Below are 115,343 nucleotides of genomic sequence, written 5' to 3' on the forward strand. Positions count from 1 at the left end.
CAGGCCACGGACAAGAGCATCCAGGGCATGTTCTGATTCCGAACACGACGAACCGGGCTTGCTTTCCGCGAGCCCGGTTTTTCGTGTCCGCCGTCAGTGGGGCGCGCCGACCTCGTACTGAGGTTTGTCGTTGAGGATCCGAATGCTGACGGTCCTCTGCTGGCCGGCCACGTCGACCTTGCAGTCGAACGTGTGTCCGGTGGTGATCGGTTGATCCTCCGGGCATCTGACGTTGCTGACGTCGTGCTCGCCGTAGCTCTCCCGCAGCACGTTGGTGATCCCCTCGTGCAGGGAAGCCTGGTCGAGTACGTCGTCGGAGAAGACGCCACTGAACCACACGGCGGCACCACCGCCGGCCAGTACCACGACCGCGGCGGCTCCGACGAGCCACAGTGTGCGGGACTTGGCGCCTTTCGCGGGCGAATTGTCGTCGAAGGCACCGAACCCGCCGTATCCGGAGGTGGAGAAGGACCCACCGAACGTCGGGGTCGGTTGCGGCGACGCGGAGTGGGGGGACTGCTGGGGAATTGGCCCGCTGGGCGGGCCTTGCGGGCCCTGTGGCTGCCACCACTGAGGGGCGCCGGGTGGCTGTGTCATGTGTCTTCCTCGGGTGCTCGTCCGGAACTACCTGTGCGGCTCACTCACGACTGCTGGTGATCTCAGCCATGCGGTCGTAGAACTCGTCGACCTCCTTGTCGGTGGTGAGTTCGGTCACCTCGTCGGGAGACGGCACGTCGGGAATCTCGTGCTCGGACGGCGGTTCGAGGACCTGGTAGTGCTGCTTGATCTCGACCTCGTTGCCGCCGTCGGACAGCAGCCCGTTCATCTCGATCTCTTTCAGATCGCCCTCGGGGGTGAGCAGGATGCGGGTGTCGATCACGTCGTCGAGCAGCGCTTCCGGGATCTCCTCCAGCAGCCAGTCGGGGAGCACGACGATGCGCTCGTCCAGGAAGATCCGCAGCGGCATGTCGATGGTGAGTTCCGTGCTCCCGTCGGTGAGGCTCTTGGCGGCCTTGTCCACCTCGGTGCTCTGCATGGAAACGGTGACCGCGCTGAGCATCCTGCAGACGGTGAGGTACCCGCCCCAGAAACAGATATCGAGCCCCTGCCCGGTGTAGGGGAGCGACACCCACGGAGTCGGTGCGAGCGAGGAGTACTCGGGGCCGAGCAGCATGTACTCCACGTCGCTGCCCGCGGGGAGGAGGAAGTCGCGGTAGTCGGAGGAGTTTCGGTTGGAGTGGTTCTTGTAGAAGCGGGTGGGTGGGTTGCCGATCTGGATGGCGGTCACCGTGCTGTCGCTTTTGAGCTCGCCGACACGCATGAACGAGTGGAGCGTGCTCTTACGAGGCTCGGTCTCGCCGAGATCTTCGGACAACCGTTCGAGCGTGGAGGAGAACTTTTCCCCGACGTACTTCGCGACGTCGTCACCGTCCGGAATCGGTTCGCCCACGCGCCCCGTGGCGCAACCGGTGGCCAGCAGGAGGGCGGCGCCCAGTGCGATGACTCTGCGCAGTCGTTGTTTCATTGTCCATCCCCCTGGGGTGTCACATCGGCGCGCTGGGGAGAGACTAGTATGTCCGCCGGTTACGGACCCCGGGTTCACCCTCTTCTCGGCTAGGGGGTATCTTCACTTGTTGTTGTGCGCGCACGAGCGGCACGCGCCAAGCCCGCATTGACCCAGAAGCAACAGTTGACGACGAGGTAGACCCTTGCCCACGTACAGCCCTAAGCCCGGCGATGTCACTCGTGCCTGGCACGTAATCGACGCCGAGGATGTCGTGCTCGGCCGGCTGGCGACCGAGGTCGCTACGCTGCTGCGCGGCAAGCACAAGCCCACCTATGCCCCTCACGTGGACACCGGTGACTTCGTCATCATCGTTAATGCCGACAAGGTGGCGCTCACCGGTAATAAGCGTGACCAGAAGTTCGCGTACCGGCACAGCGGTTATCCCGGTGGTCTGCGTAAGCGCTCGTTCGGCGAGCTGCTCGACACCCGCCCCGAGCGACTGGTCGAGAAGGTCGTGAAGGGCATGCTGCCGAAGAACAAGCTGGGCCGCGCCCAGGCGAAGAAGCTCAAGGTCTACGCCGGGCCGGAGCACCCTCACGCCGCGCAGAAGCCCCAGCCGCACGAGATCACCAAGATCGCTCAGGTGACCCAGTGAGTGAGGAACAGTCTGTGACCAGCACCGAGACCGAGGCCGCCTACGAGGCGGTCGTGACCAGTGAGACGCCCGCCGCCCCGAAGCCGTCTCGGGCTGCCGGTGGTACCGCGCAGACGGTCGGCCGTCGCAAGGAGGCGGTCGTCCGGGTGCGCATGGTCCCCGGTAGCGGCCAGTTCAAGCTGAACGGTAGGAGCCTCGAGGAGTACTTCCCGAACAAGGTTCACCAGCAGCTGATTCGGGAGCCGCTGGTCACCGTCGAGAAGCCTGACGCGTTCGACATCCACGCCAACCTCACCGGCGGTGGGATCTCGGGCCAGGCCGGCGCTCTGCGGCTCGCCATCGCTCGGGCGCTCGCCCAGATCGACAGCGACGACCGTCCGGCTCTGAAGAAGGCCGGCTTCCTTACGCGTGACGCTCGCGCCACCGAGCGTAAGAAGTACGGTCTCAAGAAGGCCCGCAAGGCGCCGCAGTACAGCAAGCGCTGATTCGAGCTTTCCTCCAAGCGCCCATCCGTTTCTCGGGTGGGCGCTTGGCTTTTCGGAACGGTCGTGTGATGTTCGACCGTGTTCCGCCCGCGAAAGTCGTTCGGGGCGTGTGCCGTCGTCGGGTTCGGCGGGTGTAATACGGCCGGGTGGCCGGTGGGGGCACGGGCGTACATCGTGGAATCGCTAGGTTGTTCCGGTCGGTTCGCTTGTGCTCGCGATGACGGAGGTCGACGGATAATGGCTCGCCTATTCGGCACGGACGGGGTTCGCGGCCTCGCCAACGACGAGCTCACCCCCGAATTGGCTATGGCGGTCGCCGCCAGCGCGGCGCGGGTGCTCGCCGCCCATGACCGCTCCCATCGGCCGCTGGCGGTCGTCGGGAGGGATCCGAGGGCCAGCGGGGAGATGCTGGAGGCCGCCGTTGTCGCGGGACTGACGTCGTCGGGCGCCGACGTGCTGCGTCTGGGTGTGTTGCCCACCCCCGCGGTCGCCCACCTCGTCACGGAGTTGTCGGCCGACCTCGGTGTGATGATCTCGGCGTCCCACAATCCGATGCCCGACAACGGCATCAAGTTGTTCGGCGAAGGCGGCCACAAGCTCCCCGACGGTATCGAGGACGAGATTCAACAGGGGTTGAATGCGGAGGGGCCTCGCCCGACCGGCGCGCTGATCGGCCGTGTCTCCGACGTCACCGACGCCGTCGACCGTTATGTCGCTCGCCTGCTGGACATCACACCCACCTCGCTGGCCGGTCTCCGGGTCGTCGTGGACTGCGCTAACGGGGCCTCCTCCGTCGCAGCTCCCGAGGCGTACCGGAAGGCGGGCGCGGAGGTCATCGCCCTCCACGCCGAGCCCGATGGTGTGAACATCAACGACGGCTGCGGCTCCACGCACCCGCAGGCCCTGGCCGCCGCGGTGGTGGAACACGGCGCCGATCTGGGCATCGCGCACGACGGTGACGCCGACCGCTGCCTCGCTGTGGACGCCGACGGTCGTATCGTCGACGGCGACCAGATCATGGCGGTCCTCGCGGTCGGCATGGCGGAGGCGGGGGAACTGGCCGGTGACACCCTCGTCGCCACGGTGATGAGCAACCTCGGGCTGCATTTGGCGATGAAGGAGCACGGAATCGCGGTACGCACCACGGCGGTCGGTGACCGTTACGTGCTGGAGGAACTCCGCGCCGGTGGCTACTCGCTCGGCGGGGAGCAGTCGGGGCACGTCGTGTTGCCCGAGTACGCCACCACCGGCGACGGCCTGCTCACCGCGTTGCGCCTGATGAGCCGTATGACGGCGACCGGGAAGTCCCTCCGCGAGCTGGCCACGGTGATGAGTCGGCTGCCCCAGGTGCTGATCAACGTGCCGGTCACCGACAAGACCACCGTGGCCGACGCGCCCGCGGTGAAGGACGCCGTCGCCGCGGTGACGGCAGAGCTGGGGGACGAGGGCAGGGTCTTGCTGCGGCCCTCCGGAACCGAGCAGTTGATCAGGGTGATGGTGGAGGCCCCGGACGCCGACACCGCGCAGGCGGCCGCCGACCGGCTTGCCGGCGTTGTCGCCTCGGTGGGCTGAGCCGAGGCGCCCGAAAACCGTTCCGGTCGAATCCGCCACCGAGGTCCTTCCCCTCGGCGCGCGGCCGAGCTTGGTAAACAGCCGGGAATTGAGGCGAACCTGCTGATTTGCCCGGCTGGCGGGTAACCAATCGGTAGGCTCTATGTGCCCGCAACGGTACTTGTCGTGGTTACCGTGGTGGGGCGCAGACGGCTGGACATCCGCGAATAAAGGGGGGCCTTGTGGCAGGTGGGCAAACTGTCGATCCGGGCAAGCTCGACGCTGCTGGATCGGCGTACGAGAAGGTGGGGAACGAGCTCACGGAGACCGCGGGCCGGATCGAGACCGAAGTCTCCACGGGGCAGGTCGGGCAGGCGTGGCCACACGTGGCTTCCAATTATTCCGAGCTGATCGAGAAGTATCGCGACTGCGTCACCACCTATGGGGAGAAGGCGGACGAGTTCGGCGGGAAACTCACCAAGGCAGCGAAGTCTTACGAGGACGGCGAGGTCGTGAGCCGCGACATGATCGCCTCGAAGGGGGTCTGAACCGGTGGCGTACGTCAGCGACGACGAGCAGTTGGAGTTCGTCGAGAAAGAGTTCAGCGCTCGTGAGATCGACGAGATGCGAGCGGCGATCAACGATCCCCGGCTTTCGCTTCAGGACAGGAAGAACCTGCTCTACGCCCTCTCCAACGCGGGACGGCTGAGCGACGAGGAGATCGAGTACTACGCGAAAGAGGTCGGCGCGGACGCCGAGGACGTCGAGGAGGGCGGCACCGCCGTCCACCTGAACATGACCAACGCGCGCAAGTCCCTCGAAAAGGCGCGGGAGCTCAGTCCTCTTAACACCTCCTCGGTCTCGGAGGCGTACGAAAGCCTGAACTTCGGTGGTTTCTCGACATCGGACGAGATGATCGACCAGATCGAGTCCGTCATGTCGATGTTCGAGACCTATTACCCCATGTACGAAAAGGCTTGCCAGTACGTCCCGGTGCCTGCCGTGCCACCGGCCATAGACGGCGGCACCGAGTCCACGGAGTCGATCTTCGGCAATCGGGAAGGCGGAGGCCAGGCGTCCTACCCGCACACCGGACTCGACCCGGACAGCATTCGCGACGGGCTTCGGGAGTTCAGGGGTATAGTTTTCTCGGCCTTCCGAGCCGACAGTCAAATGCTCGGGGACGCGCACAAAGCCGTGTCCGGGCATGCCGATTCCCTCGAATCGGCCTGGAAGGACAACACCGACGACTGGACCGGCGAGGCAAAGGACGCGGCCGAGCAGCTGAACCAGGGGCTGTCGCAAGGGGCGGAGACCCTGGTGGAGGGGCTGTCCAAGGCGTCGGAAGACCTGGCGGCCGCAGCTGATGGCCTTGAAGGCTTCGTCGGGGATTTCTGCAAGAAAGTCATCGAACTCTACGGCAACGGCCAGATCCTGATGGCCCCGAACGAGGTCGACGCGAACCTCGAGTGCGCCGAGAAGCTTCCCGAGGCGATCTCGTGGGCCAACAACAATTTCGAGTGGGGCGACTACGAGTACATGCTCCCTCGGCAGGGTCGCCTCATCGAGCACTTCTGGAAGAGTGACTTCCTGGAAGAGTGTGAGACTCTTCTTCGGGACGCGGAAGCCAAGCTCACCGAATTCTGTAACGAGTATCAGACGAAGGCCTCCTCGTTCCACCGGATCGCGTCCGATTACGTGAGAAAAATCGACGGCGGATACGCCGAGATGATCCAGGTCATCGGGTCGCACATCGAACCGAACCCGTTCGAGGCCGTGGACGCGGGCGGGGGAGATTCCGGCTCGGTGCAGACTCCCACCAATCCGAGTGGTGTTCCCGGCGGACCCGGCGGGGGCGGCATGGGCGGAATGCCCGGTGGCGGCATGGGTGGGGGCGGCGGAATGCCGCCCGGCGGGGGCGCGAGCATGCCCAGCGCCAACGTCCCCGACCCCGAGGACCTCAAGCCCGAGGAGTCGATCGGCAAGAACCCGGTCACGAACGAAGAGCTGGAGATCGACCCGGAGACCGGCAAGCCCTATCCGATCGATCCGGTGACCGGCGAGCCGATCAAGGACGCCGGCGACGGCGGGAAGCTCACGGTGGAGCAGGGCGACCAGAAACTCACCATGACCGAGCCGGACGAAGACGGTGTCATGGACATCTCCGTCGAGGACGGTTCGGGAGAACTCAGCGAGTACAAGCTCGACTTCGGTGAGACCGAGGGTGAGGGCGCGGAGGCCGACGGCGAGGGCCGGGCGCGGGACGACTTCGGCCCGCAAGGGTCGGAGAGTGCAGGTGACAAGGTGTACCGGCCCGGCCCCGACGGAAAGATCCACATCGAGGACGGCGACCTCAAGATCACCGCTGAGCAGCCCGACGGGCCCGACGGGCCGACCGTCGTCACCGTGGAGAACGGCGACGGCGAGTCGGTGACCTACACGCTCGGCGAGGGCGAGGCCAAGGGGCTCGGCGAGGAGATCGAGACGAAACCGGCCGAGGCCGAGTCGTCGTACGGGACGCGAGGCGCGGACACTCCTCGTGGCGAAGCCCCGACGGGCGGCTCCGGTGGTGGAGCGCCCACGTCCGGTGAGACGCCGACCACCGACGCCGGGCGAGGTACCGAGTCCGTGGCTGCCGGCGGCGTCGCCGGAGGTCACGCGGGCGGGTCGGCGGGTGACTTCGCCGGTGACCCTGGCGGTGGTGGAACCGATGGTCCCTCCACCGCTGAGACGGGTTCCGACTCGTCCGCCACGCACGCCGCGGCCGTCAGCGGTGGTGGCGGTTCCAGCTTCGGCGGTGGCGGTGGTGGCAGCGACCTCTTCTCGGACGTGGGGCAGGAACCGCAACACCAGTCGAACCAGTCCTCGCCGTCGGGGGCGGGTCTTGCTTCCGCGCCCGGAGGGGAGGCGCCCACCGGGGTGCCGCAGGGCAACGCCGCGTCGGCTTCCTCCGCCTCGGGAGGCGGCATGGGCATGATGGGAGGAATGGGCGCCATGGGTGGTGGTGCTGGTGGTGGCCAGGGCGATGACCAGGAGCGCACCTCCCGCGCCTACCGCATCGACGGCAACATCTTCGAGTTGCCGTTCGAGTCGTCGCGGATCAGCGGTTCGTTGGAAGGCGCGCCGGACGTGCCCGTCCGGTTCAGCCGGTGAAGCTCAACTGCGGAGGCGTAGTAGATGACATCCAGTGGGAGCAAACTGGCTGAGCGGTTTGCCCAGCTGCGTGCCGAAGCCGATGCCAACACGGCGGCGATCGTCGAGCGAGCACGCCGGTCCTCGGAAGAGGCCGCCCAACGCGTGCGGGAGCAGGACAAGGCCACTGAACAGCGGCTGAAGGAGTTGGCGGAACGCCGCGAAAAGGCGAGGGCCGAGAAGGAGAAGGACCCCAACGCCAACAATCAGTGGCTTCAGCGGCGCGAGACGCAAGACGAGACCTTCCAGTTCGGCCCTGCCGAGGAGGACGAGCAGCAGGAACCGGCGCGCGCGCCCGCGCCGCGGCCGTCCGCGCCGCCGCCGGCCCCGCCGGCTCCCGCACCGTCGCCACAGGCCGGGCGTCGAGGCACCAGGCCGGCGCGGCGTGACGACGACGAAAGCGACGACGACTACTTCTCCAACACCAGGTGGTTGGACGACTAGCGGTCGGAACCTCTCCGCGGCCCGCCGACTTCCTCGGGAGTCGGCGGGCCGCGCGGAGCCGTAATCGGACTCCACGCCGCGGCCTCGGGCGAGAGGTGGGTCAGGACACCGGGTTCGTCGTGGTCGCTCGGTTCTCGTAGGCGATACGGGCGGCTTTGAGGTCGCCGTCCAGCAGTTCGCGGTAGGTGTCGTCGCCGGTGAGCTCGGCGAGGAAGAACGCCGTGAACAGGGCACGCACTCGTCGTTGGACGGAATGCTGGGATTTGCCCTGCAGGAGGAGCTGGCTCCAGTGTGTGCCCTCGGTCACGCCGAGGTGGGTCATCTTCGGCAGCAGCCTGAGCTGCACGGGGCCCGCCCAGGCCTTGCTGATCGCCTCGGCGTTGCCGGTCGGCGGGGCGAGGAGATCGTCCTCGCTCGCGAGGTGTAGGCCGGAGGCGGTGATCCCGAGGGCCGCCGTGGTGGCGGACGGCATGGTCTGGGCCGCCGAGACCGTGGCGACGGCTCGGACTCGTGGCCGGGTGCCCGCCTCGTCGGAGGTCGCGGCGAGAACGGCGGCGCCTCCGCCGATCGAGTGCCCGGCCAGCCCGAGCTTGGTGGGGTCGACGCTGATGCCGTCGGGGCCGAGCCGCAGGCTCGTCACGATGTCGAGGGTGGTTCGAAGATCGGCGGCGAACAGCCGGTGCGAAGGCAGTGCGCCACGGTGGGTGGCGGGGGCGGCGGTGACGATGCCCCAGCTCGCGAGATGGCGCAGGAGCCCGTGGTAACGGCCGGGCGACTGGAGCCAGCCGTGCCCGAACGCGACGGCGGGAAGGTTGAGACCGGATCGTGGGGTGAACACCACACCGGGAAGTCCGACGAGCGCGAGATCGCCGCGTAGAACGTCGTGCGGGCCCGGATACGCCAACTGATCGAGTAACCGCTTCGCCGTGCTCGCCATGCGAGGAGACTAGCCGACCCTCATAGCCGTGGCAGGGGCGCCCGAAGCCCGTTTCGCCGGCGGAATGTGCGGTGGTGACCGCTTTCTGCCCGCGAAACGTGGTGGGCGGGTTACCCACCGAGGCGCGGGCTTTCGCGGAGTGAGGCCCTCTCCGGACCCGGGATGCGGCCGTTCTCGCTGTCGTTACGCTGGTGGACGTGTGTGGAATCGTGGGATATGTCGGGCATCGGCAGGCACTCGACGTGATTCTCGGTGGCCTCCGCCGCATGGAGTACCGCGGCTACGACTCGGCGGGCGTCGCTGTCCTTACGGACGCCCGTGAGCTGGTCGTCGAACGCAAGGCGGGGCGGTTGACCAACCTCGAGGCCGCGCTCGACACCACCGGGCGTACCAAGTTCGCGGGTACCGCCGGTATGGGCCACACCCGGTGGGCCACCCACGGGGCGCCGGTGGACCGGAACTCCCACCCACACCGCGACTCCACGGGCCGGGTCGCCGTGGTGCACAACGGCATCATCGAGAACTTCGCCGCGCTCCGCGCCGAACTCGAGGAGTCGGGTGTCGAGCTCAGCAGCGACACCGACACCGAGACCACGGCGCATCTGATCGCCCGCGCCTACGACCACGGTGAGACCGCGGGGGACCTGCCCGCCAGCGTGCGCGCCGTGTGTCGTCGCCTCGAAGGCGCGTTCACACTCGTCGTCACCCACTCCGACCAGCCGGACCTGGTGGTCGCGGCTCGTCGCTCGTCGCCGCTCGTCGTCGGGGTCGGCGAGGGGGAGACGTTCGTCGCGTCCGACGTCGCCGCCTTCATCGAGCACACCCGCGACGCCGTGGAACTCGGTCAGGACCAGCTCGTGACCATCAGCCGGGACGGCTACGAAATCACCGACTTCCACGGCGACCCCGCCGAGGGCAAGCCGTTCACGGTGGACTGGGATCTCTCGGCCGCGGAGAAGGGCGGCCACGAGTACTTCATGCTCAAGGAGATCGAGGAACAGCCCGAGGCGCTCGCCAACACGCTGCGCGGGCACTTCCAGTCCGGTCGCATCGTCCTCGACGAGCAGCGCATGACCGACCAGGATCTCCGCGACGTCGACAAGGTCTTCGTGGTCGCCTGCGGCTCCGCCTACCACTCCGGTCTCGTCGCCAAGTACGCCATCGAACACTGGACTCGTCTGCCGGTGGAGGTGGAGCTGGCGAGCGAGTTCCGTTACCGCGACCCGGTGCTCGACCGGGACACCCTCGTGGTGGCCGTGTCACAGTCCGGTGAGACGGCGGACACGTTGGAGGCCGTGCGGCACGCCAGGGAGCAGAAGGCGCGGGTGCTCGCGGTCTGCAACACCAATGGCGCGCAGATCCCTCGGGAGTCCGACGCGGTGCTCTACACGCACGCCGGTCCGGAGATCGGTGTCGCCTCCACGAAGGCGTTCCTCGCGCAGGTGGCGGCGAACTACCTGGTGGGGCTCGCCCTCGCCCAGGCGCGCGGCACGAAGTACCCGGACGAGGTAGCACGCGAGTTCGCGGAGCTGGAGGCCATGCCGGCTGCCGTCTCCTCCGTGCTGGCCACTGTGGACCAGGTGCGGGAGCTGGGCAGGCGCATGGCCGATTCGCGGGCGGTGTTGTTCCTGGGACGGCACGTCGGTTTCCCCGTGGCTCTCGAAGGTGCCCTGAAGCTGAAGGAACTCGCCTACATGCACGCGGAAGGTTTCGCGGCGGGCGAGTTGAAGCACGGGCCGATCGCCCTGATTGAGGACGGGCTTCCCGTGGTGGTGGTCATGCCGTCGCCGAAGGGGCGCGGCGTGCTGCACGCGAAGATGGTGTCCAACATCAGCGAGATCCAGGCGCGTGGTGCCCGCACCATCGTGATCGCCGAGGAGGGCGACGAGCGGGTGCGGCCGTTCGCGGACGAACTCGTCGAGGTGCCCGCGGTGCCGACGTTGTTGCAGCCCCTCGTGTCCACGGTGCCGTTGCAGGTGCTGGCCGCCGAGATCGCGCGCGCCCGCGGCTACGACGTGGACAAGCCGCGTAACCTCGCCAAGTCCGTCACGGTCGAGTAACGGCACCATGCGGGGCGTCTGGACCACCGCCCAGGTGCGGTCAGCGGAGGAACGGCTGTTGGCACGCACGCCCGAGGGCGCGTTGATGCGGCGGGCGGCGTATGCGGTGTCCGTGCGCGCCGCCGAGTTGCTGGCCGAGCACACCGGTGCGGTGTCGGGCCGCAGGGTCGTGTTGGTCGTGGGCGCGGGGAACAACGGCGGCGACGCGTTGTGGGCGGGGTATTTCCTGCGGCGTCGCGGGGTCGCGGTGACCGCGGTGTTGCTGCGCCCGGAGAAGGCCCACCCCGCCGGGCTCGCGGCCCTGCGTCGTGCGGGCGGGCGGGTCGACCCGCCCGAGGCCGCTGCCGTCGAGCACGCCGACCTGGTGATCGACGGCGTGGTCGGGATCTCCGCCAGAGGACCGCTGCGCCCTGACGCCGCCGGGGTGTTCGAGCGGGTCACGGCGCCCGTGCTCGCCGTCGACCTGCCCAGCGGGGTCGATCCCGACACGGGGGCGGTGACCGGGCCGGCCGTGCAAGCGACGTGCACGGTGACGTTCGGTGCGCTCAAACCCGTGCACGTGCTGAACCCCCAGCATTGCGGTGACACCGTCCTGGTGGACATCGGCCTGGCCGATGAGCTGGGGGAGCCCGAGCTGTCCCAGCTTGATGCCGCCGACGTCGCCGCTGCGTGGCCGATGCCGAGGCCGGACGACAACAAGTACACGCAAGGCGTGACCGGGGTGGCCGCCGGGTCGTCGACGTATCCGGGTGCGGCCGTGCTGGCCAGCGCCGCCGCGGTACGCGCCAAGGCGGGCATGGTGCGCTACGCGGGTCCGGCGGCCGACGTGGTGCGATCGCACTGGCCGGAGGTCGTGGCCACCGGGTCGATCACCGATGCGGGGCGGGTCCAGGCGTGGGTCGTCGGCCCCGGCATCGGCACGGGCCACGAGGGCCGTGACGTGGTCGCGCACGCGCTTTCCCAAGGGGTGCCGGTGTGTGCGGACGCGGACGCGATCACGATCATCGCGCGGCACCCGGAGGTGCTCGACGCCCGCGACCCGGACACCCCGCTGCTGCTCACCCCCCACGACGGGGAGTTCGAGCGTTTGACGGGTACCGCGCCGGGGACGGACCGGGTGTCGGCCGTGCGGGAGGCGGCCCGGCGGTTCCGCGCGGTGGTGCTGTTGAAGGGGCACTGCACCCTGGTGGCCGATCCGGACGGACGAGTACTGGTGAACCGGCCGAGAGGGGCGTGGCTCGCCACGGCCGGGTCGGGCGACGTGTTGTCCGGGCTGATCGGTGCCCTGCTCGCCTCGGGGCTGGACCCGTGGTTGGCCGCCGGGGTCGCGGCCGACGTGCACGCGCGTGCGGGCGCGCTCGCGGCGGCCGGGGTTCCGACGTCGGCCTCGGGTGTGCTGGCCGCCGTGCCGGAGGCGATCAGGCAGGCTCGCTCGCTGGTGGGTTGACCGGGACCAGTGTCGGTCGCTTCGGGGTGAGGTGTTCGCCGGTCGAGCGGCGGCGCAGTCGGCGGTAGAGCCACGGCACGGCGAATGACGTAAGCCACCGCACCTCCTTCGCCACCGTGCGCACCGCGGTGGGGCGGCGGGCGCCGGGCAGCGGTTTCGTCCACGCGTTGTCACTGTCGGGCAGCGCGAGTACCTCGGCGAACGCGGCGGCGAGGCGGGCGTGCCCCAGGGGGCTGGCGTGGAGGCGGTCCGGACTCCACAGTCTCGGATCGGTGATCACCGAGTACCCGAACGTCTCGACGAGCATGACGCCGTGTCGGGCAGCCGAGGTGCGGATGCCCGCGTTGAGGTCCAGCACGCGGTGCCGTAGCGGGCGCAGGAGTGGGGAGAGCCGGGTCAGGTCGGGGAACGTGAGGGACGCCACGCGGGCGCCCGCCGCGGTGAGCTCGGCGAACATGCCGTCGAGTTCGGACACGACGGCCTCGGCGGAGAACGAGGGCCGGATGAGGTCGTTCATGCCGGCCACCACCGTGACGAGATCGGGGCGCAGGGTGAGGGCGGCGTCGAGTTGTTCCTCCCGCACCTGGCGGGCGAGCTTCCCGCGTACGGCGAGGTTGGCGTAGTGAAGACCGGGGGTGGAGGCGGCGAGTCGGTCGGCGAGTCGGTCGGCGAAACCACGCCAGCCGCCGTCGCCGTCGGGATCGCCGATCCCCTCGGTCTGACTGTCCCCGATCGCGACGTATCGGGCGTAGCCCATGCCACCCTCCGTGCCACCGAGACTGTCGACCGCCGCGACTATAGCCCGCGGTCCGGCGGTGAGGGCGGGGCCACGAGCCGCGTTCAGCCCGCGAAACGTGGTCAGCGGGGGTCCGTGGAGCACGTTTCGCGGGCAAAACACGGTCGGCGGCTCGGCCGGGGACCGAAAGTTGTTTCGAACGTGGACGCGGGCGTGGGGGAGGAGTCAAGCTCATAGACCATGACCAACAACGAGGTTCTGGTGGCGGGAGTCGACTCGTCCACGCAGTCGACGAAGGTGATGGTGTGCGATGCCCGCACGGGCGCGGTGGTGCGCAGTGGCCGTGCCGAACATCCGGACGCCACCGAGGTCGATCCGAAGGAGTGGTGGTCGGCCTTCACGTCCGCCACCGACGGACTTCTGGACGGCGTGTCCGCCATTGGCGTCGCGGGCCAGCAGCACGGCATGGTGACCGTGGACGAGCGCGGCGACGTCGTCCGTCCCGCTCTGCTGTGGAATGACACCCGCTCGGCCACCGCTGCCGCCGACCTCACGAACGAACTCGGCGGGCCGCAGGCCTGGGCCGAGGCGGTGGGGTCGGTTCCGGTCGCCAGCTTCACGATCACGAAGCTCCGCTGGTTCGCCGAACACGAACCCGAGGCGGCCGACCGGGTCGCGCGGGTCATGTTGCCCCACGACTGGTTGACGTGGCGGCTCACCGGTGGGGACCCGGTCACCGATCGTGGGGACGCCTCCGGCACGGGGTACTTCTCGCCGTCGAAGAACGTCTACCGCAAGGACTTCCTCACCCATGCCTTCGGAGGACGTGAGCCGGAACTGCCCCGCGTGCTGGAGCCCTCGGCCGCGGCGGGACACACCCCCGACGGGGTCCTCGTCTCCGCGGGAACCGGTGACAACATGGCCGCCGCCCTGGCCCTGGACGCGGGCGACGGCGACGTGGTGGTCTCGCTCGGGACGAGCGGAACCGTGTTCGGTGTCAGCGAGACCCCGGCGGCCGACCCGACCGGTACCGTGGCCGGATTCGCCGACGCCACCGGCCGGTACCTCCCGCTGGCGTGCACGCTCAACGCCGCGCGCGTGCTCACCGCCACCGCCCGCATGCTCGACGTCGATCTCGAGGAATTCGACCGGCTCGCGTTGAGCGCCGAACCGGGGGCCGGGGGACTCACCCTGCTGCCGTACCTCGACGGCGAACGCACTCCCAACCTGCCCGACGCCGCCGGGTCCCTGTTCGGCCTGCGTCGCACCAACATGACTCCCGAGAACCTCGCGCGCGCGGCCGTCGAGGGAATGTTGTGCGGGCTCGCCGCCGGCCTGGACGCCGTTCGTGAGTACGGCATCACGGTGCGGCGGGTACTGCTCATCGGTGGGGCCGCCCAGTCGGAGAGCGTGCGCGCGATCGCGCCGATCGTGTTCGGTACCCCGGTCGCGATTCCACAGCCGCGCGAGCACGTCGCCATCGGCGCCGCCCGCCAGGCCGCGTGGGCGCTCGCGGGCACTCCCGAGCTCCCGGCGTGGGACACCGAGATCGCGGTGCGACTGCCGGAACCTACGGGCACGGAGGCCGAGGAGGGCGAACGCATCAGGGCGCGTCACGCCGATGCCCGTCGCCGGGTGCACGAGGTCTGACGTCCCGATGGGTACATTGGCGGGGTGAGTCGGGGCGCCGTCACGGGCGCCCCGACGTGGACAGGAAAGGCCTGATCATGTGCTGTGGGGTGGCCCGGTGAGCGTTACATCGTTGCCCCGCGCCGAAGTCGTGGTGGATCTCGCCGCCGTGCGGCACAACGTGCGGCTGCTCTCGTCCCGTGCCGCCGCGTCCGGGGCGGAGACGATGGCGGTGGTGAAGGCCGACGGCTACGGCCACGGAGCGGTCCGGGTGGCGCGGGCCGCGTTGGAGGCCGGTGCCACCTGGCTGGGAGTGGCCTCGCTCGACGAGGCCCTCGCCCTGCGTCGGGCCGGGTTCACCACCAGGATGCTGAGCTGGCTCGACACCCCCGACGTGGACTACGTGCCCGCGGTGCGGCACGACATCGACGTCTCGGTGAGTTCCACGAGGGAGCTGGCCCGGATCGCCTCCGCGGCCGCAGAGGTCGGTCGCCGCGCCAGGATCCACCTCAAGATCGACACCGGGTTGTCGCGCAACGGCTGTCCCGCGGAGCTGTGGCCCGAGCTGGTGAAGGCCGCGGCGGCGGAGGGGAACGTCGAGGTGGTCGGCATGTGGTCCCACCTAGCGTGTGCCGACGAGCCCGGACACCCCTCCATCGACGCGCAGGCCAAGCGGTTCGCCACCGCGTACGACGTGATGCGCGACGCCGGGCTGTCGCCGCTGCGACACCTGGCCAACTCGGCGGCCACGCTCACCCGACCGGATCTGCACTTCGAGCTGGTCAGGCCGGGCATCGCCATCTACGGCCTGAACCCCGTGCCGCAGCGGGAGGATCTGCGGCCCGCGATGACGTTCCGGTCGAGCGTCGTGTTGACCAAACGCATCAGCGCGGGCGAGTCCGTGTCATACGGGCGGACGTGGACGGCGAGCCGCGACACGACACTCGCGTTGGTGCCGGTGGGATACGCGGACGGTGTGCCTCGCACGTTGTCGGGCCGGATGAGCGTGTGGCTCGACGGGGTGCGGCGGCCGGTGGCCGGACGCGTGTGCATGGACCAGCTCGTGGTCGACTGCGGGGACGACGAACCCGAACTCGGTGCCGAGGTCGTGTTGTTCGGAACGGGCGAGAACGGTATGCCCACGGCTACCGAGTGGGCTGAGACGATCGGCACCATCGACTACGAGATCGTCACCGGTATGTACCGGCCGCGGGTGCGTCGCCGCTACGTCGACGCCCCTCGGGACAGCGTGTGATGTCCCGTTCCGGGGAGGGCGACTGCGTCGTGAGCCGGCTCGTGGGCTCCCGCACCGACCGGACTTCCACCGTGGCCGCCGACGACGGCGCCCCGCTCGCGGTGGAAGAGGTCGAGTCGGCCGACGGCCGGACCGACCTCGTGGTGGTGGGCGTGCACGGCTTCGCGTTGTCCCGGCGCAGTTGGTTCTTCCAGCGGCGCGCGTTCGTGGAGGCAGCGTTGCCGGGTGTGAAGCACGTTTACTACGACCACCGCGGCCACGGACAATCGGCTCCGTCCGACGCGCGGCAGAGCACCATCGAACAGCTCGCGGTGGACCTGCACGCGGTGTTGCGGGCGGTCGCGCCCGACGTGCCCGTCGTGCTGCTGGGGCACTCGATGGGCGGCATGGTGATCATGGAGCTGGCGCAGACATGCCCCGAGCTGTTCCGTGAGCGGATACGCGGTGTCGGGCTGATCGCCACGGCCGCCGGTGAGGTGGGTGCGCAGGGGCTGCCTCGCTCGCTGCTGTCGAAGTACAACCCGCTGACGCGCGGGGTGGGGGAGCTCGCGGAGTGGCAGCCGGGGCTCGTCGAGTTCGTGCGCGCGGCGGGAGGCCAGCTCACCAGGGCGGCGGTGCGCCGCCTGGCCTTCGGAAGCCGGGACGTGCCTTCCGAGCTGGTGGACTTCATGCTGGAGATGCTGCGGGAGACTCCCGTGCGGCAACTCGCGCACTTCGTGGACACGTTGGGCAGTCACAACCGGTACGCCGCGCTGGCCGGGTTGAAGCACGCCGAGGTGGTGGTGATCGGTGGGGACGCGGACCGGTTGACGCCGTTCGTCCACGCCGAGCGCATCGCCGCCGAGCTGCCGAGGGCGAAGCTGGTACGTGTCGAGGGCGGGGGACACATGGTCCATCTCGAACACCACGCCGTGGTGAACGAGCACCTCGCCGATCTGGTGCGTCGGGTGCGGTGAGGACGAGGACACGAAAGGCAGGAAGGAACCCGGTGACGCAGGTGAGTGTCGAGCTGCCGACCCCCGACGACGCCATGGAGTTCGGCCGGGCGCTGGGCAGGCTGCTCAGGGCGGGTGACCTGGTGTTGTTGTCGGGGCCGCTCGGGGCGGGCAAGACCACGATGACCAGGGGGATCGCCGAGGGCATGGGGGTGTCGGGGCGGGTGAGCTCGCCGACGTTTGTTCTCGCGAGGGTGCATCCGGCGGGTGAGTCGGGAGTGCCGCTCGTGCACGTCGACGCCTATCGGCTGGGGGGTGATCTCGCCCAGCTCGACGACCTGGACCTCGACACCGAGCTCGACCGCGCCGCGCTCGTGGTCGAGTGGGGTGAGGGCATGGCCGAGCGGCTCGCCGAGGACCACCTCGTGGTGCGGCTCGACCGGCGTCCCGACGACGTCCGCGTGGTGACGCTCGAACCGCATGGCGCGTGGGAGCGGCGAGTGGCCGCCGCGCGTTTCGCGGGCTAATTGCGCCGGGGACGGGCGCGGTTTCCCTCGTCGGGGCGTGTTAGCGGGCCAAAGGCACCCCCGCCGATGTGTTTCGCGGGCTAATTGTGGTTTGTCCCGCCCGGTCAGGTGCGGACGGCGTAGTCGCCGAACGACGGTTCGAGGGCGGCGAAGGCGGTCTCCGTGTCGCGGGTGATTCGTTCCGCGATGGCGTCGTCGCCCAGTTCCCGGAGGGTGAGACGCAGCGTCTCCTCGAAGAGCAACCGGTGGACGGCCCCGAACACCGTGGCCGCGACCCGCGGGGTGAGGTCACTCGCGGGGACGCCCGTCTCCTCGGCGAGGGTCTTCGCCAGCAAGGTTTCGCGGTCGTCGTGGAACTGCCGTAGGCGGGTGAGCAGTGTCGAGCTCGCCGTGACCATCCGCGCGAACTCGGGCCCCGAGAACCCGATGACCGGGTCGCGCTCGGCCACCTTCCGGAGGTAGGCGCGCCTCAACGCGGCGAGTGCCGACTCACCTCGCCGCCGCTCGCGCACCGCGTCGGCCGGTATCCGCACGAACACCTCACCGAGGTCGAGTGCCAGGTCTTCCTTGCGCGGGAAGTAGTTGGTGACCGTCATCTTGGAGACGCCGGCGGCGGCGGCGATCTCGGCGATCGTGACGTCGTCGAAGCCGCGCCGCAGGAAGAGCCGGGTGGCGTGCCGCGAGATCTCCTCACGGGTCCGGCGTTTCTTCAGTTCTCGAAGACTCGGGTGTTCCGTGCTCACGTCCACGAGCATACATGTGTCCGGCATAAATTTATGTTTGACACAAGAATTGGTCGGGTATAAGTTTGTGGTCCTACCAGGAAGGCGGCACGTGACACCCGATCCCATGACTGTCCACCCGTTGCGCGCGCACGAGCGGGTGGTCTTCCTCAAGCCGCTGGTCTCTTCGCCCACCGTCGTCGTGGGCGAGTACACCTACTACGACGACCCGGAGGGCGCCACGGAGTTCGAGACCCGCAACGTGCTCTACGCCTACGGGCCCGAACGGCTGGTCATCGGCAAGTACTGCGCTATCGCCTCGGGAACGACGTTTCTGATGGCGGGGGCCGAGCACCCCACGATGGGGGTGTCCACGTATCCGTTCACGATGTTCGGCGGCGAGTGGGCGGAACGGACGCTCGACCTCGTCACCGGCATGCCCAGCAAGGGCGACACCGTCGTCGGCAACGACGTCTGGTTCGGCTACCGGGCGACCATGATGCCCGGTGTGCGGATCGGCGACGGCGCCATCGTCGCCGCCGGTGCGGTGGTGACGGCCGACGTCCCGCCTTACACGATCGTTGGCGGCAATCCCGCGCGGCCGATCCGGTCCCGCTTCGACGATTCCGACGTGGAGCTCCTGCTTCGCGCCGCTTGGTGGGACTGGCCGGTCGACCTCGTCACCGAGCACGTCCGCACGATCCTGGCCGGCACCCCGGCCGAGATCGCCCGTATCGCAGCGACCCATGGACTGGAGAAGGCATGACCGAGGTCGTCATCACCGAACATCCCGTGGTCGCCGACACGGGCGGCGCCGGGCCGTACGGTCTCACCGGTGGGCCCGACGGCGCGTTGTGGTTCACCCTGGCCCGCTCCGGGCGCATCGGGCGGATGATTCCGGGAGAGGAGCCCACGTTCCACTCGCTGGACCCGGAGTGTCAGCCCACGGTGATCGTCGCCGGGCCGGACGGGGCGCTCTGGTTCACGGAGTACCGAGGCCACCGCATCGGCCGAATCACCACGGGTGGCGAGCTCACCGAGTTCGCCCCGCCCACGACCGAATCCGGTCCGTACGGGCTCACGGTGGGGCCGGACGCGCTGTGGTTCACCGAGTTGGGCGCCGACCGAATCGGCCGGATCACCACCGACGGGGAGATCACGGAGTACCCGCTGCCGTGGCCCGGCGCGTTCCCGTCGGTCGTCGACACGGGAGCCGACGGCGCGCTGTGGGTCACGCTGAACGGGGCGAACGCCATCGGGCGCATGACGCTCGACGGCGCCGTGACGAGGTACGAACTGCCCACCGAGGCGGCGGCTCCGGTGGGGCTCACCGTGGGCCACGACGGTGCGCTGTGGTTCGTCGAGATCGCGGCCGGACAGATCGGGCGCATCACGACGGACGGGGAGATCACCGAGTACCCGCTGCCCGACCGCGCCGCGAAGCCGCACGCCATCACCGCCGGTGGGGACGGCAGGCATTGGTTCACGGAATGGGGCACGGGACGCGTCGGGGCGATCACCTCGGACGGCACCGTCGAGGTGTACGCGCTTTCCGAGCGGCACAGCGAACCCCACGGCATCGCCGTGGGCCCCGACGGGGCCGTCTGGGTCGCGCTGGAGAGCGGTGCGCTGGCGCGGATCGACGTCGAGTCCTGAACCCCGAACTCACCCGACCGCATCCCTCGAATCACCCGGAGTCTTCGATGACAGGCGTCGCTTTCGACACCGTGACGGAGTTCGATCGACAGGTCGCCCGACTGATCGCGCTGGGATATCCCGAACTCGCGGGGACGACGGCCGAGCGGTTCGTGCGCGAGCTGGCGCCGCTGCGCGAGGCGGTGGCCTCCCTCGTGACCGGGGAGCACGACCCGGAGCGTGGACGTGTGGCGTTCGCGCTGGTGGTGACGCGGCAGTTGGTGCCGATCGAGGAAACCATGCCGCGCACGACGCTGCGAGGAAAGGACAAGCCCGGCTTCGTGGACCGCTCCTTCGAGGAGGGCGCACTCGAACGGTTCGTGGCGCCGGACCCGGTGAGCCTGCCGAACTCCCGTGCCTACCTGCTGCTCGACGTCGACCGCGGGGAGGAGTTCTGCGGGGTCGTGCCCGCCGACGCCATGCGCGTGGTGGCCGACCGGGAACGCACGGTGCTCACCATCGAGGAGGGAATCGCGCTGTTGACGCTGTTCCCGGAGGTGCTCGTGAAGAACAAGTGCTACATGCTCGGCGGCTCGCGGTGCGGTGACCGCCGAGTGCCCGCACTCTGGATCAGCCGGAACGCGCCCAAACTGGGCTGGTGCTGGGAGGGCAACCCTCACACCTGGCTCGGCATGGCCTCCGCCGGGGGTCGGGTGGCCGTGTCGCCACGTTTCGCGGGCTGATTGCGGTCGGTTCGGCGGTCTCGGCCACGTTTCGCGGGCAGAACGTGGTGGGCGGGCCGCCCCGCTCCCGCCGGTCGTAGGCTCGAAGCGTGCTTGTACTCGCCATCGACACCGCCACCCCCGCTGTCACGGCCGGTGTCGTCGACCTGGAGCAGCAGTCGGCCACCGTGCTCGCCGAGCGCGTCACCCACGACGCCCGCGCGCACGGCGAGCTGCTGACCCCGCACGTGCTCGACGCCGTGGGCCGCGCGGGAGTGACGCTGCGTGACATCTCCGCGGTGGTGTGTGGGGTCGGTCCGGGCCCGTTCACCGGGTTGCGGGCGGGCATCGTCACGGCCGCCGCGCTGGCGCACAGCCTCGACGTGCCCGCGTACCCGGTGTGCAGCCTCGACGCGATCGCCGCCGACGCGGTGGGCGCGGGGGAGGTCACCGAACCGTTCTTCGTCGTCACCGACGCGCGTCGCCGTGAGGTGTACTGGGCGGCCTACGACGCCGACGGGCGCAGGACGGGCGGGCCCGAGGTGTCGAAGCCCGCCGAGCTCGACGCCACCCCGCGCCGTGTCGAGTACGCGACCCCGAGCCCCGCCGGGCTCGCTCGGGTGGCCGCGCCCACGGTCCTCTCCGGCGCCGAGCCGGGGCCGTTGACGCCCCTCTACCTGCGCCGCCCCGACGCCACGGTGCCGGGCGCGCGGAAGCGGGTGACGACGCCGTGAGGCTCGAACCGTTGCAGCGGCGTCACATTCGAGCGTGCGTGGAGATCGAGCGGATGCTGTTCTCCGGCGACAGTCCGTGGAGCGCCGCGGCCTTCCACGCCGAGCTCGACGCGGGCGGCCACTACCTGGCCGCGCTCGACGATGAGGGCAGGCTGGTCGGCTACGCGGGACTCGCCGTGATGGGCACGCCCGGCGACTGGGAGACGGGCCTGCACACGATCGCGGTTCACCCCGACCACCAGGGCAAGGGCATCGGCACCGCGCTGTTGCGCGCCTTGCTCGCCCGCGCCGACGAGTTGAGCGCCCCGGTGGTGCTGGAGGTGCGTACCGACAACGACACCGCCATCGCGCTGTACGAACGACACGGATTCGAGCGCGTCGGCCTGCGCAGGCGGTACTACCAGCCCTCGGGCGCCGACGCGTACACGATGGTGCGGCCCGCCCGCCGCACGCAGGAGGTTGCAGGCTGATGCCCAGGATCATCATGGGCGTGGAGAGCTCGTGCGACGAGACGGGGGTGGGACTCGTCCGGTTGCACGACGACGGCACCGTCGAACTGCTCGCCGACGAGGTCGCCAGCAGCGTGGACCAGCACGCGCGATTCGGTGGTGTGGTGCCCGAGGTCGCGAGCCGAGCCCACCTGGAGGCGATGGTTCCCACGGTGCGCAGGGCGTTCGACGCCGCGAACCTCACCTTGTCCGACGTGGACGCCATCGCGGTGACGGCCGGCCCCGGACTCGCGGGCGCGCTGCTGGTGGGGGTCTCCGCGGCGAAGGCGTACGCGGCGGCGTTGGACGTCCCGCTGTACGGCGTGAACCACCTCGCGGGCCACATCGCCGTCGACACCCTTCAGCACGGCCCGCTGCCCACGCCGTCGTTGGCGTTGCTCGTTTCCGGTGGGCACACCCAGTTGCTGCGGATCGACGACATCGCCGGAAAGATCACCGAGATAGGGTCCACAGTAGACGACGCGGCGGGCGAGGCGTACGACAAGGTCGCTCGGGTGCTGGAGCTCCCGTATCCGGGTGGCCCGCCGATCGACAAGGCTGCCAAGGAGGGGAATCCGAAGGCGATCGCGTTCCCTCGGGGCATGACCGGACCTCGGGACCCAGCGTTCGACTTCTCCTTCTCGGGACTGAAGACGGCGGTGGCTCGATGGGTGGAGGGCGCGCAGGCGCGCGGTGAGGACATCCCGGTCGCCGACGTCGCCGCGTCGTTCCAGGAGGCGGTCGCCGACGTCCTGACCGCCAAGGCCGTGCGAGCGGCCACCGAGTCCGGCATCGGCACGCTGGTGATCTCGGGTGGGGTGGCCGCGAACTCCCGGTTGTCGGCCCTGGCGGCACAGCGCTGCGCGGAGGCGGGCATCGAGCTACGTGTGCCGAGGCCCCGGCTGTGCACGGACAACGGCGCGATGATCGCCGCGTTGGGGGCCCACCTCGTGGCCGCCGGAGTCGCGCCGAGCCCGCTCGACCTGTCGGCGGACCCGGCGTTGCCGGTCAGCACCGTCTGCGTGTGACCCGCGCGGACGTTCGGCGCTCCGGCCGTTGCGCGGGGGGAACGCCGAACGTCCGCTTCCACCACGATCAGCGCGGGGTCACCTCGGTCAGGCCGGGGTGACGGTCGGCGATCACGAACGACGCTCGGGTGCGCACCGGCGCGCCGGGCTCGGTCACGTAGTCGACGACGCGGAAGTCCGCCCGCACCTCGTCGCGCGAGATGTGGGTGCGGACGTAGCCGCGCTGGTTGCTGCGGAACTTGATGTGCGGGTTGCGTTGCAGGTCGGGGTGTTCGGCGGGGTCGGAGTCGGCCCCGTTGCCACCCGAGGTGATCGAGCTGGTGACCAGCTCGGTGCCGATTACGGGACTGTCGGGGTCCGCGTAGTCGGCCTTCAGCTCGTTGGCCCAGTGGGTGTGCACGTCGCCGGTGAGCACCACCGGGTTACGCACGCCCGCGGCCACCCAGCCCTCGCTGATGCGGTCCCTGGAGCCGCGATAGCCGTCCCAGGCGTCCATGCTCACCGCGCCGGAGTCGTTGACCCGGTGTGCGAAGAACACCTGCTGGCCGAGCAGGTCCCAGCGCGCACGGGAGCGTCGGAACTGCCCGAGCAGCCAGCGTTCCTGCTCGTCTCCGGTGATGGTGCGGGCGGGGTCCACGGCGTCCTCGCAGATCTTCCAGCCGTCGTCGCACGCCTGGTCGTCGCGGTACTGGCGGGTGTCGAGCATGTGGAAGTTCACCAGCGAGCCCCAGGCCACGGTGCGGTAGAGCCGGATGTGTGCGCCTCGCGGGCGGTTGCGACGGCGCAGCGGCATGTTCTCGTAGTACGCGCGGAAGGCGTTGGCGCGGCGTTCCAGGAAGCGGGGCTGCGGGATCTCGGGCTTTTCGTACGCGTCGCCCGCCCAGTTGTTGTCGACCTCGTGGTCGTCGGGCACCACGAGCCACGGTGCGACGGCGTGGGCGGCCCGGAGGTCGGCGTCGGTGCGGTACTGCGCGTAGCGCTGCCGGTAGTTCGCGAGCGTCTCGGTCTCCGGACCCCGGTGGTCGCGGACGTTGCCGTCCGGAGAGACGTAGGAATTCGGCTGGTACTCGTAGATGTAGTCGCCGAGGTGGAGCACCAGGTCGGGTTCGTCCTCGGCCAGGTGCCGGTAGGCGGTGAAGTATCCGTGCTCGTACTGCGCGCAGGAGGCGAAGGCCATCACCATTCCCCCACCGAGGACACCGGGGGCGGGAGCGGTGCGGGTGCGGCCCGTGGGGGAGAGGAACCGGCCGCAGCGGAATCGGTAGTGGTACTCCCATCCGGGGGCGAGGCCCGCGACCTCGACGTGGACCGCGTATCCGGCCTCGGCGTCCGTCGTCTCGACGCCGCGCCGAACGACGTGGCGAAACCGTTCGTCGCGGGCGAGCTCCCACTCCACGGTGACGGCACGACGGCCCAGACCTCCCAGACCGTCCTCGGCGAGCGGGTCGGGTGCCAGTCGGGTCCACAGCACGACGCTGTGGTGGTCGGGTTCGCCGGAGGCGACGCCGAGGGTGAAGACGTCCCCGCGGAGGGGCGCGCCCGCGCCGCGGGTGGTGGTGGCTCGGGCGGAGGGGCCGAGAGCGACTAGGGGACCCGCCGTGAGCGCGGTGGCTCCCAGCGCGGCTCCGCCGAGCAGCACCTGACGACGGCTCGGCACGAGTGGTGACGTGTGCTTCTCACCGGATGCGGGCATGGATCGTCTCCCAACGTGGTGTCGATCAGCCGGACCCGCACAGCTTGCCGAGGAGGGGTGACTTTCTCCCGCCGAACGGGTGAGCACCGGGTGAACACCGGCTCGTCCGTGCCGCCGCCGACCCGGCTGTGACGCTGCTGACCAGCGAGGAGTGGGGCAGGTTACCCTGGTTGCGCGGCTAGCACTCGGATGGATAGAGTGCTAATCGCACGGCACCGCACACGCCCCGGCACCCGCGACGGCGGGGTGGTAGGAGCCGTACCCAACTAGGTACCTGCCAACGCTTTGGAAGACCCGTGGAGGTCACACCGGTGAGCGTGAACATCAAGCCGCTCGAGGACAAGATCCTTGTCCAGGCGAGCGAGGCCGAGGAGACGACGGCCTCCGGTCTCGTCATTCCCGACACCGCCAAGGAGAAGCCCCAGGAGGGCAAGGTCCTGGCCGTGGGTCCGGGCCGTATCGACGACAAGGGCAACCGCATCCCCATGGATGTCAAGGAAGGCGACGTCGTCATCTACTCCAAGTACGGCGGCACCGAGGTCAAGTACAACGGTGAGGAGTACTTGATCCTGTCCGCGCGCGACGTGCTGGCCGTCATCAACTGACGACCGCCTCGCGTCGAAACGCCCCGGGCCCCCGCACACGCCGGGGTACCGGGGCGTTTCGCGCTTCTCCGAGAGAGGTTTTCTCATGGCTAAGCAGATCAACTTCGACGAGGACGCTCGTCGGGCACTTGAGCGCGGGGTGGACAAGCTCGCCAACGCGGTGAAGGTCACGCTCGGCCCGCGTGGCCGTCACGTCGTGCTCGACAAGAAGTTCGGGGGCCCCACCGTCACCCTGGACGGTGTCACCGTGGCCCGCGAGATCGAGCTGGACGACCCGTTCGAGAACCTCGGCGCCCAGCTGGCGAAGAACGTCGCCACCAAGACCAACGACGTGGTCGGCGACGGCACCACCACCTCAACCGTGCTCGCGCAGGCGCTGGTGAAGGTCGGCCTGCGCAACGTCGCGGCGGGTGCCAACCCCACGGCTCTCGGCCGGGGCATCGAGGCGGCGGCCGACAAGGTCGTCGAGTTGCTCAAGTCCAAGGCCACCCCGGTGAAGGGCCGCGACAACATCGCCCAGGTCGGCACCGTCACCTCGCGTGACGCCACCATCGGCGCGCTGCTGGGCGAAGCGGTGGAGAAGGTCGGTGAGGACGGCGTCATCACGGTGGAGGAGTCCTCCACGCTCGCCACCGAACTCGACATCACCGAGGGCGTGCAGTTCGACAAGGGCTACCTGTCGGCGCACTTCGCCACCAACCCGGAGGAGCAGCGGGCGATCCTGGAGGACGCCTACGTGCTGCTCCACCGTGAGAAGATCTCGGCGTTGGCCGACCTGCTCCCGCTGCTGGAGAAGGTCGCCGAGCAGAAGAAGCCGCTGCTCATCATCGCGGAGGACGTCGAGGGCGAGGCCCTGTCCACCCTGGTGGTCAACTCGCTGCGTAAGACGCTCACCGCCGCGGCGGTCAAGGCTCCGTTCTTCGGCGACCGTCGCAAGGCGTTCATGGACGACCTCGCCGTCGTCACGGGCGCGCAGGTGGTCTCCAGCGAGGTCGGTCTCAAGCTCTCCGAGGTCGGTCTCGAGGTGCTGGGCAAGGCCCGGCGCATCGAGGTCACCAAGGACACCACCACGATCGTGGACGGCGCGGGCACGAAGGAGGACATCCAGGCCCGCATTGCCCAGATCCGCAAGGAGATCGAGACCACCGACTCCGACTGGGACCGCGAGAAGCTCCAGGAGCGGCTCGCCAAGCTCGGCGGCGGTGTCGCGGTGATCCGCGTCGGCGCGGCCACGGAGACGGAGCTCAACGAGCGCAAGCACCGCATCGAGGACGCGGTGGCCTCCACCAAGGCCGCGGTCGAGGAGGGCATCGTCCCCGGTGGTGGTTCGGCTCTGGCGCACATCGCCAAGGAGCTCGACGACCTCGGTCTGACCGGCGACGAGGCCACCGGTGTCAAGATCGTCCGCGACGCGCTGACCGCGCCGCTGTTCTGGATCGCCACCAACGCGGGCCACGAGGGCGCCGTCATCGTGTCGAAGGTGCAGGAGCAGAAGTGGGGCGAGGGCTTCAACGCCGCCACCGGTGAGATCACCGACCTGCTCGGCGCCGGCATCATCGACCCGGTGAAGGTCACGCGCTCCGCGGTGGCCAACGCGGCGTCGATCGCCCGCCTGGTGCTCACCACCGAGAGCTCGGTGGTGGAGAAGCCTGAGGACGAGGGCGACGCGTCGGGCCACGGCCACGCTCACTGAAGCGGTAGAGCGGCGACGTAAACGGCGAACGGGGCGGCACTCGCGTCGGAGTGTCGCCCCGTTCGTGTGCCGCCCGTCCTTTTCTCACCCAGTTCGACGGACGGCGACCGTGGCGCGGGAGGGGAACGTCCCGCGAGCGCTCATCAGCGCGCGGTCAGCGTGAGCTGCCGCTTCCGGGCACGGATGATGGCTTCCCGTTCGGACTCGGAAAGCCCGCCCCAGATTCCGTACGGCTCGTGGACGGCGAGCGCGTGTTCACGGCACATCTCAAGCACCGGGCAGGTGTGGCAGATGGCCTTCGCTCGCGCCTCCCTCCTCGCTCGTGCCGGTCCTCTCTCCCCATCGGGATGGAAGAACGAACCACTGTCCATCCCGCGGCAAGCCCCCTCGAGTTGCCAGTCCCAAACATCCGCGTTTGGGCCGGGGAGTCTGCGCGTGTCTGCCATTCGTGACCGCCTCCGATATCCGGCACCACGCGGCCGGATTGTGCAGTTGTCGTAGTGCGACTACTCCATTTGGTGCAACGGCCGTAACGCTAGAAGCCCTTCCGGCGAATGTTCAAGGCCTGTCAGTGGAATCAGCCGATAGGCGTGCCAGGCGACTGTGATCGGTGACACACCGCCCAAAAATGGTTCAGCGGTCTCACTCAGGCGAGTTTCACTAGGTGATCCGGTCGTATTTTCTAGCTGATTTTTGGTGTACCCGCTGTACTGTTGGCGACTCGTCCGGGTCACGATGAGGGCGTGCCGATCGTCGAAAAAGTGCTGCGAACCGCCGCGTTCGGTGGAAGTCGGGGTGTCGAGGAGCCGGTGTCGGACGGCGGGGCCGAAGGGGTCGATCCGATGGGGCGCTGGCTCGAGGGAGTGGTGTGCGGGGCGTGCGGACGGTACGCGGCGGCGACGGCCCTGCTGGAGCCCCTGAGCCGTCATCGGGACGCCGTGGTCGCCTCACTGGCCGCGTCGGCGCTGGCCTCCCATCGGCGGCAACTCGGTGGACACGCCGCGGCGTTGCGTCTCGACGGCCTCGCGCTGCGCAGGGCGGTCGAGGCGGAGGAAACGGCCGGGTCACGAGGGCGCCGTGACGACCCCGACGGGCTGGACGGTGCGGGTGCGCTGGCCGACGCGCTGCTCGGGCTGGCGGCGGATCACCTCGGGCTGGGGAGGCTGGCCGCTTCGGAAGTGTTGCTGACCCGGGCCGGGGCGGTGGTCGCCGCGAGCGGCTGCTGGCGCGCCGAGACCCGGTTGGGGTGGGTGCGGGCCGAGCTCGCCCTCGCGTCCGGGCGGGCGGCCGATGCGATTTCGCCCGCGAAACACGCTTTGGCAACCGCGGAGCACCGCGGCGCCCAGCGGCATATCGCAAAATCGTCTTTGGTGCTCGCGGCGGCATTGGTGGCGACCGGGGAGCGAGAAGGGGCTAAACGCGCGCGACAACTCGCCTCGGAGGCATTGTCGGTGGTCGAGAGAAACGGTTGGCGATCACTGATATGGCCCGCTCTTCTCCTTCTTGCCGATCTAGAACCGGAACGCGCTTTTTGGAATCGCTCCAGAGTTACTACTGAGTTGAGTGTGTTACTCGCCTCAACCGATCCGGTGGGACGTCGCTTGGCACGTGACTCGCTATGGGTGCCGATCTAGGCCGTTTCCAGGGAGATATGGGCTATGCCGACATCCGGGCGAAGATTCCTCCAAAAAAAGCCACCGGATCGTGTCAAGGTGACACCTAAAGCGTCCGATAGGGGAAGAGGAATGTCACCCGGCTGCAGGAAGGAACCCCTGTGACGACGGTCTTGATCTGCGATGACCGACGCAGTGTCCGTGAAGGGCTCACGCGCGTGATGTCCGCTGTTCCCGGCGTCAGTCGCATCGACTGTGTAGCGCACGGTGACGAGTTGCTCGCCCGGTATTCCCGGCAGCCGGTCGACGTCGTGCTCGTGGGCACGCAGCGTGCTGTGCCGACCGGTGTGGAAGCCACGCGGCGGTTGGTCTCGGCCAACCCGCAGGCCAACGTGATCGTGTTCGGCGCTCCGGACGACGCGGGCAGCATTGCCGCGGCGATCGCCGGCGGAGCCCGTGGGTACCTGAGGTGGGACGCCTCCCGCCCGGAACTCGTCGCCGCGCTTGCTCACACACTCGCGAGCACGTCGGTGCCCGCACCTCGTCAGCCCTCCGACCCCGGTGTTCAGCTCACCGAGCGCGAACTCCAGGTGCTCCGGGGTATGAGCCAGGGCAAGAGCAACGGGCAGATCGGCCGGGAGCTCTATCTGTCCGAAGACACTGTGAAGACCCATGCGCGGCGGCTGTTCCGCAAGCTCGGTGTGCGCGACCGGGCCCAGGCCGTGGCGCACGGTTTCCGACGCGGTCTCGTCTCCTGAATGGTCGGTACCGCCCCTTACACAGCGCCTCTGATCACCGAACACGCCACGCCGGTCACGCCGGTGTGGCGTGTCACGTTGTGGCCGACCATCGCGTCGCCGGGAAGTCGATGATCGTTGGAATGTTGACCAGTGCGGTAGGGTTCGTTGTCGCAGGTTGCGTTGCGGAGAGGACTCCTGAGCGACCGTCAACGAAATCGAGCGGTACCGGAAGGTACGGTAGGTGTCACCGGCGTGGTGGCGACGGTTTCGACAGCCGCACGCCGTTGTTTTTGCACGCCTAGACGTAACACCGGGACTGTTGTCTGCGATGGCCAACGTGGGGGATGGGCTGGACGAGTCGGTCGCCGCCGCTGTAGAGGGAGACCCTCAAGCGGTCGAGCGGCTACTGGCCGCTATCCGTCCCCTGGTGGTGCGGTACTGCCGCGCCAGAGTTGGCAGGCAGGAACGATCGTTCGCTTCGGCAGACGACGTAGCCCAGGAGGTGTGTCTCGCGGTGCTCACGGCGTTGCCTTCGTACCGTGACCAGGGCCGCCCCTTCCTGGCGTTCGTCTACGGGATCGCTCAGCACAAGGTCGCCGATGCCCATCGGGCCGCGTCCCGCAATCGCGCCGAGCCGGTGGCCGAGGTCCCGGACGAGATCGAAGGCGACATAGGCCCGGAGCAGCGCGCTCTGCAGGGCGAGCTGAACGAACGGATGTCGCAGTTGTTGCAGGTACTGCCGGACAAACAACGCGAGATCGTGGTGTTGCGGGTCGTCGTGGGGCTGTCCGCGGAGGAGACCGCGGAGGCCGTCGGATCGACGCCCGGGGCGGTCAGGGTCGCCCAGCATCGCGCCCTCGCGCGGCTACGCAAGGCGCTGGCCGCTGAGGAGGTGGTCTGATGACGGAACGCGACGGTGTTGACGGCGACAACCATGAAACCGGCTTCGAGGCCGAGAGCCGGGACGGTGGCACGTCGTCCCACGGCTCCGTGAACTCCTCGGACGTGTCGGACACCCAGCGTTCCGCGGACGCCGAGGCCTCCGATGTCGAGGCCGCCGACGTCGAGTTGACCGATCTTTCCGCCGTTCAGGCGGACGACGCCCTGCTCGACGCGCTCGGCGGGGCGGATTCCCGTGTCGCCGACGGGCTCGGTGACCACGAACTGAGCGCGCTGCTGCTGGCGTGGCGGCGGGACGTGGACAGCGAGGCCATCCCCGAACTCATCGATACGTCCTCGGCCGTCACCACCGTGAAGACGGCCGTCGCCGCGCACAACGCCCGTGGCGGAAAGCGGCGGCGCGTGTTGGTTCCCGTCGCGGCGGCCGCCGCGGTGCTGGCCATCGGGTTCACCGGAACGGCGCTCGCGGCTCGCGACGCGCAGCCCGGCGACACGCTGTGGGGACTCAGCAAGGTGCTGTACGCCGACCACGCGCGGTCGGTGGAGGCGGCGGCGTCCGTGCGTACGGACCTCGACGCGGCGCGGCTGGCCATCGCCCAGGAGCGCTACGAGGACGCGCGCCGGGCGCTGGAGGAGGCCGAGCAGGCGCTCCAGGGTGTCACGGGTGAGGACGAGCTCGCGAAGCTGCGCGCCCGTCACACGGAACTGTTGGCGCAGCTCGACCAGCCGGAGGAGTCGGCTCCGCAGCCACCGACTTCGTCGTCGGAGACCACGTCCCGGAACGACGGGTCGATCACGTCGACGCCGTCGGACAGCTCGCCGGAGTCGTCGCTGCACAGCGTGCCGCCCGAACTCGACGGCACGTCCTCGATCCCCCCGACGGAGCCCTCACCGTCGACGGAGCCCACGCCGCCCACCACGACTCCCGGGAGCCCGAGCGACGAGGAGACCGACAGCCGGTCCGATACCTCGACCTCGAGGGACTCGAAGGACAGCACGAACGAGACGAACTGACCGACGGGTGGAACGCCCACTGACCCGGCCCGTGGACGGGGCGCGGGTCAGTGGGCGTTTTCCGTGGCCGTGATGCCGTCGGCGAACCCCCGGCAGTAGTCCCAGGTGACGTAGAGCGCGGGGTCCGGATCGAAGGCCGGCTCGTGCGGACGCATGTGCCCGTCCGTCAGTAGTTGTTCGAGACTCGCCCGGAGCAGATGCCAGTCGTGGTAGTGCGGCTGCTCACACTCGGCGCAGTCCACGACGATCCCCCTGATGCCCCGAGGCTCCAGCAACGCCTGGTAAACCGTGAGGTCCGAGAGGTCCGCCAGCAGCTCGGAGCGCTCTTCCGGGCTCATCGGCTCGGCAGCGGGCTCGTCGAGAGCGGCGAACTCCTTCGCGGGGTCGTTCGGGTCGTCGGCGAACGGGTCCGGAGGCAACACTTCGTGTGGCACGATCCAGCACGGTACCGGGCCATCCCTGGGGGACGTCCAGATACCATCGCTAACAGGTCCGCATATTCATGGACGGTTTCATCCTGCCGAGGAAGGTCAGCTCCACCCATGACGAATGACACCGTGCCCGCAGGTCTGCTGTCCTCCGAGTCGGAGGAGACCGGTGGAGCCCCGGACAAGTTCGCGATGCTGGGTCTGACGTTCGATGACGTGCTTCTTCTCCCGGCCGAGTCGGACGTGATCCCGAGCGGCGTGGACACGAGCACCAACCTGACGCGCAACGTCCGGCTCAACATCCCCGTGGTGTCGGCGGCCATGGACACGGTCACCGAAGCCCGGATGGCCATCGCCATGGCTCGGCAGGGCGGTCTGGGCGTGTTGCAGCGGAACCTGCCGATCGAGGAGCAGGCGCAGGCCGTGGAGGTGGTGAAGCGTTCGGAGGCCGGCATGGTCACCGATCCGGTGACGTGCTCGCCGGACGACACGCTCGCCGAGGTGGACGCCCTGTGCGCGCGGTTCCGCATCTCGGGGGTGCCGGTGACGGACTCCTCCGGCACGTTGGTGGGCATCATCACCAACCGCGACATGCGGTTCGAGGTGGACTACAGCAAGCCCGTGCGCGAGGTGATGACCAAGGCGCCGCTGGTGACGGCACAGGTGGGTGTCACCGCGGACGCGGCGCTGGGGCTGCTGCGCCGTCACAAGGTCGAGAAGCTGCCCATCGTCGACGGTGACGGCAAGCTGCGCGGCCTCATCACGGTGAAGGACTTCGTCAAGACCGAGCAGTACCCGAACGCCACCAAGGACCCCGACGGCAGGCTCGTCGTGGGCGCGGCCGTGGGCGTGGGCGAGGACGGGTTCCAGCGGGCCATGGCCCTGGCCGACGCGGGCGTGGACGTGCTCATGGTCGACACGGCCCACGGGCACTCCCGCGGCGTGCTCGACATGGTGGCTCGGCTGAAGAAGGAGCTCGGCAGCACCGTCGACGTCGTGGGCGGCAACGTCGCCACGCGGGCGGGTGCCCAGGCGCTCGTGGACGCGGGCGCGGACGCCGTCAAGGTCGGCGTCGGCCCCGGCTCCATCTGCACCACGCGTGTGGTGGCCGGTGTGGGGGTTCCGCAGATCTCCGCCATCTACGAGGCCGACAAGGCGTGCCGGCCCGCCGGGGTTCCCGTGATCGGGGACGGCGGCATCCAGTACTCCGGCGACATCGTCAAGGCCATCGCGGCGGGCGCGTCGTCGGTGATGCTGGGCAGCCTGCTCGCGGGCACCGCCGAGGCGCCGGGTGAGCTGATCCTCGTCAACGGCAAGCAGTACAAGACGTACCGGGGTATGGGTTCGCTCGGGGCGATGGCGTCGCGCGGTGGTAACCGGTCGTACTCGAAGGACCGCTACGCGCAGGACGACGTGCTCTCCGAGGACAAGCTCGTGCCCGAGGGCATCGAGGGGCGGATTCCGTTCCGGGGTCCGCTGGCCGGGGTGATCCACCAGCTCGTGGGGGGTCTGCGGTCGGGCATGGGCTACGCCGGTGCCGCGACCATCCCCGAGTTGCAGCGAGCCCAGCTCGTGCGCATCACTTCGGCGGGGCTCAAGGAGAGCCATCCCCACGACGTCACGATGACCGTGGAGTCCCCGAACTACACCGCTCGCTAGTTCGCGCTCCGTCGGCGTTCACGGCGACCTCACGGTCGAAAAGCAGAAGGGATATCACGTGCGGGACCTGGTCGAGATCGGTATGGGCCGGACGGCCCGGCGGTCGTATGACTTCGACGACATCGACATCGTGCCCTCGCGACGCACGCGGTCGTCGAAGGTCGTCTCCACCGCCTGGCAGATCGATGCGTACCGGTTCGACCTGCCCCTCGTCACCCACCCCACCGACGCCGTGGTGTCGCCGGACACGGCGGTGTCGATCGGCAAGCTCGGCGGTCTGGGCGTGCTCAACGCCGAAGGCGTGTGGGCGAGGCACGCCGACGCGGAGAAGGCCCTCGCGAGGGTCGTGGACCTCGCCCGTAAGGGGGCCGACTGGGCCGAACTGGGTGCGTTGCTGCAGGAGTTGCACTCGGCGCCGATCCAGAACGAGCTGCTCACCGAGGCCGTGCGCACCGTGCGTGACTCCGGTGTGACGGTGGCCGCCAGGGTCAGCCCCCAGCACGCGGCCGAGCTGACCCCGGTGCTGTTGAGCGCGGGCGTCGAGGTGCTGGTGGTGCAGGGCACGATCGTGTCGGCCGAGCACGTGGCCCGTGACGACAACCCGCTGAACCTCAAGGAGTTCATCGCCGACCTCGACGTGCCCGTGATCGCGGGTGGGGTCAGCGACTACCGCACGGCCATGCACCTCATGCGGACGGGAGCCGCGGGCGTGATCGTGGGGCACGGCCACACGCCGGGAGTGACCAGCACCGACCGTGTGCTCGGTATCGGCGTGCCGATGGCCACCGCCGTGATCGACGCGGCCGCCGCGCGTCGCGACTACCTCGATGAGACCGGGGGTCGGTACGTGCATGTGATCGCCGACGGTGGGATGACGTGCAGCGGTGACATCGCGAAGGCCATCGCGTGCGGGGCCGACGCCGTCATGCTCGGTGCGCCGCTCGCCGTGACGCGCGAGGCTCCGGGTAAGGGGCTGTACTGGACGGCGGCCGCGGCGCACCCGTCGTTGCCGCGTTCGCGGGTCGCCGAGGGGCCGAGCCACGACGTGGATCTGAAGACGTTGCTGCACGGCCCGTCGTCCGACCCGGAGGGCACGGTGAACCTCTTTGGTGCTCTGCGCAGGGCGCTGGCGAAGACGGGTTACTCCGACCTGAAGGAGTTCCAGAAGGTCGAGCTCTCCGTTCGGCCCTGACTCCGGAACGAAACCGGGCGGTAACTTACCTCTGGTCAGAAACGGGGCTCCCGTCTACCCTACTTTCCTGTGACTGGGCGTAACACCTATCGCGTTGACTACGACGTCGTGGTCATCGGGTCGGGCTTCGGCGGCAGCGTGGCCGCGCTGCGATTGACGGAGAAGGGCTACCGAGTCGCTGTCGTCGAGGCGGGCCGCCGCTTCGCCGACGACGAGTTCGCCTCCACGTCCTGGGATCTCCGCCGCTACCTGTGGGCACCGGCTCTGGGCTGCTTCGGTATCCAGCGCATCCATCTGCTCAAGGACGTCATGGTGTTGGCGGGAGCGGGGGTGGGCGGTGGTTCGCTGGTGTACGCGAACACGCTGTACCGGCCGCTGCGGCCCTTCTACACCGACCGGCAGTGGGCCCACATCACCGACTGGGAGTCGGAACTCGCCCCCCACTACGACCAGGCGAGCCGGATGCTCGGGGTGGTCACCAACCCCACGGTGACGCCGTCCGACGAGGTGATGCGCAAGGTGGCCGCCGACATGGGGGTGGCCGACACCTACCACCCGACGCCCGTCGGCGTGTACTTCGGCGAACCCGGCAAGCGGGTGCCCGACCCCTACTTCGGGGGAGTGGGCCCCGACCGCACCGGCTGCACCGAGTGCGGGTCGTGCATGACCGGCTGCCGGGTCGGCGCGAAGAACACGCTCGTGAAGAACTACCTGTACCTCGCCGAGCAGCGCGGCGCGAAGGTGATTCCGCTGACCACGGCGACGGCGGTTCGTCCCCGAGGCGACGGCACGTACGAGGTGGACGTTCGGAAGACGGGGACCGTGTCGCGGCGTTTCCGCACCACTCTCACCGCCACCCACGTCGTCTTCGCCGCGGGTACGTGGGGTACCCAGCGTCTGTTGCACGACATGCGTGACAAGGGCGTGCTGCCGCGCCTGTCCGAACGGCTGGGCGAGCTGACCCGCACCAACTCCGAGGCCATCATCGGGGCCGGCCGCACCACCGTCGACCCGGAGCACGACTACAGCCGCGGGGTGGCCATCACGTCGTCGTTCCACCCCGACCCCGACACCCACATCGAGCCGGTGCGGTACGGCAAGGGCAGCAATGCCATGAGCCTGCTGCAGACGATCGCCACCGACGGCTCCTCGGAGGTGCCCAGGTGGAAGCAGGTGCTGCAGTTCGTGCGCAAACACCCCGTCCAGACACTCAAACTGATGAACGGCCGTCGGTGGAGTGAGCGCACGGTGATCCTGCTGGTGATGCAGAGCCTGGACAACTCCATCACCACGTACACGAAGAAGGGCTTGTTCGGGCGGCGCCGGTACACGTCCCGGCAGGGGCACGGCAACCCGAACCCCACGTTCATCCCCGCGGGTTACGAGGCCAACCAGCGGACGGCCGAGTACATCGGCGGCATCGCGGGCGGGACGTGGAGCGAGGTGTTCGACATCCCGCTCACGGCGCACTTCATCGGGGGCGCACCCATCGGCACCGACCCCTCCAACGGGGTCATCGACCCGTACCACCGGGTTTTCAACTACCCGAACCTGCACGTCGTCGACGGCGCCGCCATCACCGCCAATCTCGGGGTGAACCCGTCGCTCACCATCGCCGCGCAGGCCGAGCGGGCTTTCTCGCTCTGGCCCAACAAGGGTGAGGAGGACCCGCGGCCCGTCCAGGGGGAGCCGTACCGGCGCGTCGATCCGGTGCCGCCGAAGGCCCCCGCCGTTCCGGCTCACGCCCCGGCCGCTTTGCGGTTGGTGCCGCGACGCGGGAACGCCTGAGTCAGTGGGCGCCGCGCCCGGCCAGCACGGTGACGACCTCGCGACCGAGGGCACGGACGACGGCGTGGACGTCGTCGGGGCGATGCCGGGGCACGTCGCCGATCACGAGCCGATCGGCGACGGTGCTCTCCGCCGCGCGTAGTGCCAGGTCGAGGTCCCTGGTGAACACGGCGACGTGACGGGCCCCTGGCTCCGGCGACAAGCCCGTGGACAGGGCTTCCTCGACGGTGGACGCCACCGACAGCGTCACGACGGGGCCGAGGACCCCTCGGTGAGGCGACTCCTCGGGGGAGACGCCGGTCACCAGGGTCGGGAGTACGAAGGGCCCCGAGTGCTCGCCACCGGTGACGACGGTCGCGCCTCGGGAGACCGCCTCGGTCACCGGGGCCAACGCCCGGCGAGCGGTGTCGGCGTCGGCCAGCGGGCCCACCGTGACGGCGGTGTCGTAGGGCTCGCCCGTGGGTTGTGCCCGCAGCGCCGCGGCGAGAGCGGTGACGAACGGCTCCGCGCACTCGGCGTGCGCCACGACGTGCCGCACCGGTGGGTGGCATCTGCCCGCCCAGTCGGCGACGGACGCGGCGACGGCCGCCGCTGCGGCGTCGAGGTCGGGCCAGTCGGGCAGCACGACGGCGCGGGAGTGCCCGGTGGGAGAGGTGAGGGGACACAGCCGGGGGTCGTCGGCGAGCAGGTCGGGGGTCTCCAGGGGCAACACCGAGAACGGTCGGGGCGGTCCCGGTTCGGAGGCGAGGGTGTCGGCCAACACCTCGGCGAGTGCGAGGGTGGACAGCGGTGCGCGAGGAGTGGGTGTGAGCACCACCGAGGTGTCCACGACGAGGGCGGCGGCGACGGCCCCGGCCGCGCTCACCAACGGCCGGTGTGGCGTGACGATGCCGAGCGCCGCGCCGCGCGGCGCCCGGCGGGTCAGCACGATCTCGCCCGCCGAGGAACCCGCGGAAAGGCCCGGACCGGCCGCCGTCGACCGCATTTGGCCCGCGAAACGTGCCGCGTGCCGCAACGTCGCCACGGCGAGTCGCACCTCCGCGGCGGTCTGGGTCAGCGGGGCGGCGGACTCGGCGGTGAGGAGTTCGGCGAACTCCTCACCCCGCTTCTCCACCTCGGTCGCCATCCGGTCGAGCGTGTGACCGGCGGTGGGCGCGCCCGCCGACCGTTTTTCGCCCGCGAAATGCGCCGCGCCCGCCACCGCGCGCTCCACCTGTGCCGCGTCGGGCAGGGAGACGGTGGCGACCTCGGTGCCGTCGTAGGGGTGGATCACGGGGCGTTTCTCGCTCCCGTCCTCGGGGACTCCGTCGATCCACACGGGGCGGGGGCGCGGGGTGACGGCCTCCATCGGCTCCATGCGCGTGACCGTAACCGCCACCTGGGAGAATCGCTCGTCGGTCGGCCTGCGACGATGGAGGCAGACTTTCGTCGCAGTGAACGTTGAGGAGTCCGACAGTGTCAGATGGCCCCGTGCTCGTGGTGGACTACGGTGCGCAGTACGCGCAGCTCATCGCCCGACGGGTCCGCGAGGCGCAGGTGTATTCGGAGGTCGTTCCCCACACGACCCCCGTGGACGAGCTCCTCGAGCGCAACCCGTCCGCCATCATCCTGTCGGGTGGACCCGCGAGCGTGTACGAGGAGGGCGCGCCCGGCGTCGACCCGGCGCTGTTCGACGCGGGTGTCCCCGTGTTCGGGATCTGCTACGGCTTCCAGGCCATGGCGAAGGCGCTGGGCGGCACCGTGGAGCACACGGGCACGCGGGAGTTCGGTCGCACGGAGCTCGGGGTCACCGGTGGGGCCTTGCACGAGGACCTTCCCACCCGGCACCCGGTGTGGATGAGCCACGGTGACTGCGTCACGAAGGCCCCCGAGGGCTTCGCCGTCACGGCGGGCAGCGACGGCGCGCCGGTGGCGGGGTTCGAGAACGTCGAGCGCAAGCTCGCCGGGGTCCAGTACCACCCCGAGGTGGCGCACTCCCCGCACGGCCAGGAGGTGCTGCGCCGGTTCCTGCACGACATCGCCGGTATCCGCCCGAGGTGGACCACGGCGTCGATCGTGGACGACCAGGTGGAGCGCATCCGCGCGCAGGTGGGGGACGGGCACGCGATCTGCGGCCTGTCCGGTGGCGTGGACTCGGCGGTGGCCGCGGCCCTGGTGCAGCGCGCGATCGGGGATCGCCTCACCTGTGTCTTCGTCGACCACGGCCTGTTGCGTGCGGGGGAGCGGGCTCAGGTGGAGCGCGACTTCGTGGCGGCCACGGGGGTGAAGCTCGTCACCGTGGACGCCGCTGATCGGTTCCTCACGGCGCTCGACGGTGTCACCGACCCCGAGCAGAAGCGCAAGATCATCGGCCGGGAGTTCATCCGCGTCTTCGAGCAGGCCGCGCGTGAGGTCAAGGCTCAGGGCGACGTGGAGTTCCTGGTGCAGGGGACGCTGTACCCGGACGTGGTGGAGTCCGGGGGCGGCGCGGGCACCTCGAACATCAAGAGCCACCACAACGTGGGTGGGCTGCCCGACGACCTCCAGTTCACGCTCGTGGAGCCGCTGCGCCTGCTGTTCAAGGACGAGGTGCGCAGGGTGGGGCTCGAACTCGGGCTGCCCGAGACCATCGTGCACCGGCAGCCCTTCCCCGGCCCCGGCCTCGCCATCCGCATCATCGGCGCGGTGACCTCCGAGCGGTTGGAGACGCTGCGGGCCGCGGACGCGATCGCGCGTGAGGAACTCAGCGCCGCCGGACTCGACTCCGACATCTGGCAGTGCCCCGTGGTGCTGCTCGCCGATGTCCGCAGCGTCGGGGTGCAGGGCGACGGCCGCACGTACGGGCACCCCGTGGTGTTGCGTCCCGTTTCCAGCGAAGACGCCATGACCGCCGACTGGGCTCGGCTACCCTACGACGTGCTCGAACGGATCTCCACACGGATCACCAACGAGGTAGCCGAGGTGAACCGGGTGGTGCTGGACGTGACCAGCAAGCCACCGGGGACCATCGAGTGGGAGTGAACGACACGGGACCTGGGGGTTGGTAGCAGTGTGGATCGCGGGCGTGGTGTTGCTGGTTGTCGCGGTCGCTGCCTTCTTCTACATGAAGCACACGCGCGACGAACTGCACGCCATGATCGGCACTGAGACGTTCTCGATCCCCGAACTGGAGCGGTATCGCGCCGCCTCCGACGAGCTCGGAGGCAAGGGCGCGTTCCGTAAGACGGCCGAGGTCGTGGGCGCCGCGCATCCCAGGCCCGAGGGACCGCTGACGGCTGAGCTGTCGAAGGTGGAGTGCGTCTGGTACCGCTACCGCATCGACCGGCACTACGAGGTGATCGAGTACCGGGACGGCAAGCGGTACCGGCGCAAGCGCACCGAACGGGTCGCCGAGCACACCTCGCACGAGGGCTACGCGCTGATCGACGACGAGGGCCGCACGATCGGGGTCGACCCGAACGGCACCAACCCCGACGGGGTGGAGCAGACCGTCAGCCGGTTCGAGCCCCATCGGGGCCAGCAGGGCAGCATCGAGCTGTTCGGCATCAAGCTGCCCGCGTTGTTCGGTCGGGGTGACAGCACCATCGGCTACGACTACAAGGAGTGGGTCATCCGCCCCGGCCAGCGGCTGTACATCCTCGGCGAGGTCCACGACCGCATCGGCCCCCTCGTGATCGGCAAGCCGAGGGAGAAGGGTCACTTCATCATCTCCACCCGCACGGAGGAGGAGCTGCGGCAGCTGCGGGTCCGGCGGCACAAGTTCCTGGCGATCGGCACGGTGGCGAGCACGGTCGTGGGGCTCGGGCTGATCGTGGCGGATCTGTTCGTCTAGCCGACCGGAGCCGTCAGCGTTCGCGTTTCCGGGGCCGCATCGACGACACCAGCATGAGCACTCCCACGGCGACGGCTCCGCCCGCCAACAGCCAGCGCAGGGCCACCTCCCCGAGCCAGGTGTGGGCGTCGGTGAGGATGTAGAACGAGACGAACAGCGTCGCGATGCCCGCGAGCAGGGAGAACAGGTCCCACGTGCGTGGCGCGGACTTTCGGCCGTCGTCAGCCACGGAGTACCTCCACATTCCCCGCTCCGGTCTGAGCGGTCAGCGTGATCCGGGGTCCACCTTCGCCGTCGACGCCGTAGTCGACGCCGCGAAGCTCGGGAATCCGGATGCCCGTGCGTTCTTGCCCGAGGCATTCCATGGTGCCGACTCCGGCCTCGCAGTTGTACCGGACGTCGGCGTCGGGCGGAACGATCACCGCGAGGTTGCCCACGCCGACGCGCACGGTGGTGGTCACCCGGTCGGTACCGGAGAGCCGGGTCAAGTCGATCAGAAGGTCGCCCGCCGTGCGCTCGTAGACGGGCAGTACCTGCTCGGCCGACGCCGGTGTGGTCTCGAGGTCGCCGAACCCACCCCCGACGTGGGGCAGCGGAACCACACTGAGCACGAGACCCGCGAGCGACAGCGGGACCGCCAGCCACACCAGCCCCCGGCCTCCTCGCCGGAACGAACCGACGACCATGCCGAGGCCCAGCACCGCGAGTACCAGACCCACGACGTGCGCCGGGGTGAACCACGGCACGCCCTCCGCGGCGAGCGCCGCCCCCGCTCCGCCGACGGCCAGCGCCAAACCCATCACCGCGATTCCCACCTTGGACTTCCGGCGGGGTGGTGCGGGCGGCTCCGACTGCGGCGACGGGGCGGGGGAGGTCTCGTCCGGCAACCGCCAGCCCAGGGGATCGGCCCCGAGCGGATCCCAGGTCGGCGGCGCCGACGACACGGGTCGTCCCCACACGCCCGTGTCCCCGGTGACCGTGGTGGTTCCCGCTGTCCCCGCAGCGGGGACGGTGGGCGTCGGGCGGCGGAGGTGCCCCCTGCTGCGGTGCAGCAGATAAAGCGCCGCCACAACGAGCGCCAGCCCGAAGAAAGCGCCCCCGTCGAACCAGCTCCCCGAAAAGCTCCACAGCCACATCGGGACGAGCACCACGCCCAGCGCGAGTGCGAACCCCTTCGGCATCGAACTCTGTCCCTGCCCGAAGAGGCTCTCGATCCCCGACACCTCGTCCCCCTCGCCGGGGAGGAGCAGCCAACCGAGCAGATAGACGGCGAGCCCGATTCCCCCGAACACCGTCAACACGACGAACGCCACTCGTACGACGGTCGGGTCGATGCCGTAGCGGTATCCGATACCGGACGCCACTCCCGCCAACTTGCGGCCGTGGTGTGGACGCCGGGGTCGGGAGACCCAGAAGTCCTTCACCGTGTCCTCGAAGCCTTCGATGCGCTTCGCGGAGTCCGTCGTGTTCATGCGAACAGCATGCTCGACTCCCCCGCCGCGGACATCGGGGAGTAACCCTGATCCTTCCTCGGGGGCGGGCCAGGGGGTCCGGGATGCTCTCAGGGGTTTCCCCGATGACCTCGGGGTCCGACCGTGTGACGATGGCTGTGTGGAGGAGCAGGTGACCGGCGAACCGGGGGCCGAGGAGACGCGGGAGCCGCCCGAGAACGGGGCGTCCGAGTCGATGCCCTCGCGGACGGGGGCCGCGAGCGAGGCGGGTGTGTCCGTGACATCTGCCGGCGGAAGGCGTCTTCCCTCAGCGGGGGAGCTCGACGAGCCGCCGAAGATGTACCGGCGCCGTACGGGCCGGGCGCTCGCCGGTGTCGCCGGAGGGCTCGCCGACCACCTCGGCGTCAACGTCCTCTGGGTCCGGGCGACGTTCGCGGTGCTCTCAGCGTTCGGCGGGGTAGGACTGTTCGCCTACGGGCTGCTGTGGGTGTTCGTTCCGCAGAGCAAGGGGGAAGAGCCGGCCGCTCCCGAGTCGTCCAAGGAACGGCAGCAGGCGTTCGGGCTCATCGCGCTGGGCGTCGGCCTGACCTTCGCGGGCGGTGCCATCACCGGCCTGTTCAGCGGCTGGGTGGGGGTGCCGGTCGCCGTGGCGCTCGTCGGTGCCGCGGTGGTGTGGCGCGAGGCTGACGAGTCGCAGCGCAGGCGGTGGCGGGACGGCGCCCGCTCCGGCGTGGCGGGGGTGCTCGGCGGCGGTGGGGTCCGCCCGATCGTCCGGGTGCTCGCGGGCGGGGCGCTGGTGGCCACCGGCATCGGTGTGCTGGTCTTCCGCGGCGGCAGCTTCGACCAGGTGCAGTTCGCACTGATCGCGGTGCTGGCGACGCTGATCGGGGTCGCGGTGCTGACGGTGCCGTTCTGGCTGCGGTTGATCCGGGACCTCGGTGAGGAACGCCGGGCGAGGATTCGCACCGAGGAGCGTGCCGAGATCGCCGCCCACCTGCACGACTCGGTGTTGCAGACGCTGGCGCTGATTCAGAAGCAGGCCGACATGCCGCGTGAGGTGGCGCGGCTGGCCCGAAGTCAGGAGCGGCAGTTGCGGCAGTGGCTGTACGGGCCGTCCGGCTACGGCGCGAAGCGGAGCACGGCGGAGAACACGCGGGAGACCACGAGCCTGTCCGAGGCGTTGGCCACGGCCTGCGGTGAGGTGGAGGACACCTTCGCGATCTCGGTGCAGCATGTGGTCGTCGGGGGCGAGGTCGAGGTCGACGACCGGCTGGGCGCGTTGATCCAGGCGGCCCGTGAGGCCATCGTGAACGCGGCCAAGCATGCGGGGGTCGAGGAAGTCAGCGTGTACGCGGAGGTCGAGAACGACGCGGTGACGGTGTTCGTGCGGGACCGGGGGAAGGGCTTCGATCCGGACGCCGTTCCGGAGGACCGGCATGGCCTCGCGGACTCCATCAAGGGCAGGATGGAGCGTAACGGTGGCAAGTACCGGTTGCGTACCGCGCCGGGCGAGGGCACCGAGGTGCAGTTGGAGATGCCGCGTAGGGCCGCGGACAGGAGCGCGCAGGGGGCGAAGTGAGCACAGCCGAGCAGGAACGACCCGTGACGGTGTTCCTCGTCGACGACCACGCGTTGTTCCGAGCGGGAGCCCGCACGGAGCTGGAGTCGGTGAGCGACGAGGTCCGGGTGGTCGGCGAGGCGGGGTCGGTGAACGAGGCCGTGGCCGGAATCCGCCGGACCCGGCCACGGGTGGTGCTGCTCGACGTCCACATGCCCGACGGCGGTGGGGCCGAGGTGTTGCGCAAGGTGCGGCCCGAGCTGCCCGACGTGGTGTTTCTCGCGTTGTCGGTCTCCGACGCCGCCGAGGATGTGATCGCGGTGATCCGTGCGGGCGCGCGCGGGTACGTCACCAAGACGATCTCCTCGCGCGAGCTGGTGCGTGCGGTGCTGCGGGTGGCCGACGGCGACGCGGTGTTCTCGCCGCGCCTGGCCGGGTTCGTGCTCGACGCGTTCGCCGACCGTCCCGGCGCCGAGCCCATCAACGACCCCGACCTCGACTTGCTGACCCCGAGGGAGCGGGACGTGCTGCGGTTGCTCGCGCGCGGCTACGCGTACAAGGAGATCGCCTCGGAGCTGTTCATCTCGGTGAAGACCGTGGAGACCCACGTGTCGAGCGTGTTGCGCAAGACGCAGTTGTCCAACCGCTACGAGCTTTCGCGCTGGGCCTCCGACAGGCGGCTCGTCTGACCCCGGCGGGCCACGAACCCGGCCAGCGCCAGCGCGCCGAGAATCCCGAGACCGGCCGACGCCACGCCCACCGACTGGCCCGGCGGGCTCCAGTCCAGCTCCAACAGTCCGGTGTGCGTGCCCTCGGGCAGTGTCACGGTGACCAGTCCGGCCGGTGTCGTCTCCACCGGCACGGCGACGCCGTTCACGGTGGCGCGGTAGCCGGGCCAGGCCAGCCGCGCGAACACGAGCCGGTGTTCGGTGGAGCCGGTGGCGGTGAAGCGCACGGTCTCCCCGGTGGCGCCCGTGGCGCCGTGGACGGTGGTGGCGTCGGTGACGTCCAGTCCCGGTGAGGCCCACGTCAGGGTCGAGTTCGGCCATTGTGGCGGTGCCTGGCGGCGCAACACGGTCACCACCTCGTCGCGTTCGCCCACCCGCCAGCCCGCAGGCGGTTCCGCCGTCTTCGTCTCGGGCACGAGCGCGTTTTGCACCACCACCGTGGTGACGCCGAGCAGGTCCGCGAGAGGCGCGCCGTCGAACTCGGTGGGACGCCACAGCGCGTCCCACGCCTCGGGGCAGGTGGTGGAGCCGGAGTTGTTGAGACAGAAGGTGTCGATGAAGTCGAGGAAGCCGAGGCCGGTGTAGGACACCAGCGACTCCACTCCCGCCGCGGCGTAGACGTTGCCGAACAGGAAGTAGCGCCACGCCCCGTCCGGGTGCAGTCCGAGCGTCTGCTCCGCCGTGGTCAGGTCGGCGATCTGCATGACCTCGCCGGGGTAGCGGTCGGCGAACCGGGCCTCCAGCTCGGCCACCGAGTGGGGGTAGTAGAGCTGGGAGACGTTGGTGTTCTTGGGCGCCATCGCGAGTTGGTAGCCGAGGACGACGGCCGTGCCCGCACACAGCAGGACGGCTAACCGGGTTCCGCTCGTGACGCGGTACCGAGTGAGGACAACCGCGGTGAGCCCGGCCACCAGCACCCCGCCGCCCACGTGCCACGGCCAGTTCTCGGGGGTGGCGGCCCAGGCCAGGTACACGCCGAGCGCGACGATCGCCGCCGTCGCCACGCAGCGCGGGCGCGGGCGGTCGGTGCGCAGTCCCGCCGACAGCGTCACGGCGAGCACGACCGCGGCCGCGAGGAAGCAGTACTCCAGATGCCGGATGGGCCAGCGGAACAACCACAGCTTCGACGGTCCGAGCGCCGCGACCGCGAACACCGCCGCCACCACCAGGGGCGCGAGCAGCAGTCGCCAGCGTTGCCGTACCACCCGCCAGTTCAACCAGGGCACCAGCGGAAGCACGAACCACGCGAAGTACGCGGCGGGAACGGCGAGTCCGGTGCCCCCGAAGACCCCGATGTAGGGCAGGTGGGTGGGGGTACTCGACGCGAGCAAGTCGGTCAGCCCCGGTACGAGGAAACCGTCGTTGACCACGGTCGTGTCGCTGCGCCAGGTCACCGAGGAGCTCGCCAGCAGGGGCAGGAACACCAACGGCACGAGGAGGGCGGCGCAGGTACCCAACCCGAGTATCACCACGGTGCCCCTGCCCTTGCGGCGTACCGCGAATTCCACGAGCAGGCCCAGGTGGACGACCGCGACCCCGAGCGCGCCGTAGGGGTTGCCCGCCGTCACGGCGAGCGCGGCGGCCCCGAACGCCCACAGGGGATTGATGCCGCCGCGCGCCGCCCGGCGGGCCGTCCACCACACATGCGGCACGTACGCGAACGCGATCAGCCCGGAGGCCCAGGAGCCGGCGTCGAAGTAGAGCACGTAACCCGCGAACGGCAGTGCCACGGCGAGGGCCGCGGCGGCGGGTCGGGCCGCCCCGTACTCGCGGCACAGCAGGTACACCCCGAGCGCGAGCAACACCAGGAACTCGGTCTTGACCAGCACCGCGGCGACGGCGAGGTCGGGCAGCGCCGCCACCAGAAGGTAGTTCGCGACGTTGACCGGGTTGTAGACGCCGAACAGGGCCTCGGCCGCGAGGTTGCCACCCATCCAGGAGTCGACGTCGAGCAACGGGGGCCACTGCCCTTCCGCGATCCGCTCGCCCAGGCGGCGCCACATCGGGAGGAACTGGGCGGCGCTGTCGTCCCAGAAGTAGAAGATGCGGTTGCGGACGAGCGGGAGTTGCGCGAGCAACGCCACCGCCACGCACACCCCGGTAGCCGTCCAGAATCCCGTCGTCCGGCGGGGTCGGGGAGGGGGTGCGGCGTCGTCGGGTCGGACGTGGGGAGCGGCGGTCGTGGTGGTCGTCATGAGCGGACCTCCGTGGCGTGCTCGGCCCAGCGCGGGCGAGTGCGCCGCTCCGTGAGGATGTACTGGGCCACGAGGAAGGTCACGGGGATCGCGACCGAGGCCGCGATCAGGGGGGCGATCCTCTCGTCGACTGCGAACACGTTCACGAGCAGGTACAGCCCTGCCGAGGTCACCACGAAGTTCGTGACGTTGGAGAGGGGGAACAGCAGGAACGTCCGCAGGCGGGGACGAGTGCGGAACGTGAAGCGGCAGTTGAGGAAGTACGACCCCACCATCGCCAGGACGAACGCGACGACGTGTGCCAGCAGGTAACCCAGGACGAGCCGCAACAGCAGGTAGAGGCCCAGGTACGTCGCCGTGTTCACCACACCGACGGCGGCGAACCGCACTAGTCGTCCACGCACGGTGCCTCCGGCGCGGTGGTGTGGCTGGTCTCCTTCACGAGGAAGTGCGGGCGCTGTTTCGTCTCGTGGTAGATCCGGCCCAGGTACTCGCCCAAAACCCCCATCAGCAGCAGCTGCATCCCGCCGAACCCGATGATGCCGCACATGATCGTGACGTAGCCGGGGGCCGTGGTGCCGTGGAGCAGGGCACCGATGACGAGCCACAACGCGTAGCCGAACGCGGCGGCCGTGCACAGCGCGCCGAGGTACACGGCGAGCCGCAACGGCCGGTGGTTGAACGACAGGATGCCGTCGATGCCGTAGTTGATCAGGGATCGCATCGACCACTTGCTCTCGCCGTCGGTCCTCGCGACGTTCTCGTAGTCCACCACGGCCGTGTCGAAGCCGATCCAGGAGAACAGGCCCTTGGAGAATCGATTGCGTTCCTCCAGCGACAGCAGAGCGTCCACCGCGCGCCTGGTCAACAGCCTGAAGTCGCCCACCCCGTCGGTGAGTTCGACGTCGACGAGCCGGTTCATCATTCGGTAGTACGCCCGAGACGCCGCCGTCCGGACCCGCGCTTCTCCCGTTCGGGTCCGCCGGGCGACCACCTGGTCGTACCCCTTGTCGATGAGGGCCACCATGTCCCCCAGCAGCTCCGGTGGATGCTGCAGATCGGCGTCGAGGATGGCCACCAGGTCACCCGCCGCGTGCTTCAGCCCCGCCAGCATGGCCGCTTCCTTGCCGAAGTTGCGGCTGAGCGACAGGTATCGGAACCGCGAGTCCGATCGCGACATGGCGCGAAGCTGTCCGAGCGTGTCGTCGGTGCTGCCGTCGTCCACGAGGATGACCTCGAAGTCCTCGGCCAGCGGCGGCAGTACGTGCAGCAACGCCGCTCTCAGGCGGGGCAGGCAGGTTTCCTCGTTGTAGCACGGGACGACGACGGAAAGACGCATTGTCCGCTGCTTTCGGTTCGGCCGGCACACGAGGGGAGCGGCGATGCGCGCGAGCCGGGTGGCCCGAACGACACTGCGGTTCCCACCCCTTGCTTGCCGACCGACCGAGACGGGAAACCTGGGTTCAGACCATTGGGTGTCATCCGCCCACCGGACGGAGGACGGCGGCGACCGGGCCTAGAGGACCACGACGACCGCGATCACGGCCAGCACGACGACGAGGGCCGCGAGTGCCCACAGCAGGATTCGCCGCGCCGACGGTGCCGGGTCCGAGGCCGCGGGGACCGAGGTCTTCGAGGGACCGGCGGAGGCCGGTGGCACCCGTGGGGGTCGCGGCATGAGCGGGACCGTGGGCATGGCCGGTGCGGTCGGTGGCACGAACCCGGCCTGCCTGCCCTTGCTCACGGCGCGGAGCGCGGTGACCGTGTCCGCCAGCGTCGGCCGTAGCTCGGGGTCGGTGCGCAACAGTTTCTCCAGGGCCGCCGTCAACGGTCCGCTGCGCGAGGGCACCACGGGTGCGCCCTCGCCGTCGGGACCGAGGGGCGGAGTCCCCTCCACTGCCTTGAACAGGGTGGCGCCGAGCGAGTACGCGTCGGACTGGGAGGTGGGCGCCGCGCCGCGCTTGACCTCGGGCGCGAGGTAGGCGGGGTCGGGATCGCCACCGTGGATGCCGATGTCGGTGAGCTTGACACCGCCGTCGTCGGCCAGCAGCACGTTGCCGGGTTCCACGGCGCCGTGCACCACTCCCGCACCGTGCGCGGCGGAGAGTGCCGCCCCGAGTGCCGCACCCAGGTAACCGGCCTGTTCCGGGGTGAGTGTGCCGTGCTCGGCCAGGAAGTCGGCCATGTTGCGCGACGGCACGTACTCCATGACGAGCCATACCTCGTCGCCGTCCTGCAGTGCGTCGTACACCGTCACGGCGCTCGGGTGGACCACCTGCATGGCGAGTTTCGCCGCGGCCAGCGCCGTCCGCCGCGCCTCGTCGGGGTCTTTTGCCGGGTCGAGATACATCGGTTTGGCCGCGACCGTGCGGTGCAGCAACGTGTCGAAGGCCAGCCACACGATGCCGGCCCGGCCTCGGCCGATCGGCTGGTCGAGCCTGTACCGCTCACCGACGAGAGCGCCTTCGGTGTTCTTCACACAACCCCTTGTATCGCGATGCCAGTCAAACGCACATCAACGAAGCTGCTGTGGTCACTATGTGGTCTCTTCTGTGCCCGACGGTTCCTCGGGGCTGGGCGAGTCCGGTTGTCCGGGGTCGGGATCGTCGCTCCCGTCCCCTCCGCCGGGCGGGTTGGTGTCGCTGTCGTCCGGTGTGGAGGTCGGCAGATTGTCCGTGGGGCGGAGGTCGGTGGTCGTGATGTCCCAGCTCTCCTCGTCAGTCGGGAGCGGGGCGTCCTGGATCGGGGCATCACCGGGGTCGGAGTCCGTCGGCACCGGGTTGTTCTCCACCGGCTCCTCGGAGGTGGTCGTCGTGGGCTCGCTCGACGAACTCGTCGAACTCGGCCAGGACTGCGTGGTGCCCACGGGCCGCTGGTCACCGGGCTGCTCGGTGGAGTCGTCGCCACCGCCGCTGCCGAATATCCAAATGACGAACGTCGCCATCCCGATCACCACGACGGCGCCGATCATCGCGGGGATCTTCCAGTTGCCCTTCTCCTCGGTCTCCTCCGGGGCGGACGGGGGCGCGTCGTAGTCGCGGTCTCGCTCGTCGTAGCGATCGTCGTAACGGTCGTCGTAGCGATCGTCGTACGCCGCTGCGTCGGCGGGGACGGCGCGGGTGGGCTGGGGGCCGGGGGCGACCGACGTACGGTCGTAGCCGTCGTAGTCGTCGTAGGGCTCGCGGGGTCGTGCCGTCGTAGGGGCACCCTCGTCGTAGTACTCGTCGGCCGGATAGCGGTCGTCGTAGTCGTCCTCGTAGCCGTCGTAGTCGCCGTAGCTGTCGTAGTCCCCGTAGTCCTCGTAGTCACCGTCGAGCCGGGAGGTCCGGCCGTCCGCGTGGTTGGCGGCGACCGCACCCGCGGCCCCACCGGCCGCTCCCGCGCCGGCGGCTCCCAGCACGGCGGTGCCGCCACCGGGCCTGGGGTGTGCGTGAGTGGGGTCGTCGGGGCCGCCGAGCGGCGTCTCCCCACGGGCGACGGCGGCCAGCAGCTCCTCGCACTGCGCCGCCGTGGGCCGATGTGCCACGTCGGGGTGCAGCATCACGGCGAGCACACTGGTCAGGGGGCCGGACCGCCGAGGCGGGTTGATCTGCCCCGCGGCCACGGCGTGGAGCAGGCCCAGGGTGTTCTCGCTCAATCCGAACGGCGGCTGTCCCTCCGACGCGGCGTACAGCGTGGAGCCGAGGGAGAAGACGTCGGAGGCGGGGCCCGGCTCGCCTCCGATGGCGACCTCGGGGGCGAGGTAGGCGGGAGTGCCCGCGATCATGCCGGTCTTGGTGACCGTGACGTCGTCCTTCGCCCGCGAGATGCCGAAGTCGGTGATCTTCACGACCCCGTTGTCGGCGAGCAGGATGTTGCCCGGCTTGATGTCCCGGTGGACGATGCCGACGGCGTGCGCCTCCTTGAGTGCGGCCGCGACCTGAGCACCGATCCTGGCCACTTCGACGGGCGGCAGTGTCTTCCGGTTCTGGAGCTCCTGAGCGAGGCTGGTCGACGGCAGGTACTCCATGATCAGGCACGGCTGACCGTTGTCGTCCGTCACCACGTCGAACACGGTGATGGCGTTCGGGTGGTGCAGTCGTGCCGCGATCCGCCCCTCGCGCATGGTGCGCTGCCGTGCGTCCTCGGCCTCGTTCTCGTCGAGGCCGGGCTGGAGCAGGAGTTGTTTGATCGCGACCGTTCTGTGCAGCACGTCGTCGTGCGCCTGCCAGACGGCACCCATGGCACCGGTCCCGATCCGCTTGATGACACGGTAGCGGCCGGCGACCAGGCGACCCTCGTCGCTCACGCGACCTCCTTCGGGCTCGCACATACCGGAGTTCGTGTGCCGGCTTACCGAGACCGACCCACGACAGACTAGGCTGATCACCCTACGCACACACGGGGGGCACGCTCGGGGAAAAGGCTCACACCCCGATCGAGGGCCACGGTAACGGGCTCACAAGGCCGATGAGCTTACAGGGTGTGGACGAACCGCAACACCGCATGGTTGATGACTGGCTGCGGAACGTCACCGCACTCCGGAAAACTCGCGTGGTCCTCGACGGTGGCCCGTGGTACGGGTTCATGGTGTAGACGCCGCGGGCGGCCGCTCGGTTGGTTCCGGAGAGCGGAAAGTCCCGGGAAGTGGGAATTCGTCGAGCGCGGCGGCACCGGTGATGCCGGAGGGCTCCGTGGTCTGTCCCTTGCCCGGCGGCTCCTCGTCGTTCGCGAGCACGGCCGCCACCACCACCGACACCACGACGGCGGTCGCGGCCAACAGCAGGGCTATCAGCTTGGCTCTGCGGGCGAACAAACTCTCGGGCTCCTCGACGAGGGCGGTACCCACCCCGCCGAGCTCGCCCGAAGGGTCGCCGGCTGACGCGTCATGTCTGTCGAAGGTCTCGCTCGGAGGGTTCGGATCGGTCGGGTCGTCGACGACGACCGTCGGCTCCTGCCCCTGGTGGCGCCGGTCGTGCACTGCCTGCCCTCGCCTGCGTCGGTGTGTGGCCGCTGTCCTGCCGTTCGATGTGTGGACTTCCGCGACCCAGACAACTCGTTCGTTGAGCCGTTTACCAGGGTTTGTCGGTGGAGGGCACGGCGTGGACGACGAACGGCGCTTCGTGTCACCCGAGCAGAGTAATTTTCAACCGTTCACCGACTTGCACGTGCAAGCGAATGGGTGAAAACGTGCGCTTCGGCGAGGGTGGAGGGGCCAGTGCGGCACCTCGCGGGGACACGATCGGGCTCTGACCACACGGACGTCGTCACAGCGTGTCAGCCTCGATCAGCTCGTCCTCCGAGAACACGAGCTTGCGGGTCTGCCGTTCGCTCGTGCCGTCCACGTACGTGACGTCGAGCGTGTTGAGCGTGTAGCCCTCGTGGGGGTCGACGTAGACTTCCCGTACCTCGAAGTAGGCGACGTCGGCGTACTTCGCGGCGAGACCCTCGGGGCCAAGGGCGGCGAGCTCGCCCGTGGTCAGGGCATGCGCGGCGGCCGGGTCCTCGGTGACGAGATTGAAGTAGTCCTGGGAGACCTGTGCCAACGTGCCACTGTCGTACGGTGCCCACAGAACCACCGGGGCCCTCCCCGTGGGGGCCGGTGTGACCGGCGGTTTCGAGGGTGCGGCAGGGGCGGGCTCGGACTCGCCGATCCCACTTTCCGGTCCCTCACCGGCGTCGACGACGGGGGTGTCGTAACCGCCGGGTTCGCCGGTTTCGTCGCCGGGGCCCGAGGTGGGTGCGAAACCGCTCTCCCGGTGCGTGGTGGGGACGGTTCCGACGGGGGTGTCCGTCTCGTGGCCGTTGTCGTCCTTCTCGGCGTCGGACGTGGGGCCGGAACGCGGGGCGTCCTCGTCGCCGCCGCCCGGCAGCGTGGGTTGCCGCGAGCTGTTGTCCGGCCAGGTCTCCAAGGCCCTGGTGCTCTCGGAGGGCTCACTCACCAGCGCCGTGCCCACCAGCAGCATCGCCGCGACGGCGGCGCCGGAAGCCGCGCTGGCGAACCACGCCGCCTTGCGCCACGTGCGTGGCGGGGTGACCGACGCGGGCACCGATCCGAGGTTGAACTTGCCGAGGCCACGGGGCCGGGCTGCTCGGTGGCGACCGTTCTCCTCGTCCGCCGCGTGCGCTCCGCCCGTCGGAGTGGTCAGCAGCACTCGTCTGCGCCGGGTGACGGGTTTCTCGGGGGCGGACTCGTCGTCCGTCACGGGGAGGACGCCGCTTTCGGAGGTGAACTCGGCGTCGGCCGCGATCGGTGAGGTGATCCGGGGGATCGGTTCGGTGCGGGCGTGGGAAGCGCCCCCGCCGTCGGCCGTGGGTGGGGTCCATGTTCCCGGAGCCGGTCGGTGCCGGTGCTCGGGAGCTGGAAGGACGGGGACCGGGGCGGTGTCCGGCCCGTGGTCGGGCTCGTCCCACGAGGTTACGGGATCGACGACCGAAACCGGTTCGGTGTCGTCGATGTCGGTGGCTCGGCCGAGCTCATGGGGAACGTCGGATGTGTCGTTCATGCCGGGTGGACGCCTCCTCCCGTTGCTGCCACCGCACCGGACGGTGTCGTCGTGGCCGGGTCGGGACGAAGGATGTCGCGCGTTCGCGTACCGGCATGTGATCCCGCACATGCGGTTCGGGGGACTGCGAGGTCCGCGACACCCTTCGCGCTCACCTGAAGCAGGGTAGGAGTTTTTGGCCCCGGCGGTGGGCCGGGAACGCCGACGACCGGCCGAATCACTCGGTCGTGCGCACCGGCGGGACGGATGCCGACGTCACCGCCGATCGGTCACCCACCGCTGCGATAGCGCGCCTGGGTCGACTGCAGGGCCTTGGTCGCCACCGCGCCGGACCCCGCGGCGAGCAGCACCGCCAGGATGTCCATCGTGGTTCCACCGGCGGTGAACAGCAGTGCCACGACGGCACCCGCGACACTGCCTCCCGCGATCGGCCACCGCGACCGCACGTAGTCGGCGATGGGGCCGCCTCCCGCCCGCCTGTTCGCCGCGCTGTTCAACATGGCCAGGTAACCGGCGTGCGCGAGCGCGGCGAGCAGGCTCGCGATCGAGGCCACGACGGCGATGATGTTGATGATGTCCATGACACTAGTGTGCCGTCGACTCGCGGAACCCCGGGTCGGGGAGATCCCTGAAATCGGGCGGTACCGGCGGTGGCCGACGGGGCGACTCAGCGTCCCAGGCGTCCCCGGCCGAGGTTGAGCAGCGCCATCGCGAGCTGCCTGCCCTCGGGGCCCAACTCCCGGTACCGAGCGAGGACGTCCATCTCGCGGTTGTAGACGATGCGGGGCCCGCCCGCGGCCATCCGGGCCGCCCCGATCTTCTTCGACACCTCGGCGCGGCGCTTCACCAGCCTGAGGATCTCCGCGTCGAGCCAGTCGATCTCCTTGCGGAGTTCGTCGATCTCCTCCGCGGTGGTCGTTTCGGTCCGGCCTGCTTCGTCGGTGTCGTGAGTCTGGGCGTTCATCGTGACCCCTTCTCGCTCGTGGAGCCGGTCCGTCCCGAGACGACGAAAGCCCCGGGTCCGGTGGACTCCGAGGCTTTCGTGACGACTTGTGACACTACGCGATCACGGGAGCCGGAGTCCGGTTCCCGTAGAAAAATCGAAACGCGTCGTGCCGCACGTCGCCGAGTATGCCACACGGTGAGCCCTCGGGGTCGGCGGGTGGTGTGGGTCACGGCGGTCGAGGGTTCGGGAGCGGCGACTAGCATCGACACGTCCGTTCCTTTCCGGGCCGGGCAGCCGCCGCGGGCGCTGGGTCGTGACCTCGCCCGGTACACGCGGTGCGACCCCGGACCGTGCCGTGGGCGATCCGGCCGCCGCCGGTGTCATCGAGTAGCGTCTTCGCACGGTCAGCCCACTAGGCACGTCGTTAGGTGCGCTCACTCACCATGAACACCCTGTTCGATCTTCTTCCCGACCCCGCGGGCCACGGTGGAGCCGGTGTTTCGGCGTCCCCCGCCACGCACGCCGAACTGCTGGACGACCTGAACCCCGCGCAGCGGGCGGCCGTGGAACACCGAGGCCGTCCCCTGCTCGTCGTCGCCGGGGCGGGTTCCGGCAAGACCCGGGTGTTGACCCGCAGGATCGCCTACCTGCTGGCCGAGAGGAACGTGCACCCCGGCCAGATCCTGGCGATCACCTTCACCAACAAGGCCGCCGCCGAGATGCGGGACCGGGTCGTGGACCTGGTCGGCCGCCGGGCGGGGGCGATGTGGGTGTCGACGTTCCACTCGATGTGCGTGCGCCTGCTGCGACGCGAGGCCAAGAAGCTGGAGATGACGTCCCACTTCTCCATCTACGACGCCGACGACAGCAGGCGGCTGATGACGCTGGTGGGACGGGACCTAGATCTCGATCCCAAGCGGTATCCCGCGCGGGCACTCGCCACGCACGTGTCGAACTGGAAGAACGAACTCGTCGACCCCGACGCGGCGGCCGACGCGGCGGCGAGCGACTTCGAGCGCAAGGCGGCGGAGGCGTACCGCGAGTACCAGCGCAGGCTCGCGCAGGCCGGGGCGATGGACTTCGACGACCTCATCATGAGGACCGTCGAGCTGTTCCAGGTGTTTCCCGACGTGGCCGAGCACTACCGGCGGCGGTTCCGGCACGTGCTCGTCGACGAGTACCAGGACACCAACCATGCGCAGTACACGCTGGTTCGGGAGCTCGTCGGCACCGAACCGACCGAGACCGGGCTGGAGCCCTCGGAGCTGTGCGTCGTCGGTGACGCCGACCAGTCGATCTACGCCTTCCGCGGGGCGACCATCCGCAACATCGAGGAGTTCGAACGCGACTTCCCCGACGCGCACACCATCCTGCTGGAGCAGAACTACCGGTCGACCCAGACGATCCTGTCGGCCGCCAACGCGGTGATCGCGCGCAATCCGGGCCGACGCGACAAGCGGCTTTGGACCGACGCGGGTGACGGCGAGCCCATCGTGGGCTACGTGGCCGACAACGAGCACGACGAGGCCGCCTTCGTGGCTAGGGAGATCGACGCGCTGGTCGACCGGGGCGAGGCGACGTACTCGGACGTCGCCGTCTTCTACCGGACCAACAACCAGTCGCGGGTGTTCGAGGAGATCTTCATCCGGCTCGGGTTGCCGTACCGGGTCGTCGGCGGTGTTCGCTTCTACGAGCGCAAGGAGGTCCGGGATGCGCTCGCCTACCTGCGGGTGCTCGCCAATCCCGACGACACGGTGAGCCTGCGCCGCATCCTCAACGTGCCCAAGCGCGGTATCGGCGACCGGGCCGAGGCCGTGGTCGCCACCCATGCCGAGCGGGAACGCATTTCGTTCGCCGCCGCGTTGCGCGACGCCGTCGCGGGGCGGGTGCCCCTGCTGAACCCGCGGTCGCAGAAGGCGATCAGCGGTTTCCTGGAGCTCATCGATGGTCTGCGGGAACTCGTGGACGAGGGCGCGGACGTCGCCGAGGTGCTGGAAGCGGTGCTCGACCGCACCGGGTATCGCGCCGAGCTGGAGGAGTCGAAGGATCCGCAGGACGCCTCGCGGTTGGAGAACCTCGACGAACTCGTCACGGTGGCCAGGGAGTTCACGGAGTTCGCGCGAACCGTGCGGGCGGAGTCGGACGCCGGGGACGCCGAGGAGGCCGGGGTCCCGGAGCCGGGTTCGCTGCCGGCTTTCCTGGAGCGGGTGTCGCTGGTCGCCGACGCCGACTCCGTCCCGTCGCCGGACGGAGAGGCCGGTGAGGGCGACGACCAGGGCGTGGTCACGCTGATGACCGTGCACACGGCCAAGGGGCTGGAGTACCCGGTGGTGTTCTGCACCGGCTGGGAGGACGGGGTGTTCCCGCACCTGCGGGCCCTCGGTGAGCCGAAGGAACTGGCGGAGGAGCGCAGGCTCGCCTACGTGGCCATCACACGGGCCCAGCGCAGGCTCTACGTGTCGAGGGCGCTCGTGCGCACCGCCTGGGGGCAGCCGATGAGCAATCCGGCCTCCCGGTTCCTCGACGACATCCCGGAGCGGCTCCTCGACTGGCGCAGGCAACAACCGGCGAGGGAGACGGGTGCGCCTCGCGCGGCGACCACCTGGGGTCGCAGGCCGGGGATCGGGTCCGACTCGGCGCAGGCCGGGCTCGCGGCGGGCGGGATGCGCACCACGTCGTTCGGTGGGTTCCCGTCCAGGCGCGGCGACAGTTGGAAGAACAAGGTGGCGCTCAAGCTCGACGTGGGCGACCGGGTCAACCACGACAAGTACGGGCTGGGCACCGTGGTGGCCACCGAGGGCTCGGGGCCGAGGGCCACGGCCACCATCGACTTCGGCAGCGCGGGAACCGTTCGGCTCATGCTGATCGGCAACGTGCCCATGGTGAAGCTGTAGGCCGCGAGCGCGGGCGCCGGTTTTTGTCGGACCCGCGCGCTACCGTTCCCTCGAACACGGGTTCGACGGGGGTGGTCATGGTCGGTCGCGCCGCAGCCGGGGTGGTGTCCGGCTCGGGGACGGGCGCGACACACGACGCGGTCCGGGAGTCGCTCAACTCCCGGACCGCGTGGAACGTCGTGGAGGAACTCGCCGGGCGGCGAGCTCTCGACTCGGCGACGTGGTGGTCAGATGTAGACGCCGCGCGCGGCGAGCCAGGCCTGCGGGTCGACCTTCTGGCCGTTCTCGTGGACCTCGAAGTGCAGGTGAGGACCGGTGGACTGGCCCCTGTTGCCGATGACGGCGATCTGCTCGCCGGCTTTGACCCGCTGGCCCACGTAGACGGAGAAGCTGTCCATGTGGCCGTAGACGTGGATCGTGCCGTCGTCGAGCTGGATGCGCACCCAAAGACCGAAGCCGCTGGCGGGGCCCGCGTCGATCACGGTGCCGTCGGCGGCGGCGACGATCGGGGTGCCGATGCTGTTGGCGATGTCGATGCCGTAGTGGGTGGCGCCCCAGCGGGCGCCGTAGCCGGAGGTGAACACGCCCTGTGCGGGAAGCACGAACTTGGGGCGAGCGGCCTCCTCGGCGGCCTTGCGGCGCTCCTCGGCCTCCCGTTCGAGACGAGCCTCGGTGAGCTCGGCGCTCTCGGTGAGCTTCTTGGCCTCGACGGAGCCGTCGGTGGTGTTCTCGGAGACCTGGAGCAGAACCGGTGCGCCTACGCGGGTGTTGCCACCGACTCCGGCACCGCCTCCGGTGGTCATGGCCGCGCTCGCGTCGTCGGCGTTGGCCAGAGGAGTGATGTCGGTCCGGTGTTCGGGGGAGTCGCCACCGGACGTGGCTTGGAGTGTCTGCCCTGCTGCTGCGGCGGCGAACGCGCCCGCCGCCACTGCGGCCACCATCACCCGGCCCCGCAGCGCCGACGAGGGCGCGGGAAGCCGGTGCGAACCCCTGGCACGGACGACAGCACTGTCCAGTGCTTCTTCGAGTGCCGGGGAAGGACCTTGGCCGTCGGGGGAGCGATGTCGAGCCAAGACAGCGCCTTCCGTTACTCGGGGGAGTCAGCTCGCGAGCCACCGGGCGGGGGGACCCGGCTGAGCGGTGTCGGGGACCGCTCGTGGTTCGTGATCTGACCGTAATGGGGACTGCGGGACAGTAACGAAATGGTGGCGCTCCGGGCAAGGTTCGGAGCGCGGGCGGGGCGCCGGAGGGGGCCGACTCGGCGCGTTGATCAACCCATGACGACAGGTAGAGAGGGTTTTACCGACTGTGTGTGATCTGCGTTACATTTAGGCAACCGGAGGTTTGAAACGGAGCCGAAGTGGTCTCGATCTTCGAATCTGCGGCGGTCCGCCGTCACGGACGAGACGGGCCCTTCCCGCTACCCTCGTCGCCGGAAGTTCCGCGCGGTGCGGGCTCGTCTCCGAGGCGCCGCGTGCCGTAGACCCGTCATCGGGGGTGGACCATCGGACCGCGACGCGGAGACGTGACCGCCGCGCCGACCGGGGGCGCCTCGCTCGGCGCTTCGGAGCGCGGCCCCGGCCACGGGGTGATGCGAGTGGCCCTGGTGATCGCGCTCCTCGGGGCCCTCCTGCGGGCCGCGGGTGGGATCGCGCCGGTGCTGGAAGGGGCTGGTCACGGGTTCACGAGCGCTCCGCTGCTCGTCGTGCTCGCCGTCGTGCCCGTGGCGGTGACCTGGGCATTTCTCGCCCGTTCCCGTCACGAGACGGCCGCGGCCGTCCTCGTGGGTGCCGCTGTACTCGCCCCCGGTGTGGCCGTGGCCGATCTTCAACTCGCCGTGGACCCCTCCGTGGTCTCCCGGCCGGAGCTGTACCTGCCCGTCGATCTGTCCTTGCCCGAGCCCCGGCTCGGGCTGTGGTCGTTGCTCGCGGGGCACGTGGCCGTGGCACTCGCGGGGCTGCTGGCGTTCGGTGTCCTGCGTGGGACACGGGCGGAATCCGATCCGCTCGACTCCGAGGAGCCCGACGGCGCCGTCGCGGCGTGGCGGCGCCGATACGTCCTCGCCGCGTTGCCCGCCGCTTTTGTCGGGGCGTGCGGAGTGTTGATGGCGCCGTTCCGCTCGGACGACGTGTACCTGCTCGCACGGAACGCCTTCGAGGGACCGGGGCTGGAACTCGTGGGCGGCGTGCTGTGCGCGCTCGCGCTCCCCGTCGGCGCGGCGCTGCTCGCGGCGGGCGGTCGCGAGGCGGCCGTGGTGCGCGGCGGCCTGGCCGGGCTCGCGCTCTCGCTCGCGGCGATAGGGCTTCCCCGGCTGGTGGCGGCCCTGGTCATGCCTTCCCTTCAGGTGGGCGCGGGGTCGGTGCTGGCGGTTCTGGGAGCCGTGGGGCTCGGGGCACCGGCGGTCCTCGGCTCCGTACGGCTCGTTCGGAAGACCGACGGCGTGCCGGCGGGGAACGCCGGAGTTCCGGGGCGGCGCCGGTGGGAGGTCGCCACCGGAGTGCTCGCGGTGGTGACCGGCGCGTTGGCCGTGGTGGGGGCTTCGTTGCCGCAGGTGGAGGTGAGCGGAGAGGGCCCCACGCCGCAGAGTCCCGCGCGATGGCTGTTGCTCGTGGCCGGACTCGTGCTCGGCGTGCTCGGCGCCGCCCTCCTGGTCGAGCGGCTCGCCCCGGCGGTGCGGCCCGCCGTGTCGATGGCCTGGGCGGGCGTTCCACTCGCCGCCGCCGCGGTGCTGGACACGGTGCTCACCAGCGGGTACACGCCGTCAATCGGCCCTTTCGCACAACTTCCGGAGTATCCGACGGCGGGGTCGCTCGCCTCGGGGCCCGGTGTGCTGTGGACCTGGCTGGCGATGGTGGGAGCCGTGGTCACCGCGTGCTGCTCGGTCGTGGCGGGTCTGGTGGAGCGCGAGGACCTCGACGAGGACGAGGTCGGCTCCGGCGGCACGAACGGAGTGACGGCGGTGGGGCTGGGCATGCTCACCCCGCTGACGGCGGCCGCGGTGCTGTCCGTCGCCGCGTTCGCGACCCCGACGGTGACGGCGCCGGGCTATGTCGAGGCGGGGCTGTGGTCGAACATGGGGCCGCCGACTTGGGGACTCGCCGTGGCGGTGCTCACCGTGGTGGGCGGCTGCGTGCTCGCGGCGCGGAGCCGACCCGCGCGGGCGGTGGCGTTGCTCGCCGGAGCGGCCTGTGTGGTGGGTCTTCGAGCGGCCACGGTGCCCCTGGTCGGTGGTGAGATCGAGGGAGCGTCCGCGGGGCTCGGACTGTGGTTCTCGCTCGCCGCGGTCGTGGCTCTCGCCGGGTGCGTGGTGATCGCCGTACGCGGACGCCGTCGGGCGTGACCGAAAGCCGGCGTCGAATTCGTGTCCCCGTGTCACCCGATGGTGTCGGACGAGGCGTCGGTCGGCGCGATTTACGCCACACCTCCCAGCTCAGAAGGGGTGCGGTGACCGAGTTCACCCGACGTGAGCGGCGTCTCCGCCGGGCAGCTCGATAGGGTCAACGGCGTCCGGCAGCACGGTTTATGAAACCGCACGGTTTACGAAACCGCATTGGCGTGTCGTCAGGAGACGAAAGTAGTGGACCTCTACGAGTATCAGGCGAAGGAGCTTTTCGCTGACCACGGCGTTCCGGTACTGCCCGGAACCGTGGTCGGTGAGGCCGAGGAAGCCCGCCGGGCGGCCGAGGAGATCGGCGGCCAGGTGGTGGTGAAGGCTCAGGTTAAGACGGGTGGCCGGGGTAAGGCCGGCGGTGTGAAGCTCGCCGCCGACCCGGCCGAGGCGGTGGAGAAGGCCCGAGCGATCCTCGGGCTGGACATCAAGGGACATGTGACGCGCCGGGTGCTGGTGACCGAGGCATCCGAGATTGCTGAGGAGTATTACTTCTCGTTCCTGCTCGACCGCGCCAACCGTACGTTCCTGGCCATGGCCTCCGCCGAGGGCGGCATGGAGATCGAGCAGCTCGCCGCCGAGCGTCCCGAGGCGCTGGCGAAGGTCCCGGTGAACCCCCTCACCGGTGTCGACCTCGACAAGGCGCGCGAGATCGTCACCAAGGCCAACTTCCCCGAGGCGATTCGGGAGAAGGCCGCCGAGGTGATCGTCAAGCTGTGGGAGACGTTCGTCGCCGAGGACGCCACCCTCGTCGAGGTGAACCCGCTGGTGCGGGACCCGAAGGACGAGATCATCGCCCTCGACGGCAAGGTGACGCTCGACGACAACGCGGCCTTCCGGCAGCCGAAGCACGCCGACTTCGTCGACGTCGAGGCGGAGGACCCGCTGGAGGCCAAGGCGAAGGCCAAGGGCCTCAACTACGTGAAGCTGGACGGTCAGGTCGGCATCATCGGCAACGGTGCCGGACTGGTGATGTCCACGCTGGACGTCGTGGCCTACGCCGGTGAGCGGCACGGCGGCGTGCGCCCCGCGAACTTCCTGGACATCGGTGGCGGTGCCTCCGCGGAGGTCATGGCCGCCGGTCTCGACGTCATCCTGGGTGACCCCGACGTCAAGAGCGTGTTCGTGAACGTCTTCGGTGGCATCACCGCGTGCGACGCGGTGGCCAACGGCATCGTCGAGGCGCTGAAGATCCTGGGTGACGACGCCACCAAGCCGCTCGTCGTGCGGCTCGACGGCAACAACGTCGAGGAGGGCCGCCGCATCCTCACCGAGGCGGCGCACCCGCTCGTGACGCTGGTGGACACCATGGACAGCGCGGCCGACAAAGCCGCCGAGTTGGCTTCGGCAGGTGCGTGAAAGACATGTCGATTTTCCTGAACAGCGAATCCAAGATCATCGTCCAGGGCCTGACCGGGTCCGAGGGCACCAAGCACGCCACCAAGATGTTGGCGGCGGGCTCGAACATCGTGGGTGGCGTGAACGCCCGTAAGGCGGGCCAGACCGTCACCATCAACGGCAAGGACCTCACCGTCTTCGGCACGGTCGCCGAGGCCATGAAGGAGACGGGCGCCGACGTCAGCGTGATCTTCGTGCCGCCGAAGTTCGCCAAGGACGCGGTCATCGAGGCCATCGACGCCGAGATCCCGCTCGCCGTCGTGATCACCGAGGGCATCCCGGTGCACGACTCGGCCACCTTCTGGGCGCACGCGTGCGCCAAGGGCAACAAGACGCGGATCATCGGCCCGAACTGCCCCGGCATCATCTCGCCCGGACAGTCCAACGCGGGCATCATCCCGGCCGACATCACCGGCCCCGGCCGCATCGGCCTGGTGTCGAAGTCGGGCACGCTGACCTACCAGATGATGTACGAGCTGCGGGACATCGGCTTCTCGACCGCCATCGGCATCGGTGGTGACCCGATCATCGGTACCACGCACATCGACGCGCTGGAGGCGTTCCAGGCCGACCCGGAGACCGACCTCATCGTCATGATCGGTGAGATCGGTGGCGACGCGGAGGAGCGGGCCGCCGAGTACATCAAGGCCAACGTCACCAAGCCCGTCGTCGGCTACGTCGCCGGGTTCACGGCGCCCGAGGGCAAGACGATGGGCCACGCCGGCGCGATCGTCTCCGGTTCGTCCGGGACCGCGGCGGCCAAGAAGGAGGCGCTCGAAGCCGCCGGTGTGAAGGTCGGCAAGACCCCCACCGAGACCGCCGAGCTCGCGCGCGAGTTGTACAAGGCGCTTTGAGACACGACCGTCTCGAACGACGGGGCCGGGCACGCGATTGTGCCCGGCCCCGTTCGTCGTTTCCGGGCAGCTGTGTAAAAAGGCAGCGGACAACGAAACCGTACGCGGTCTTCCCGCGTCGAAGAGTGGGCGAGAAGTCGGCACTTCGAAACGCGTGGCACGGAACTGTGGGGAGTATGTCCGCGCCGTGCCGTTGGCCGACCGCGCATTTCGAGCTCGAGACGACAGGAGAACACGGATGACCTTCCCGAGCGGCACGCCGGGTGGATTCCCGAGCCAGGGCCCGCAGCAGTCGCATCAGCCGTATCCGGGCATGCCGTCCGCCGGACGGCCGTCGTTGCCGCTACCGAAGATCCTCCAGCTGGCCACGGGGGGCCTCGGGGTGTTGAACCTCTTCCTCGGCTTCGCGAATGTCGTCGAGGGGGCCAGCTTCTTCGAAACTCCTTTCGGTTGGGTGCCCGCTCTGTTGTTCATCGGAGGTGCCGCCGCCCTTGCGGGCCTGCTTCCGGGGGAGTCGAAGCCGGGAACATGGCCCGCGGTGCTGTCGGCGGGGGCCGTTCTGGCGTTTCTCTTCACCGTCTTCCAGGTCAGCAACCTGGGAGTGGGTGGCATTCTCGTGCTGATCTTCGGTCTCGCGCAGCTGGGTGTCGCGGTCACCGCGTATCTCCTCGAGTCCGGAGCCATCAAGAAGCCTCAGTCGCAGCCGTTCGGCCAGGGCTTCGCCCCGCAGACCGGGGGATTCAGCCAGCCTCACCAGGCGCAGTCGCCATTCGGGGCCGCTCCGCAGGGCCAGCCCGGCCAGCAGGGGCAGCCGGGGCAGCCGGGGCAGCCCGGCCAGCCCGGTCAGCAGGGTTCCGCGTCGGACAGCAGCTCGCAGCCCACGAAGTTCGCGCAGCCGGTGCAGCAGCAGCCCACCACGTACGCGCCGCAGCACGGCCAGTTCTTCCAGCAGCCGTCGGGTGAGTCGAGCTCCCAGTCGGAACAGCCCGGCCAGCAGGGCGGTTCGACGCCTTCCGGAAGCTGACCACCGCGAAGGTGCCTCATGAGGGTGAGTCCCGTCCCACTGCGTCGACGGTGGCGGCGTGGCTCACCCTCATGACTCACGACAGGTGCGAGGGTGCCCCTCATGGGCAGACCGGCTGTGGCTGAGAGTGACGTGGGGTTCGACCGCGTCCGGGTGCTCCTCGGTGCCGCGATCGGTCCGATCGTCATCGGGTACGCGCTGGTGGCGAGCCTGTTGGTGGTCGTGACGGCCCTCGCGCCGCGAGCCGAGTTCTCCGCGACGGTGGTGCTGTCCGCGGCTTGTTCCGCGTGGTTGGCCGCCTACCAGGTGCCGCTCGACATCGGCGGAGCGCCGCTGGGGATCTTGCCGTTGCTGCCCACGCTCGTCGTCGCTTTCTCCGTGTTCCGGGCGTCGACATCGGCCTCCCGTCGGCTCGACGACCTCGACGGGAGGCGTGCGGGGTTCCTCGCTCGCGCCCTGCCGGTGGTGGGTGTGGCGACGGGCGCGCACGCGCTCACCGCCGTCGCGTTCGCCGGGGTGTCCATCGGTGCGGCCGTCGAGGCCCGGTTTCCCGAGTCGGTCGTGTTGCCTCCGGCCCTGGCCGCCGTGGCGGCGCTGCTGGGAGTGGCCGCGGCGTCGGACGAGTGGCTGGACCGCCTCGACCCTCTGGCGGTCCGGGCGATACGGGTCGGGTTGATCGCTTTCTGCGCCCTTGTCGGGGCGGGGTTCCTCCTCTTCGGAGTGGCGACGGTGGCCGCGTGGTCCACCCTCGGCGAGCTGTTCGACGCCTTCGCTCCGGAACTGGGCAGTGCGGTGGGCATGCTGCTGTTGTCGCTCGTGTACCTGCCCAACGCGGTGGTGCTCGCGGCGAGTGTGCTCACCGGTGGGGGTTTCACGCTGGGACAGGTGTCGGTGAGCGCGTTCGCGATGACTCCCGGACCGGTACCCGCGGTGCCGTTGCTGGCGGGGCTGCCCGGCGAGTACGGCTCGTGGTGGCCGTTGTTGCTGGTGGCGCCGGCGGTCGTCGGGGTCGTGGTGGGCTGGTCCCTCCGCGACGTCGACGCGTTAGTGGGCGCGAGACTGCGCGCGGTGGTCGTGGCGGGGGTGGTGTGCGCGTTCTGCGCGGTGGTGGTGGCCGCGTTCACCGGGGGCGCACTCGGTGGCGGCATGTACGGCCCCGTGACACTGCGCGCCGAGGTGTTCTCCCTCACGGCTTTCGGCTTCGTCGTCGTACCGGGCGGCGTGGTGGCGTGGCTGACGGGCGGAAAGGGACGCTCCGGTCGCACCCCTCGACGCTCAAGGCGGCGGCGGGGCCTTTAGGGTTGGGGGCACCAGCTCAGTTGCCGCGCAGGCGGCGCATCCCGGCGAGGAGAACCCACTGGCTATCCGGTTGCGACTTCCGGCGCAGGCGAGGACGGTGGTCCTCGCCTCCGGTTCGGGAACCTTGTTGCAGGCCGTGCTCGACGCGGCGGCAGAGGAGTCCTACCCGGCCAAGGTCGTGGCCGTGGGAACCGACCGTGAGGGAGTGCAGGCCCTCGACCGAGCCGAACGCGCGGGCGTGCCCTCCTTCACCGTGAAGGTCTCCGACTACCCCGATCGAGCGGCGTGGGACGAGGCGCTCACCGACGCCGTCGCCGCTTACCGACCCGACCTCGTGGTCTCCGCCGGTTTCCTCAAGATCCTCGGGCCGCGGTTCCTGGCCCGCTTTCCCAACCGGGTGATCAACACGCACCCGGCTTTGCTTCCCGCGTTTCCGGGCATTCGTGCCGTGGCCGACGCGTTGGAGCTCGGCGTCAAGGTCACCGGGTCCACGGTGCACTTCGTGGACGCGGGTGTGGACACCGGGCCGATCATCGCGCAGGAGGCCGTGGTCGTGGAGCCCCGGGACGACGAGGCGACCTTGCACGAGCGCATCAAGACGGTCGAGCGCAGGCTCCTCGTGGAGGTCATCGCAAAACTCGGCCGTGCGGGGTGCACGGTGGACGGACGGAAGGTGAGGTTCTCGTGAGCGAGCGGACCCCGGTGGGACAGCGGCCCGTGCGGCGAGCGTTGATCGGCGTGTCCGACAAGAGCGGCCTGCTGGAACTGGCGACGGGACTGCATGCGGCCGGTGTGGAGATCGTCTCCACGGGAGGCACCGCGCGGGTCATCGCCGACGCCGGGGTGCCCGTGACGCCCGTCGAGGAGGTCACCGGGTTTCCCGAGTCGTTCGACGGCAGGGTCAAGACGCTGCACCCGCGGGTGCATGCCGGACTGCTCGCCGACACGACGCGCGAGGAGCACGTCGAGCAGTTGCGGTCGCTGGACATCGCGCCGTTCGACCTGCTCGTGGTGAACCTCTACCCGTTCGAGAGCACGGTCGCCTCCGGCGCGGGACCCGAGGAGTGCGTCGAGAACATCGACATCGGCGGCCCCGCGATGGTGCGTGCGGCGGCGAAGAACCACGCGAGCGTCGCGGTGGTCGTGGACCCGTCGCGGTACGACTGGGTGCTCGAACGGGTACGGGAAGGCGGCTTCGATCTCGCGGAGCGGCGGCGGCTCGCCGCGCAGGCGTTCGCGCACACGGCGGCCTACGACGCGGCGGTGGCCTCCTGGTTCGCAAGTGAGTACGCGCCCGACACCGAGGCTGGCGAGAGCGGGTTCCCCGACTTCCTCGGGGCCACGTGGCAGCGTCACGCCGTGCTGCGTTACGGGGAGAACCCGCACCAGCGCGCGGCGCTCTACCGAGGCTCCACTCCGGCGGGCCTCGCGTTCGCCGAGCAGTTGCACGGCAAGGAGATGTCGTACAACAACTACGTCGACACCGACGCGGCGCGTCGTGCGGCGTTCGACTTCGACGAGCCCGCCGTGGCGATCATCAAGCACGCCAACCCGTGCGGCATCGCGGTGGGAGTGGATATCGCCGAGGCACACCGGAAGGCGCACGCGTGCGACTCCGTGTCCGCCTACGGCGGGGTCATCGCGGCCAACCGGCCGGTGACCCTCGAACTCGCCGAGCAGATCGCCGACGTGTTCACCGAGGTCGTCCTCGCTCCCGACTTCGACGACGACGCTCTGGAAGTGCTGCGACGGAAGAAGAACATTCGCCTGCTGAAGTTGCCGGAACAGGCGTGGTCGGACACCACCGAACTGCGCCCGATCTCCGGTGGCGTGCTGGTGCAGACCGCCGACCGCATCGACGCCGAGGGCGACGACCCGGCCAACTGGACGCTCGCCACCGGCGAGGCCGTCAACGCCGACACCTTGGCCGACCTGGCGTTCGCGTGGCGGGCCATCCGGTCGGTGAAGTCGAACGCCATCCTGCTCGCGCACGAGCGGGCCACCGTGGGCGTCGGCATGGGCCAGGTCAACCGGGTCGACGCGGCCCGACTGGCGGTGAGCCGGGCCGGGGACCGCGTGAAGAACTCGGTGGCGGCCTCGGACGCGTTCTTCCCCTTCCCAGACGGTCTGGAGGTCCTGTTGGAGGCGGGAGTGCGTGCGGTGGTGCAGCCCGGAGGGTCCGTGCGGGACGCCGAGGTGATCGCCGCGGCCGAGGCCGTGGGCGCCACCGTCTACTTCACCGGCACCCGGCACTTCACCCACTGACGTCGTCCGGTGCGCCGAGGTCGCCTCGGCGCACCGGTGAGTCCGACGCGATCGCGGACGACGGTTCCCGTGTCACCGGAATCGGTGGCGTTGCTTGACAGTGCGAAAGCGCTGATTCTTTACTGAGATCATCGAACATCAGTTCGATGGTTGTCTTTCGTGATGCGAACCAACGCCTGCCGACCGGTCGGCCAACTCATCCGGCGCAGGCTCTCGGGGCCGCGGTGGGGGGGGCACACCGTGGCCGGGTTGGTGGCCGCCGAGGAACTCGGGTGGAGTCGTGCCGACCGATGTCGGTTCCCACCCCGGCGCGGAGTTCCCGGCGGTCACCGCCCGTTTCGAGGCCGCTCGGCCCCTTTGTCAGTCCACTCCGTCAGTCCACCGGCGGTTCGCCGGGCTCCAGCTCGATCAGGTCGCCGTCGGCGAGCAGGTCCTCGATCGACGCGGGCAGCAGGTAGGCCGCGCCACCGCCGGGCTGGTTGAACCACGGAATGGCGACCCCGGCGAGCACGCGGAGGGGCCGCTGCACCCGGTACACGTGGTACGGGCGGTTGACCCACTCGGGCACCAGCGAGCGTTCCTCGAACGGCGTTCCCGCGGCGTAGGTGAGGTTGCCGTTCGGTGAGCCGAAGCGGTCGAGCTCGCTGCCCACGGGCAGCTCGCGCATCTCCTTGCCCCGGAAGAGCGTGAGCGGCGGCTCGCCCGGCAGAGGCTGGATGGGCCATTGGTTGCCCTTGCCTCCCTGCGCACCCTGAGCCTGGCCGTTCTGGGAGGCCTGCGGCTCGCGGCGAGGAGGTGCGGCCGGGGTCGGCGGCGGGGGCGTGGGGCCGCCCTGACCCTGAGGCATGGGAGGCGGAGGCGCCGGCTGCCTGCGGGGCTCCTCCCTGGGCGGGGTGGGCCCACGCTGCTCGCCCTGCAGATCCTGTGGGGGAGGCTGAGGCGCGGGCGGGCGCGCGCCCGTGGCGACCTCGGGAGGCAGCGTCGCGGTCACCCGCTGCGGCGGTGCGGGCGGAGGCGGCGTGCCCTCGGAGACCGGCTGCGGACGAGCCTCCTGCGCGACGCCCTCGGGGGCGAGCAGCAGCTTGCCGAGCATGAACGCCGCCGCGTCCGCCACGTCGCCGAACATCGCCGGGCTGGTCAGTTGCTTGTCCTCGTACCAGCCGACGCGCCAGCCCTCGCCGACCTCCTCCAGCGCCCAGCCTCGCTCGGCCGGTTCGCCGATTCGGTACGCCGTGACGGGCACGTCCAGCTCGCCGAGCCGCTCATGGAGTTCCTCCAGGATCGGCTCGTCGTACACCAGGGGGCCGGGCGAGTACTCGGTGGGCGGGCCGTCGTCGTAGGCGGGCGCGGGGGCCTGCTCGTCCGGGCGCTGGGAAGCGACGGGTTCGGGAGCGTGAGGCCGCTCGCGCTCGGGTTCCGGAGGAGCCGGGGCGCCGGCCGGGGGCTGCGCCGGGGTGATCGTCGTGGGCGGGCCGTCGTCGAGCACCGCCGCCGGGGTGAACGTGGTCTCGGCGTCGGCGGAGTGGTCGGGCTGCGCCGGGTGTTCGGGGTGCTCGCTCTCCTCGTAGCCCTCGTCCTCGTACTCCCGACGCTCGTAGCCCTCGTCCTCGTAGTGCTCCTCGGCGTGGTGGCGTTCCTCGGCGTGACGCTCGGGTTGCTCGTACCGACTGTGCTCGGGTTCCTCGTAACGGGCCTCGGGGGTCGCCTCGTCCTCGGCGAACCGCGGAGGAGCGGCGATACGGGTGCGTTCGGCGTCGCTTTCCCGCAGACGCGGGTCCTCGGGCTCCTCGGGCTCCTGCCGCTCGGGTTCGAAGTCCCCCGGCGGAGTGGGCACCGGCGTGGCGATACGGGTGCGTTCGGCGTCGCTCTCGGGAGCCTCCGGCTCGTACGACTGTTGAGGCTCGGGCCGCTGCTCGGCGGGTGCGTGCTGGGCGGCCTCGGCCTGGTCGGAGTGCTGCTCCGGTTCGGGCGGCGGCGGAGCGGGCCGCTGCTGCTGTGGCGGAGGCGGGGCCCCCCGCGAGACGTACGTGGCCGCCGCCTGCCGCACGGCGTCGGGCACGTCGGGGATGGTGAAGCCGTTCGCGCGGATGTGCTGCACGAGCTCCGGCTCGGGGGAGACCCCGTACTCGCGCAGGTAGTAGTTGACGGCCGCGGGCCAGATCCACGTCCCGTCGCTGTGGAACGCGATGGGCACGGTGCTCTCGGCGTTGGCCGCGAGCCGGTCCAGGTCGTACCCCCGTCCGGGCACCACCACGGGGGCACCGTCGAGGTAGTCGAGCAGCCTGTCCTGCTCCTCGACGTCCAGTTCCGGGCGATTGACGACGGGGCGGCCACCGGCGCCCGTGCCGTCGAAGATCCGCGCCATGCGGAAGCGCGGTCCCGGTCGTTCGGGCCCCAGACCCGCCATGCGACGCATGAGCCAGTCGGGCACGTTCTCCTCGGAGCGGGGGAACATGCGCAGTTCGTCGGCGTACGCCTGGGGCGGCGGAGCCAGGTCCCAGGTGGGCTCCTCCCGGTCGTACTCCAGGTTGTAGCTCGACGGGTGGTCGAGCTGGTAACGGGCGTTGAACCAGGTGCCCCGTCCCTCGCGGTACATGCCCGAGCGCAACCGCCCGAACAGCCCGGCGATGTCGTGGGTGGCGACCCACTCCTGGGTGGTTCCGTCGGAGAGTTCGATTTCGCCCGTTAGTTCGTGGTACCTCCCCACGGCGCGATACTCGACGGTCACCCGGCGCCAGTCGCGCGGGGCAGCCCGCAGCAAGGAAAGACCGATCTGCTTGACCAGGGTGTCCTGCTCGGTTGCGTTCAGCTGGGTCGGTAGAGCCACGCCAACATCTTGGCCAATGAACGCCGCCGATGCACGGCACATGTGCAGATCGTCGCGATCCTCCCGACAACTTACGGACAACGGGCCGCGAGGCCGAGTGCGGAGCGCCACATTTCACCGGATTGAAGCAACCTCGGAACGGGACAGCGACCGACAATGGAGCCCAATGGCTACTGAACGCGCTCACGCGATCCCGGACCGCCCCTCGAAGGTGTCATTCCGGTTGGGTGGCCGACGTCGTGAGCTACTGGGCCTCGGCATCGCCGTCGTCGCGGGAGTCGGCATGTCGGTGCAGAGTCGGGTCAACGGTGAACTGGGCAGGCGGCTCGACGACGCCGTCCTCGCCGCGGTGATCTCGTTCGGTGGTGGCCTGGTGCTGTTGTTCCTCACCCTGCCCTTCTCGTTCCGGATGCGGGCCGGTTTCGGCCGGGTCCGGTCGGCGCTGCGGTCCCACGTGTTGCGGCCGTGGCACTTCCTCGGCGGGCTCGCCGGTGCGACCTACGTGCTGGGGCAGTCGGTGACGGTGGTGTTGATCGGCGTCGCCATGTTCACCGTCGGGGTGGTGGCGGGCCAGACAGTGAGCAGTCTCGCCGTGGACCGGCTCGGGTTGGGCCCCGCCGGGGTGCGGGCGGTGACCTGGCCCCGTGTCCTCGGTGCGGTGATCATGGTGGTGGCGGTCGGTGTCGCCGTGGGAGGTGACCTGCTCGACGCCGAGGCCGATCGCGTGTGGGCGCTGGTGCTGCCCCTGGCCGCCGGCGTGGGCATGGCGGTGCAGCAGGCGTTCAACGGCCGGGTCGGGGCGGCGGCGGGTAGCCCGCTCACCGCGACCCTGGTGAACTTCACGGTCGGGACCACCGCGCTGGTTGTGGCGTGGGTGGTGTCGGTGGTGGTCTCCGACCACCTGCCGAACGCGTTGCCCGACGAGCCGGTGCTCTACCTCGGCGGCCTGCTCGGGGTGGTGTTCATTGCGGTGGCGGCGGTGCTCGTCTCGTGGACGGGGGTGCTGCTGTTCGGACTGGCCTCGGTGGCGGGGCAGCTCCTCGGCTCGGTGGTGCTCGATCTGGTGGTCCCCGCCACGGGAGGGGGCGTCAGCCCCTCGACCTTGGCCGGATGCGGGGTGGCGCTCGTCGCCGTGGTGGTCGCGGCGGTGGGCGGTCGACGAGGTGAGAGGGGGCCTTTGAAAGAATCGGCGCCGTGACGGCGACGATTCTCGACGGCAAGGCGACCAAGGACGCGATCTTCGCGGAGTTGGCCCCCAGGGTGTCCGCGTTGCGCGAGCAGGGCCGTACCCCGGGGCTGGCGACCGTGCTCGTGGGGGACGACCCCGGCTCCCACGCCTACGTGAAGATGAAGCACGCCGACTGCGCGAAGGTCGGGGTGAACTCCATCCGTCGGGATCTGCCCGCGGACATCTCGCAGGACGACCTGCACGCCGTGATCGACGAACTCAACGCCGATCCCGCCTGCACCGGCTACATCGTGCAGTTGCCCCTGCCGAAGCACCTCGACGCGGGGGCCGCTCTCGAACGCATCGACCCGGCCAAGGACGCCGACGGACTCGCGCCGCTGAGCCTCGGCAGGCTCGTGCTGAACGAACCCGGCTTCCTGCCGTGCACGCCGCTGGGCATCCTCGAACTGCTGCGTCGCCACGACGTGCCGTTGCAGGGGGCTCAGGTGACCGTCGTGGGCCGCGGCATCACCGTGGGCCGGACGTTGGGGCTGCTGCTGACCCGCCGCGACGTGAACGCCACCGTCACCCTGTGCCACACGGGTACGCGCGACCTGGCGGCGGAGGTGCGCCGGGCGGACGTCGTCGTCGCGGCGGCCGGTTCGCCGGGCCTCATCACCGCCGACATGGTCAAGCCGGGTGCCGCCGTCCTCGACGTGGGGGTCTCCCGCGTCGACGGCAAGCTGACCGGGGACGTGGCGCCGGGCGTGGAGGAGGTCGCCGGCTTCGTCGCGCCGAACCCCGGCGGGGTCGGTCCCATGACGCGGGCGATGCTGGTGTCCAACGTCGTCGAGGCAGCCGAGCGCGCCGTCCGGTCGTGAGCACCGCCGTGGAGACCCGCAAGCCTCGCCGGCGGGGAAGCGCGCTGGTCGAGTATCTGCCGTTCGTCGTCGTCCTGGCGCTGGTCGGGTTCGGCCTGCTGCGCATCGCGATGTATCACTGGCGGGAGGGCGCGGTGCTCATCGGGGGCGCACTGCTGGTGGCGGCGGTGCTGCGGGCGGCTCTCGCGCATCGCAACCTGGCGTTGCTGGCCATCCGAACACGTACCGTCGACGTGCTCAGTTACGCGGGGCTCGGGCTGTTGATTCTGTTCGTCGCACTCACGATCACCGGGGGGCCGTTGCGCTGAGCCGGTGCGAGAGTGGGCGAGAAGGTGTCGGGTAGCAGGGCCGAGCTGGTCCGGTTCGCCACCGTCGGGGCTTTCACGTTCGTCGTCGACAACGCCGTCTGGTACCTGCTGAAGCTCACCGTGCTGGAGGGGCATCCGACGACAGCGAAGGGCGTCGGAATCCTGGTGGCGACGATCGTGTCGTACGTGCTCAACCGCGAGTGGTCGTTCCGGGAGCGGGGCGGCCACCAGCGTCCGCACGAAGCGGCGTTGTTCTTCGCCGTCAGCGCCGTGGCGTTGGTGGTCAACGTGATCCCGCTGTACGTCTCGCGTTACGTTGTCGGGCTGCAACGCCCTCACGTCGACCTGCTGACCCAGGAGGTGGCCGACTTCCTCAGCGGTTCGGTGCTGGGGGTGGCACTGGCGATGGCGTGGCGCTTCTGGGCGTTCCGACGTTGGGTCTTTCCGGAAACCACCCCCGAGACGCCACAAGGGGCGTCTCGGCCATGACGGGGGGATGGCCGAAACGCCCCTTGGCGGCGATTCACGACGTCAGCGGGGGATCACGCCGTGACGGGTTCGGGTCGGGATTCCCGAGGGAGCTCGGCGTCGAGCTCGTTCTCCTCGACCGCGCGTGCGGGGGCGGGGGTCCGCTTGCGATCGAAGATGCTGGACGCCACGGTCAGCGTGAGGCCGACGACGGCCAGCATGGCGCCCACCACGTTGGGGGAGACGAGGCCGAAGCCACCGGCGATGGCGAGGCCTCCGAGGTAGGCACCGATGGAGTTGGCGATGTTGAACGCCGACTGCACGGCGGCGGACACCATCGACTGTGCGCCACCGGCCTTCTCCATGATGCGGGCCTGCATCATGGGGCCGACCATGAACGACGTCATGCCGACCAGGAACAGCGTGATGGCGGCGCCGATCTTGCTGTTCGCCGTGAGGGTGAACGTCAGCAGCACGACCGCGAGGGCGGTGAGCGCACCGTACAGGCCGGGCAGGGGGAAGCGGTCGGCGAGCCTGCCACCGAGCACGTTGCCCACGGTCATACCGAGGCCGGCCAGCGACAGCAGCAGCGTGACGCTGGTGGCGTCGTAACCGGACACGTCCGTGAGCACGGGGGAGACGTAGCTCAGGCTGGCGAAACCGCCGCCGAGACCGAACGTGACGATGGCGAGCGCGAACCACACCTGGGGCTTGCGGAACGCGCCCAGCTCGCCGCGCAGGGAGGTGTTCGTCTTCCGACGCTGCTGGGGGACGAGCTTGGCGATCGCGCCGAGTGCGATGACACCGATCAGCGCGACGACACCGAACGTCGCCCTCCAGCCGACCTGCTGGCTGAGGAAGGTACCCGCGGGCACTCCGATGACGTTGGCCAGCGTGAGGCCGAGGAACATCATGGACACGGCCTTGGCCCTGCGCTTGGGGCCGGCGAGGGAGGCCGCGACGACAGCTCCGGCTCCGAAGAAGGCGCCGTGGGGGAGTCCGGCGAGGAACCGGAACAGAACGCCCACCTCGGGCGTGGGGGCGAAGGCGAACAGGGCGTTGCTGAGCGTGAAGACGCTCATCATGGCCAGCAGCATCGTCTTGCGCGACAGCCGTACCGCGACGGCGGTGAGCAGCGGTGCGCCGACCACGACGCCCAGAGCGTAGGCGGTGATGAAGTTACCGGCGGTGGGAATGGAGACACCGAGGTCGTGAGCGATCTCGGGCAGCACACCCATCATGACGAATTCGGTGGTACCGATACCGAAGGCACCAATCGCGAGTGCGAGCAGTGCGATGGGCACAAGGCTCCCTTCGGGACGTGGGGAAAGAGGTCGGTACGGGCGTGACGATTCGAGACTGAATCGATCAAGAACTACGCCGAAAGAGAATAGAACCAGCGGGGGTCGGATCGACTCCCCTGACTTCGTCGTCGCCGGATCTATCTGACGTCTAGTTTCAACGACCCGGGCCCGGCGTGTCATCCCGCATTGGAGTGATCCCGGCCACCATTGGGTTTATTTTTCGGGAACACGGCTTTCTGCTTCGGATACGCAGAACCCCGGCCGCGACGCGACCGGGGTTCGGGGTCAGGGTTGGCGCGTGAGCGCTATTCGGCGTGTGCTTCGACCTCGCAGTCGGGGCCGGGGAACAGCAGCCCCTCGTGACCGTCGGAGAAGCGCACGAGATAGGGCGGCTCCCCGTGTTCTCCCCGGACCTCGATGATCTCGCCCTGTTGTTCGCCCGCGCCGACGGTGCGCCCGTGGACGCGGATCGTGTCTCCCACGGATGCATGCATCGCATACCACCTCCGCACTTTCGAGAGTAGAAGCGCAAGGGGTGGCGGGCGAGTCGCTGGCCCGCGGCGAACCTCGACCCCTCGCTTGTGCGGGATAGCCTGGGGGCTCGTTCGAAAACCCGATATTACCGCTGGGTAGCCCAGTGCGCGGCCACGTGACACACATCTACCAGTACGCTTGTACCGCTAAGTGCTGACGAACCGCGAAGACCCGCGAGAGGAGCGTTCCCGCTCATGGCCAAGATCAAGGTCGAGGGCACCGTCGTCGAACTCGACGGCGATGAGATGACCCGCATCATCTGGAAGTTCATCAAGGACAAGCTCATCCACCCGTACCTCGACATCAACCTCGAGTACTACGACCTGGGCATCGAGGAGCGGGACCGCACGGACGACCAGATCACGGTCGACGCGGCGAACGCGATCAAGAAGCATGGTGTCGGCGTCAAGTGCGCCACCATCACCCCCGACGAGGCCCGCGTCGAGGAGTTCGGCCTCAAGAAGATGTGGCGCAGCCCCAACGGCACCATCCGCAACATCCTCGGTGGTGTCGTCTTCCGCGAGCCGATCATCATCTCCAACATCCCCAGGCTCGTACCCGGCTGGACCAAGCCGATCATCATCGGCCGTCACGCGCACGGTGACCAGTACAAGGCCAGCGACTTCAAGGTGCCCGGTCCCGGCAAGGTGACCATCACCTACACGCCCGAGGACGGCGGCGACCCCATCGAGATGGAGGTCGCCAACTTCCCCGAGGGCGGCGGTGTCGCGATGGGCATGTACAACTTCCGCAAGTCGATCGAGGACTTCGCCCGTGCCTCGCTGCAGTACGGCCTCGACCGCGGCATGCCGGTGTACATGTCGACGAAGAACACCATCCTCAAGGCCTACGACGGCATGTTCAAGGACGTCTTCGCCGAGATCTACGAGAACGAGTTCAAGGCGGACTTCGAGGCCAAGGGGCTGACCTACGAGCACCGGCTCATCGACGACATGGTGGCGGCCGCCCTGAAGTGGGAAGGCGGCTACGTCTGGGCCTGCAAGAACTACGACGGTGACGTGCAGTCCGACACCGTGGCGCAGGGCTTCGGCTCGCTGGGCCTGATGACCTCGGTGCTGCGCACGCCGGACGGTCGCACGGTGGAGGCCGAGGCCGCGCACGGCACGGTGACCCGCCACTACCGTCAGCACCAGCAGGGCAAGCCCACCTCCACCAACCCGATCGCGTCGATCTTCGCGTGGACGCGCGGGTTGGAGCACCGTGGCAAGCTCGACAACAACTCCGAGCTGATCGGCTTCGCCAACACGCTGGAGAAGGTCGTCATCGAAACTGTCGAGAGCGGCAAGATGACGAAGGACCTCGCGCTGCTGGTCGGCAACGACACGCCGTACCAGACCACCGAGGAGTTCCTCGCGACGCTGGACCGCAACCTGGCCGCCAAGATCGCCCAGGGCTGACGGACCCCCGTATCAAGGCCCCGGCCGGTCCTCCGGTCGGGGCCTTTCGCGTTTGAATGACCTCGTGAAGATCACGGACAAGACCGGGAGGCGCTGGACGGTCGCGCGCCGGTGGTCACCGTGGCGCAGGGTGGTCCAACCGATCAACATCCCGTTCCGCGGCTACCTCCGTTACGGGGTGACCGTGCCCGTGCCGCGAGGGCCGTCCCGGTGGGAACGGCGCGGGAGGAAGACGGTCTCATCGGAGTCGTTCCTCGGGGCCGTGGCGGAGTTCGCGGGGGAGATCGCCCGAGGACTCGCGGGCCTGGTGTGGTTGGTCGCCGTGGTAGTGGGGTGGCTGGTGCTGCTGCCCTGCGCGGTCGTGGAGTTCTGTGCCCAGGTGGTCGCCGGCGTGGTGCTGTGGCTGTTGCGGCTCACCCGGTGCGTGCGCAGTCGGGTCGACGTGGTGTCCCACTACCCCCGGGGCGGGGCCATCAGCTCGCTGACCGTGTTGACGGTGTCCGGTTTCGGTGAGGCGGGACGTCTCGCGCGGGCCGTCGCGGAGGAACGGGAGGCCGCGAGGACGCCGTTCGATCCGCATCGGCCCGAATTCGCCGCGCTCCGGGAGAAGTTCGGTGCCAGGGTCGAGCGACACGAGTCCGGGCCCGTGGTCGCCGTGCCGGAGCGGGGTGCACTCCGCTACGTGCGACCGCGAGCCGAGTGACGAGCTCACCCTTCGGACCTGCTCCGAGACTCGGGCTCCGTACGAGCGTCGGTGCCGCGACGCGCTCCACCTCGCTTCGGCTCTGCTGCTCGACGCGGACGTCCCGGTCACCTACGACGATCGGCTGCGCGAGGCGTGCCGAGGCGCGGGCCTGCGCGCTTTGGCACCCGTGTCCGGATGATGGGGGCGAAGGGTGCGGCTCGGCACCCACCGACGTTCGGGAGCGGAATGCACTACGAGACCACGGTCGCGCCGCCGCGGTGGCTGGACCGACTGCTGTTCGTCCTCTTCGTTGCCTGCCTTGTCGGGGCCGTATTCGCCTGGCTGGAAGAAGGTCCGGTATGGGCCAAGCTCATCCCGACCGCCGCTGTTCTGATGACGCTGCCCTTGGTGGGCGCGCGCGGTCGCATCACGGTCGACGACCACGCGCTCACGCTCGCTGTCGGGCCGTGGTTTCGTAAGCGGCTTCCTCTGGTGGAGATCACCTCGGTGGAGCTGACTCGGGCGGCTCCGATGGACTTCGGCGGGTTCGGGTACCGGCCCCTCGGCGGAGGCGCGGCGGCGTTCGTGTTCGCCGCGGGGCCGGCGGCGAAGGTGCACGCCACCGAGGGGCGTTTGCTCGTCGTCGGGGCGCCGGACGCCGACCGGCTCGTCGAGGTGTTGCGCGAGCGGGCCACGGCGGCGGAGGACGTCTGAGCTCGAACGACGACGGCGCTTCGGTACCGAATCGGTGCCACCTCGGTACCTAAGCGCATCTTCGTGGAGCCGGAGTCCGACGCCCCGGTGGAGGCGATCGACCGCTGGCACGCCGACGGCTGCCTCCTCGTCGCGTCGAATCGGGCCCTCGGTGCTTCGGTCGCTCGACGCGCTCCCCCTCGCTTCGGCTCTGCTGCTCGACGCGGACGTCCCGGTCACCTACGACGATCGGCTGCGCGAGGCGTGCCGAGGCGCGGGCCTGCGCGCTTTGTCACCCGTGTCCGGACGATGGGGGCGAAGGGGCGTGGCTCAGCGCCCACCGATGTCCGGGAGTCGCCGATGACCGCCACCGAGAAGATCGACTTCAAGCGGGAACTCGACTGCTATCGCGCTCCCCGAGGCCGGTTCCGCGTCGTCGACGTGCCCGACCTGCGTTACCTGATGATCGACGGGCACGGCGACCCCAACACCTCTCCCGCCTACGTCGAGGCGATCGAGGCGCTCTACCCCCTGGCCTACCGGCTCAAGTTCGCGAGCAAGCGCGCCGGGCGCGACTACGTCGTCATGCCCCTGGAGGGGCTGTGGTGGGCCGACGACATGTCCGCGTTCACGACCGCGCGCGACAAGACGCGTTGGGACTGGACACTCATGATCATGGTGCCCGACTGGATCGACGAGGGGATGTTCGTCGAGGCGGTCGAGGAGCTCGCGGCCGGAAAGTCCAAGGAACCGCCCCGGCGGCTGCGCGAAGTACGGCTGGAGACGCTGTCCGAGGGGCGGTGCGTGCAAACCCTGCACGTCGGCCCCTACGACGCCGAGGCCGAGGTACTGGCCCGGCTGCACCACGAGTTCCTGCCCGACAACGGGCTTCGTCCGACCGGCAAGCACCACGAGATCTACCTCGGCGACGCACGCAAGGTCGCACCCGAGAAGCTGCGCACGATCCTGCGGCAGCCGGTCACGGCCGTGTCGTGAGCCGCCGTCACGACCAGATCGTCACGTGGACGGGCGGGCGGAACCGGGACGGCGGCACCCCGCTGTCGGGCGAGCGCATGAGCTGCATGGCAGCCGGAGTGCCGAGGAAGTAGCGCAATGACGCGGCGGCGGCCGAACAGCGCTGCCGGGCCGGGGTGGTGACGTGCCAGCACACCGGCAACGGAGTGACCGAGGTGGGCAGCACCGCGAGTTCGCGCCGTCTCAGCAGGGGAGCCACGAGGTGTTCCACGGCCACCGACACCCCGGCGCCGCCCGCGGCGGCCGACCACGCGCTGGTCTCGTTGGGATACACCTGGATGCGCTCGTCCGGCACCCGCAGGCGCCGCAGCAGCCGGGTCACGTCGCTGTCGGGGTCCGCGCCCGAGGGGCCGACCGTCCATCGCCAGCTCGCGGGCTCGCCCGGCGGCCGAGGGTCCGGGGGACCGACCGCCACGAGCGCGCAGCGGAACACGGGGACGCTGTCCAACTCCGCGTCCTCCAGCGCGGGCCCCAACGCGGCGTCGGCGAGCCGGTGACTCACCAGCACCCCCATCTGTTCGGTGGTGGCCAGGCCCGACGACACCTCGACCGTGTCGCCGCAGCGAGCGCTGAACGCCTCCAGCAGCGGGCCGGCGACGAACTCGGCGACGGTGCTCGTCACCGCCACCCGCAGCGGTTCCGGCGCGCCGCCGGCCCGTCGTACGGCCGTGTCGGCGTCGACGCCCAGCTCCACCATGCGCGACGCGATCGGCAACAGCCGACGTCCGGCGGGGGTGAGCGTCATGCCCTGGGCCGACCGCACCAGGAGCCGGTCGCCGTGATGCTGGCGCAAGGCAGCCAGAGCCTGCGACACCGCGGGTTCGCTGACCCCGAGCGCCCGCGCGGCGCCGGTCACCGACCCCAGCCGTGCCACGAGGACGAAGGCGCTGAGCTGACCGAGTGTCATGCGCCCCGGTCGAGTGACGCCGGACACGATTCGAGGCTACCTCTCGCCCGCATAAGGAGTCGCTTATAGCGCCGTTGCCACCGTGTTCACCCGGATCGAGCCTGAGCGGTATGCAGGTGCCCGCGCAGTTCCAGTACGAGAAGGCCACGAGCGTCGAGCACGCGCTCGAACTCCTCGCCGCCTACGGCGACGACAGCATGGTGGTGGCCGGGGGGCACTCGCTCATCCCCATGATGAAACTGCGGCTCGCCCAGCCGGAGACGTTGATCGACATCAACGACGTCCACGAACTGGCCCGCATCGGTGTCGACCGCGACTCGGTGACGATCGGGGCGCTCGTCCGCCACGCGGAACTGCTCGACTCGCCCGTGATCGGCGAGCACTTCCCAATCCTGCACGACGCTGAGCGGGTCATCGCCGACCCTGCCGTCCGTAACCGCGGCACGGTGGGCGGTTCGCTGTGCCAGGCCGATCCGTCGGAGGATCTCGCCGCCGTGTTCGTGGCCCTCGACGCGGTCGCGTTGATCCGCGGGCTGGACGGTGATCGTGCCGTGCCGGTGCGGCAGTTCTTCACGGGCCCCTACTCCACCGTGCTCGACGACGGCGAGTTGCTGGTGGGCGTTCGCGTGCCGATCCACTCGTCCGCGTCGGCGTACGCGAAGGTGGAGCGTCGCTCGGGTGACTGGGCCGTGGCGTCGGCGGGAGCGGCGTTGCGGCTCGATGATGGGCACGTCGCCCGGGCGGGCATCGGGCTGACCGCCGTCGGTGCGCCCTCGTTCGGCGCCCCGGAGGCGGAGGCGTACCTCGTCGGCGGGCCCGCCACCGAGGAGCGTTTCGTCGAGGCGGGCACCATCGCCGCCGAACACTGCTCCCCGATCGCTGACCAGCGCGGCCCCGTCGACTACAAGCGCCATCTCGCCGCCACGCTCACCACGCGCGTGCTCCGCACCGCCGCCGCCCGGTGGCGCGGCCACGGCAACCACGAGGAGTCGTGACATGGAGATCACCGTCACCGTCAACGGCCAGCCCTACACGCGCACCGTGGAGCCTCGGCTGCTGCTCGTGCACTTCCTGCGCGACGAGCTCGGACTCACCGGTACGCACTGGGGCTGCGACACGTCGAACTGCGGCGCGTGCGTGGTGCTCATGGACGGCGTGCCCGTGAAGTCGTGCACCGTGCTCGCGGTGATGGCCGACCGGCACGAGATCCGTACCGTCGAGGGGTTGGAGACCTCCGACGGGCTCGACCCGGTGCAGCAGGGGTTCCGCGCCGAACACGGACTCCAGTGCGGGTTCTGCACGCCCGGCATGATGATGACCGCCCGCTGGCTGCTCGACCGCAACCCGACGCCGTCGGATGAGGAGATCCGCGAGGCGTTGTCGGGCCAGCTGTGCCGCTGCACCGGCTACGAGAACATCGTGCGTTCCGTGCGATGGGCCGCCGAACACGAGACCGCCGCCCACGCCGTCCCCGACGCGATCCCCGATCAGCGGGCCGGCACGTCCGCCCCGCGAACCCGGTCGGACTCGGAGGTGCAGGCATGACCACTACGGACATCCCGTCGCAGCGGTCGACCCCCGTCGGACACGGCAGTATGCCGCGGAAGGAGGACGAACGGTTCCTGCGCGGCCACGGGCGCTACGTGGACGACATCACCCTCCCCGGAATGCTGTACGGCGCGGTGCTGCGCAGCCCTCACGCCCACGCCCGCATCGTCTCCCTCGACACCAGTGCGGCCCAGGCCCACCCGAAGGTGCGCGCCGTCATCACCGGCCGAACCCTGGAGGGCCTGAACCTAGCGTGGATGCCCACGCTGTCCCACGACGTCCAGGCCGTCCTCGCCACGGACAAGGTGCGGTTCCAAGGCCAGGAGGTCGCGTTCGTGGTGGCCGAGGACCGCTACGCGGCGCGCGACGCGCTGGAGCTCATCGACGTCGAGTACGAGCCGTTGACCCCCGTCGTCGACGCCACCCGCGCGCTCGACGACGACGCCCCCGTGATCCGCGACGACGTCGAGGGCCGCACCGACAACCGCGTCTTCGACTGGGAGACCGGTGACGCCGCCGCCACCGACGCCGTGTTCGCGAGCGCGGACGTCGTGGCCACGCAGGACATGCTGTACCCACGCGTGCATCCCGCGCCGATGGAGACGTGCGGTGCCGTGGCGGACATGGACCCGGTCACCGGCAAGCTCACCGTGTGGACCACGACGCAGGCCCCGCACGCGCACCGCACCCTGTACGCGCTGGTGGCGGGCCTGCCGGAACACAAGATCCGCGTGATCTCCCCCGACATCGGCGGCGGCTTCGGCAACAAGGTCGGCATCTACCCCGGTTACGTGTGCGCGGTGGTGAGTTCGATCGTCACCGGCAAGCCCGTCAAGTGGGTGGAGGACCGCTCCGAGAACCTCATGAGCACCTCGTTCGCCCGCGACTACCACATGCACGGCGAGATCGCGGCCACCCGCGACGGCACGATCCTCGGCCTACGCGTGAAGGTGCTGGCCGACCACGGCGCGTTCAACGGCACCGCCCAGCCGAGCAAGTTCCCCGCCGGGTTCTTCGGCGTGTTCACCGGGTCCTACGACCTTCGGGCCGCGCACTGCCGGGTCACCGGCGTCTACACCAACAAGGCTCCGGGCGGGGTCGCCTACGCCTGTTCGTTCCGCATCACCGAGGCCGTCTATCTCGTGGAGCGCATGGTGGACGTGCTCGCCCGCGAGCTTGACATGGACCCGGCCGAGCTGCGGATGCGGAACCTGCTGCGGCCGGAGCAGTTCCCGTACCGCAGCAGCACCGGGTGGGAGTACGACTCCGGCGACTACCCGCGCGCGTTGCGCACGGCACTGGAGATGGCCCACTACGACGAGCTTCGCGAGGAGCAACGGCAGCGTCGGGAACGCGGTGAGCTCATGGGGATCGGTGTCAGCTTCTTCACCGAGGCCGTGGGCGCGGGGCCGCGCAAGCACATGGACATCATGGGGCTCGGCATGGCCGACGGCGCCGAGCTGCGGGTGCACCCCACGGGCAAGGCGGTGCTGCGGTTGTCGGTGCAGACCCAGGGGCAGGGGCACGAGACGACCTTCGCGCAGATCGTGGCCGAGGAGTTGGGAATCCCGCCCGAGGACATCGACGTGGTGCACGGCGACACCGACCAGACCCCGTACGGACTGGGCACCTACGGTTCGCGGTCGACGCCGGTGTCGGGCGCGGCGGCGGCCGTCGTGGCGCGCAAGGTGCGCGAGCGGGCTCGGCTGGTGGCCTCGGCGATGCTGGAGGTCGACCCGGACGACCTGGAGTGGGAGAAGGGCCGGTTCTTCGTCACCGGCGATCCCACCTCCGGAAAGACCATCGCCGAGATCGCGATGGCCGCGCACTCCGACCTCGAACTGCCGGAGGGCGTGGAAGGGCACCTCGACGCCGAGACCGTCTACAACCCACCCAACCTGACGTATCCGTTCGGCGCGTACGTGTGCGTGGTGGACGTCGACCCCGACACCGCCCAGGTGAAGGTCCGCGACTTCGTGGCCGTGGACGACTGCGGCGTCCGTATCAACCCGATGATCGTCGAGGGGCAGATCCACGGTGGACTCGCCGACGGGATCGGCATGGCGCTCATGCAGGTGATGGCGTTCGACTCCGACGGCAACCACCTCGGTGGCTCCTTCATGGACTACCTCCTGCCGACCACGATGGAGTGCCCGTCGTGGCGACTCGGCCAGACGGTGACGCCCTCGCCGCACCACCCGATCGGTGCCAAAGGGGTCGGGGAGTCGGCCACGGTCGGCTCGCCCGCCGCCGTGATCAACGCCGTCGTGGACGCCCTGAAGCCGTACGGCGTGCGTCACGTGGACATGCCGGCCACTCCCGCCGTGGTGTGGCGGGCCATGCAGGGCCGACCCCTGCGCACGGACCTGGCGATCACATGAGTGGCTCGTGGGAGCGTGCCCTGTTCGCGCACGCGGAGGAGCTGCGGGATCGGCGTGCGCCGTTCGTGCTGGCCACGGTCGTGCGGGCGCGCCGCCCCACCAGCGCGAGGCCGGGCGACTGCGCCCTCGTGCTGGCCGACGGCACCGTGGAGGGGTTCGTCGGTGGGGTGTGCACGGAGTCCACCGTGCGGCTCCAGGGACTCCGCGTGTTGGCCTCCGGGCGGCCCACCATGCTGCGGATCACCCCCGACGCCGCGCGGGTCGAGCAGGCCGAGGAGGAGGGGCTGATCACCGTGGCGAATCCGTGCCTGTCCGGTGGTGCGGTCGACCTCTTCCTGGAACCGCAGCTGCCACCCCCACTCGTGGCGGTGTTCGGGGACTCGCCCATCGCGAGGGCCCTGCGAGAGGTGGGGGAGACACTCGGCTACGACGTGCGGCCGTGCTCGGCGGACCCCGAGTTCCCCGCCGACACGGAGGCCGTCGTGGTCGCTTCCCACGGGAGGGACGAGCAGCGGGTCCTCACTGCCGCGTTGCGGGCCGGGGTCGGCTACGTCGGCCTCGTGGCGAGTCCCCGGCGAGGGCGTGCCGTGCTCGCCGACCTCGGCGAACCCGGCATCGAGCGAGTGCACACCCCCGCCGGGCTCGACATCGGCGCGCGCACGCCGCACGAGATCGCGCTGTCGGTGTACGCGGAGGTGCTCGCGGTTCGCTCCGAGCGGGCCGCGCCCCCGAAGGCCGAAGGCGCAGCGGGGGAAGCGGGCGAGGTCACCGAGGCCATCGACCCCGTGTGCGGCATGACGGTGGCGGTCAGCCCCACCACGCCCCAGTCGGGGTACGAGGGACGCCGGTACTACTTCTGCTGCGACGGTTGTGCGGGCGCCTTCGACGCGGACCCCCGGCGCTACATCCACGGAGATGTCTCTCACGCTCCGTGATCGTCGGTCGACTCGATGGTGATCGCGGTTCCTCCGCACGGGCCTGTCCCCGTGGCCGAGAACTGCCTAATCTGCACGCAGTCGTGTCGCCACGCGAGGAGTGCTGGTCGTCGTGAAACGCGTATTCATCATCGTGGGCGTCGTCCTGGGCCTGGCGATCATCTACACGACCGGTTCGGAACAGCGCAGATCGGACGCCGAGAGTGGCGGTGCGCCGGGCGGGCAGGAGAGCTGCACGGTCGTCGTCACCGCCGACGTCCTCAACGTGCGCTCGGGCCCGAGCACCGACCACGAGATCGTCGACCGGCTGCGTCAGGACGACGAGATCGAGGCCACCACCGACACCCGCGACGGCTTCCGCAGGATCGGCGACGAGAAGTGGGCCTCCGACGACTACCTGGAGCCGGTGGACGGCGCCGACTGCGACTGATCTCGGCGCACCTCGCGCGTCCGTGAGTTCAGCCATGCGCCGAGTGTCCGAGGGGCGGCACCGAGCCGTCCGGAGGTAGCCTGCCCGCGTGCTCACCGTCTCCACAGTCAACGTCAACGGCCTGAGGGCCGCGGCCAAGAAGGGGTTCACGGAGTGGTTCGCCGCCACCTCCGCCGACGTCGTCGCGTGCCAGGAGGTGCGGGCCGAGCCGAGCGTGTTGCCGGCCGAACTCCGGGACCCCGAGGGTTGGCACACCGTCCACGCGCCGTGTGCGACGAAGGGGCGCAACGGGGTCTCCCTCTACAGCCGGGTCGAGCCCGACAGCGTGCGCGTCGGCTTTGGGGAGGCTGAGTTCGAGGACAGCGGTCGTTACGTCGAGATGTGGCTGCCGGGCGTGGTCGTCGCGAGTCTGTACCTGCCCAGCGGTGAGGTCGGCACTCCGAGGCAGGAGGAGAAGGAGCGGTTCATGGCCGCGTTCCTGCCGTATCTGGTGGCGCTGCGCGACAAGGCCGCCTCGGACGACCGGGAAGTGCTGGTGTGCGGCGACTGGAACATTGCCCACGCCGAGATCGACCTGAAGAACTGGAAGGCCAACCGCAAGAACGCGGGCTTCCTTCCCGAGGAACGGGCCTGGTTGAGCCGGGTGTTCGACGAGGCGGGCTACGTGGACGTGCAGCGCCACCTCGACCCCGAGGGTCCCGGCCCGTACACGTGGTGGTCGTACCGAGGCAAGGCGTTCGACAACGACGCCGGCTGGCGGATCGACTACCACGTCGCGACGCCGGGCCTGGCGCAGCGGTGCACGTCGCTGGTGGTGGAGCGCGCGGACAGCTACGAGGCTCGGTGGTCCGACCACGCGCCGGTGACGGCGACGTACGAGGTGTGATCGCGCCGGTGAGGTGCGTGCGTGCCGAGTCGTCATTGTCGTGCGTCGGCTTGATGTGTTGGTCGGTTTCGGTACCGGCCCGGACGTCGACCACTTCGCTCTGCAGGAGGAGCCGGAAGGCGTCCTCGGCCGTCCGGTCGGTCCCGTGAGCGCCACCAGCGTCCGCGTTCCGCACTTCAGGTAGTCGGTGCTGGAAAAGCAGGGAACTCCTTTATGCGGCGTGACGCTTGAATCTCCGGAATGTGCTGAGGGCAGCGGAGTTGCTGTCCTGGAATGAGCGTCGGGCCCGCGAGTGACCAGGTCCGTTGCCGGGAGCCTGACCGTTCGCGGGCCCGTAACCACAATCACAGGGTGGGTTCACTCCATGCCTGCTCCAGCAGTGCCGCCACATCGTCGTCACCGCGTTCCCGGTACGCAGTGACGAGCTGATCCCGGGTGGAGTCGGGCGGGAAACAGACCGCGGTCGCCAGCGCACGCTCGACGTCGGCGGGACGATCGCGGTCGCTGCCCAGCCCGATCAGCCGCAGCGCCTCGCCGAGCGGTTCGACCTCGGCCGAGCCGGCCTCGACCAACCGGAACCGGCGGTCGTCGGAGAACAGTAGGAAGACGGTCGCACCTACTCCGATGTCCTCCTTCTCCAGGAACCGGCGGATACTCGCACACTGCGGCTGAGGTCCCGACCATCGGACGGACTGGAGTCCCAGCTGTGAGGAGAATTCCACCGTCTGTTCCGGGGCCAGGCTCAGTGCCATCGCCAGCCCGACCGGGACGGTGAAGCCGGAACCCCGGAGGTGGTCCGAGGTGATCACGATCCGGTAGGCCCAGCCGCTGTCGTGGCGGAACACCTTCCGTGTCTGAGCGGGGCCTTTCCTGCGGGCGGGCCCGCTGGTGCTGCGGCTGACGATCCCGCCGCGGGTCTGGAAGGGGGCTGCTGCCGCGAAAGTCCTGATACTCGTTTCCGAGATCTCCCGGAAACGAGTGGTCAGTTCCCCGACGAGCGCGTTGAGTGGAACACTTCCGGCGTTGCGGTCGATGATCTGGCCGATCTGGTCGCGGATCGTGGTGTACTCCTCGAACTCCCACTCACTCAGCGCCCACGTTCCCCGGTCGACGCGCTTGAACCGGCGGTCGTCGGAGAGCCGGTTCGCCAGCCCGCCTAGGTTCGCGACCTCCAGTCGCTCCGCGATGGACTTCGCCGTCATGGGTTCGCCGGTGATGGACAGCAGCGCCGCGGCCCGGTCGCCCAGCGTGGCGGTCCTCGTCAGCACGTGACCGTCGATGATCTCGTATCCGCACCACACGAGCCAGTTCCGGAGCTCGTCGAGGCCCATCCCGAACTCCGCTAGCAGCGCGCCGAGTTCGTCGAGCGCAACGACGCCGTGCCGGTCGGTGCTGTCCTCCAGCAGCAGCTCCGTCCGGCTCCGGGTTGCCTTGACGTTGGGCGCGAGCGCCCAGCCGTCGACGACCTCGAACTCGTCGTCGAGTTTGTCGAGCACGTACCAGAACGGTTTTCCGAGGCTCTCGACGCGTTCGCGTAGCACCGGGAAGTCCTCCAGCAGCCGGGACAGGGCCGCCACCGGCTGAATCCTGGCGCGCACACTGTCCCGCAACTCGGTCACCGGCCCGCTGGCGGCGAGTTTCGCGTCGAGCTGCTTGCGTGCGGAGCTCTCCAACTGGCTGATACGTTGCGGGGACACTCCGTGTTCCGCGGCCAGCGCCTGGAGGGTTTCCGGTTCGTCGGCGAACGTTCGCCTGCGCAGGATGCTGAGGCTTCGAGCGTCGAACCGGCCGAACCAGCGGCCGATCTCCTCCAGCGGGTCGGTCGTCTCCGGCTCCTCTTCCGACGGCTGTTCGACGACCGTGCCGGTGTCGGCAGGTGACGGCGGTTCGAGCGAGGCGTCGGCCAATGTCGTGAACAGGTCCAGTGCCGTTCTGCGACCGATCCCTCGGGCTTCCAGTACCTCCGGGAGGAAAAGTCGGGAGAGGTCCACCGCGGTCTCGATCTCCAGGTACCGCAGTAGGCGGAGTGCCCTGCTGCTGAACGGCAGGTGGTCCATCCGCGTGTCGGGAGGAATCGCCGGGAAGGCCCGCGCCAGTGGCGTGTCGTCCGGCCAGTCCATGAGCAGGGTCGCCGCGATGGCGTAGGTGGCGGCCGAAGGGGAAAGCTGCGCGGAGTCTCCGGGCGAGCTCGACAACCACCATTCCGGGGTGGTGGACGCCCCGTCGAGCTCGGGATTGTCGCCCGCCTGGTATTCGCTCAGCCACGGAAAGACCTCCGGCCAGAGCTGTTTTCCGTCGGACGGTGCTTCGGCGAGTGCGGGCAGCGCCTCGGCGGGTTCGGGGACGGACTCGTCGACCGGTGGTTCGGGCCGTGGTTCGGTTCGCTGCTTCGGGGAGGCGGTCGGTGCGGTGTTCAGAATCGGGCGGATACCCAGCCCGTCCAGCGTCGTCCACAGGGTGGCGAGCGCTCGTTCCTTGTCCAGGTAGTAGGACGACTCCCGCACCCGCCAGAACTTCCAGCCGCAGCGTTTGAGCTCCTGCTCGCGGTACAGGTCCTGGGTGAGCTGCTCAGGGGTGTGCCAGTGGTCGCCGTCGCACTCGACCGCGAGCTTCGCACCCTCACCGGTGACGACGAGGTCGATGCGCCTGCCGTTGCTCTCGACCTGCGGTGTCACGTGGTAGCCGCGTTCGACGAGATCGCAGAACACGCGCTGCTCGAACAGCGAGTCGAACTGCGGATGCCGCACGTCACGCTGCACGTTCGTCAGCACGTCGTCGAGTGCCTTGCGTTCGGCCGTCATGTGCTCGAGCAGCGACAGCCGGAGGTCACCCGGACGCAGGCGGTCCTTGGTCACCGAGTGGAACAGAATCAACTGGTCCTGTGCTCGCGAGGCAGCGACGTTGAAGCTGCGCTGGAAGCTCGCGCGCACGAGGGGCGCGAAGTTCTGCTCCGGCGAGACCACCATCGACAGCCACACGACGTGCCGTTCGTCGCCCTGGAAGTCGGATGCGGTGCCGATGCGCAGCCTGCGCTCCGCCCACACCTCGGGGTCGACGCCTCTGTCGAACAGGGCGTTGGTGATGACATCCACCTGACGCTGACCTTGTAGGACCACCACCCCGAACGTCTTGTCGTCGTAGGCGGGGTCGTCCAGGCACGCGACGATGGAGTCGGCGATGGCGTCGGCTTCCACCGGGTTGCACAGCGTCTGGTTCTTGCCTTCGACGAAACCGCCCCGCACGTACTGGGTCTGCAGCGGCGGCAGCCGGTCGGCGCCGAACTGCCGCACCGGGACGAGCGGTTGGTCCTGGTAGAACTCGTTGGAGGACCACTGGATGATCTCCGGCATGCACCGGAAGTGCTCCCGCAACCGGACGAGCTGGCCGAACCTGCTTCTCAGCAGCGAGAACATGCTCGATCGGGGGCTGAACTCCGTACGCAGGTAGTTCGGCACGTCGTAGAGTTCGCTGTCGAGCGTGTCGAAGATCGGCTGCAGCGCCCCGGAGGCCACCTCGGACGGCGTGCACTGCTTGTCGTCGCCTACGACGATGATCCGCGGTGCCAGCCAGAGCAGGAAGGTGCTGGTGAGTTCGGCCTGGCTGGCCTCGTCCACGATGATGACGTCGAAGGCGTTCTGCCGCGGTGGGACGGTGTCGAGCACATGCTTGATCGGCATCACCCACGCCGGGACGGCACCCTGGGCCACGCTCATCGCCTCGCGAGCGGCGGCGCGGAACCGCTCGTGGTACTTCCCGCTCTTGCCCGCGTTGCCGGCGTTGCTTGCGTAGGAATTGAGCGCCCCGACCTGTTCCGCGGTCATCCGCCGCAGGCAGGCGTTCCACGCCTGCTCGGCGGCGAGGTCGGCGGTGATCTTCTCCAGATCGGCGGTGGTGGCTTCGAGCTCGGCCTCCAGCTCCTGTTCGGCCCCGGCGGCGGTCTGTTCCTCCACCCACGACCTCGCCACCGCGCGAGCCCAGGCCTGTGGCCAGGCGTGGATTCGGTCAGTCCATTCCGGATTCCGAGCGGAGCGGGTGAGAGTGTCGGCGAGGGCGGGACACGCACGCCGGAGCCGGTCGAGCAACGTGTCACACCGTTGTTGGGCGGCCCGTTGCCTGCGGGCGCGATCCAGTGCCCGCACCGCGTCCTGGTAGGCGGCCGCGTCGTGGGATCGTAGCGCGGCGGTGAGTGCGTCGTGTTCGGGTGAGCGGTTCGGGGCCGGCGACAGAGCACTCACCTGGTCCGCGAGGTGGTCGAGCCTGCCTCTGGCGGTCTTCGCGCTGTGCGCCCGCGCGGCGTCCATGGTCCGCTCGGTGAACTCGAACAGCTCCCCGAGGGAGGCCAACCGGGGCCGCACGGTCGGGGGGATCGCGGTGAGGTGTTGCCGCAGCGTGTGCTGCGCGGCACGCACCTGCTCCACCACTCCGTAGAGTTTGCGCAGTTGCACGAGCTGGTCGACCACGACGCTGCGGGGAGCGGTCGTGTCGAGGACGTAGCCCAGTGCCGCGAAGGTCGCGGAGACCATCTCGGCGATCTCCAGTGTCCGCAGGTGGTTGGCGACCTGCATGGCCGTACCGGTGTTGGTGACCTCGGCCGATCCGACCCGAACCGTGGGCAGGTAGGCGTCCACCGCCTTCTGCTGGGGTTTCTTCAGGTGCTTGCGCACCTTGCCGCCGGATTGGAGGTACTCCGCGAAGCTTCGGAAGGCCGCGTGCGCCGAGGGGGGAACGCCTTCCGCCGTGATCGGCGTATGCCCGGCGTTCCGGTCGCACTGCAGTGCCTCGTCCACGAGTGACAGCACCTGGCCCGCGCCGGCCCACAGGTGTTCTCGCTGCTGGCCGAGCAGCGCGCTGACCGTGTCGTCGAGCCAGTCCTGCCGGGCGGGCAGCGCGCGTAGCCCGACGATGAGCTCCTGGACCTGCGCGCAGTCGTGGCTCAGCCGCCGGAACTGGTCATCGGTCAGGTTCCCCAGCGCGCCGATCAGCTCTCCGTGGTCGCCACCGACGACCTCGGTGCCCTCGGCCACTGCCTGGGTGAGTCCGACGACCAGTTGCTCGTCGGGGAGGTGGGCTTGGTCCGGTATCGCCTGGTCGCGACGTCCCTGTCGTTCGTCGTCCTCGTCGCGGAGCAGCCGGATCAGCTCACCGAACTCGTCGGTGCTCAACGGGGGTTCGCCGGTGGCGGTGCCCTCGATCCACCCGACATCGCCGGTCGCGCCGATCTTCCGCACGATCTCGCTGAGCGTTCCCGCGTAGCCGGGGGAGATCTCCGGGTGCTGGTAGGTCTCGGATTCGCGGAGCGCTCTGATCCGTTCCAGCAGTTCGGCGCGCCGCCGTTGCGCGGCGCCTCGCCGGGCGGACAGCTCGTTGATCCAGCGTTCGCTGGCTTCGGCGTTGAAGTTGGCGTGCCGGTCGGACAGAGTGGACACGCTCTTGCGCGCCGCGGCGTTGGTCTTGCGGTCGGTCGAGGTCATCGACACGCAGAGATCCTGCAGGGGCTCCGGGAGTTTGTCACGCAGCACGGCCAGCGCCTGGGCCTTCTCGCTGGTGACGAGGATGCGCTGCCCGCGCGCGAGCAGCGCGCTCATCAGGTTGGCGATGGTGTGGGTCTTGCCTGTCCCGGGTGGGCCTTCCACGACCACACCGCTGTCTTCCCCGAGCCGCCGGATGACTTCCCGTTGCTGGTCGTTGGCGGGTAGCGGGAACAGTGGGTCCTCGGCCAGTGCCGCCGCGGCCGTCGCATTGGTCCGTTCCAGCCACGACAGCTTGTCCCGGGTCTCGATCGGGGTGACCAGTTGCGCGAGACCGAGGGGAACGGGCTCGTGGCTTTCCTCGAGCGTGCTGCCGATCTGCTCGTAGTACTTGCGCAGTGCGTAGGAACCTCGGGTGCGAAGGAGGAGCGCGGGGGCGAAGTCGAGCCGGAAAGCGCCCGTCGTTCTCGGCGTCCAGGAGTCGCTGATGTCGCACTCGGTGTCGAGCGCCCGCTCGGCCCAGGCCTTGAGGAAGCCGGGAATCTGGGGGTCGATCGGCGACTGCGCGGTGGCCGCGAGCTTCTTGCGCAGTGAGGGGGCCGCACTGCGGTCGAAGAAGCCGAGGTCGCCGATGAGCTCGTCGTCCTCGAGCCGCACGGGGCTTTCGTCGCTCACCACGCAGTGGATCGCGCCGCTCTCCCGGTGGTGTTCGATGCGCACCGGCTGGCTGACGAGGTGGATCCGCACCGTGGCGCCGTGTTCGCCCGCCACCCTGAGCAGCCCCGCGGCCAGGACCACTTCGAGCGATTCGGGCTGCTGCGAGGCCTGGCGTTCCATGTCCGCGAGGCGATTGTGGAGTTGCTGGAGGGCTCGCCGTCGGGCTTCGGCTTCCGCCCACCGCCGCCATTCGGCAAGCCACTCCTGGAACGCGTCGGTGACCTCACCGGCGTCGATCAGCTTGACGGTGTCCCCGGTGACCGGGTGCGGTCCCTGTTCGCGCAGTTTCGGCTCGTCGCCGCTGCGGTCGAGCCAGTACCGGAGCACTTCCGGCGGCTTCGGTTCGGCGGCCACCTGAACCCTCGGTACGACGAACACGTGTTCGCCCAGGCCGGCGTCCTGCTCGACGGGCAGGTGCTTTCCGACGTCGGAAAGCCAGAGCAGGTCACGGTGGTCGCTGATCTGCGTCACCGGGGCGCTGCGTTTGATGGCGAGCTTGCGCAGGAAGCCCATCAGGCGGGCGACGCGGTCCTTGAGTTCGGGATCGTGTTCGGGAAAGGTCACCGAGGCTGCTCCTTGAAGGCGGCGCGTGCTCGGCACGGTCTCAGCCGAGCACAGGTGTGTCGCCGGGGTCGGTGGCAACGTTACGAAAGGGTGGAAAGGGACGACAGAGATCGACGGCTACGGATCACCCACGACCTGGTAACGACGGTAGGATCACGAGCCGTCGCTGTGATCCAGGTCAAAGGAGGGTGGCGGGATGTCCGACGGTCGGAGGCCGACACCGAAGCCAGCTCCGCCGCCTCCGAAGCAGCGGTGGTTCCAGGAGCGGACGTCTCCGTATCCGTGGGAGCAGGACGGCCTGGACCACATCCGTAGGTTGATGCCGCAGGCGGAGCCGTATCGCGCGTGGGCCACTTTCTCGTTCACCGCGGCCTCCGGCCGGGTCAACGAGTGTGACCTGCTGATCGCGGTTCCCGGTGGGCTCTACCTGGTGGAGCTCAAGGGCCACACCGGGCGCGTGGTGAACAACGGAGACACCTGGATTTTCTACGACGAGGGTGCGAGGCGCCCGCGCACGCTGCGCAACCCGCTGCATCTCACCGACCTGAAGTGCAAGGAGCTCAAGCAGCGCCTGGAGTGGGCGGCCAAGCAGAACCACTACACCGGCCGGATTCCGCGCATCGAACCCGCGATCTTCCTGTCCGCACCGGGGCTGACCTCGGAGCTCGACGAGGTGCAGCGCACCCGCGTCTACGGCCGTGACGGGCAGGTCGACGGGCTGGACTGGATCTGGCGTGACCTGCTGTCGCGCCCGCCGCAGCGGGAGCACCAGCGGATCAGCCCGGAGTTCTCCCGCCACGTGCTGCCGAAGCTGCTGGAGAAGATCGGCATCCGGGCGTCGACGGCGCATCTGCGGTTCGGCGACGACTGGGAGCTCTCCGGTGAGGTGCTGGACGCGGGCCCGACGTGGGAGGACCGTCTCGCGTTCCGCACGGGCCTCGTGCGTGAGGAAGGCCGGGTCCGCATCTACCTCACCGAGCAGCAGGCCGCCGAAGAGCGGCGGCAGTCGGTGGAGCGGGCCGCGCGGCGCGAGTACCAGGTGTTGCAGGGCATCACCCACCGCGGCATCGCGCAGGCCGTGCAGATCCGGGAGCATCAGAGCGGTCCCGCGATCCTCTTCCGCCACAGCTCGTCGGACCTGCGGCTGGACTCCTACCTCGACGTGCACGGCGAGCGGCTGAGTATCGACACGCGGCTCGACCTGGTGCGCCAGCTCGCCGAGGCGGTGCAGTACGCGCACCACCGCTCGCTCTACCACCGTGCCCTGTCGGCGCGTTCGGTGTGGGTGTCGGCGAAGGACGACGGGTCCGACCCGGTGTTGCGGATCACCGACTGGCAGGCCGCCGCCCGTGACTTCGACACGACGTCGCTGTCGACGGTGGGCAAGACCTCGTTGACGGGTGAGCACCTGGCGGGCTCGGCGGAGGTGTATCTGGCGCCGGAGTTCGCCCCGCATGCCGACCCGGTGGATCTCGACGTGTTCGGTCTGGGCGCGGTGTCGTTTCTGATCCTGACGGGGCAGCCACCCGCCACGCAGCGCAGCGGCCTGATCGAGTGGCTGGCCGACAGCCACGGCCTGCACCCCTACGCCGTGTCGGACGGCATCTCCGACGCCCTCGACGCGCTGGTCTTCGACGCGACCCGCACGGAGCTGTCGCAGCGACTGGAGTCGGCGGACGCCTTCCTGAAGCGGTTGGACGCGGCGGAGTGGGAGTCGCTGCCCGAGTCGTCGGTGCCCGTGGTGGATCCGCTCACGGTGTCGGCGGGCCAGATGGTGGACGAGCGGTGGCGGGTCGAGCGGGTGCTCGGCACCGGTGCCACGGCGCGGGCGTTGCTGGTGCGGAGGGTGGACACCGACGACGAGCAGCCCGAGCGCCGGGTGTTGAAGGTGGCGCTCGACGACGACAAGGCGCAGCACCTGCACGCCGAGGCCCGGGCCCTGGCGCTGGCGGGCGGCGGCGTGGTGGTGCAATTGCTCGACGGCCCCCGCGAGGTGGGTGGCCGCACCGTGCTCGACCTTGAGTACGCGGGTGGGCAGGATCCGCAGGGCTACACGCTCGGCGAGCACCTGCGCGCCGAGGGCAGGCTCAGCTACCACAACCTGGAGCGTTACGGCCGCGACCTGTTCATCGCGTTGGACCAGCTCGCGGGTAAGGGTGTGCGGCACCGGGATCTGAAGCCGGACAACTTCGGCATCTATCGCAGGGCCGACCGCTCGACACAGTTGATGTTGTTCGACTTCTCGCTGGCCGACGTCTCGGAGCGCGACGTCACGGCGGGCACCCGCGGGTATCTGGATCCGTTCCTCGGCACGAACCGCCGTCCCGCCTACGATGATCACGCCGAGCGTTACGCGGCGGCGGTGACACTGCACGAGATGGCGTCCGGGCAGCGGCCGGTGTGGGGCGACGGGGTGAGCGATCCCCGCACCACCACCGACGAGACTCCGGTGCTGGCGGCGGAGTTGTTCGAACCGGCGTTGCGCGATGGGTTGACGGCGTTCTTCCGGCGTGCGCTGCACCGGGACGTCAACCGCCGGTTCGACACGGTGCGGCAGATGGAGGACGCCTGGCGGGAGGTGTTCACCGCCGCGGACACCGCCCAGCCGCTCACCACGCCCGACACGGTGGGTGTCGAGGGCGAGACGCTGGAGGCCACCCGCGACGCGCATGCCGAGCGGGCCACCCTGGACACGCAGCTCGACGTGTCCGGGTTGAGTCCGCGTGCGGCGTCGTTGGCGCAGTCGTTCGGGGTGACGACGGTGCGGGAGCTGCTGGAGCAGGTGCGCCCGTACGAGATCAGCCGGGCGCGGGGCGCGGGGAAGGTGGTGCGCAACGAGCTGAACCGCCGTCACAAGCAGTGGACGCGGGCGCTGTTGCAGCCCTCCGAACCCGACCGTCCGGAGCCGGAGTCGCCATCCGGCCGATCCACTGTGGACGAACTGGTCGCCGTGTTGTTGCCTCCGAGGGGCAGGCGGGGTTCGCGTAAGGCGGATGTCGTGCGGTTGACGCTCGGGTTGCCGGCGGGGGAGGGCGAACAGCCGCCTCCGCCGTGGCCGACGCAGACCGAGGTGGCTCGGCGGCTGGGTATCACGCAGGGCCCGGTGTCGCAGCACTATCGCGCGGCGGTGAAGGCGTGGGCGGCCGAGCCGCGGTTGTCGGCGGTGCGGGACGAGCTGGTGGAGCTGGTCGCCGAGGCGGGCCGGGTGATGCCGGCGCACGAGCTGGCTGCCACGGTTCGGGCCCGGTACGGCGTCGCGGAGCGGGACACCCGGGAACACGCGCTTGCTCAGGCGTTGGCGGTGGTGCGCGCGGCGGTGGACACCGAGGCGTGGGAGCGGCAGCAGAGCGAGGACGAGGACGGTCCACGGTTTTCGGCGTTGCGGCGCGGCGAGCACGTGTTGATCGCGCTGGAGTCGTTGCCGGGCACGGACGCGCCGAGTGCTCCGGAGCTGGCCGACTACGCCGTCGCGCTGGGGGCGCGGGCCGACGAGCTGGTGGAGCTGGACCCGCTGCCGGGTCGTGGTGTGGTGGTGCGGGAGTTGCGGGCGGTGCCGGCCCCGGAGGGGTTGCCGTCGCAGGCGGACACCCGGCTGGTGGAGCTGGCGGCGGTGATGTCGCGGCACGCGGCGGCGTCGGCGCGTTCGGAGCTGTATCCGAGGGAGCTGGATCTGGTGCGGGCGCTGCGCATGTCGCAGGCGGCCGTGGGGGTGCGGCGGGATGCGGGGATCACGCTCGGGGATCTGCTGGCGAAGGTGCGGGCGCGGTTCCCGTCCGTGGCGGTGGACGAGAACATCACGTATGTGCGGCTGGAGGAGGCGCTGCGCGAGGCGGGCACCCCGCTGGAGTGGGACATCGAGGCGCAGCGGTTCCGGCCTCCGGCGCCGGAGTTCTCCCGGTTGGCGGCGTCGTCGAGTCTGACGCGTGGCGGTCCCGGCCCCCGCTGGTCCGGTGGTCTGGACCCGCAGGACGTGCTGCACGACAAGCTCACCAGGGCGGTGGAGTACGGCGGGTTCGTGGCGTTGACGTTGTGGGGCGCGAACCTGCCGGGGGCGGCCGAGTCGCTGGCGGCGCGGTATGCGGTGCGGGCGGTGCACGTGGACGGCGAGTTCCTGGCGGCGTTCCGGGAGTTGGTCGCCGAACACGGCCAGGACTGGGAGCTGGTGCGGAAGCTGGATGAGCGGTTCGGGCGGACGGGCCGGCCGAAGCCGGGTTTCCGCCGTTACGTGCAGCAGGCGTGGGAGCGGCTGCGGGACCGCCTGGAGGCGTCGTCCGACGGCGAGCGCACGGTGTTGTTGCTGCACCACGCGGGCCTGGTGGGCCGCTACGCCGACCTGGGTGGGCGCGAGTTCCTGACGGGCTTGCAGCAGGCGGCCCGGTCGGCGCGGGCGTGGCCGCATGGTTTGTGGGTGTTGTGTCCGGGTGAGTCGAAGCGGGAGGCGCCGCAGCTCGACGGTCTCCGGGTGGAGGCGTTGACGGAGGCGGAGCGGGTGGTGCTGGACCGGGAGTTCCTGCACGGTCCTCGGGGGGCTGATCGGGCGAGTTGAGGCCGCTGTCGCCTGGGGTGGTGCTTGGCTCAATCGCGCTCCGGGAGGGTGGGCCGGTCGATACACTCCGCAGCCGAACGGTTCCGCGACGTCGGCTTTTGGGGGTAAGTCATGTCTGATCCCATGGAGGTTGCTGGGAGCGCTGGTGCGCTGGCTCCGGGTGAGGCGCTGTCCAAGATGGTGGCGGCGATGGACAGGTCGATGGGCACCGAGGCGATGGAGAAGGCGACCCGCTCGGCGGACCAGTTGGTCGCCTCGGCAAAGTTAAACGGCTTCAAGGTCACGCCGGAAGCCGCCGACCCGATCATCAAAGTCCTGGAAGACTTCATCGAGAGAATCGAGCGGATGAGATTCAATATGAGAATCTTCGAGCAAGCGCCGCCGCTGGGAAATCACGATTATGGAAAGAAAGTTGCTCAGCATATGCAGAAGGCGGCAACCGATGAACGCTCTGCCCGTTCTGCTGTCCTGTCGCTTAAGGTAGTTCTTGAGAAAAGCCGAGAGGCTTTACTCAGGGCTTCGAACCAGTATGAAGATCAAGAAGAATCGGCGCTAGATGCATTCCGAGGCATGGGTGGATGACGACTATGGTGTCCAAATCGTATAAGCGGACGGGGTTGGTAGCTTCGCTCCTCCTTTTCGCGGCGGTGTCTGCTTGCTCGGAGGGGGAGCGAGGGATCGCGGAACCTCAACAGTCCTCGGTAAGTGTGTCAGGGGAAGCAAGCGAGGCGGCTTCAACTTCTTCGGGTCCGGCAAGCTTGTCGATTGATCCATGTGAGCTTCTTACAGCGGACGACTTGGCTGAAGTTGGCGAGTTTGAGAAGGAATACATGGAAGGTGGCGGGGCTCGTTCATGTCGCTGGCAGGAGACGTTCGAAAGCGGTGGGAATGGGTTCACTTTTGGTCTCAGTGTTCGCGATGCACAGGGCATTGACACGGTGAAAGACATCGGCAATGGGCTAAAGCAAGACGAAGTTAATCAGCGTCCTACGGTGTCGACGCAAGATCCGATGTCTGGAGACTGCACCCTCGCTTTGAAACTAAGTGATTCCTCGCGGGTCGATGTGACGGTGTTGGGTGAAGGCGGCTGTGAGATCGCCGAGGTGATTGCGGGCATGGTCGAGCCTCGGTTGCCTGAGCTTCCGTGAGGTGAGCGGTCGTGGCGGCTATCCGGCCGCTTCGTCGTCGTAGCCCGGTAGGTCGTACACCTGCGCTACTGCGGTTTCGATGTCGTGGGTGTGCAGGCCTGCGTGTTCGGCGATGGTGAAGCCGAGTTCGAGTAGGCGGAAGGCGATGGCTCGTAGGGCTGGGGTGGCGTTGGGGTGTCCGGCGTCTTGGTGGTGGTAGAGCCCTTCGGTTGTTGACGGAGGCGGAGCGGGTGGCGCTTGGCTCAATCGCGCTCCGGGGTGATGGCCCGGTGGATACACTCCGCAGCCGAACGGTTCCGCGACGTCGGCTTTTGGGGGTAAGTCATGTCTGATCCCATGGAGGTTGCTGGGAGCGCTGGCTCCGGGTGAGGCGCTGTCCAAGATGGTGGCGGCGATGGACAGGTCGATGGGCACCGAGGCGATGGAGAAGGCGACCCGCTCGGCGGATCAGATGGTCGCCTCGGCGAAGTTAAGAGCGTGTCTCGTTTGGATCTTGGTTGGGTTGCGGGCATGATCTTGGTTCGTGGTTGATGAGTTGTCGCGGCGGTTGGTGCCTGATGAGCTGTGGGCACTGGTCGAACCGCTGGTCCCTGCGCATCAGGTTCGTCCGCAGGGAGGCGGACGGTCGCGCGTGGATGATCGTGCTGTGTTCACCGCGATCGTGTTCGTGCTGACAAGCGGGTGCGCTTGGCGACACCTGCCACCCAGCTTCGGAGTGAAGGTCCCGACCGCGCATCGTCGCTTCACCGAGTGGACGAAAGCCGGATTATGGCGCAGGTTGCATCGCGCGGTACTCGATGAACTCGGCAGCCAGGGAATGATCGACTGGTCCCGCGCGGTCCTGGACGGAGCCTCCGTCAGGGCCAAAAGGGGGGATCTCTGACCGGTCCCAGTCCTGTGGACCGCGGGAAACCCGGCTCGAAGATCCATGCACTGTCCGACCGGGCGGGACTGCCGCTGGCGGTCGCGATCTCGGCCGCGAACACCAACGACGCGCACGCCCTCAAACCGCTGATTCTGGCCATCCCCGCCGTGAAATCCCGGCGGGGGCCCCACTGGCGCAAGCCGGACAAGCTCCACGCCGACAAAGCCTACGACCAGGCCGAACTCCGAGACTGGGTACGCAAGCAAGGAATCACCGTGCGCATCGCCCGCAAAGGCATCGAATCCAGCCAGAAACTCGGCAAGCACCGCTGGGTCATCGAACGATGTATCGCGTGGCTGTTCGGATACCGACGATTGACCATACGCTACGAGCGCTACGCCAACCACTTCTGCGCCTTCCTCACTCTCGCCGCAGCCCTCACCTGCTTCAAGAAACTCGCGAAATGAGACATGCTCTAAACGGCTTCAAAGTGACGAAGGAAGCCGCCGACCCGATCATCAAAGTGTTGGAGAATTACATCAACGAGATCGGAATTATGCGGCATAAATTGCGAGCTTTTGACCAGAAGCCTCCCCTTGGGGATCACGCTTACGGTAAGAAGGTCGCTGAGCATATGTGGGAGGCGGCGAACGGTGAACGTTCTGCTCGTGAGGCGCTGATTTCACTTGGAATAGTCTTGGAGAAAAGCCGAGAAGCGCTGCTTAGGGCGTCGAACCAGTATCAGGAGCAGGAAGAGTCAGTGCAAGACCGTCTCCGTGGTTTGGGTGTTGAAGGATCATGACTTCTAAGGTTGTTATGCGCATGGCTGTGGCTGGCGCGATCCTGTTGTTGCCGACGATTTCTGGTTGTGCGACGACAGAGAGCGGTTTTGCGAATTCGCAGACCTCATCGAATGTCTCCTTGGGAGAGACGCAAACTACGGTGTCTTCGTCTGCGAAGCCGAGCAGCTCCTCGATCGATCCCTGTGAGTTGGTTTCGGCGGAGGACTTGGCTGACGTTGGCGAGTTCGAGACGGAGTACCAGGAAGGAGGTGGTTCTCGGTACTGCGTGTGGCAGGAGGGTTTTGAATCCGGTGGGAATGGCTTTAGTTTCTCTGTCGGTGTGCGGGATTCTCAGGGCATTGACGCGGTGAGGGACATTGGTGGCGGAGTTGATCCGACTGAGGTGAATCAGCGGCCAGCGGTGAAAACCGAAGACCCGGTGAGCGGTGATTGTATGTTGGCTGTGAAAGTAAGTGATTCCTCTCGGATTGATGTGACGGTCTTGGGGGAAGACGGAGATGGTGATTCATGCGGACTCGCCGAGGTGATCGCTGGCATGGTCGAGCCTCGGTTGCCTGAGCTTCCGTGAGGTGAGCGGTCGTGGCGGCTATCCGGCCGCTTCGTCGTCGTAGCCCGGTAGGTCGTACACCCGCGCTACTGCGGTTTCGATGTCGTGGGTGTGCAGGCCTGCGTGTTCGGCGATGGTGAAGCCGAGTTCGAGTAGGCGGAAGGCGATGGCTCGTAGGGCTGGGGTGGCGTCGGGGTGTCCGGCGTCTTGGTGGTGGTAGAGCCCTTCGGTTTCGGTGTCGATGGCTCTGGTGATGCGCAGTAGTGCGGCCGACAGGTCGTGGTGGGCTGGGGGTCGTTGGGCGCGGATCGTCGAGGTCTCGGCCGCGTGGAGGCGGGGGACCTTGACGTCGGGGCAGGTGGCCGCCGCTAGGAGGATGGCCGCTCGTTCGATGTCGCGTTCGTGGATCAGGACCCGCCTGATGGTCTCGACCTGCTCTCGGGTCGGCGGGACGTAGGTTGCGGTGGTCATCGTCGGTCCTTCTCGCAGAGGCCAGGGATAGCGCGCGGTTCCGGTCATGGCACGGGGTTTGGGGAGTGCGCCAGCATGTGGCGGGCCAGGTCGGCCACGGTCTCGCCGGTGGCCCGCACGGCGCGCGCGTCGTCGGGGGCGGCGTCGGCGAGGTGGGCGAGCGCGCCGATGGTCTGCTGGATGCGCCGTCGCAGCGAGTCGCCTTCGGGGAGGGCGAGGTCGGGGTGGCCTGCGGGGTGGCACGTTTCGAGGATGCCTCGCCCCCGGTCGTGCAGATCCTCCAGCGCGCCGCTCGTGCGCTCGCACATCTCCGCGAGCACCTCTTCCAGGGCCTCCCACTGGCGCACGGGCAACGCCGCCGGTTCGCGGCAGCGCGTCGCCACCACGACACCGTCGATTTCGGCCGCCCGCGCGTGCAGCTCCGCCGCGAGCGCGGAAAGCCGGTCGGCCAGCGCGCACAACCCCTCCGCGGGCAGCTCCCCACCGTCCTGGCGCTGCAGCAACTCCACCACCACCGCGCCCAGATAGCGGTTGAACCGGCCCAACCGCACCAGCAGTTCCCGATCACGTTCGATCACCACCGACTCCCCTCAGAACGTGGGCCGCAGCCGCTTCCGCGTTGCTCCATTCGGCCTTACCGAGCGACCAAGTGGCCTGACGGTAGCCGGAGAGAACCGCCCCACGCAGCGCGTTGGATACGCTCGCGACCGATGCGACGGATGCGACAGTTGGGCCCGTAATTCTTTGTTGCTTCCCGTGTTCCACGGCACTCACCGGCGACGGTATTGGGGCCGGAGATGGCCGCCCACGCAGCTACGTCGCGATACGTCTCGACACGAGTCGCCTGCTGAATCCAGTGCCGGGCGTCTCACCAGGCATCAGTAACAGCACGCTCCGTGACCGCGATCTTTCTTCGCAGGGTTGAGTAGCGGCTGCGTTGCGATGTGGTCGCCGAATTGTCCTGTCCACGCACCTCGCTACTAGCATCGCCGGGGTGCCGGATGGTCGGGGCGAGTAAAGGGGAGCGGCAGACTGTGGCAGTGCGTGGTGCTGACCTGGGTGAGCTGGTGAAGGACCTGCGCAGGCAGGTCACCGTGCTCGAAGACGATTTGCGGGCGCGGGCCCAGGAGGTGTCGGAGTTCCACACCCCGCTGCGCGCCGAGTACGACGAGGCGCGCAAGCGGGAACGCACGGCGGCGACGTGGGAGTCGTGGCTCGACCAGCGGGTGACGCAGGTGGCTGCGGCGTGGGTGCTGGGCACGGTGTTCGTGCGGTTCTGTGAGGACAACGGGCTGATCCAGTGGCCGTTCCTCGCGGGGCCGGGGGAGCGGCTGGCGGACGCGGAGGAGCGGCACGAGGCGTACTTCCGCGAGCACCCGCAGGACAACGACCGCGACTGGATCGTCGCGGCCTTCAATCACCTGGCGGAGGCGCACCCGACGGCGGCGGGACTGTTCGACGCGCGGTTCAACCCGCTGTGGGAGATCACGCCGTCGTTCGAGGCGGCGACGGCGCTGTTGCAGTTCTGGCGGCGGCGCGGCGACGACGGTGAGATCCGCTACGACTTCACCGACCCCGAATGGGACACGCGCTTCCTCGGCGATCTGTACCAGGATCTGTCGGAGCACGCGCGCAAGACGTATGCGCTGCTGCAGACGCCGGAGTTCGTGGAGGAGTTCATCCTCGACCTCACGCTCGAACCGGCCGTCGAGGAATTCGGACTCAAAGGTCTGCGCACGATCGACCCGGCGTGCGGGTCGGGGCACTTCCTGCTGGGGCTGTTCCGGCGGGTGCTGGCGAAGTGGCGGGAGGCGGAGCCGGGCACGGACCAGTGGGAGCTGATCCAGCGCACGCTCGGCTCGGTGCACGGCTGTGACAAGAACCCGTTCGCCGCGTCCATCGCCCGGTTCCGGATGCTGGTGGCGGTGCTGCGCGAGGCGAACGCGATCCGGCTCGACCAGGCGCCGCGGTTTCCGATCAACATCGCGGTCGGCGACTCCCTCATGCACGGCCGGGGCGCGCCCGGCATCCAGGGCGAGCTGTTCGCGCTGGACGAGCCGCACACCTACACCACCGAGGACGTCAACGAGTACGTGCGCTCCTGCGACCTGCTTGGTAAGGGCTCGTACCACGTGGTGGTGGGTAACCCGCCGTACATCACGGTGAAGGACAAACAGGAGAACCAGAACTACCGCGACCGCTATGACGCGTGTTCGGGTAAGTACGCGCTCTCGGTGCCGTTCGCGCAGCGGCTGTTCCAGCTCGCGATCCGCCGCAGTGGTTCCGACCGCGACGCGGGATACGTCGGGCAGATCACCGCGAACTCGTTCATGAAACGCGAGTTCGGGAAGAAGCTGATCGAGGACTTCTTCCGAACGGTGCAGCTCACGCACGTCATCGACACGTCGGGCGCGTACATTCCCGGCCACGGCACGCCCACCGTGATCCTGGTGGGGCGCAATCACGAGTACCGGCAGGACGACCCGGTACGAGCGGTCCTCGGGATTCGTGGCGAGCCGAGCCAGCCCGAAGACCCGGCCAAAGGCCTGGTGTGGTCGGCGATCGTGGAGCAGATCACTCGGCCCGGGAGCGAGTCCGAGTGGATCACTGCTGAGGACGTCGATCGGACTGCGTTTGCTGGGCATCCGTGGAGCCTAAGTGGCGGTGGCGCCGGAGATCTTCAGGATCGCATTCAATCCGGCGGCTCGATGCTTCTGGGAAAATGTTTTGAATCGAGTGGATTTGCTGCAATAACGGGGGTCGATGACGCCTATGTGCTTGCAAGCCCCTTGCCGCGGTGGCGAGAAAATCAAGATGTTCAGCGACGCGTCTATGTTGAAGGAGACCAGGTTCGCGACTGGGCATGTGGTGCGACAGCGAAGGTTGTGTACCCAATCGATCTCAATGTTGATGAGCGTTCCTATATTGAGACTGTTTACTTATGGTCTATGCGGTCTGTGCTAAGGCGAACTATCTACTTCGGGGAGACAAAGGAAGAGCGAGGCTATCATTGGTCTGATTACGCGTTCTTCATGAGGGAGCGTCTTAAAAGTCGGCTACTGATTGCGTTTGCATTCGTTGCAACCCATAATCACTTTACTTTAGACCGGGGCGGGAAAGTGCACAATAAGTCTGCGCCGGTGATTAAGTTGCCGGAGGGGGCTGGTGAGGACGAGCATCTGGAGTTGCTTGGGGTGCTCAACTCATCCACGGCCTGCTTCTGGCTCAAGCAGGTGTGCCACAACAAGGGTGGTCCTGGAGGGGGCTACTCGAAAGGTGAGAAGTGGCGAGACTTCTACGAGTTCACCGGCACCAAGCTTCAGGAATTCCCTCTTCCCGCCGTTCTGCCGTTGGAGCTGGGCCGGGCATTGGACTCGCTGGCCCAGGACCTCGCCGCGCAGGAGCCGTCGGCCATCGCCGAGGCGGCCACGCCGACTCGCGAGCGGCTTGACGCTGCCCGCGCTGAGCACGCCCGCATCCGGGGACGGATGATCGCGCTGCAGGAAGAGCTCGACTGGACCGTCTACCACTCCTACGGCCTGCTCGACGACACCGAACGCGCCCAGCTCACCGCGCCCGACCTCGACACCGTGCCGGAAATTCGGCTCGGCGAGCGGGCCTTCGAGATCGTGCTCACCCGTAGGATGAGAGCAGGTTTGGAAGAGACGAGGTGGTTCACAGACTTTGGTGGACAACCTCAAACCGAGGTTCCCGAGCACTGGCCCGAGTGGTACCGGCAGCTCGTCCAGGCACGCATTGATGTCATCGAGAAGCGGCGTGACATCGCGCTGATCGAGCAGCCCAACTGCAAGCGTCCATGGGAATCCGAAACCTGGGAGCGCAAAGAAGCCGACGCGTTGCGCACGTGGCTGCTCGACCGGTGTGAGCGGCGAGACCTGTGGTTCGGGCTGCGTGACGGCTTCGAACAACCCCGCACCCTCACCGTCCACCAGCTTGCCGACGCCTTCCGCGATGACGCCGACATGCACGCCGTCGCCGCCCTCTATGCCAACGACCACCTCGGCAAACCCGACCTGCCACTGGCGAAGGTGCTGGAAACCATCCTCACCGACCAACACGTCCCCTACCTCGCCGCCCTGCGCTACAAGGACTCAGGCCTGCGCAAACGCGCCCAGTGGGAGCAGGTGTGGGAGAAGCAGCGGGAAGAAGACCGCACGGGCCAGCGGCTCGACATCCCCGTGCCTCCGAAATACACGTCCGCCGACTTCCGCAAAACCAGCTACTGGACCCACCGCGGCAAACTCGACGTCCCCAAGGAGAGGTTCATCTCCTACCCCGACGCCTCACCCGACGCCGACCCCAGCCTGCTGCTCGGCTGGGCCGGCTGGGACCACAAAGACCAAGCCCAAGCCCTGGTCAACCTCATCAACGACCGCACCGCCGACGCCGGGTGGGAAACCGAACGGCTCACCCCGCTCCTCGCCGGCCTGGCCGAAGTGATGCCCTGGGTGCGGCAGTGGCACGGCGAATACGACGAGGAATGGGAAGGCGTGCCCGCCGACGAATACCAAGCCTTCCTCGACGAACAACGCACCAAACACCAGCTCACCGAAGACGACCTCAAAAACTGGCGACCCGCCCCCACCCGTCGGGGCCGCCGCGGCACAGCGAAGGAAACCCAGCAGTGAGCACGAACGAGGTGTACCTGCGCGACGTCCTCGACATCCCCGAATCCGTCCACGCCGGGGACTTCAAAGTCGAACTCACCGGAGGCTTCACCCAAGTCGAAGCCCGCGTCGCCGAATACGTCGTCACCGACCAACTCCGGCAAGCCTTCGACAAAGCCCTGTCCATCGTGCGCGCCGCCGTGCGCGACGGCACCTCGCACGCCGCCTACCTGCACGGCTCGTTCGGCTCCGGTAAAAGCCACTTCCTCACCGTGCTGCACGCCGTGCTCAACAACCACCCCGCGGCACGGGCCAAACCCGGCCTGCAACCCGTCATCGCCGACCACGACGACTGGCTGCGCGGCAAGAAGTTCCTCATGGTGCCCTACCACCTCGTTGGCGCCACCGACCTCGACTCCGCCATCCTCGGCGGCTACGTCAACACCGTCCGCGCCCTGCACCCCGACCAGCCCACCCCGCCCGTGTACCGGGCGGACGCGATGCTCGACGACGCCCGCCGCTACCGCGAAGCCAAAGGCGACGCCGCGTTCGTCGACTGGCTCAGCATCGGCGCCACCACCCCGGTTCCCGCTGGTTCCGGCGTCGACGACGAGGACGACGACGACCTCGACCTCGATCTCGACCTCGGCACGGCAGAGGAAGGCGCGGACACCGGGGACACCGGGTGGACCGGCGAGCAGCTCGACCGCGCGTTCACCGCGCCCGCCGGTGACCCCGTGCGCGACCGGCTCGTGCAAGCCCTGCTGTCCGGGCCCATGTCCTCCTACGTTCGCGGAGCCAGCGGCGACGCGGAAGCGTTCCTGCCGCTGGAGAACGGGCTGGCGATCATCACCCGCCACGCCCGCGACCTCGGCTACGACGGGCTGATCCTCTTCCTCGACGAGCTGATCCTGTGGTTGCAGGCCCACATGAGCGACCGCCAGTTCGTCAACAACCAGGTCAGCAAACTCGTCAAACTCATCGAATCCGGCGACGCGAGCCGCGTGCTGCCCATCGTGTCGTTCATCTCCCGCCAGCGTGATCTGTCCAAACTCGTCGGCGAGGACGTCACCGGCGCCGAAGTCAAGGAACTCGAACGGCAGGTCGAATACCTCGCAGGGCGGTTCGACACCGTGTCGCTGGAAGACCGCAACCTGCCCGCCATCATCAAAGAGCGCGTCCTCAAACCCCGGCCCGGCGGCCGGGAGATCCTCGACGCCGCGTTCGCCGGCATCGAATCGGCCAAACAGGCCGACCGCGACGTGCTGCTCGACTCGGCCGGAGCCACCGGCGCCGACTGGCAGGACTTCCGCGACGTCTACCCGCTCTCGCCCGCCCTACTCAACGTGCTCGTCGCGCTGTCCGGCGCGCTGCAACGCGAACGCACCGGGCTCAAGCTGTTGCAGGAGATGCTGCGCCGCCGCCGCGACGACATGAAGGTCGGCGAACTCATCCCCCTCGGTGACCTGTGGGACGTGCTCGCCGACGGCGCGGGTGAAGCCTTCACCGACCGGCTGCGGCGCGAAGCCGAAGCCGCCCAGCGCTTCTACGCCAAGGCCCGCGCCTGGCTCGTCGACCGCCACGGCGAACACACCCAGCAGTTCCGCGCCACCGACCGGCTCGTCAAAACCCTGATCCTCGCCGCGCTCGCCCCGCAGGTGCCCGCGCTGACCCGGCTCACCGGCGGCAGGCTCGCCGCGCTCAACCACGGGTCGCTGCGCGCCCGCACCGTCTCAGCCGGATCGCTGGCCGTCACCCGGCTGCGCGAGCTACAGGCCGAGTTCGGCGAACTGCGCCACGAAGGCGACGAGGACCCCGTGTTCCGGCTGCAACTGTCCGACTTGGACGTCGAGCCGTATCTCGACGCCGTCGGCGAACGCGACACCGTCGGAGCCCGCCGCCTCTGGCTGCGGCAGCAGCTCTGGAGCGAACTCGGCATCAAGTACACCGACGACTTCGTGTGCGAGAAGGAGATCGTCTGGAAGGGCACCCGGCGCACCGCCGAGTTCGTGTTCGCCAACGTGCGCGACGAACACGAGCTGCCCGACGCCCAGTTCCTGCCCAGCACACCCGGCCGCATCCGGTTCGTGCTCGACTACCCGTTCGACGACACCGGCGACTACACGCCCCGCCACGACGCCGAACGCATCCACCGGATGCGCAGGAACGACGTCACCGCCGCCACCGTCGTATGGCTGCCGCACTTCTTCTCCGCGCAGAAGTCCGCCCAGCTCGGCCGCCTACTGAAGATCAACTATCTGCTGGAGCGCGACCGGCTCGACGACTACGCGGGCAACCGCTCCGCCGACGAACGCGTCAAGATCCGCCACCAGCTCGAAGCCCAGCGCGACACCCTGGAAAGCCAGCTCACCGCCTCGCTGCGCCAGCTCTACGGCATCGCGGGCGGCGACGACACCACCATCGGCGCACCCGTCGGCGAGGACGGGCACGTGATGTCGCTGCACCCCGGCCACCAGCCCCGGCTCGCCGGAGGCGCCGGCTTCCAGTACAACGCGCTGGCCCTCGCCGACAGCCTGTTCGACACGCTGTATCCGAAACACCCGAACTTCGACCCCAACGGCAACCGCAAGGCCGTCACCCCAGGGGAACTGCGCACCGTCTACGACTGGATCACCAAGGCCATGGAGGACGGCAGCCGCCGCGTGGTGGTCGACCGCAACCACCTCGCCCTCGTGCGCCGCATCGTGCATCCCCTGGAACTCGGCGAGGTCAGCGACGGGCCGCTCAACGTCTCCACCGAATGGCGGCGCCGCATCGAGCAGGCCGCCACCCAGCGCGGCGTGACCGGCGACCTGCGCGTGGAGGACATCCGCTCGTGGATCACCGAGGCCGGCTACACCGGGCTCGACAAGCTCGTGGTGAACCTGATCATCGCCACCTACGCGCTGCTGGCCGACCGCACCTGGACCCTGCACGGCTCCGTGCTGCGGCAACCGCCCGAGTTGGACAAGATCGGGCCCGGCCACGCGCTGCGCGCCCAGCGACTGCCCGAGGCCGCCGAGTTCGCCACCGCCCGCGAACGGGCCGCCGCGCTGTTCGGCGTCGTCGTGCCCGACACGCGGTTCGCCCGCAACATCAACCGGCTCGCCGAGGGCGTGCGCGCCAAGGTCGCCGAACTCGAAACGCCCGTCAACGGCGTGCGGCGGATGCTGGACCGGCACGCCGACGCGCTCGGCCTCGCGGGCAGGCCCGACGCGCGCCGGGTCGTGGCCACCCGCGACGCCGCCGACCTGCTCGCCGCGCTGTCCGCCGCCGCGGACGACACCGACCTCGTCAACCGGCTCGCGCGGGCGAGCTACGACACCGTCGACACCGTGCTCGCCACCACCATGACGGCCGCGCCCAAGCTGGCCGACGCGCTGCGCGACGTCGAGTGGTCGCTGGTGTCGTCGGTGCGCGGCTTCGCGGGCCGGGGCGACCTCATCGGCAACCGCGCCGACGCGCTGCTCGACGAACTCGCCCACACCGCCGAGGCCGACGAGTTCACCCGCCCGCTCGCGCCCGTGCTCACCGAACTCGGCTCGAAGGCCGTGGCGCTGGTCAGCGAAGCCGCCCGGCTCGCCGCCGTGGTCAACCCCGGCCCCTCCCCGGAGAAGACGCCGGAACCGGTCCCCGAGAAGACCGGAGAGCGGCCGAGCCCGCCGGACGGGCAGGCCGGTGCCGACACGGTGAGTCTCACCGACAACGGACAACCCGCCGTCAGCAGGCGGGAACCCGCACCGCGCCGGGCACCGCGACGGGTGCGGGCCGGGGCCGCGGAGGGTGAACTCGCCGCGCTGCTCGACGGAGTGCGCGCCGAGATCCGCGACTACGCCCGCGAACACCCCGGGGCGGAGATCGAGGTCGTGTGGCGGACGGTCGGCGGAGAGGACAGCGCGGGATGAGCGCACCGCCCGAGGTCGACCGGCGGATGCTGGAGGCGCTGGTCGAACACTGGCTGCCCGAGGCGAACGGGCGGCGGCTCCTGCTCGTCCACGGCCGCTACGCCGACGGCGGCGATCGGGAGTTCGGCATCCGGACGAAGGAATGCCGCTGCCGCGTCCACGTCGCCGACCGGCACTCCCTGCTGGGGGTGCTGGAGGCCTGGCAGGACCACCAGCGTGAGCACGGCTCCGAGACCGACACAGCCGACACACTGCTGGTCGTGACCACCGGCGTCGAGGACCACCAGTTCGGCTGGGACCTGCTCGCCTACGCCGTGCAGCGGCGGGTGCTGTCGGTGGACCGGGCGCAGATCATCGCCCAGCGGTTCGGCGCACGGGACGTCGACCCGCGCATCCGCCGGGAGCACTGGCTCGTCGACGCCCTGCTGGACGCCGAACCGGTCGAAGGCTGGCCCCGCACCGGCTCGGTGCTCACCCGCGACCGGGCCATTCACGCCCTGATCGGCGTGCGGCTCGGACGCGCCGCGCTCGGCGAGGACGCCGTGGACATCGGCACGCTGCTCGACTTCTCCCTCGATGTCGCGGGCACCACCCGGTTCGCCGCGTTGCCCGCAGCCGAACGCGACGGGCTGACCGACTGGCTCACCCACACCGTCGGCGACGCCGCCGGGCTGCTGCTGCGCCTGGCCGCCGAAGGACGGGCGGCCGACGCCATGCCGCTCGGCATCGTCGGCACCGCCGCCGTCGGGGAGAACGCCTCCCCAGCGGCGGCCCTGGCCTTCGGCGGACTGCTGGGCGGGGTGCGGCCGGAGCAGCTCGGAGCGTTCACCGAGGCGGTGGAGGGGGCGCTGGAACGCTGGGTCAGCGAAGCCGAGTCCGGCGGCAGGAACAGCGCAGGCGCGCGGGAGAAGGTGCTCGCCGTGACCCGCAGGGCGGAGGAGCTGGCCGCCACGGCGGGGCTGACCGCCGAGCTGGCGGGCAACCGGTTCCTGCCCTCGGCGTTCACCGCGCGGCTGCACGACTTCGCCACCGCGCTCACCGCCGCCCTCGACGGGACGGGGAAGCTGGACGCGGCCGAGGACGCCCTCGGGGCGCTGCGCACCCACCACCTCGCCAGGCTGGCGGGCGAGCGGATGCGGGCGGTGGACATGGCCGTGCGGCTGGCCCGCTGGCTTGAGCACCCCGTGCCCGAACCCACCTCGGTGGCCGACGCGATCCGGCGATACAGCACCGAGTGGGCGTGGGTGGACCGCGCGCTGACCACGCTGTGGGCGGGAGACCCCGCCGGTGATCCGGTGCTGGGCCGGGCGTATCAGGCGGTGTTCCGGGCGGTGCGCGAACGCCGCGCCGCCCTCGACGAGGCGTTCGCCACCCACCTGCCGAGCTGGACCAGGCACGCGAGCATCGACGACCCCGGCGGGTGCCTGCTCATCGAGCGGGTGCTCCACGAGGTGGTGGTGCCGCTGGCACGCCAGAAGGCACCGGTGATCGTGGTGCTCGACGGCATGAGCGGAGCCGTCGCCGCCGACCTCGCCGAGCAACTCACCCAACGCACGTGGCTGGAGGCCTCCCCGAAGGCCAGGCGCATCGCCGCGGTGTCGGCCGTCCCCTCGGTCACCCGGGCCAGCCGCCCCAGCCTGCTCACCGGCACTCTCACCGCGGGCGACCAGACCGTCGAGAAGGACGGGTTCGCCGCGTTCTGGAAGCGCCCCGGCGGTTCCGGGCTGCTGTTCCACAAGGCCGACATCGCGGGCGACGCCGGACACCGGCTGTCCGACCAACTGCTGACGGCGCTCTCCGACGAGTCGAACGTGGTCGGCGTGGTGCTGAACACCATCGACGCCGCCCTCGACCACGGTAGGGAAGGCGACCGCACCGGCTGGCAACCCGGCGACATCACCTACCTGCCGGAACTGCTGGATGCCGCCCGCAACTACGGCCGACCCGTCGTGCTCGTCTCCGACCACGGCCACGTGCTCGACCGGCCCGACGGCACGAAGGTGCCCGTCGACGACGTCGAGTCGGCCCGCTGGCGCGTCGGCGAGCCGGGGGAGGGCGAGCTCGCACTGAGCGGGCCCCGCGTGCTCCTCGGAGGTGGCAGCGTGGTCGTCCCGTGGCGGGAGGACATCCGCTACACCAACCGCAAGGCCGGTTACCACGGTGGTGTGGCCCTCGCGGAGCTGGCCGTGCCGGTGCTGGTGCTGCTGCCCGCCCTGAACACCCTGCCCGACGGCTGGGAGCTGCTGCCCGCCGACCGCGTGGCGCCGACGTGGTGGCAGCGACGCGCCGAACAGCCGTCGCCCCCGCAGGCACAGCCGAAACCGGCCGAACCCTCGGCAACAGCGGCACCGCCCGCCCGCCGCGCGAGGAAGGAGCAGCCCGACGCGCTACCGCTGTTCGGTGTGGACGACCAGAAGGCACGGGACGCCGACGGCGACCGCGCCGAACAGCCATCGCTGGGGCAGCGGGTCGTGGACTCGGAGGTGTACGCGGGGCAGCGCGCGTTCGTGCCCAAGGCACCCGACCGCAGGGTCGTCGCGGCGATCGTCGACGCGCTCGTCGAGGCGGGCAACCGGCTACCGCTGAACACCGTGGCCGAACTCGCGGGCCGCAAGAGCCGAGGGCCCGAGTTCTTCGCCACGATCCTGCAACGACTGCTCAACGTCGACGGCTACCCCGTACTGTCCGTGGACGGTGGGCAGTGGCTGAGCCTGGACACCGACACCCTGTGTCTCCAGTTCGGACTCACCCGGGACTGAGCCGTAGAGCAACGGAGGTGATGTGGTGACCAGCGCGGTCAGCGAGGCCCGGAGGCGGGACGTGATCAACGCGTTACGTCGGGGCACCGTGCCGCAGAGCGGCCTGGACCTGCTCGCGGTGGGTCTCGACCGCTTCGCCACCGCCATGGACGACGACCTCGCCACCGTCGCCCGGGGCGGTGCGGCCTTCCACGCCGTGCGCGGCGAGTACGGGTCGGGCAAGACCTTCTTCGCGCGCTGGCTCGCCGAGCGGGCCAAACGCCGGGGACTGGCCACCTCCGAGATCCAGATCTCCGAGACCGAGACACCGCTGCACCGGCTGGAGACGGTCTACCGACGGCTCACCGAACGGCTGGCCACCGCCACCCACCAGCCCAGCGCCCTGCGCGCCGTCGTCGACTCCTGGCTCTACACCCTCGAAGAACACGTACTGGACGCAGGGGAGGTCGCCGAGGACGACTCGACGGCGTTCGCCGCCGCGGTCGACACCCTCGCCGAACAACGGCTCGCCGACGTGGCGCGCACGACACCCGCGTTCGCCGCCGCGCTGCGCGGCTACCGGCAGGCACTCGCCGACGGTGACACCGCCACCGCCGAAGCCCTCATCGCCTGGCTGGGCGGGCAGAAGTCCGTGGCGGCCTCCGCCCGGCGCGCGGCGGGCGTGCGCGGGGATCTCGACCACTTCGGCGCGCTCGGGTTCCTGCAGGGACTGCTCACCGTGCTGCGTGACTGCGGACACCCCGGACTGCTGCTCGTCCTCGACGAGACGGAAACGCTGCAACGGGTCCGTGGAGACGTACGCGAGAAGGGCCTCAACGCGCTACGTCAGCTCGTCGACGAGATCGACGCGGGCCGCTTCCCCGGACTGTTCCTCGTACTCACCGGCACACCCGCGTTCTTCGACGGGCAGCAGGGCGTGCAGCGGCTCCCACCGCTGGCCCAACGTCTCGCCACCGACTTCTCCACCGACCCGCGCTTCGACTCACCACGGGCGGTGCAGCTCCGGCTGCCCGGCTTCGACCTCGACCGGCTCGGTGAACTCGGCCGCACCGTACGCGACCTGTACGCGGGCACGGCCCGCAACCCCGAGCGCGTACGGGAGGTGGTGGATGACGCCTACCTCGCCACGCTCGCGCGGGCGCTCACCGGCGAACTCGGCGGCAAGGTCGGCGTGGCACCCCGGCTGTTCCTGCGCAAACTCGTCGCCGACGTGCTCGACCGCGTGGACGAGTTCGCCGACTTCGACCCGCGCCGCGACTACGCGCTCACGGTCACCGAAACCGAACTCACCGACGTCGAACGCAACGCCGTGGCGAGTGCCGACGACGTCGACCTGGAACTGCCGTGAGCGAGGCGCTGGACCGCCTGCATCCGGCGGTGGTGCACCACGTGGTCAACACCCTGGGCTGGCGGTCGCTGCGGCCCCTCCAACGGCAGGCGGTCGACCCCGTCATGGACGGGCACGACGCGCTGCTGCTCGCCCCCACGGCGGGCGGAAAGACCGAGGCCGCCTGCTTCCCCGTGCTCTCCGCGATGGAGCGACACGGCTGGACCGGGCTGTCGGTGCTGTACGTGTGTCCGCTCAAGGCACTGCTGAACAACCTGCTGCCCCGGCTGCGCGACTACGCCGCCTGGCTGGGCCGCCGGGTCGAACTGTGGCACGGCGACGTCACGGCCGCCGCGCGGCGACGCATCCTGGCCGACCCGCCGGACGTGCTGCTGACCACGCCGGAATCGGTGGAAGCCATGCTGGTCAGCGCGAACGTCGACCACAAGCGACTGTTCGGCGACCTGCGGGTGATCGTCGTGGACGAGGTGCACGCGTTCGCGAGCGACGACCGGGGCTGGCATCTGCTGGCCGTGCTCGAACGGCTCACCGTGCTCGCGCAGCGGCCCATCCAGCGCATCGGCCTGTCGGCCACGGTCGGCAACCCGGAACACCTGCTGGCCTGGCTGCAGGGGGCAGGAAAGGGCTCCCGCCCTGCGACCGTTGTCGCCCCCGGGGTCGCGGCGACCCCGAACAGGGCACAGGACGGGGACATCGAACTGGACTACGTCGGGTCCGTCGACAACGCCGCCACCGTGATCTCCACATTGCACCGAGGCGAGAAACGGCTCGTGTTCTGCGACTCGCGCCGCCTTGTCGAACAGCTCGGTGCGGCACTGCGCATGCGTGGTGTCACCACGTTCCTGTCCCACGCCTCGCTGTCGGTCGACGAGCGACGCCGTGCCGAGGCGGCCTTCGCCGAGGCCCGTGACTGCGTCATCGTCTCCACGTCCACGTTGGAGCTCGGCATCGACGTCGGCGATCTCGACCGGGTCATCCAGCTCGACGCGCCCACCACCGTGGCGTCGTTCCTGCAACGGCTCGGCCGCACCGGGCGGCGTCCGGGCAGCGTGCGCAACTGCCTGTTCCTCGCACTCTCCCAGCGGGCGCTGTTGTGGGCGGCGGCGCTGCTGGAACTGTGGGGCCGTGGCTACGTGGAACCCGTCGAAGCCCCGCCGGAACCGCGACACATCGTCGCCCAGCAGGTGCTGGCACTGTGCCTGCAGGAGCACACCGTGGGCAGCCGGTTGTGGACTGGGGCGTGGAACGGGCTCGCGCCGTTTCACAGCGGTGCGGAACCCATGGTGCGGCACCTGATCGAGCAAGGCTATCTCGACCGGGACGGCGAGCTGCTGTTCATCGGTCCGGAAGCCGAACGCCGGTTCGGACGCCGGAACTTCATGGACATGACGGCCGTGTTCACCGCACCACCGCAGTTCACCGTGCTGGCCGGACGCCAGGAGATCGGACAGACCGATCCGGCGCTGCTGACAGAACGGGTGGAAGGCCCCCGCGTACTGCTACTCGGCGGCCGGAGTTGGAAAGTGACATGGATCGACTGGAAGCGTCGACGGTGCTTCGTGGAGGAGACCGACCTGCGTGGCAAGGCGCGCTGGCACTCACCCGGCACGGAGGGCCGAGGCCACGCTCTCGCGCGCGCGGCCCGCGATGTGCTGCTAGGCGCCACCCCACGGGTGAAGCTGACACAACGCGCGACGCGGACACTGGCGGCACTGCGGGAGGAATGGGGCCCGACCGTCGCCCTCGACGGGCTGGTGGTGACCCGGACCGGAGGCGCGGAGGCGGATGTGCGCTGGTGGACCTGGGCGGGGCGCAAGGCCAACGCCACGCTCGCGGCCTCCCTGGGAGCGGTGGTCGACGGGCGGTTCGACGACCTGTCGATCCGGCTGCGTGACGATCTCACCCCCCGGATGTGGCGGGCGGCCACCGCGGGTGTCCCGGACCGGTTGTGTCTCCCGGAGGTCGACGAGCGGGCCCTCGCCGGGCTGAAGTTCAGCGCCGCGCTTCCGCCCCGGCTGGCCACGGCGACCCTGGCCGCGCGCCTGGCCGACTTCGACGCGGCGGCACAGGTGCTCGCCGAGCCCGTGCGGTTCACCGTCCTCGGCTGAGCGGCCGGGTGCTCAGAACTCCCACTTCCAGCCGGAGTCCGGGACGCGCGGCGAGGTGAGGACGAGCGCGCCGGAGTCGAACGTCGCGTCGAGGTCGATGTCGAGGGTGTACTTCTCGTTGGTCTCGAACTCGGTGCCGAGCAGACCCGAGCCGCAGGAGGTGTTGGTCTGGGCAGGCGAGACGTATCCGCTGTCGCGCTCGACCGCGAAGCTGTCACCGAGGAAGAGGCCTTCGAGTTGGTTGACGTAGTACGGGTCGCTGCCGGTCGTGACGTCCACGCGGATGCGGAGGCTGGCGTCCCCGTAGTTGCAGGCGGGAGGCTGCCCCGGCTCCGCCACGGTGAACACCACCCCCTCCTGCCCCTCGGAGCCGTCCACAGGGCCGAGGGCGGCGGGCTCGCCGAACTTCATGGAGTGGTACACGCCTTCGGTCAGCGTGGCCGGTCCGTCGTCGGAGGAGCACGCGGCGAGCAGGGCGAGACCGGCCGCGACGGCAGCCGATCGGGACAGACGTTTCATTGTTGATGATCTCCCTTCCCGGGAGGTGTCCGATTCGCCGCCGCTGTCGTTATCCCGTGCCCTCCGGACGATGCGAGGTTGTTGTCTCTCCGTGATCGACCCCCGTGCCGAGGCCGTGTTGGCGGGACGCTAGTCTCACCCGCGCCTGTGGGCTTCGGGCTTGACACGCTCGGTAGCGTCCATCTGGCGACGTTCACACTGCATGGTGAGCGCCTGCGCTGATCAGTCG

Annotated in this window: 94 protein-coding genes and 1 pseudogene (1 of these 95 only partly in view); 65 read left to right on the forward strand and 30 right to left on the reverse strand. The window is 69.5% G+C overall.

The window, feature by feature from the left end:
• On the forward strand, positions 1-36 hold the 3' end of the coding sequence (locus tag SACGLDRAFT_RS02285; protein ID WP_005461417.1) for a WXG100 family type VII secretion target. 252 nt of this gene lie to the left of the window's left edge; the window shows 36 of its 288 coding nt (coding positions 253-288); its start codon lies off the left edge, out of view; its stop codon occupies positions 34-36.
• A gap of 57 nt (positions 37-93) precedes the next feature.
• On the opposite strand, the gene SACGLDRAFT_RS02290 is transcribed toward SACGLDRAFT_RS02285, so the two are convergent.
• Both SACGLDRAFT_RS02290 and SACGLDRAFT_RS02295 read right to left on the reverse strand, forming a co-directional pair.
• A complete protein-coding gene (locus SACGLDRAFT_RS02290) occupies positions 94-597 on the reverse strand; it encodes a DUF4333 domain-containing protein (RefSeq protein ID WP_005461419.1) in 504 nt (167 codons plus the stop codon).
• A gap of 40 nt (positions 598-637) precedes the next feature.
• A complete protein-coding gene (locus tag SACGLDRAFT_RS02295) occupies positions 638-1,525 on the reverse strand; it encodes a hypothetical protein (RefSeq protein WP_005461420.1) in 888 nt (295 codons plus the stop codon).
• Positions 1,526-1,709: 184 nt separating this feature from the next.
• Here SACGLDRAFT_RS02295 and rplM point away from each other — a divergent pair, with 184 nt between their 5' ends.
• From rplM to SACGLDRAFT_RS02325, 6 genes are all read left to right on the forward strand, one after another.
• A complete protein-coding gene (gene rplM / locus SACGLDRAFT_RS02300; RefSeq protein WP_005461421.1) occupies positions 1,710-2,162 on the forward strand; it encodes a 50S ribosomal protein L13 in 453 nt (150 codons plus the stop codon).
• A 14-nt stretch (positions 2,163-2,176) separates the two neighbouring features.
• The gene (gene rpsI, locus SACGLDRAFT_RS02305) at positions 2,177-2,647 is read left to right on the forward strand and encodes a 30S ribosomal protein S9 (RefSeq protein ID WP_005461422.1); all 471 of its coding nucleotides are present in this window, start codon (positions 2,177-2,179) and stop codon (positions 2,645-2,647) included.
• Positions 2,648-2,884: 237 nt separating this feature from the next.
• The gene (gene glmM, locus SACGLDRAFT_RS02310; RefSeq protein ID WP_005461434.1) at positions 2,885-4,219 is read left to right on the forward strand and encodes a phosphoglucosamine mutase; all 1,335 of its coding nucleotides are present in this window, start codon (positions 2,885-2,887) and stop codon (positions 4,217-4,219) included.
• Positions 4,220-4,440: 221 nt separating this feature from the next.
• Complete coding sequence (locus tag SACGLDRAFT_RS02315) at positions 4,441-4,746, forward strand: hypothetical protein (protein ID WP_005461435.1); 306 nt, start codon at positions 4,441-4,443, stop codon at positions 4,744-4,746.
• Positions 4,747-4,750: 4 nt separating this feature from the next.
• Positions 4,751-7,351, forward strand: coding sequence for a hypothetical protein (locus SACGLDRAFT_RS22230; protein WP_005461437.1), 2,601 nt, complete (start codon positions 4,751-4,753; stop codon positions 7,349-7,351).
• Between the two features lie 24 nt (positions 7,352-7,375).
• The gene (locus tag SACGLDRAFT_RS02325) at positions 7,376-7,834 is read left to right on the forward strand and encodes a hypothetical protein (protein ID WP_005461439.1); all 459 of its coding nucleotides are present in this window, start codon (positions 7,376-7,378) and stop codon (positions 7,832-7,834) included.
• A 100-nt stretch (positions 7,835-7,934) separates the two neighbouring features.
• Here SACGLDRAFT_RS02325 and SACGLDRAFT_RS02330 read toward each other — a convergent pair whose 3' ends face one another.
• On the reverse strand, positions 7,935-8,771 hold the full coding sequence (locus SACGLDRAFT_RS02330) for a dienelactone hydrolase family protein (RefSeq protein ID WP_005461443.1): 837 nt from the start codon (positions 8,769-8,771) through the stop codon (positions 7,935-7,937).
• A gap of 197 nt (positions 8,772-8,968) precedes the next feature.
• Here SACGLDRAFT_RS02330 and glmS point away from each other — a divergent pair, with 197 nt between their 5' ends.
• Together glmS and SACGLDRAFT_RS02340 are read left to right on the forward strand one after the other, a co-directional pair.
• Positions 8,969-10,831, forward strand: a complete 1,863-nt coding sequence (gene glmS / locus SACGLDRAFT_RS02335; protein WP_040919510.1) for a glutamine--fructose-6-phosphate transaminase (isomerizing) — start codon at positions 8,969-8,971, stop codon at positions 10,829-10,831.
• Between the two features lie 7 nt (positions 10,832-10,838).
• Complete coding sequence (locus SACGLDRAFT_RS02340; protein ID WP_005461445.1) at positions 10,839-12,278, forward strand: bifunctional ADP-dependent NAD(P)H-hydrate dehydratase/NAD(P)H-hydrate epimerase; 1,440 nt, start codon at positions 10,839-10,841, stop codon at positions 12,276-12,278.
• Here the strand turns inward: SACGLDRAFT_RS02340 and SACGLDRAFT_RS02345 are convergent.
• Positions 12,250-13,035: an SGNH/GDSL hydrolase family protein gene (locus SACGLDRAFT_RS02345; RefSeq protein WP_005461446.1), complete on the reverse strand. Its 786-nt coding sequence runs from the start codon at positions 13,033-13,035 to the stop codon at positions 12,250-12,252. The genes SACGLDRAFT_RS02340 and SACGLDRAFT_RS02345 overlap by 29 nt on opposite strands.
• 219 nt (positions 13,036-13,254) lie before the next feature.
• On the opposite strand from SACGLDRAFT_RS02345, the gene xylB reads away from it, so the two are divergent.
• From xylB to tsaE, 4 genes are all read left to right on the forward strand, one after another.
• Positions 13,255-14,664 (forward strand): xylulokinase, encoded by a 1,410-nt coding sequence (gene xylB, locus SACGLDRAFT_RS02350; protein WP_005461447.1) that lies wholly within the window; start codon positions 13,255-13,257, stop codon positions 14,662-14,664.
• Between the two features lie 97 nt (positions 14,665-14,761).
• The gene (gene alr, locus SACGLDRAFT_RS02355; RefSeq protein WP_040919512.1) at positions 14,762-15,898 is read left to right on the forward strand and encodes an alanine racemase; all 1,137 of its coding nucleotides are present in this window, start codon (positions 14,762-14,764) and stop codon (positions 15,896-15,898) included.
• Positions 15,898-16,854, forward strand: coding sequence for an alpha/beta fold hydrolase (locus tag SACGLDRAFT_RS02360; RefSeq protein WP_005461449.1), 957 nt, complete (start codon positions 15,898-15,900; stop codon positions 16,852-16,854). Before alr ends, SACGLDRAFT_RS02360 begins: the two co-directional genes overlap by 1 nt.
• A gap of 32 nt (positions 16,855-16,886) precedes the next feature.
• A complete protein-coding gene (tsaE, locus tag SACGLDRAFT_RS02365; protein ID WP_005461459.1) occupies positions 16,887-17,360 on the forward strand; it encodes a tRNA (adenosine(37)-N6)-threonylcarbamoyltransferase complex ATPase subunit type 1 TsaE in 474 nt (157 codons plus the stop codon).
• A gap of 104 nt (positions 17,361-17,464) precedes the next feature.
• Here tsaE and SACGLDRAFT_RS02370 read toward each other — a convergent pair whose 3' ends face one another.
• The gene (locus tag SACGLDRAFT_RS02370) at positions 17,465-18,115 is read right to left on the reverse strand and encodes a TetR/AcrR family transcriptional regulator (protein ID WP_005461460.1); all 651 of its coding nucleotides are present in this window, start codon (positions 18,113-18,115) and stop codon (positions 17,465-17,467) included.
• A 79-nt stretch (positions 18,116-18,194) separates the two neighbouring features.
• On the opposite strand from SACGLDRAFT_RS02370, the gene SACGLDRAFT_RS02375 reads away from it, so the two are divergent.
• From SACGLDRAFT_RS02375 to tsaD, 6 genes are all read left to right on the forward strand, one after another.
• A complete protein-coding gene (locus SACGLDRAFT_RS02375) occupies positions 18,195-18,848 on the forward strand; it encodes a CatB-related O-acetyltransferase (RefSeq protein WP_005461461.1) in 654 nt (217 codons plus the stop codon).
• Positions 18,845-19,738, forward strand: coding sequence for a Vgb family protein (locus SACGLDRAFT_RS02380; protein WP_005461462.1), 894 nt, complete (start codon positions 18,845-18,847; stop codon positions 19,736-19,738). Before SACGLDRAFT_RS02375 ends, SACGLDRAFT_RS02380 begins: the two co-directional genes overlap by 4 nt.
• A 47-nt stretch (positions 19,739-19,785) precedes the next feature.
• Positions 19,786-20,460 (forward strand): DUF5701 family protein, encoded by a 675-nt coding sequence (locus SACGLDRAFT_RS02385; RefSeq protein WP_005461463.1) that lies wholly within the window; start codon positions 19,786-19,788, stop codon positions 20,458-20,460.
• Positions 20,461-20,549: 89 nt separating this feature from the next.
• Positions 20,550-21,173 (forward strand): tRNA (adenosine(37)-N6)-threonylcarbamoyltransferase complex dimerization subunit type 1 TsaB, encoded by a 624-nt coding sequence (tsaB, locus tag SACGLDRAFT_RS02390; protein WP_005461464.1) that lies wholly within the window; start codon positions 20,550-20,552, stop codon positions 21,171-21,173.
• Positions 21,170-21,643 carry a ribosomal protein S18-alanine N-acetyltransferase gene (gene rimI, locus SACGLDRAFT_RS02395; RefSeq protein ID WP_005461465.1) on the forward strand — a complete coding sequence of 158 codons (474 nt, stop codon included), beginning with the start codon at positions 21,170-21,172 and terminating at the stop codon, positions 21,641-21,643. The genes tsaB and rimI overlap by 4 nt, the downstream gene beginning before the upstream one ends.
• Complete coding sequence (tsaD, locus tag SACGLDRAFT_RS02400) at positions 21,643-22,689, forward strand: tRNA (adenosine(37)-N6)-threonylcarbamoyltransferase complex transferase subunit TsaD (RefSeq protein WP_005461467.1); 1,047 nt, start codon at positions 21,643-21,645, stop codon at positions 22,687-22,689. The genes rimI and tsaD overlap by 1 nt, the downstream gene beginning before the upstream one ends.
• Positions 22,690-22,756: 67 nt before the next feature.
• Here the strand turns inward: tsaD and SACGLDRAFT_RS02405 are convergent, their stop codons facing one another.
• Complete coding sequence (locus tag SACGLDRAFT_RS02405; RefSeq protein WP_005461469.1) at positions 22,757-24,382, reverse strand: alkaline phosphatase D family protein; 1,626 nt, start codon at positions 24,380-24,382, stop codon at positions 22,757-22,759.
• A gap of 311 nt (positions 24,383-24,693) precedes the next feature.
• On the opposite strand from SACGLDRAFT_RS02405, the gene groES reads away from it, so the two are divergent.
• Positions 24,694-24,987 (forward strand): co-chaperone GroES, encoded by a 294-nt coding sequence (gene groES / locus SACGLDRAFT_RS02410; RefSeq protein ID WP_005461471.1) that lies wholly within the window; start codon positions 24,694-24,696, stop codon positions 24,985-24,987.
• Between the two features lie 85 nt (positions 24,988-25,072).
• Entirely contained in the window at positions 25,073-26,680 is a 1,608-nt protein-coding gene (gene groL, locus SACGLDRAFT_RS02415) for a chaperonin GroEL (RefSeq protein WP_005461473.1), read from the forward strand.
• Positions 26,681-26,823: 143 nt separating this feature from the next.
• Here groL and SACGLDRAFT_RS02420 read toward each other — a convergent pair whose 3' ends face one another.
• Positions 26,824-27,126 carry a WhiB family transcriptional regulator gene (locus SACGLDRAFT_RS02420; RefSeq protein WP_005461474.1) on the reverse strand — a complete coding sequence of 101 codons (303 nt, stop codon included), beginning with the start codon at positions 27,124-27,126 and terminating at the stop codon, positions 26,824-26,826.
• Between the two features lie 297 nt (positions 27,127-27,423).
• Here SACGLDRAFT_RS02420 and SACGLDRAFT_RS02425 point away from each other — a divergent pair, with 297 nt between their 5' ends.
• From SACGLDRAFT_RS02425 to SACGLDRAFT_RS02440, 4 genes are all read left to right on the forward strand, one after another.
• Complete coding sequence (locus SACGLDRAFT_RS02425; protein ID WP_005461475.1) at positions 27,424-28,314, forward strand: hypothetical protein; 891 nt, start codon at positions 27,424-27,426, stop codon at positions 28,312-28,314.
• Between the two features lie 140 nt (positions 28,315-28,454).
• Positions 28,455-29,051, forward strand: a complete 597-nt coding sequence (locus SACGLDRAFT_RS02430; RefSeq protein ID WP_003073605.1) for a response regulator transcription factor — start codon at positions 28,455-28,457, stop codon at positions 29,049-29,051.
• Positions 29,052-29,361: 310 nt separating this feature from the next.
• Complete coding sequence (locus SACGLDRAFT_RS02435; RefSeq protein ID WP_005461476.1) at positions 29,362-29,934, forward strand: sigma-70 family RNA polymerase sigma factor; 573 nt, start codon at positions 29,362-29,364, stop codon at positions 29,932-29,934.
• Positions 29,934-30,947, forward strand: a complete 1,014-nt coding sequence (locus SACGLDRAFT_RS02440) for an anti-sigma-D factor RsdA (RefSeq protein WP_005461477.1) — start codon at positions 29,934-29,936, stop codon at positions 30,945-30,947. Before SACGLDRAFT_RS02435 ends, SACGLDRAFT_RS02440 begins: the two co-directional genes overlap by 1 nt.
• 47 nt (positions 30,948-30,994) lie before the next feature.
• On the opposite strand, the gene SACGLDRAFT_RS02445 is transcribed toward SACGLDRAFT_RS02440, so the two are convergent.
• Positions 30,995-31,381 carry a DUF5319 domain-containing protein gene (locus SACGLDRAFT_RS02445; RefSeq protein ID WP_040918421.1) on the reverse strand — a complete coding sequence of 129 codons (387 nt, stop codon included), beginning with the start codon at positions 31,379-31,381 and terminating at the stop codon, positions 30,995-30,997.
• A gap of 108 nt (positions 31,382-31,489) precedes the next feature.
• Here SACGLDRAFT_RS02445 and guaB point away from each other — a divergent pair, with 108 nt between their 5' ends.
• The 3 genes from guaB to SACGLDRAFT_RS02460 all read left to right on the forward strand — a co-directional run bounded on the left by guaB (position 31,490) and on the right by SACGLDRAFT_RS02460 (position 36,014).
• Positions 31,490-33,034 carry an IMP dehydrogenase gene (gene guaB / locus SACGLDRAFT_RS02450; RefSeq protein ID WP_005461483.1) on the forward strand — a complete coding sequence of 515 codons (1,545 nt, stop codon included), beginning with the start codon at positions 31,490-31,492 and terminating at the stop codon, positions 33,032-33,034.
• Positions 33,035-33,092: 58 nt separating this feature from the next.
• On the forward strand, positions 33,093-34,226 hold the full coding sequence (locus tag SACGLDRAFT_RS02455; protein WP_005461485.1) for a GuaB3 family IMP dehydrogenase-related protein: 1,134 nt from the start codon (positions 33,093-33,095) through the stop codon (positions 34,224-34,226).
• 69 nt (positions 34,227-34,295) lie between these two features.
• Complete coding sequence (locus SACGLDRAFT_RS02460; RefSeq protein WP_005461496.1) at positions 34,296-36,014, forward strand: FAD-dependent oxidoreductase; 1,719 nt, start codon at positions 34,296-34,298, stop codon at positions 36,012-36,014.
• A gap of 1 nt (position 36,015) precedes the next feature.
• On the opposite strand, the gene SACGLDRAFT_RS02465 is transcribed toward SACGLDRAFT_RS02460, so the two are convergent.
• Positions 36,016-37,371, reverse strand: a complete 1,356-nt coding sequence (locus SACGLDRAFT_RS02465) for an aldehyde dehydrogenase family protein (protein WP_005461498.1) — start codon at positions 37,369-37,371, stop codon at positions 36,016-36,018.
• 98 nt (positions 37,372-37,469) lie between these two features.
• Between SACGLDRAFT_RS02465 and guaA the strand changes: the two genes are divergently transcribed.
• A complete protein-coding gene (guaA, locus tag SACGLDRAFT_RS02470) occupies positions 37,470-39,014 on the forward strand; it encodes a glutamine-hydrolyzing GMP synthase (protein ID WP_005461500.1) in 1,545 nt (514 codons plus the stop codon).
• Positions 39,015-39,042: 28 nt separating this feature from the next.
• Positions 39,043-39,825 (forward strand): E3 ubiquitin ligase family protein, encoded by a 783-nt coding sequence (locus tag SACGLDRAFT_RS02475; protein WP_005461501.1) that lies wholly within the window; start codon positions 39,043-39,045, stop codon positions 39,823-39,825.
• Positions 39,826-39,838: 13 nt separating this feature from the next.
• On the opposite strand, the gene SACGLDRAFT_RS02480 is transcribed toward SACGLDRAFT_RS02475, so the two are convergent.
• Both SACGLDRAFT_RS02480 and SACGLDRAFT_RS02485 read right to left on the reverse strand, forming a co-directional pair.
• Positions 39,839-40,069 carry a hypothetical protein gene (locus SACGLDRAFT_RS02480; RefSeq protein ID WP_005461503.1) on the reverse strand — a complete coding sequence of 77 codons (231 nt, stop codon included), beginning with the start codon at positions 40,067-40,069 and terminating at the stop codon, positions 39,839-39,841.
• Positions 40,047-41,297 (reverse strand): PspC domain-containing protein, encoded by a 1,251-nt coding sequence (locus tag SACGLDRAFT_RS02485; protein WP_005461504.1) that lies wholly within the window; start codon positions 41,295-41,297, stop codon positions 40,047-40,049. Before SACGLDRAFT_RS02485 ends, SACGLDRAFT_RS02480 begins: the two co-directional genes overlap by 23 nt.
• 214 nt (positions 41,298-41,511) lie before the next feature.
• Here SACGLDRAFT_RS02485 and SACGLDRAFT_RS02490 point away from each other — a divergent pair, with 214 nt between their 5' ends.
• Positions 41,512-42,855: an ATP-binding protein gene (locus tag SACGLDRAFT_RS02490; RefSeq protein ID WP_083852976.1), complete on the forward strand. Its 1,344-nt coding sequence runs from the start codon at positions 41,512-41,514 to the stop codon at positions 42,853-42,855.
• Complete coding sequence (locus SACGLDRAFT_RS02495; RefSeq protein ID WP_005461507.1) at positions 42,852-43,523, forward strand: response regulator; 672 nt, start codon at positions 42,852-42,854, stop codon at positions 43,521-43,523. Before SACGLDRAFT_RS02490 ends, SACGLDRAFT_RS02495 begins: the two co-directional genes overlap by 4 nt.
• Here SACGLDRAFT_RS02495 and SACGLDRAFT_RS02500 read toward each other — a convergent pair.
• The 9 genes from SACGLDRAFT_RS02500 to SACGLDRAFT_RS02540 form a co-directional block, all read right to left on the reverse strand.
• A complete protein-coding gene (locus SACGLDRAFT_RS02500; RefSeq protein WP_005461509.1) occupies positions 43,481-45,757 on the reverse strand; it encodes a hypothetical protein in 2,277 nt (758 codons plus the stop codon). The two genes, SACGLDRAFT_RS02495 and SACGLDRAFT_RS02500, sit on opposite strands and share 43 nt — an antisense overlap.
• Positions 45,754-46,161, reverse strand: coding sequence for a GtrA family protein (locus tag SACGLDRAFT_RS02505; protein WP_005461512.1), 408 nt, complete (start codon positions 46,159-46,161; stop codon positions 45,754-45,756). The genes SACGLDRAFT_RS02500 and SACGLDRAFT_RS02505 overlap by 4 nt, the downstream gene beginning before the upstream one ends.
• Positions 46,146-47,096: a glycosyltransferase family 2 protein gene (locus SACGLDRAFT_RS02510; protein WP_005461513.1), complete on the reverse strand. Its 951-nt coding sequence runs from the start codon at positions 47,094-47,096 to the stop codon at positions 46,146-46,148. Before SACGLDRAFT_RS02510 ends, SACGLDRAFT_RS02505 begins: the two co-directional genes overlap by 16 nt.
• Before the next feature lie 177 nt (positions 47,097-47,273).
• Positions 47,274-48,236: a serine/threonine-protein kinase gene (locus SACGLDRAFT_RS02515; RefSeq protein ID WP_005461514.1), complete on the reverse strand. Its 963-nt coding sequence runs from the start codon at positions 48,234-48,236 to the stop codon at positions 47,274-47,276.
• A 57-nt stretch (positions 48,237-48,293) separates the two neighbouring features.
• Positions 48,294-50,045 (reverse strand): serine/threonine-protein kinase, encoded by a 1,752-nt coding sequence (locus tag SACGLDRAFT_RS02520; RefSeq protein ID WP_005461515.1) that lies wholly within the window; start codon positions 50,043-50,045, stop codon positions 48,294-48,296.
• 276 nt (positions 50,046-50,321) lie between these two features.
• Entirely contained in the window at positions 50,322-50,717 is a 396-nt protein-coding gene (locus SACGLDRAFT_RS21465; protein WP_005461516.1) for a hypothetical protein, read from the reverse strand.
• 286 nt (positions 50,718-51,003) lie between these two features.
• Positions 51,004-52,242 (reverse strand): hypothetical protein, encoded by a 1,239-nt coding sequence (locus SACGLDRAFT_RS02530; RefSeq protein ID WP_005461517.1) that lies wholly within the window; start codon positions 52,240-52,242, stop codon positions 51,004-51,006.
• 269 nt (positions 52,243-52,511) lie between these two features.
• Positions 52,512-52,823 (reverse strand): hypothetical protein, encoded by a 312-nt coding sequence (locus tag SACGLDRAFT_RS02535; protein WP_005461518.1) that lies wholly within the window; start codon positions 52,821-52,823, stop codon positions 52,512-52,514.
• 86 nt (positions 52,824-52,909) lie between these two features.
• Positions 52,910-53,206: a chorismate mutase gene (locus SACGLDRAFT_RS02540; RefSeq protein ID WP_005461519.1), complete on the reverse strand. Its 297-nt coding sequence runs from the start codon at positions 53,204-53,206 to the stop codon at positions 52,910-52,912.
• 425 nt (positions 53,207-53,631) lie between these two features.
• On the opposite strand from SACGLDRAFT_RS02540, the gene pcrA reads away from it, so the two are divergent.
• On the forward strand, positions 53,632-56,082 hold the full coding sequence (gene pcrA, locus SACGLDRAFT_RS02545) for a DNA helicase PcrA (RefSeq protein ID WP_005461520.1): 2,451 nt from the start codon (positions 53,632-53,634) through the stop codon (positions 56,080-56,082).
• Between the two features lie 227 nt (positions 56,083-56,309).
• On the opposite strand, the gene SACGLDRAFT_RS02550 is transcribed toward pcrA, so the two are convergent.
• Positions 56,310-57,023: a M23 family metallopeptidase gene (locus tag SACGLDRAFT_RS02550; protein WP_005461521.1), complete on the reverse strand. Its 714-nt coding sequence runs from the start codon at positions 57,021-57,023 to the stop codon at positions 56,310-56,312.
• 584 nt (positions 57,024-57,607) lie between these two features.
• On the opposite strand from SACGLDRAFT_RS02550, the gene SACGLDRAFT_RS02560 reads away from it, so the two are divergent.
• From SACGLDRAFT_RS02560 to purH, 7 genes are all read left to right on the forward strand, one after another.
• Positions 57,608-59,422, forward strand: a complete 1,815-nt coding sequence (locus SACGLDRAFT_RS02560; protein ID WP_005461522.1) for a hypothetical protein — start codon at positions 57,608-57,610, stop codon at positions 59,420-59,422.
• 237 nt (positions 59,423-59,659) lie between these two features.
• Positions 59,660-60,829 carry an ADP-forming succinate--CoA ligase subunit beta gene (gene sucC, locus SACGLDRAFT_RS02565; protein WP_005461524.1) on the forward strand — a complete coding sequence of 390 codons (1,170 nt, stop codon included), beginning with the start codon at positions 59,660-59,662 and terminating at the stop codon, positions 60,827-60,829.
• A gap of 5 nt (positions 60,830-60,834) precedes the next feature.
• Positions 60,835-61,722 carry a succinate--CoA ligase subunit alpha gene (sucD, locus tag SACGLDRAFT_RS02570; protein ID WP_005461526.1) on the forward strand — a complete coding sequence of 296 codons (888 nt, stop codon included), beginning with the start codon at positions 60,835-60,837 and terminating at the stop codon, positions 61,720-61,722.
• A 238-nt stretch (positions 61,723-61,960) separates the two neighbouring features.
• Positions 61,961-62,746: a DUF5336 domain-containing protein gene (locus SACGLDRAFT_RS02575; RefSeq protein WP_005461528.1), complete on the forward strand. Its 786-nt coding sequence runs from the start codon at positions 61,961-61,963 to the stop codon at positions 62,744-62,746.
• 102 nt (positions 62,747-62,848) lie between these two features.
• On the forward strand, positions 62,849-64,045 hold the full coding sequence (locus SACGLDRAFT_RS02580; RefSeq protein ID WP_005461529.1) for a cell division protein PerM: 1,197 nt from the start codon (positions 62,849-62,851) through the stop codon (positions 64,043-64,045).
• 70 nt (positions 64,046-64,115) lie between these two features.
• Entirely contained in the window at positions 64,116-64,733 is a 618-nt protein-coding gene (purN, locus tag SACGLDRAFT_RS02585; protein ID WP_005461537.1) for a phosphoribosylglycinamide formyltransferase, read from the forward strand.
• Positions 64,730-66,310, forward strand: coding sequence for a bifunctional phosphoribosylaminoimidazolecarboxamide formyltransferase/IMP cyclohydrolase (gene purH / locus SACGLDRAFT_RS02590; RefSeq protein ID WP_005461538.1), 1,581 nt, complete (start codon positions 64,730-64,732; stop codon positions 66,308-66,310). Before purN ends, purH begins: the two co-directional genes overlap by 4 nt.
• A gap of 373 nt (positions 66,311-66,683) precedes the next feature.
• On the opposite strand, the gene SACGLDRAFT_RS02595 is transcribed toward purH, so the two are convergent.
• Positions 66,684-69,179, reverse strand: coding sequence for a TNT domain-containing protein (locus tag SACGLDRAFT_RS02595; RefSeq protein ID WP_051036164.1), 2,496 nt, complete (start codon positions 69,177-69,179; stop codon positions 66,684-66,686).
• Between the two features lie 124 nt (positions 69,180-69,303).
• Here SACGLDRAFT_RS02595 and SACGLDRAFT_RS02600 point away from each other — a divergent pair, with 124 nt between their 5' ends.
• The 4 genes from SACGLDRAFT_RS02600 to SACGLDRAFT_RS02615 are packed head-to-tail and all read left to right on the forward strand — an operon-like array spanning position 69,304 to position 71,983.
• Positions 69,304-70,335 (forward strand): DMT family transporter, encoded by a 1,032-nt coding sequence (locus SACGLDRAFT_RS02600; RefSeq protein WP_005461540.1) that lies wholly within the window; start codon positions 69,304-69,306, stop codon positions 70,333-70,335.
• On the forward strand, positions 70,332-71,186 hold the full coding sequence (locus tag SACGLDRAFT_RS02605; protein WP_005461541.1) for a bifunctional methylenetetrahydrofolate dehydrogenase/methenyltetrahydrofolate cyclohydrolase: 855 nt from the start codon (positions 70,332-70,334) through the stop codon (positions 71,184-71,186). Before SACGLDRAFT_RS02600 ends, SACGLDRAFT_RS02605 begins: the two co-directional genes overlap by 4 nt.
• A complete protein-coding gene (locus SACGLDRAFT_RS02610; RefSeq protein WP_005461542.1) occupies positions 71,183-71,494 on the forward strand; it encodes a DUF3017 domain-containing protein in 312 nt (103 codons plus the stop codon). The genes SACGLDRAFT_RS02605 and SACGLDRAFT_RS02610 overlap by 4 nt, the downstream gene beginning before the upstream one ends.
• Positions 71,495-71,506: 12 nt before the next feature.
• A complete protein-coding gene (locus SACGLDRAFT_RS02615; RefSeq protein WP_005461543.1) occupies positions 71,507-71,983 on the forward strand; it encodes a GtrA family protein in 477 nt (158 codons plus the stop codon).
• A 53-nt stretch (positions 71,984-72,036) separates the two neighbouring features.
• On the opposite strand, the gene SACGLDRAFT_RS02620 is transcribed toward SACGLDRAFT_RS02615, so the two are convergent.
• Positions 72,037-73,266: an MFS transporter gene (locus tag SACGLDRAFT_RS02620; RefSeq protein ID WP_005461544.1), complete on the reverse strand. Its 1,230-nt coding sequence runs from the start codon at positions 73,264-73,266 to the stop codon at positions 72,037-72,039.
• 305 nt (positions 73,267-73,571) lie between these two features.
• Positions 73,572-73,760 carry a DUF1918 domain-containing protein gene (locus tag SACGLDRAFT_RS02625; RefSeq protein ID WP_005461545.1) on the reverse strand — a complete coding sequence of 63 codons (189 nt, stop codon included), beginning with the start codon at positions 73,758-73,760 and terminating at the stop codon, positions 73,572-73,574.
• Positions 73,761-73,994: 234 nt separating this feature from the next.
• Between SACGLDRAFT_RS02625 and SACGLDRAFT_RS02630 the strand changes: the two genes are divergently transcribed.
• The 4 genes from SACGLDRAFT_RS02630 (at position 73,995) to SACGLDRAFT_RS02650 (ending at position 77,592) form a co-directional block, all read left to right on the forward strand.
• The gene (locus SACGLDRAFT_RS02630) at positions 73,995-75,218 is read left to right on the forward strand and encodes an NADP-dependent isocitrate dehydrogenase (protein WP_005461546.1); all 1,224 of its coding nucleotides are present in this window, start codon (positions 73,995-73,997) and stop codon (positions 75,216-75,218) included.
• Between the two features lie 64 nt (positions 75,219-75,282).
• Entirely contained in the window at positions 75,283-75,921 is a 639-nt protein-coding gene (locus SACGLDRAFT_RS02635) for a hypothetical protein (protein ID WP_005461548.1), read from the forward strand.
• A 228-nt stretch (positions 75,922-76,149) separates the two neighbouring features.
• The gene (locus SACGLDRAFT_RS02645) at positions 76,150-76,617 is read left to right on the forward strand and encodes a hypothetical protein (RefSeq protein WP_005461550.1); all 468 of its coding nucleotides are present in this window, start codon (positions 76,150-76,152) and stop codon (positions 76,615-76,617) included.
• Positions 76,618-76,956: 339 nt separating this feature from the next.
• Positions 76,957-77,592, forward strand: a complete 636-nt coding sequence (locus tag SACGLDRAFT_RS02650; RefSeq protein ID WP_005461552.1) for a GyrI-like domain-containing protein — start codon at positions 76,957-76,959, stop codon at positions 77,590-77,592.
• A gap of 7 nt (positions 77,593-77,599) precedes the next feature.
• Here SACGLDRAFT_RS02650 and SACGLDRAFT_RS02655 read toward each other — a convergent pair whose 3' ends face one another.
• A complete protein-coding gene (locus SACGLDRAFT_RS02655; RefSeq protein WP_005461553.1) occupies positions 77,600-78,538 on the reverse strand; it encodes a LysR family transcriptional regulator in 939 nt (312 codons plus the stop codon).
• A 110-nt stretch (positions 78,539-78,648) separates the two neighbouring features.
• On the opposite strand from SACGLDRAFT_RS02655, the gene SACGLDRAFT_RS02660 reads away from it, so the two are divergent.
• The 6 genes from SACGLDRAFT_RS02660 (at position 78,649) to SACGLDRAFT_RS02685 (ending at position 84,718) form a co-directional block, all read left to right on the forward strand.
• Complete coding sequence (locus SACGLDRAFT_RS02660; protein ID WP_005461554.1) at positions 78,649-79,533, forward strand: FAD binding domain-containing protein; 885 nt, start codon at positions 78,649-78,651, stop codon at positions 79,531-79,533.
• A 1-nt stretch (position 79,534) separates the two neighbouring features.
• A complete protein-coding gene (locus SACGLDRAFT_RS02665; protein ID WP_005461555.1) occupies positions 79,535-80,083 on the forward strand; it encodes a (2Fe-2S)-binding protein in 549 nt (182 codons plus the stop codon).
• Positions 80,080-82,467, forward strand: a complete 2,388-nt coding sequence (locus tag SACGLDRAFT_RS02670; protein WP_005461556.1) for an aerobic carbon-monoxide dehydrogenase large subunit — start codon at positions 80,080-80,082, stop codon at positions 82,465-82,467. Before SACGLDRAFT_RS02665 ends, SACGLDRAFT_RS02670 begins: the two co-directional genes overlap by 4 nt.
• Positions 82,464-83,402, forward strand: coding sequence for an XdhC family protein (locus SACGLDRAFT_RS02675; RefSeq protein WP_005461557.1), 939 nt, complete (start codon positions 82,464-82,466; stop codon positions 83,400-83,402). Before SACGLDRAFT_RS02670 ends, SACGLDRAFT_RS02675 begins: the two co-directional genes overlap by 4 nt.
• A gap of 112 nt (positions 83,403-83,514) precedes the next feature.
• Positions 83,515-83,832, forward strand: coding sequence for an SH3 domain-containing protein (locus tag SACGLDRAFT_RS02680; RefSeq protein WP_005461558.1), 318 nt, complete (start codon positions 83,515-83,517; stop codon positions 83,830-83,832).
• An 88-nt stretch (positions 83,833-83,920) separates the two neighbouring features.
• Positions 83,921-84,718 carry an exodeoxyribonuclease III gene (locus tag SACGLDRAFT_RS02685; protein WP_005461559.1) on the forward strand — a complete coding sequence of 266 codons (798 nt, stop codon included), beginning with the start codon at positions 83,921-83,923 and terminating at the stop codon, positions 84,716-84,718.
• A gap of 2,453 nt (positions 84,719-87,171) precedes the next feature.
• On the opposite strand, the pseudogene SACGLDRAFT_RS02695 reads toward SACGLDRAFT_RS02685, so the two are convergent.
• Positions 87,172-91,416 (reverse strand): annotated as a pseudogene (locus tag SACGLDRAFT_RS02695) (AAA domain-containing protein); the annotation flags it as partial.
• A gap of 247 nt (positions 91,417-91,663) precedes the next feature.
• Between SACGLDRAFT_RS02695 and pglW the strand changes: the two are divergent.
• The 3 genes from pglW to SACGLDRAFT_RS21710 all read left to right on the forward strand — a co-directional run bounded on the left by pglW (position 91,664) and on the right by SACGLDRAFT_RS21710 (position 97,161).
• Positions 91,664-96,013, forward strand: coding sequence for a BREX system serine/threonine kinase PglW (gene pglW, locus SACGLDRAFT_RS02700; protein ID WP_005461562.1), 4,350 nt, complete (start codon positions 91,664-91,666; stop codon positions 96,011-96,013).
• Between the two features lie 111 nt (positions 96,014-96,124).
• Entirely contained in the window at positions 96,125-96,595 is a 471-nt protein-coding gene (locus tag SACGLDRAFT_RS02705; RefSeq protein WP_005461563.1) for a hypothetical protein, read from the forward strand.
• A 5-nt stretch (positions 96,596-96,600) separates the two neighbouring features.
• Entirely contained in the window at positions 96,601-97,161 is a 561-nt protein-coding gene (locus SACGLDRAFT_RS21710; RefSeq protein WP_085978115.1) for a DUF3558 domain-containing protein, read from the forward strand.
• Positions 97,162-97,179: 18 nt separating this feature from the next.
• Here SACGLDRAFT_RS21710 and SACGLDRAFT_RS21715 read toward each other — a convergent pair whose 3' ends face one another.
• Entirely contained in the window at positions 97,180-97,407 is a 228-nt protein-coding gene (locus tag SACGLDRAFT_RS21715) for a hypothetical protein (RefSeq protein ID WP_232284055.1), read from the reverse strand.
• Positions 97,408-97,684: 277 nt separating this feature from the next.
• On the opposite strand from SACGLDRAFT_RS21715, the gene SACGLDRAFT_RS21720 reads away from it, so the two are divergent.
• From SACGLDRAFT_RS21720 to SACGLDRAFT_RS21730, 3 genes are all read left to right on the forward strand, one after another.
• Positions 97,685-98,493, forward strand: a protein-coding gene (locus SACGLDRAFT_RS21720) for an IS5 family transposase (protein WP_005461565.1) whose coding sequence is annotated in 2 segments (ribosomal slippage) — positions 97,685-98,027 and positions 98,027-98,493 — 810 coding nt in all. Because the reading frame shifts where the segments join, the coding sequence is not laid out codon by codon here.
• Between the two features lie 23 nt (positions 98,494-98,516).
• Entirely contained in the window at positions 98,517-98,828 is a 312-nt protein-coding gene (locus tag SACGLDRAFT_RS21725; protein WP_198283523.1) for a hypothetical protein, read from the forward strand.
• A gap of 20 nt (positions 98,829-98,848) precedes the next feature.
• The gene (locus SACGLDRAFT_RS21730; protein ID WP_232284056.1) at positions 98,849-99,397 is read left to right on the forward strand and encodes a DUF3558 family protein; all 549 of its coding nucleotides are present in this window, start codon (positions 98,849-98,851) and stop codon (positions 99,395-99,397) included.
• Positions 99,398-99,415: 18 nt separating this feature from the next.
• On the opposite strand, the gene SACGLDRAFT_RS02720 is transcribed toward SACGLDRAFT_RS21730, so the two are convergent.
• Together SACGLDRAFT_RS02720 and SACGLDRAFT_RS02725 are read right to left on the reverse strand one after the other, a co-directional pair.
• Positions 99,416-99,847, reverse strand: coding sequence for a hypothetical protein (locus tag SACGLDRAFT_RS02720; RefSeq protein WP_005461567.1), 432 nt, complete (start codon positions 99,845-99,847; stop codon positions 99,416-99,418).
• A gap of 44 nt (positions 99,848-99,891) precedes the next feature.
• The gene (locus tag SACGLDRAFT_RS02725) at positions 99,892-100,425 is read right to left on the reverse strand and encodes a hypothetical protein (protein ID WP_040919527.1); all 534 of its coding nucleotides are present in this window, start codon (positions 100,423-100,425) and stop codon (positions 99,892-99,894) included.
• Between the two features lie 423 nt (positions 100,426-100,848).
• On the opposite strand from SACGLDRAFT_RS02725, the gene pglX reads away from it, so the two are divergent.
• The 5 genes from pglX to SACGLDRAFT_RS02750 are packed head-to-tail and all read left to right on the forward strand — an operon-like array spanning position 100,849 to position 114,595.
• A complete protein-coding gene (pglX, locus tag SACGLDRAFT_RS02730) occupies positions 100,849-104,496 on the forward strand; it encodes a BREX-2 system adenine-specific DNA-methyltransferase PglX (protein WP_005461569.1) in 3,648 nt (1,215 codons plus the stop codon).
• On the forward strand, positions 104,493-108,380 hold the full coding sequence (locus tag SACGLDRAFT_RS02735) for a hypothetical protein (RefSeq protein ID WP_005461571.1): 3,888 nt from the start codon (positions 104,493-104,495) through the stop codon (positions 108,378-108,380). Before pglX ends, SACGLDRAFT_RS02735 begins: the two co-directional genes overlap by 4 nt.
• The gene (gene pglZ, locus SACGLDRAFT_RS02740) at positions 108,377-111,139 is read left to right on the forward strand and encodes a BREX-2 system phosphatase PglZ (RefSeq protein WP_005461573.1); all 2,763 of its coding nucleotides are present in this window, start codon (positions 108,377-108,379) and stop codon (positions 111,137-111,139) included. The genes SACGLDRAFT_RS02735 and pglZ overlap by 4 nt, the downstream gene beginning before the upstream one ends.
• A 22-nt stretch (positions 111,140-111,161) precedes the next feature.
• Positions 111,162-112,487: a BREX system ATP-binding protein BrxD gene (brxD, locus tag SACGLDRAFT_RS02745; protein ID WP_005461576.1), complete on the forward strand. Its 1,326-nt coding sequence runs from the start codon at positions 111,162-111,164 to the stop codon at positions 112,485-112,487.
• The gene (locus SACGLDRAFT_RS02750) at positions 112,484-114,595 is read left to right on the forward strand and encodes a DEAD/DEAH box helicase (protein ID WP_005461577.1); all 2,112 of its coding nucleotides are present in this window, start codon (positions 112,484-112,486) and stop codon (positions 114,593-114,595) included. The genes brxD and SACGLDRAFT_RS02750 overlap by 4 nt, the downstream gene beginning before the upstream one ends.
• 12 nt (positions 114,596-114,607) lie before the next feature.
• Here SACGLDRAFT_RS02750 and SACGLDRAFT_RS02755 read toward each other — a convergent pair whose 3' ends face one another.
• The gene (locus SACGLDRAFT_RS02755) at positions 114,608-115,114 is read right to left on the reverse strand and encodes a hypothetical protein (RefSeq protein WP_005461578.1); all 507 of its coding nucleotides are present in this window, start codon (positions 115,112-115,114) and stop codon (positions 114,608-114,610) included.
• Positions 115,115-115,343 lie beyond the last annotated feature (229 nt).

Origin of the sequence: Saccharomonospora glauca K62, from assembly GCF_000243395.2 — a bacterium.
Lineage (GTDB): Bacteria > Actinomycetota > Actinomycetes > Mycobacteriales > Pseudonocardiaceae > Saccharomonospora > Saccharomonospora glauca.

Excerpts from the sequence above, each read along its gene's own strand:
- SACGLDRAFT_RS02645 (WP_005461550.1), top strand. The coding sequence starts at position 76,150 with ATGCACTACGAGACCACGGTCGCGCCGCCGCGGTGGCTGGACCGACTG.
- SACGLDRAFT_RS02385 (WP_005461463.1), top strand. The coding sequence starts at position 19,786 with ATGACAGGCGTCGCTTTCGACACCGTGACGGAGTTCGATCGACAGGTC.
- SACGLDRAFT_RS02435 (WP_005461476.1), top strand. The coding sequence starts at position 29,362 with ATGGCCAACGTGGGGGATGGGCTGGACGAGTCGGTCGCCGCCGCTGTA.
- tsaD (WP_005461467.1), top strand. The coding sequence starts at position 21,643 with ATGCCCAGGATCATCATGGGCGTGGAGAGCTCGTGCGACGAGACGGGG.
- SACGLDRAFT_RS02380 (WP_005461462.1), top strand. The coding sequence starts at position 18,845 with ATGACCGAGGTCGTCATCACCGAACATCCCGTGGTCGCCGACACGGGC.
- sucD (WP_005461526.1), top strand. The coding sequence starts at position 60,835 with ATGTCGATTTTCCTGAACAGCGAATCCAAGATCATCGTCCAGGGCCTG.
- SACGLDRAFT_RS02575 (WP_005461528.1), top strand. The coding sequence starts at position 61,961 with ATGACCTTCCCGAGCGGCACGCCGGGTGGATTCCCGAGCCAGGGCCCG.
- pglZ (WP_005461573.1), top strand. The coding sequence starts at position 108,377 with ATGAGCGCACCGCCCGAGGTCGACCGGCGGATGCTGGAGGCGCTGGTC.
- guaB (WP_005461483.1), top strand. The coding sequence starts at position 31,490 with ATGACGAATGACACCGTGCCCGCAGGTCTGCTGTCCTCCGAGTCGGAG.
- SACGLDRAFT_RS02655 (WP_005461553.1), bottom strand. The coding sequence starts at position 78,538 with ATGACACTCGGTCAGCTCAGCGCCTTCGTCCTCGTGGCACGGCTGGGG.
- SACGLDRAFT_RS02580 (WP_005461529.1), top strand. The coding sequence starts at position 62,849 with ATGGGCAGACCGGCTGTGGCTGAGAGTGACGTGGGGTTCGACCGCGTC.
- groL (WP_005461473.1), top strand. The coding sequence starts at position 25,073 with ATGGCTAAGCAGATCAACTTCGACGAGGACGCTCGTCGGGCACTTGAG.
- SACGLDRAFT_RS02550 (WP_005461521.1), bottom strand. The coding sequence starts at position 57,023 with ATGGTGGCCGCAGTGGCGGCGGGCGCGTTCGCCGCCGCAGCAGCAGGG.
- SACGLDRAFT_RS02660 (WP_005461554.1), top strand. The coding sequence starts at position 78,649 with ATGCAGGTGCCCGCGCAGTTCCAGTACGAGAAGGCCACGAGCGTCGAG.
- SACGLDRAFT_RS02535 (WP_005461518.1), bottom strand. The coding sequence starts at position 52,823 with ATGGACATCATCAACATCATCGCCGTCGTGGCCTCGATCGCGAGCCTG.
- SACGLDRAFT_RS02440 (WP_005461477.1), top strand. The coding sequence starts at position 29,934 with ATGACGGAACGCGACGGTGTTGACGGCGACAACCATGAAACCGGCTTC.
- SACGLDRAFT_RS02630 (WP_005461546.1), top strand. The coding sequence starts at position 73,995 with ATGGCCAAGATCAAGGTCGAGGGCACCGTCGTCGAACTCGACGGCGAT.
- SACGLDRAFT_RS02465 (WP_005461498.1), bottom strand. The coding sequence starts at position 37,371 with ATGGAGCCGATGGAGGCCGTCACCCCGCGCCCCCGCCCCGTGTGGATC.
- SACGLDRAFT_RS02650 (WP_005461552.1), top strand. The coding sequence starts at position 76,957 with ATGACCGCCACCGAGAAGATCGACTTCAAGCGGGAACTCGACTGCTAT.
- SACGLDRAFT_RS02405 (WP_005461469.1), bottom strand. The coding sequence starts at position 24,382 with ATGCCCGCATCCGGTGAGAAGCACACGTCACCACTCGTGCCGAGCCGT.
- pcrA (WP_005461520.1), top strand. The coding sequence starts at position 53,632 with ATGAACACCCTGTTCGATCTTCTTCCCGACCCCGCGGGCCACGGTGGA.
- SACGLDRAFT_RS02290 (WP_005461419.1), bottom strand. The coding sequence starts at position 597 with ATGACACAGCCACCCGGCGCCCCTCAGTGGTGGCAGCCACAGGGCCCG.
- SACGLDRAFT_RS02330 (WP_005461443.1), bottom strand. The coding sequence starts at position 8,771 with ATGGCGAGCACGGCGAAGCGGTTACTCGATCAGTTGGCGTATCCGGGC.
- SACGLDRAFT_RS02295 (WP_005461420.1), bottom strand. The coding sequence starts at position 1,525 with ATGAAACAACGACTGCGCAGAGTCATCGCACTGGGCGCCGCCCTCCTG.
- SACGLDRAFT_RS02340 (WP_005461445.1), top strand. The coding sequence starts at position 10,839 with ATGCGGGGCGTCTGGACCACCGCCCAGGTGCGGTCAGCGGAGGAACGG.
- pglW (WP_005461562.1), top strand. The coding sequence starts at position 91,664 with ATGTCCGACGGTCGGAGGCCGACACCGAAGCCAGCTCCGCCGCCTCCG.
- xylB (WP_005461447.1), top strand. The coding sequence starts at position 13,255 with ATGACCAACAACGAGGTTCTGGTGGCGGGAGTCGACTCGTCCACGCAG.
- SACGLDRAFT_RS02705 (WP_005461563.1), top strand. The coding sequence starts at position 96,125 with ATGTCTGATCCCATGGAGGTTGCTGGGAGCGCTGGTGCGCTGGCTCCG.
- pglX (WP_005461569.1), top strand. The coding sequence starts at position 100,849 with ATGGTCGGGGCGAGTAAAGGGGAGCGGCAGACTGTGGCAGTGCGTGGT.
- SACGLDRAFT_RS02500 (WP_005461509.1), bottom strand. The coding sequence starts at position 45,757 with ATGACGACCACCACGACCGCCGCTCCCCACGTCCGACCCGACGACGCC.
- SACGLDRAFT_RS02485 (WP_005461504.1), bottom strand. The coding sequence starts at position 41,297 with ATGAACACGACGGACTCCGCGAAGCGCATCGAAGGCTTCGAGGACACG.
- SACGLDRAFT_RS02675 (WP_005461557.1), top strand. The coding sequence starts at position 82,464 with ATGAGTGGCTCGTGGGAGCGTGCCCTGTTCGCGCACGCGGAGGAGCTG.
- SACGLDRAFT_RS02420 (WP_005461474.1), bottom strand. The coding sequence starts at position 27,126 with ATGGCAGACACGCGCAGACTCCCCGGCCCAAACGCGGATGTTTGGGAC.
- SACGLDRAFT_RS02720 (WP_005461567.1), bottom strand. The coding sequence starts at position 99,847 with ATGACCACCGCAACCTACGTCCCGCCGACCCGAGAGCAGGTCGAGACC.
- SACGLDRAFT_RS02490 (WP_083852976.1), top strand. The coding sequence starts at position 41,512 with ATGCCCTCGCGGACGGGGGCCGCGAGCGAGGCGGGTGTGTCCGTGACA.
- SACGLDRAFT_RS02360 (WP_005461449.1), top strand. The coding sequence starts at position 15,898 with ATGTCCCGTTCCGGGGAGGGCGACTGCGTCGTGAGCCGGCTCGTGGGC.
- SACGLDRAFT_RS02755 (WP_005461578.1), bottom strand. The coding sequence starts at position 115,114 with ATGAAACGTCTGTCCCGATCGGCTGCCGTCGCGGCCGGTCTCGCCCTG.
- glmM (WP_005461434.1), top strand. The coding sequence starts at position 2,885 with ATGGCTCGCCTATTCGGCACGGACGGGGTTCGCGGCCTCGCCAACGAC.
- SACGLDRAFT_RS02670 (WP_005461556.1), top strand. The coding sequence starts at position 80,080 with ATGACCACTACGGACATCCCGTCGCAGCGGTCGACCCCCGTCGGACAC.
- SACGLDRAFT_RS02540 (WP_005461519.1), bottom strand. The coding sequence starts at position 53,206 with ATGAACGCCCAGACTCACGACACCGACGAAGCAGGCCGGACCGAAACG.
- SACGLDRAFT_RS21730 (WP_232284056.1), top strand. The coding sequence starts at position 98,849 with ATGGCTGTGGCTGGCGCGATCCTGTTGTTGCCGACGATTTCTGGTTGT.
- SACGLDRAFT_RS02600 (WP_005461540.1), top strand. The coding sequence starts at position 69,304 with ATGGCTACTGAACGCGCTCACGCGATCCCGGACCGCCCCTCGAAGGTG.
- SACGLDRAFT_RS02345 (WP_005461446.1), bottom strand. The coding sequence starts at position 13,035 with ATGGGCTACGCCCGATACGTCGCGATCGGGGACAGTCAGACCGAGGGG.
- SACGLDRAFT_RS02370 (WP_005461460.1), bottom strand. The coding sequence starts at position 18,115 with ATGCTCGTGGACGTGAGCACGGAACACCCGAGTCTTCGAGAACTGAAG.
- SACGLDRAFT_RS02625 (WP_005461545.1), bottom strand. The coding sequence starts at position 73,760 with ATGCATGCATCCGTGGGAGACACGATCCGCGTCCACGGGCGCACCGTC.
- SACGLDRAFT_RS02665 (WP_005461555.1), top strand. The coding sequence starts at position 79,535 with ATGGAGATCACCGTCACCGTCAACGGCCAGCCCTACACGCGCACCGTG.
- SACGLDRAFT_RS02530 (WP_005461517.1), bottom strand. The coding sequence starts at position 52,242 with ATGAACGACACATCCGACGTTCCCCATGAGCTCGGCCGAGCCACCGAC.
- SACGLDRAFT_RS21710 (WP_085978115.1), top strand. The coding sequence starts at position 96,601 with ATGGTGTCCAAATCGTATAAGCGGACGGGGTTGGTAGCTTCGCTCCTC.
- SACGLDRAFT_RS02325 (WP_005461439.1), top strand. The coding sequence starts at position 7,376 with ATGACATCCAGTGGGAGCAAACTGGCTGAGCGGTTTGCCCAGCTGCGT.
- SACGLDRAFT_RS02480 (WP_005461503.1), bottom strand. The coding sequence starts at position 40,069 with ATGTGGAGGTACTCCGTGGCTGACGACGGCCGAAAGTCCGCGCCACGC.
- SACGLDRAFT_RS02510 (WP_005461513.1), bottom strand. The coding sequence starts at position 47,096 with ATGCGTCTTTCCGTCGTCGTCCCGTGCTACAACGAGGAAACCTGCCTG.
- SACGLDRAFT_RS02595 (WP_051036164.1), bottom strand. The coding sequence starts at position 69,179 with ATGTGCCGTGCATCGGCGGCGTTCATTGGCCAAGATGTTGGCGTGGCT.